The following is a 115,343-nucleotide window of genomic DNA, read 5'->3' on the forward strand; positions in this document are numbered from 1 at the left end:
AACCGCCCCGCCATATTGGCACGCATGAACCGGTTATCGCCGCTGAGGGCATAGATGACCAGGAAGGGCACCGGCTCAGAGTTCTCTCCCTCCCAGTAGGAGAAGATCACCGCCCGTTCGCCTCCGGCTACATCGTTCCGGGAAACGGTGATCTTACCTTCCCAGCTCTCCGGCAGGATGAAGTACCACTTGTCCCGGTCATTGTAATAGGTGGTAAATACCAGCTCGGCATTTCCGTTGATATCGTACTGGAGCCAGCGGATGGCCCAGAAATTGACCGCGATGCTCAGGCTGCTGGGGTCGGTCAGGGCATAGGGATCGGGCAGCTCCAAAATCCCATCATGATTGATATCCTTCGCGGAGACCGCTGTATACCAGCGGATGGTCCCATCGCTCTCACCCGTGCTGGTATTCAGCGTAATATTCTGCAATTTTCCGTTTTTCCAGGCAAAAATATCGGTGATGTGTCCATCATCACTGTACGTCGTGCTGTTAAAAGAGGACAGGCTGTCGCCAGTCGTGTAGCTGCCGTTAGCAGAGTAGATGGAATCCACAAATACCGCCGGCACGCCGCCCTGAAGCTGGCCGGTCCGCACACCGTTCTCCGAAAGGCCGGTGATATTTCGGGACAGCGGCGCGGAGGAGTCCAGCTCCATCATGCCATCCCGGTAATCATACAGCTCTGCCCGGGTCCCGCTTTCCGCTGTACCTGTATGGATGACCACAATTTCATTGACGCCGTCCATATCTAGATCGCATACCTGGAAGTCGGTATATTCCGTCCGCATCAGCTCCAGAACCTGGTCATTGTGGATGGAGTAGGCCGCCAGCGAGTACAGCTTATCGCTCTGCTGCCACCCTACGATGATCTCCTTCCCCGGCACGCCGTCCAGGTCCTGATACCCCACCACATAGATGGCGGTACCGGCGCCCTCGATCATTGCCGCCAGCTCATAGTCCTCAGCAGACTGACGATAGATGCAGATCTTCAGCTGGCGCTCGTCCGAGCTGACCCGGAAAAAGGCGATAGCCTCCTGCACACCGTCCCCGTCCAGATCCTGAAGCTGCACCTTCTGGGTCAGCTCTCCGGTCAGAGGCGCGGCGTATTCTCCGCCGGCATTGAGCATCTCATTGATCTTTTCGTCCAGCTTTAAATAGTCATCCGGCGCCTTAGGCGGTGCATACAGCTCGTCCACCGATTGGGAAAAGCAGCCGGTCAGCAGGAGCAGCAGCCCCGCCGCCAGAAGCAGCCTGAATCGTTTTATCATACAAAACCCTCCGTGGGACCCCATTTGGTATGTCAACGATATCATATCACATCTCGAAAACAAATGATACGGTATTTTTCTGAATTTCTCTGGAAAGACCACTTGCCAACACGCGGCAACTCATGTATAATACCCTTCGTACCACATGCCGGTATGATGGAATTGGTAGACGTGACGGACTCAAAATCCGTTGATGGCGACATCGTGTCGGTTCGAGTCCGACTACCGGCACCAGTCCGCCGCAGGCCATCTGCCTGCGGCGGGCTTTTTTCATCCTATCTGCGGGGAAAGGTGTTGGTAATATGGATACGTCTCCCTATTATCTGTCCGATCTGGGGACCTACTTCGGCGATCATTCCCTGGAGTTCACCCTTTACGACACTCTGTATCAGGCCATGGACGCCGCCTTTCCCGAAGCACGGGTGAAGGTGCAGAAAAGCCAGATCAGTTTCTACGGACGCCACCTGTTTGCCGCCGCCTCCCTTCCGGTCCGCCGAAAAAAGGACTGGCCGGAGCACTGTCTCCTGGTCACCTTCGGGCTGGGTGAGCGGGTGGAAGATCCCCACATTGCCGTGGCTGTGGAGCCCTATCCCAACCGCTGGACCCATCATGTGGTGGTCAGCAGTCCGGAGCAGGTCGATAGCCAGCTGTTGGGCTGGCTGAAGGATGCCTGGCTCTTCTCTGAACAAAAATGACAAGCAAAAAGGCAGGCGCCCGAAGGCGCCTGCCTTTTCTACTACGCTTATTACACCGATGTCACCCGATAAGCGGTTGTGTGATGGTAGCTCTCTCCGGCACGCAGCAGCACGGAGGGAAACTCCGGGTGATGCACGGCATCCGGCCACCCCTGGGTCTCCAGGCAGAAAGCCGACCGGGGGCCATAAGAGGCACCGCCCTTCCCGGGCGTGCCGTCCAGATAGTTTGCGGTGTAGAGCTGCAAACCGGGCTGGGTGGTGCAGCACTCCAGGCACAGCCCGCCGCCGGTGACCCGGGCTGCCAGCCGCATGGGAGAGCGGGGCTGGCAGCTCAGGACAAAGTTGTGGTCGTACCCGTTGCCCAGGGTCAGCTGGGGGTGCTCCATGGCCAGGCCCTGGAGAAACTCCATCGGCTGCCGCAGGTCAAAGGGCGTGCCGTCTACCGGAATCAGCACGCCGGTGGGGGTGCTGTTTTCATCGGTCTCGGTGATGGCATCCGCCCAAACCTGGATCCGCTGACCCTCCAGGGAGCCGCAGGCATGGCCCATCAGGTTGAAGTAACTGTGGTTGGTAAGGTTGCAGAGGGTATCGGCGTCACTCTCCGCCCGGTAATCCAGGGTAAGCACCCCGTCGGCGGTAAGGGTGTAGGTCACCCGCACCCGCAGTCTGCCGGGAAAGCCCTCCTCCCCATCGGGACTGACGTGGCTGAGCACCAGGGCTCCGTTCTCCTCCTGGGCCTGCCACACCGCCTGATTAAAGCCGTGGATCCCTCCATGGAGGCAATTGGGGCCGTTGTTGGCCGCCAGAGGGTAAGTCTTTCCGTTCAAGTCAAAGGAGGCTCCGCCAATCCGGTTGGCCACCCGGCCTACCAGGGCGCCCAGGTACTTGTCCTGAGCCTCATACTCAGCCAGAGTTTCGCATCCCAGCACGATGTCCCGTTCTCCCTCGCCGGCGGGAACGGTAAAGGAGCGGAGGATGCCGCCATAGGTCAGCACCTGGGCGGCGTACCGGCCGGCCCTAAGGGTCCAGAGCTCCACCTCCTGCCGGTCGGCAGTCAGTCCAAAGGGCTGCCACATCAGTTCCGCCATGGCTTACACCTGCCTTAAGAAGCGGAGGAAGGACTCCTTGCCCTCCGGGGTACGGGCATACACACCGGCATGCTCCAGCACCTTGGCAAAGACTAGGCCGGTCTCCTTATACACGATATCCAGGGCGTTGTCCCCGGTGATGGTGTACTTGTCCTTGAAGCCCTCAGCCCAGTCGGCGTGAGACTCTGTCAGCGGGTCGGCACGCAGGTCCTCCCCCTTTACAAGCTTGTCCGCTACAGCAGCCAGCTCGGTTTTCAGCCGGGCGGGCAGCACCGCCAGACCCATGACCTCGATCAGGCCGATGTTCTCCTTCTTGATATGATGGAGCTCGGCGTGGGGATGATACAGCCCCAGAGGATGCTCCGGGGTAGTCAGGTTGTTGCGCAGCACCAGGTCCAGCTCGTAGTCGCTCCCCCGCCGCCGGGCAATGGGGGTGATGGTGTTGTGGGGCTCCCCGTCGGTCTCGGCCAGGATCATGGCGCTCTCGTCGGTGTAGCCCCGCCAGGACAGCAGGATCTTGTCGGCCAGCTCCACCAGCCGGGCAGGATCGGCACAGGTCAGGCGCACCACGGACATGGGCCACTTGACGATGCCGGAACGCACGTCCTCATAGCCGGGGAAAGTGAATTCGGTCTCCACGGGAGCCTTCTCCATGGCGAAGGTGTACCGGCCGCCCTGGAAGTGGTCGTGGGCCAGGATGGAGCCGCCCACGATGGGCAGGTCGGCGTTGGAGCCCACGAAGTAGTGGGGGAACTGGCCCACGAAGTCCAGCAGCTTGCCGAAGCAGGCCCGGTCGATCTTCATGGGGGTATGGACCTTGTTCAGGCAGATGCAGTGCTCGTTATAGTACACATAGGGAGAGTACTGCAAAAACCAGGGAGAGCCGTTGATGGTGATGGGAACGATACGGTGGTTCTGACGAGCGGGGTGATTCACCCGGCCGGCATAGCCCTCGTTCTCGGCGCACAGCTGGCACCGGGGATAGGCGGAGGCGGGCAGGTTGCGGGCCGCCGCGATAGCCTTGGGGTCCTTCTCCGGCTTGGACAGGTTGATGGTGATATCCAGCTCACCGTACTCGGTCTCCGCCTTCCACTGCACGTCCTTGGCGATGCGGTCCCGGCGGATGTAGTTGGTGTCCTGGCTGAATTTGTAGTACCAGTCAGTGGCCTTTTTAGGATCCTCCCGATACAGAGCCTGGAATTTCTCAATCACCTGGGCAGGCCGGGGGGTAAGGACACCCATCAGCTTGGTATCCAGCAGATCCCGGTAGGTGATGGTATTCTCCGCCAGCACGCCTCGCTCCGCCGCATCATCCAGCAGAGCATCCAGCACAACGGGCAGCTCCCCCTCCCCCATAGCGGGCAGAGGATCGGGCAGGGAGCAGCCGTCCAGACCCAGGGCGTCCAGCAGCACGTTGGCCGCCCACAGCTCCTCTGACGGCTGGATCAGCTCTTTATCCAGCGCATAGGACAGCAGCTTGGCAATGGCCTGGTCACGCTCCATGCTCAGCCCTCCTCAAAGCCATGGGGGTGGTTTTTATGCCAGGCCCAGGCGGTGGCTACGATGGTGGACAGGTCGTTGTACTTGGGCTTCCAGCCCAGCACCTTGATGGCCTTCTCGGAGGAGGCAATCAGCTGGGCGGGATCTCCGGCACGCCGGGGGGCGATCTGCGCGGGGATGGGATGGCCGGTAACGGAGCGGGCCACGTCGATGACCTCCTGCACCGTAAAGCCTACGCCGTTGCCCAGGTTGAACACGTTGTTCTCCCCGCCGTTCATCAGGTAGTCCAGAGCCAGGATGTGAGCCTGGGCCAGATCGGTAACGTGGATGTAGTCCCGGATGCAGGTGCCGTCCTTGGTGGGATAGTCGTCGCCGAACACACTCACCGCCTCGCGCTGGCCGTTGGGCACCTGGAGGATGATGGGGATCAGGTGGGTCTCAGGATCGTGGGCCTCACCGATTTTTCCGGAGATGTGGGCGCCGCAGGCATTGAAGTACCGCAGAGCCACATATTTCAGGCCGTGGGCGCGGGACACCCAGCCCATCATGTGCTCCATCGCCAGCTTGGTCTGGCCGTAGCAGTTGGTGGGGATGGTCTTGTCATCCTCCAGAATGGGCACCTGCTCCGGCTCGCCGTAGGTGGCGGCGGTGGAGGAGAAGACGATCTTGTCTACGCCGTGGGCCACCATGGACTGGAGGAGCACCATGGTGCCGTAGAGGTTGTTATCATAGTACTTCAGAGGATCGGACATGGACTCTCCCACCTGGGAGGAGGCGGCAAAATGGATCACGCCGTCGATCTTTTCCGCCTGGAACAGGGTGTCCAGAGCCCCACGGTCCCGGATGTCCAGCTGATAGAACTTGGCCTTGGGGTGGACCGCAGCCCTGAAGCCGGTCTGCAGATTGTCGGCCACTACGACCTCGCGGCCGGCGTCGATCAGTTCATATACCGTATGGGAGCCGATATAGCCAGCTCCGCCCAATACCAAAATCGCCATTTCAGATACGCTCCTTTCACAGCACAGCAATCAAATCATTCAGGACCAGAGGACAGTACCGCCCACCGGCCGGATACGCAGCACGTGGCAGCTGCCCTCGCCCAGGGCGCTCTCCACCTGGGTCCGGAACTCCTCCAGCTGATCCAGAGGAACAAAAGCCTGGATGGTGCCGGCAAAGCCGCCGCCGTGGACCCGGCAGGCGCCTCTGCCCTTCAGGCTCCGCTCTGCAATGGCCAGAGCCACCGCCATGGCCTGCTCCTTCACCGCGCCGGCGGGAGTGATATCCTGAAGCAGCTCCCAGGAAGAGCGGCCGGACTGATTCACCAGAGCCAGGAAGGCGTCAAAATCACCCTGAGCCAGGGCATCAGCCTGCTGCTCCACCCGCTTGTCGTCGGCGTAGAAGTGGAGCGCCCGGAGCACCGCCCGGTCACCCACCGCCTGCCGCAGCCGGGGCAGATCCTTCAGCACATCGGCCTCCGCCACCTCCCGCAGCACGCTCTTGCCGAAATAGGCGGCTACCGCACCCATCTCCTTGGGCACAGCAGCATATTCATCGGTCAGGTCGGCATGGCTGGCACCCGAGTCGATGATGCACAGGGCGTAACCCAGGCTGTCCAGGTCCACCGCCACCGACCGCACCACAGGGGCGGCAGGATCGGCAAAGTCGATGGCCACCGCGCCGCCTACGGAGGAGGCGGTCTGGTCCATCAGGCCGCTGGGCTTGCCGAAGAACACGTTCTCCGCCTGCTGGCCCATCTGGGCAATGGTCACCGGGTCCAGCTCGTCGGAGCAGAAGAGATGGTTCTCGATAACACCCAGCAGCACCTCGCACGCCGCGGAGGAGGACAGGCCGGAGCCGGGCAGCACCTCAGACGCAGCAAACACATCAAAACCGGAAACAGGATAGCCACGTTTGGCAGCCTGGGCCGCCATGCCCCGCACCAAAGCGGCGGTGCTCTCCTTCTCCCCTTCCACGGGCTCCAGCGTGTTCAGCGCCACCTCTACCATAGGCCAGCCCTGGGACTGGAAACGGATGGTATTGGTGCCGTTGGGAGCGGCACAGGCCAGGAAGTCCAGATCCACCGCACCGGCCAGCACTCTGCCGTGCTGGTGGTCGGTATGGTTGCCGCCGATCTCTGTGCGGCCAGGCGCAGAACAGAGGGCCACCAGGGTGTCCTCTCCTGCTCCAAACGTATGCTGGAAGCCGTCCAGCAATTCCGATACCCGACGCCGGGCGTCGGTCAGGTCTCCATACAGCAGGCGGGTCATCGCCCCGTCCAGCTCGCCGGCCGCCAAAGCGCGGCGCACAGCGCCCAGTTTTTGCATGGTCATCCTCTCTCCTTCTCATCCCGGCGGGCCGGGATGCCATTTTCAATGCAAAGCATACACCGATTTCCTTTATTCGTCAATAAAGCCGCTGCAAAGCAGGCGGGTTTTCCGCATTTGCCTTGCAGCGGCTTCCCGCTTCAAAAAAGTAAGGCTTACTTCTTCTGCACGTACTTCAGGCAGTCCAGCATAACGGCAACCAGAATGATGATGCCGGAGAACACGAACTGCAGATTGGTGTCGATACCCAGAGTGGTCAGGGAGTAGGTCAGGGCGGTGAAGATAAACACGCCCACTACCACGCCGGAGATCTTACCAATGCCGCCGGTGAAGGAAATGCCGCCCACCACGCAGGCCGCGATGGCGTCCATCTCCCAGCCCTGGCCATAAGCGGCGGAACCGGAGCCGAACATACGCAGGCACTCCAGCCAGGAGCCGAAGCCATACAGGACACCGGCCATGACGAAGGCGCCCACAGTGACCCAGAACACGGAGATACCGGAGACGGAAGCCGCTTCGGGGTTGCCGCCCACGGCGTACAGGTTCTTACCAAAGGTGGTCTTGTTCCAGATGAACCAAACAACGACTACCGCCGCCACAGCCCACAGGATGATGGTGGGGAAATTGTTGATCCGGGGGATAATCATGTTGGGAATGGTAGAGTCGATAGCACCGAAGGAGACGCCCTTGGTGGAGTAGGTCACCAGACCGAAGATCACCAGCATGTTGGCCATGGTGGAGATGAAGGGATGCATCTTGAACTTGGCGGTGAAGAAGCCGGCGATGGTGGTGAAGATGGTGCACAGCACGATGCACACCACCAAAGCCAGGAATACCCGTCCGATGACCGGCACGCCAGTAAAGTCAAAGACATGGCCGAACACGGAGCCGGTATTGATACCCTGGTGCATGATAATGGTGGCCGCCGTCATGCCCATGCCCACCATACGTCCGATGGACAGGTCGGTACCGGCCAGCAGGATCAAGCCTGCCACGCCCAGAGCCAGGAACATTCTGGGGGAAGCCTGCTGCAGGATGTTCAGCACGTTGTTCACCGTCAGCAGCGGCATGCCCTTCACGACGGGGGTGATGATACAAAGGGCGATGAAGATGATGATGATGGCGATGTACAGGCCGTTCTTCAGCAGGAAGTCCCGGCGGTTGAAGGTGTACTTGTAGTTCTCCCACTTCTGGGCCATAGACTCACCGAAGGTGAACTTGGACATCCGCAGCAGGTCGATGAGGTGGTACTTGTGATCAAATGCGGCGTGACGCCGGTCCTTCACGTCCTGCAGATCCTTGGCCCGCTTCATCTTGGCGTCAAACAGACGGTTCTTGTGGACGTACTTCTCGTCCTTGATCTCATGCTGATCGCTCAGCTTGGACACCGTCTCCTGATGCTCCTTGGTGAGCTGCTCCACCGACGCGCGGTAGTTCTGCTCGGCAAGGACCTTCTCTTCCCTGCAGCTGGCCGCCACCGCCTGATAATAGTCGGTGTCGTAGTGTGCCTTCAGATAGCTCTCAGCGTCGGAAATCAGCTTGGCAACCTCGTCCTTGTTCTTGGACTCCACCGCCTTGGCCTTTTCCAGCTCTTTTCTGAGTTCAACAATCCGGGCCTCTTTCTCCTGCTGGGTGTAAATGCGGTCCCGCTTCAGGCCGTCAATGGCGCTCTGGATCTCGATGACCTTGTCGGTACCGTCCATCCGCAGCGCATTGATCTTGGCCTGGATGGCACCGACATATTCATCGATGGGCTGGAGAAGCTTCGCTTCCTGCTCAGCCGTAAGAATTTTCGTATTATCTGCTACCATAAGCGTTTTCTCCTACTACAGGTATTTTGCGCTAAGCCGCAAAAGCTCTTCCTGATTGGTCTCTTTGGTGTTCACGATGCCGGAGAGATGTCCGTTGGACATGACGCCGATGCGGTTGGTGATACCCAGAATCTCAGGCATCTCGGAGGAGACGACGATGATCGTCTTACCCTGCTTTGCCATCTGAATGATCAGCTCATAGATCTCATACTTGGCGCCCACGTCGATGCCGCGGGTGGGTTCGTCCATCATGAAGACCTGAGGCTCACGCTCCAGCCACTTGCCGAAGATGACCTTCTGCTGGTTGCCACCGGAAAGGCTGGTGATCATATCGTCTGGGCCCATGCACTTGGTGTGCATGATCTTGATCTCCTTGTTGGTGGCCTTTACCATCTTGGGCGTGGAAAGGGCCGGACCAGCCTTGTACTGTCCCAGATTGGCGATGGTGGTATTAAAGGTCAGGTCACACTTGAGGAACAGGCCGTTGGCCTTGCGCTCCTCGGTGATCATGGCAAAACCGTGCTCGATGGCTTCCTTGGCGTTGGAGAAGTTCATCAATCGGTTTTTGAAATAGACACGGCCCGCCGCTCTGGTACGTACGCCGAAGATCGTCTCCAGCAATTCGGTACGGCCGGCGCCCACCAGGCCGTACAGGCCGAAGATCTCACCCTCTTTTACGTCGAAGGTAATGTCCTGCAGGTGAGGCGCATATTTGGTGGAAAGGTGCTGAACAGACAGAATAGGCTCCCCGGGGGTATTGTCTACCGGAGGGAACCGACTCTCCAGAGAACGGCCAACCATGGCGGTGATCAGCTCGTTCATGTTGGTCTCCTTGGAGGGCTTGGTCATCACCAGATTGCCGTCCCGAAGCACCGATATCTCGTCGCAGATCTCAAAGATCTCGTCCATCTTATGAGAGATGTAAATGAGCGCGATGCCTTGCTCTTTCAGCATCCGCATCATTTCAAAGAGCTTATCCACTTCCTGCACCGTCAGAGAGGAAGTGGGCTCGTCCAGAACGATTACCTGAGAATTGTAGGAAATCGCTTTGGCGATCTCACACATCTGCCGTTGGGAAACGGACATATTCCGCATGGGCTGGGTCAGGTTCACCGTCATGCCCAGCTTGCGGAACAGTTCCGAAGCTTTCTTCTTCATCCTGCCTTCGTCAACAACGCCCACGGAATTGGTGGGAAAGCGACCCAGGAACAGGTTGTCGATCACGTTGCGCTCCAGGCACTGGTTCAGCTCCTGGTGCACCATGGCGATTCCGTTTTCCAGGGCATCCTTGGGCCCGGAAAAGCTGATCTCCTTGCCGTTTAAGTAGATCTTCCCCTCGTCCTTCTGGTAAGTGCCGAACAGGCACTTCATCATCGTCGACTTACCGGCACCATTTTCGCCCATCAGCCCCATGACCGTGCCCCGCTTCACATCCAGATTGATGTGGTCCAGCACCCGGTTCCGGCCAAAGGACTTGCTCATGCCGCGGATTGACAGGACAATATCATTTTTCGCGTCTGCCATTCTCGTTACTCCCGTTAATGCATATTAGCAGTTTCAGCGAAAATCTGATTCTGCCGGATTTTTCATTATAAATGCTATTAGGGAGAATTCCTTCTCCCGATCAGAGAATTCCTCCTCCTCAACGGAGAATTCCTTCTCCCTAATAGCATACCGTTATTTCTCAGCAGGCCTCACAGAGGCCTCGCTCCATTACTGGCTCAGGATGCCGGTGTAGGAAGCGGCGTTGTCGGTCTTCACCATGTTGATGGCGAAAGCGTCATAGGCGCTGGGGTTGCCCAGGCGGTTGGTGATGTTGGACTCGGTCTGGCCGTCGCCGCCGATGTACTCAACATTCAGGTTCAGCAGATCGTCGTACTTCTGCAGCAGGGGCTGATAAGTAGCGCTCAGGAAGTTATCAGCGGCGTTGTAGATGTTCAGCCACACGTTCTTGGTGGGATGCTCAGCAGCGTCCAGCTGGTTGGAAACAGGAGCGTAGGGAACGGTGGAGTCCAGGAACTCCTCGTAGTTCTCAGCGGTGACAGCCACGTTCAGAGCGTAGTAGGAACGAGTCTCGGCATCATAGTAGAACACGTCGTCGCCCAGCACGTTGCCAGCCTCGTCCTCGGTGCCGATGCCGGTGTCGATGTCCACGCCGTCCAGAGCGTTGCGCAGCACACGCAGGGTCAGGTAAGCCTGCACGTCGGCGTGCTGGCTGATGGTGCCGCCGTAGCCGTTGGCGATAGCAGCAACAGCGTCGGAGTTGGCGTCATAGCCGAAGGTGGGAACGCCGTTGGCCTGAGACCAGGCGTTGAACATGGCCATGCCCATGCCGTCGTTGTTGGAGGCCACGATGTCGATCTGATCACCGAAGGAGGAAGCCCAGGTGCCGATGGCGTTGCCGGCGGTGGCAGCGTCCCAGGTGGCGCCGGCGGAGTTCTTCATCTCCTGAGAGGCCAGCTCACGGACGGTGTAGGTCTTGCCGTTGATCTCCAGGGTGCCGTCCTGCACGTAGGTGGACTTGCCGTCCAGGTTGGTGCCCACGGGAGTGCTGTCGATGGCGCCGTCCTTCTCAACGGCGGTGTTCAGAGCAGCGCGGACGCCGCGGGTACGGGCGATGGAGTCGTTGTGGCCGATGTCGCCGATGGCCAGAACGTAGCCGATGACGCCGTCGCCGTTGCGGTCGATCTCATCAATGTGAGCGGTGATGTAGTCCAGGATCATGGTGCCCTGCAGCTCGGCGCCCTGGTTGGCGTCGAAGCCTACATAGTAGGTGTCATCGTTGAAGGACAGGGCGTTCATGTCCAGCTCACCAGTGGTGCTGTTGGAGGGCTGACGGTTGAACCACACCAGGGGCTTATCCTTGTTGGCAACCTCAGTGGTCTCATTGCCGGCAGCAGCGCTCTGCTGAGCGTTGGGGTCAGTGCTCTCCTGAGTGCCCTGGGTGCCGCTGGAGCATGCGGCCAGCCCGAACACCATCGCGGCGGACAGAGCTAATGCAAGTGCCTTCTTCTTCATAGCGGTTCTCCTTTTTCCTTAGATTTTGAGCCGGGCTTTTATCGTATCCCGCCTCACACAGCCTCATTGTAAAAGAAAGCAACTGGAAAAACAAGGTGAAAATTCACCGAAAGAAGGGCAATTTTTTATTAACTAGAACAATTCATCAAAAAATGCCCCCTATTTTCTGTACAATCTGCTCAATCCGGGCGTTGTTCAAAAGCAAACAGGGCCTTTTGACTGTCCATGGTAAACAGGTTGCTCCGGTCCACGATCTGGGTGGAAGTGTCCACTGTCCGCTCCATTCCATCGTTCTGACCGGCCAGCAGCTTATAGGCGCTCTCCACGCCCAGATACCCCATGGCATAGGGGTTCTGCACCACCAGAGCGTCCACGGATCCCTCCTGCAGGCCGTCCACGGTGATGACATTGGAGTCAAATCCCACGAGGAACACGCTCTCCGAGCGGCCCAGGTCCTCCACGGCATACGCCGCTCCCACGCTGGTGGGTTCGTTGAACGCCAGCAGCACATTGATCTCAGGGTTGTCCTTCAGAAGTGAAATGGTATCCTCCCTGGCATGCTCCGCTTCCGCCAGCGTGTTCACCACGGCTACCACCTCGGCTCGGCCGCTGGCAGCAAAGGTATCTACCGCCCCATGCTCCCGCTCCTGACCGTTGGCGCTGCTGATGTCATAGTTGACCAGCCCCACCTTCAGCTGGCCCTCCACCCGATCCAGGGCGGCCTGAGCGGCCATCTGACCGGCGGCATAGTTATTCGTACCGATGTAGGTGCTTACCAGATTGGAGGCCACGCTGCTGTCGATGGCTACGATCTTCACACCCTCCCGAGCGGCGGTATCGATGGCGGCGGCATTGTTTTCGTAGTCAATGGCGGAGAACACAATGGCTTCCGCCCCTCCTTCCACCGCCTCTGCGATCATCTGGTTCTGGGTCTCGTAGTCCTCCTCCGTCTCCGGTCCGATGATGGTAAGCTCCATGTTATATTCCGTAGCTGCTGCCTCCGCTCCGGCAAAGACAGAAAGCCAGAACTCCGTCTCGGTGGACTTGGCCACCAGTGTCACGGCATACCGCTCGGAGGAGGTGGCATTTCCCGTGCAGCCGCACAGCAGGAAGCAGAGCAGCGCCGCCCAAATCGCGGCACGCTTATTTCGCCTCATAATCTCCCTCCTGTATCTTGGGCATCCGGATCTCCACGCAGGTGCCCACATCCGGCTCACTGGTGATGTGCAGGCCGTAATTTCTGCCGAAATAGATCTTGAGTCGGTCGTTGACGTTTTTGATGCCGATACCCGTGCGGTCTGTGGGGCCGTGCTGCATAATGGTGCGGATCTGCTCGTCGCTCATACCCACACCATTATCCTGCACATAGAACACGATGTCGCCCCCGTCCTGACATACCTTAACATCAATCCGCCCCTCCTCCACCAACAAATCCAGGCCGTGGTTGATGGCGTTTTCAATGATGGGCTGCAGGGTGATCTTGTTGCAGTAATAGCTCAGGCACTCCGGGTCCACATCAAATTCATAGGTAAATTGATTTTTATAGCGGTACTTCTGGATCTGCAGATAGCTTTCCGCGTGCTCGATCTCCTTGGCGATGGGGATCAGCTCATGGCCCTTGCTGATGCTGATGCGGAACAGCCGGGCCAGAGCATGGACCATTTTTACTGCGTCGGCATTGCGTCCCTGCTCACACATCCAGGCAATGGAATCCAGGGTGTTGTACAAAAAATGGGGATTGATCTGAGCCTGGAGGGCCTTCAGCTCAGTCTTGCGCAGGTTGACCTCCTCCTCCCGTACGGTTGACATGAGCCGCTGGATACGCAGCACCATATGGCCAAAGGAGTTGGACAGCTCCTGCACCTCCCGTGTACCCCCTACCGGCCAGTAGGTAAAGTGATCGGCATCAGTCTCAAAGCTCTCCATAGCGGAGGCCAGGCCCCGCAGCGGACGGCCCAGCAGCCGGGACAGCAGCCAGCTAGTCAGCATAGCCGCCACCAGCACCACCACCGCCAGCACCATGGACAGGCGGATCATTTCACTGACATTGCGGTTGACCAGCTCGTCCACATAGCTGACACCCACTACCCGCCAGTCGCTGTCCGCCACGCTGGTGATGCTGTAAATCACCGTGTCGTCATCGTAGGCCCCGTCTTCCAGAGCGGCCAGCTCCGCAGTGTGCTCCGACCGCAAGCCAGCATACAGCAGCTGCTGCTGGGGGTGATAAACAATGTTGCCTTCCCGGTCCATCAGAAAGCAGTAGCCCCGCTGGCCAATGCTTACATTATTAATATAACTGGAGATGCTGGAAAAGCTCAGGTCCAGGGACACCCAGGCCGCCTCTCCCCCCTCCTCCAGCGGCGCCGTCATGGTGACCACCCAGGGGTAATAGCGCTCAAAAATGCTCTCCACATGGGGAGCCGTCATGTAAGGCCCATCTGCTGCCCGGGCTTTCTCCAAATTAAAGGAGAGATTCTGAAAGATCGTCTCCCGGGGCTCTCTGCCAAGCGACCAGCAGTCCAGCAGCTCTCCCTCGGCAGAGTAGCTGGTAACAGCCACCACGTCTGGGCGGAAATTCAGGAAGGCGGCCAGCAGGCTGTCCCGGTTATCCGCACTCTCCGACATGGATTGCTCCACCAGTTCCATGGCCTGCTCCATATCCCGCAGGTAATTCCCCACCGTATTGGAAACCTGGGAGACGGATTGGGCGGTGGTGGTGCGCGCACTCTGCACCATAGCGATGCGGTATCGATTCAGAAACAGGGCAATGCAGCAGCACAGGATGATGGACACAACACCAACCACCATAGCCACTAAAATGGTTGTGATGCGCAGGCCGGTCCGGGATACGCCGCCCTTCAAGAGACCTCACCCGCCTTCTCCTGATCCAGCCTGCGGCGCATGGCGTTGGGAGATTCGCCGCAGTATTTTTTAAAGCAATAGCTGAAATAGTGCTGGTCGGTATAGCCGCACCGCTGGGAGATCTCCTGGACTCTCAGCGAAGAGGATGACAACAGTTCCCGGGCCGCCTCCATTCGTTTGCGGATCAGAATATTGATAAAGGTTTCTCCGGTATATTTCTTGATGCAGGCGCTGAGATGATTGGGGCTGACGTCCAGCATCCCGCTGAGAGACACAAGAGAGAGATCTGCGTCCATGTAATGCTGATCCAGCGCATCCAGGGCCCGTTTGCACAGCAGGCTTCCTCCCTTTACAGCCGGAGCAAGGTCGCTGATGAACTGGGCGCCGCCTTCCGTCTTGTCACCCTGGCGCAGTGCCTCCATGGCCTGCCGGTAGGCTTCGTGCAGCCCGCTCAGCTTGCGCACCTCCCGGCTGACGCCGATGCGGCACCGCCTGCCCAAAACACGGGAAGCCATCTGCGGGATCTCGTCGGCCAGGATGTGCAGGTATTCCTGGAAATCGGACGGGTTTCCCAACAGCACCGAAATGACCTTTCCCGAGGCAAAAAAGCTGGAGCCCCGCAGATACTTTGCCGCCAGGCGGTCCACCGACGCCACGAAAGACGGCGCGGTACAGTTTCCGCCATCCTCATCCAGCAGGATAGAGACCATGACTGTGTAGCACGGCCTATCCTCCAGGTCCCGCAGAAGCCCGCACTGCCGGGCATAGGCCTCCGCCTGAGGATCCCCTTCCGGATCGGCGTAATCGTCCAGCACCAGCGGCATCAGCATGGCTGCCCGCAGGTCTGGACCGGCCATTTTGGGCGCCGCCTGCCGGAACATGGCAAACTGGGCGTCGATTTTGTTTCGGATGGTCTGCAGCTCCGCCCCCAAACCTTCCATGGTAAGCGGCTTGAGCATATAGCTGATGATGTTGTACTGGATCGCCTGTTTGGCGTATTCAAAATCATCATAGCCGCTCAAAAAGGCGATATTGGTAGCCGGTCGCACCTCTCGTACCTGCCGGGCCAGCTCAATGCCGGAAATAAAGGGCATACGAATATCCGTCAGCAGCAGATCCGGCTCGTGCTGTTCTACCAGCTGAAGGGCATCCAGGCCATTGCTGGCACTCCCCACCAGGCAAAACCCATAATCCTCCCAGGGAATCATCGTGCATACCGCTTCCCGGAGCTCGTCCTCGTCATCAGCGACAACTACTGTGTACAGTGTCTTTACAGCCATTGCGGCACCGTCCTTTCTCCGCCGAAAACAGGCCTCCGGCGGGGCAGAGCATTTCGCTCGTTCGGTATTTTCATTATACCAGAACAGAGCCCGCCCCTCAAATATTTCTTGTCTCCCTCTTTTGCTGTGAAATCAAGTGTACATTGACGAGGCTCAACCCGGAAGGTAAAGTAATTTACATATTCTTTCCGAACAGTCACCGCACCGTCCCGCGCCCCGGCATATCCGCCGTCATACTTGACACACTAATACTGCACATACCACACGAGCTTTGTGATTAAAAGGAGGACACATCATGATAACAGCTGATCAAATGCATGCCTTCCAGCAGTATCTGCTGGAGGAAGAGCGAAGTTGTGCAACGATGGAAAAATACCTGCGGGACATCAGGCAGTTCTCTGCATGGGCGGACCACAGGCCTATCTCCAAAGGCACCGTCGCCCAGTGGAAGGAGCATCTGCTGGCTCAATGCTATTCCCCCTCCACCATCAATGCCAAGCTGACAGCTTTGGACCGTTTCCTGTCTTTCTCCGGTCTGGAGTCATGCCGTGTCAAGCATCTGCGGGTCCAGCGTCAGCTTTTCCGGGAGGACAGGCGTGAACTGAGCAAGCAGGAATATCACCGGCTCCTGGACGCCGCAGCAGCAGCGGGGAAAGAGCGGCTGGTCCTTTTGATGGAAACGATATGCGCCACTGGAATCCGTGTATCCGAGCTGCGCTATATCACCGTTCAGGCCGTACAGAACGGTAAAGCTCAGATCGCCCTCAAGGGAAAGATCCGTACCATTTTGCTGCCCGGTAAGCTGTGTCGGAAGCTGAGCAAATACGCCGGAAAAAATAAGATCGCCTCCGATGAGATCTTTCTCACCAGAGGCGGTAAGCCGCTTTCCAGAAAACAGATATGGGCGGAAATGAAGGCGCTGTGCAGAGCCGCCGGTGTGGATGACAGTAAGGTGTTCCCTCACAATCTCCGTCACCTGTTTGCCAGAGTCTTTTACCAGATTTGCCACGATGTAGTGAAGCTGGCCGACACCCTGGGACACTCGTCCATTGAGACAACCCGCATCTACCTGATCTCTACCGGCACAGAGCACATACGTACCCTGGAGCAGCTTCGGCTGGTATCGTAGGACAGAATCTATATTCCGTCTCACTTATCTGCCGAAAATTATCAATTACATAGCCCGTTATCTTTTATAATTGTAACATTTTGTATTTGGTAAATCAATCCTTTTGTGTTTTACGTATAGCAATGCTGACCGCCATACCGGGTTGTTTGACGGCCCGTTTTGTCGTGCTGTTTTTACAAAATTATACTGATTAAATAAGGAAAAGCTGATATTTTATTCCTGTTTTTATTGCTGAATAAGAGACGTTTTCCTGTACCCCAATTGGCTTCCGGACGGAATATAGATTCTGCCTATACAGGGAGGTGGATATGCGGGAAACACTATTCGACTATTGCGCACGGACAGAGAATCAGTACTTACTCGAACAGTGGGATACGGTCCGTAACGGAACGCTCACTCCCCACCTCATAAGCTACGGAAGCAAGCGCAGAGTGTGGTGGCATTGCAAGGCTGGACACGCCTGGGAGGCCACCGTCACCGCCCGCACTTCCAGCGGCTCCGGCTGTCCCTATTGCGCCGGGACAAGGCCTATTTCTGGAAAGACCGATCTGAAGACACTTTACCCTTACCTGGCTGCACAATGGCATCCGCAAAAAAACCGCCCGTTGTCACCTGACGCCGTACAGCCTGGCAGTCACCGCAAAGTATGGTGGGTCTGCCCAAAGGGACACGAGTGGCAGGCACAGATCAAATCACGCGTAAGAGGATGCGGCTGCCCCATCTGCGCCGGAAAGCAGGTCACTCCGGGCGTAAACGATCTTCGTACGCTCTTTCCGGCTCTGGCTCAGCAGTGGCATCCTACGCGAAACGGGGCGCTGAGGCCGGATGACGTTCCAGCGGGAAGCCATCGGAGAGTCTGGTGGATCTGCGGCAAAGGTCATGTGTGGCAGGCGCAGGTCGCCTCCCGCACCGCAGGCAGCAGCTGTCCCGTCTGTTCGGGAAAACAGGTCGTGCCCGGAGAGAATGATCTTGAATCACTCTTTCCTGAAATCGCACGGCAGTGGCACCCAGTTAAAAACGGCAGCTTGACTGCCCGGCAGGTCTCTCCCCGTTCCAATCGGAAGGTGTGGTGGACTTGTGAGCTGGGGCACGATTACCAGGCTGTGATCGCGGCACGAACTGCACGGGGCTGCGGCTGCCCCTACTGTTCCGGCCACCGGGTCCTTCCCGGCTTCAACGACCTGGCTACGCTGGAACCGGAACTGGCAAAGCAATGGCATCCTACACTCAATGACGGCTGGACTCCTGAAATGGTAACCGTCAGTTCCCACCGCAAAGTGTGGTGGGAATGTTCCGCCGGCCATGTATGGAAGTCTGTCGTCTACTCCCGCACAGGGCCAAAACGGTGCGGTTGTCCCATCTGCGCCAGGAAAACCAAAGCCCATCCGCATCGGCTATCTACTGCTCTGCCCGAAAGAAACCTCTAGCTATCTTATGTAAGGAACTTCTCAAAAAAGCACATCAAAACCGGAGGTCAACACTATGAGCAAATCTCACATACGAATACGAATCTTGAGTGTCCTGCTGACCTTTGCGATGCTCTTCTCGCTGCTTCCGGCCAATGTATTGGCTGCTGATGGCGAGACGGACAATGAAATCATACTGGATATCGCCAACGGGTCCGTCATACTCGAAAATGGCACATATACCCAGGGCAGCAATGAAGCACAAGAACTTTCCGGCAAATTGGTCATCACTGGCAGTTCCGATGCCAACACGATCATTGTAAACCCCGGAGCAGACAACACCGCCACGTTCACCATCCGTGATCTGACCCTTTCCACTGCCAGCGGGGCCAGCCTGATCGACGTTCAGAGCGGTGAAGCGGCACTTACCTTGGAGGGCGAAAACACCCTGACCGGCGGCGGCACCGGCTTTTTGTCCGGCGCACTAATCCGTGTGTCCGGCGAACAGGCCCTTACCATCGATGGAGACGGAGCGTTGAACCTGCTCAACGGTGCCGAAAATACGGCGGCCCACGGCGCGGCCATAGGCGGCAGCGCCGCCGAGGACGGCGGTACCATTTGTATTGCCGGGGGTACCATTAACATCCAGCAATACGGCCCCGCTGCCGGTATTGGCGGCGGCGGACCTATTGAAAAGGGATCTGCTACTGGCGATAGCGGAGACATTACGATTACTGGCGGCAGTATTACCGTCTCCGTTACTGCCGCTAACAATTATGGTGGCGGATGCGGTATTGGCCCGGGCATGAATTATTATACTACCCCTTCCAACAGCGCAGACGGTATTCTCAATAGCATTACCATTTCCGGTGGTACCGTAAATGTCACTACGGCCAGCATCAAAAGCGGAAGCTCATCGTATTATTCCGGCCCCGCCATCGGCACCGGACGAGTCGGCGCATCGGGTGACCAAGAAAGCAAGATCCATATCACCGGTACCGCAAATGTAACCGTCTCAGCCGATGTTTCCGCAGCAATTGGGGCAGCCGCAACTCCCGTCACTTCTTCCACTATTGGCGGCGGCGGCGTCATACATATCGACGGAGACGCAACCGTGAATGCACACACTGTATATGTAGAGGGGCTGGGAAATATTTACGCCGGAGCAGCCATCGGCCAAGGCTTCAACTGTTTTGTGGACTGGGATATTACCGTTGACGGCAATGCTTCTGTGCAGGCACACGGCGATGTAACGGGTGCAGGCATTGGCGGAAGTATGTCCTACTCCGACGCTGTCAAGCTAAACATTCATATTGGCGGTTCTGCTGTTGTTGTTGCGTCTGGCAGCGACTATGCTGCTGGTATCGGCGCCGGCTATTCGCTGTATACTCCTGCCTCCCGGACTACTATTTCGATCGGCGATCAAGCACAGGTTACTGCGTCCGGCGGATATTATGGTGCAGGAATTGGTACAGGCAACGGCGCCTATTCCCCTGATTCCGGCGACATCACCATCTCTGGCAGTGCTTCCATAATCGCTATCGGCGGGCCTGAAGCCTCTGCTATCGGCGCAGGTTCTGAGGGTAAGGTCGCCGGTACCACCACCATCACGGAAGGCACCACCATCATAGCCTACGCCGACGGAGACAAATTTGCCATCGACATGGATACTACCGGCAGCGGAGCAGTCAACGTCACTGACACCGTGCTCAACGGCCGCTTTGCCGAAGACGAGGATCCACCCACCGACGCAGACGATGATCCCAGCCCCATCAACCTCCTCAAAGACGGCAATTCCGATGCCGACCTCACCCTGCCGGACGACTACCGCTCCTTCGCGGTGACAGCCAGCGATGGGTCCGGCACCATCCGGGTCCAGGATGGCGAAAGTCTCAACCGCTACGCCTATTACACGGATACCGACGGCAATAAACAGATCAACTATCCGGTGTATGAGAACACCGATGGCAGCGGTGGATACCTGATGCTGACCAAGGATGATCTGCGGTGGATGCCTACTGTGGAGTTGAAACCGGCGGACATCACCATCTATATGGGTGGCAGCGGCTACGACGGCGTAGTGGATGAAAACGGCGACATTCAGGAATCCATGGAAAACGGACTGCCCAACGCGGGCTTCTATGTCACCCTGCCAGAAGACCTGAGCAGCGAGCTAAAAGCCGCACTGGGTGTCGATGAAGATGATGCGTTGGATCTATCTCCCTACCTGACCTTCCGCAGCGGCACTAAGACCTGGACGCTGGAACCTTACGACGGCAAGGCAACCAGCACTGTGACAGGCGCCGACGGCATCCAGCGGTACATTTACCGTCTGGTGGCAGGCATTGGTCAGGACGCGGTGCGGATGCAGTTCACCGACGCGGAGGGCAGCGTCCACGTCAGCGACAGCTTTAAACTTACCGACGCCCTGTACAGCGAATACGACATGTCCATCTACCCGGGCGCGGTAGACCAGACTACTGTTTACGCCGAAATCAATACAGCAAAAGTAACAGAGGATGGCGGCGACCCGAGCAAGATCTCCTATACCACCTATGCCGCCTCCGCCGCCTCCGGCACGCTGACTATCCGGGGCGTGACCCAGGAGGGTGGTACCACGGAAGTAAAGCCAGAAGTCACGGAAGCGGTGGAGGAGATCACCGCCGTCCTGCCGACGGACACCACCTACACCATTAACGACAGCGGCGTCCAGGTGGTAAGCGGCACACCCTCCCTGCTGGTGGACAGCATCGTTCATTCCGAGGAGAGCGACCAGCTCCTGACGGAAAAGGCTCTGTCTACGCTCCATCTCGAGGCCTCGGACAACCTCCGGTATGATTTCCGCTACTTGGATCTTGTTGACGCCTCCAACGGCAATACCTGGATCAAGGCAGACAACGACGTCACCGTTTATTGGCCCTATCCGACCGGAACCAGCCAGAGCACTACCTTCTATTTGGTGCATTTCGATGGGCTGGATCGCGAAATGACTGTAGCCGACATCGCGGACCGGATCGACGCATGTAATGCCGTTGAGGTGGAAGTGACCAACACAGGGTATGGGATCTCCTTCACCACCAGCAGCTTCTCCCCCTTCGTCCTGATCTGGACTGCCAGCTCCGGCGGCGGTGGCGGCGGCGGCACCACCTACTACACCCTGACCTATGAGTCCAACGGCGGCACTACTTATGAAAAGGAGCGCTATGCCAGCGGCACCACCGTGCAGCTCACCAAGTCCCCCGTCCGGGAGGGCTACACCTTCACCGGCTGGTACGCCGACAAGGAACTCACTGACGCCATTTCCAGCATCAAGATGACCTCCAACAAGACGGTGTACGCCGGTTGGGAAGCCACCGACACCCCGGGCTGGCTCAACGGCGACGACCACTTCGCCTATGTCATCGGCTATGACGATGGCACAGTCCGTCCTCTGGACAACATCACCCGCTCTGAGGTTGCGGCCATCTTCTTCCGTCTGCTCCGGGACGAGGTGCGGGAGGAGTACCTGACCGAGTCCAACACCTTCGCTGATGTCACCGACGGAATGTGGCACAACACCGCCATCTCCACCCTGGCCGCCATGGGCATCCTGGAGGGCCGGTCCGAGACCTGCTTCGACCCCAACGCCCCCATCACCCGGGCTGAATTCGCCGCCATCTGTGCCCGCTTCAGCACAGAGGACAATGTCAGCGGCACCAGCTTTACCGACATCAAGGGCCACTGGGCAGAGAAAGAGATCCAGGAGGCCGCCTCTCTGGGCTGGATCCTGGGCCGTGATGATGGCACCTTCGGTCCTGACCTACCCATCACCCGTGCTGAGGCCATGACCATGATCAACCGGGTCCTGTGCCGCCTGCCGGAGACTGAGGACGACCTGCTGGATGATATGATCGTCTGGCCCGACAACCAGCCTGACACCTGGTACTACCTGGCCGTCCAGGAGGCCACCAACAGCCACGACTTCCAGCGGAAGGACGACGTACACGAGCGCTGGACAGCGCTGCGTCAGTCCATCGACTGGACCCAGTATCAATAAGCCTTTAATAAAAGCAAAAAAGGAGGGCCGCGACATCGCGGCCCTCCTTTTTTATGTTTTTACTGCCAGATCTCCGTGTTTCCGTCCTTCACATAGGTGTGAGTGACCGAAGCCTCCAGGATCTCCCAATAGGCCCAATAGCCAGCAGATACATCGGAGAAGGGCATCGCCACATCCCGCTCACCGGCCTGGCGGCCCAGAGCCTGGTTCACCAGCTTTACCGCCTCTGCCCGGCTGATGCTGCGCTCAGGCTGGAAGGTTCCGTCGGGATATCCCGACACCCAACCCTGACCGGCGGCAAAGGAAATTACATCCGCCGCCCAGTGATTGGCAGGCACATCGGGGAAGCTGACCGTGCCGGAGGCCTCCGGGAAAAAGGCTGCCAGCAGCTTCACCAGCTCCGCCCGGCTCACCGGCTGCTCCGGCCGGAAGGTTCCGTCGGAATAGCCGTTCACCAGACCATATTTCTCAGCAAAGGCCACATAGGGGGCGTACCAGGCATTGGCTGAAACGTCAGAAAAGCTGATGTTCCCCATCTCCCCAGTGTAAAGCTTATTCCCATTACTATCCACTGCCAGCCGGGCCAGCATGGCTACCGCCTCTGCCCGGCTCAAAGTGGCCTCAGGCAAAAACCGCTCGTTCACGCCTTCCATATAGGCGGTATGGTTTACGGTATCCAGCGCAACAGTTACCGCCGGCTCCGGGGTGGCACTGGGCGTGGGCACGGGGGTAGCCGTGGGCTGGGGAGTGGCTGTGACTACAGGCGTAGGGGTCGGGGTAGGCGTCGGCTGGGCCTCACCGTAGGCCCGCCGATACAGTTCGTTCAGGCCGTTGTCCCCCACCAGGAACTGATAGCGGAAATGGACCTCTCCTGTCACCTGAGGAATCTTTTGGTTCAGGGCCAGCTGCTGTTCAATAGCAGTGGTGCCGTACCAGGCGCTGTTGGGATCGGTATTTCCGGCCTGGTAGTCCGCCATCCCTATGTAAAGGGAAACTCCTGTACCCTTTACCACATCTGCCCACCAGCGGACAATGGTCTCATAGTCCATGGTTTTATGGCCGATATACCAGTAAACCTGGGGGCAGATATAGTCGATCCACTCCTCCTTCACCCACTTCCGGCTGTCGGCATAGGCCGCATAGTAGCTCTCATAGCCGCCGGTGGTGTTGGAACCCTCAGGCAGGCTGCTTTTGTCCGCCCATACGCCGGAGGGGCTGATGCCATAGGACAGGTCGGGGTCAATGGCGTGGAGCCGCTCACCCAACTCCTTCACCAGCTGGTTCACGTTGTCCCGACGCCAGTCTCCGATGTCAGAGAAGCCGCTGCCGTACTGGGCGTAGGCGGCAGCATCGTCAAAGCCGCTGCCGGGATAAAAGTAGTCATCCAGATGGATGCCGTCGATGTCGTAATTCCGGGCCAGTTCTTCGGCGCCCTGGATGATGTACTCCCGCACCTCCGGCAGGCCGGGGTTGAAGTAGAAGTTGTTCTCATACTGCACCACCCAGTCGGGGTGGACCTTGGCGGGATGGTCGGCGGTGAGGGCATCAAACTCGCTCTGGCCACCCTTGGTGATGCGGAAGGGGTTGATCCAGGCGTGGAGTTCCAGACCCAGCTTGTGGGCCTCCTCCACCCAGTAGGCCAGAGGATCAAAACCGTTCTTAGGGGCGGTACCCTGGGTACCGGTGAGGTACTTGCTCCAGGGATAGTAGCTGGAGGGATAGAGGGCGTCGGCGGAGGGCCGCACCTGAAGGATCACGGCGGTCATGCCCATATCCGCGCAGTTTTTCAGGATCTTGTCGGCGTCCGCCTTCAGCACCTCCGGGTCTGTGGTGGCCTGGCTGGGATAGTCCAGGCGGTACACCGTGGACACCCACACGGCCCGGAAGTCCTTCTTCTCCCAGGTGGAGGCGGCGGAAGCGCCCGGCTGGGAACAGCTGCCCGGGCCCACCAGAACCAGGGCGCTTACCAGGATCAGGGCCAATATTGGTTTCCAATGCTTTGTCATGGGTTCGCTCCTTTGCGTGGTCGTTACTGTTTTGCGATCTGTTCGGCCAGGTCATTGAGATAGACCCAGCGCTCCATTTTCTCCTCCAGGGCGGCCTCCAGCTCCTCCTGTTTGGACTGGAGCTCCTGAAGGGCGGCGTAGTCGGTGGCTTTTTCCGTCTGCTCCGCCTGGACTTGCTTAATTTGCTCCTCCAGAGCGGCAATATCGGCGTCGATGGTCTCAAACTCCCGCTGCTCCTTGTAGGTGAACTTCACCTTCCGGGGCGGGGCGGCGGGGCGCTCCTTCCCCTTGTCCGGGGCGGGCTCCTTGGGAGCCTTGGGCTTCTCCTCCTGCCGGCGGGCCTCCAGATACTCGGTGTAGCCGCCGGGATAGCCCCGTACCTGCCCGTCCGGCTCTACGGCGAACACCCGGCGCACCACCCGATCCAGGAAATACCGGTCGTGGGACACGGTGATGACCGCGCCGGGGAAGGAGTCCAGATAATCCTCCAGGATGGCCAGAGTCTGGATGTCCAGGTCATTGGTGGGCTCATCCAGCAGCAACACGTTGGGGGCGGCAGCCAGCACAGACAGCAGGAACAGCCGCCGCTTCTCTCCGCCCGACAGTTTTCGGATGGGACTCCACTGCATCTCCGCCGGGAAGAGGAACTGCTCCAGCAGCTGGGTAGCAGTAAGCATGCCCTCCGCTGTCTCGATGCGGTTGCCGATCTCCTTCACATAGTCAATGACCCGGGTGTCCCCGTCCATGTCCGGCACCTCCTGACAGAAGTAGCCGATGCGGACGGTCTCCCCCACCTCGATCTCTCCGGCGTCCGGGGTCAGCTTCCCCGCCAGCAGGTTCAGCAAGGTGGACTTACCGCTGCCGTTTGCCCCTACGATGCCGATGCGGTCGTTCCGCAGCAGCATGCAGTCAAAGCCCCGGATCACCGTCCGGTCCCCGAAGGACTTGGTCACACCCCGCAATTCCACCGTCTTCTTCCCTAGACGGCTGGACCGGGCGGAAAGTTCCAGGGAACTTTTTTCCGCTGGGCCGGTCTGGGCCTTCAGCTCCTCATACCGCTCCAGCCGCTCCCGGCTCTTGGTGCCCCGGGCGGTGGGGCCCTGCATCACCCACTGATACTCCCGGCGGAGGATGGCCTGACGCTTGCGCTCACTGGCTTTTTCGCTCTCCAGCCGGGCCGCCTTCCGCTCCAGATACTTGTCATAGTTGCCCTCATAGGTGTACAGCTTCCCGTCCTCCACCTCCACCATGGAGGTGACGATGCGCTCCAGAAAGTACCGGTCGTGGGTCACCATCACCAGGGCGCCCTTCCAGGCCTTCAGTTCCCCCTCCAGCCAGTTCACCATGTCGTTGTCCAGGTGGTTGGTGGGCTCGTCCAGGATCAACACATCGCTGGGCCGGGCCAGCACCGCCGCCAGAGCCACCCGGCGGCGCTCTCCGCCGGACAGCTCCCCTACCTTTTGGTCGAAACGGGGCACTCCCAGCTTGTTAAGGATGGTCTTGGCCTCATACTCCGCCAAAACCTTGTCGTCGTCGCTCAGCCCAGCCAGCACCTGCTCCAGCACCGTCCGTTCCCCGGGAAATACTGGGTTCTGGGGCAGATATTCCAGACGCACATTGGGGTCGGGCCGGACAGTACCCTCGTCGGGCTCCTCCACTCCGGCCAGCAGCCGGAGCAGAGTGGACTTCCCGGTGCCGTTGACCCCGATCACACCCACCTTGTCCCCGCGATCCACATAAAAGGACACCCCGTCCAGCAAAACGCGGGTCCCGTATATCTTTGTCAGTTTTTCTCCAGAGAGCAGCATAGCAGTTCCTCGCTTTTTCAATATCTGTTTCAGTATAGCGGAAATGGGCGAAAAAGAAAAGGGGCTTCTCCCCTTGACAGGTAACCGTATTACTCATATAATACAGTTAGAAAGTGTATTAGTCGAGTAGTACAGTTAAGGAGGTGAGGGCCTTGGTCGACTTTTCCGCCTTTGTGGCAGAGGACGGTCTGCCCATCTATTTGCAGATCATCCGCCACGTCAAGCGGGCCATCGCCGCCGGGACGGTGCAGGCCGGAGACGAGCTGCCCTCCCGCCGGGTGCTCTCCGCCCAGCTGGGGGTGAACCCCAACACAGTGCAGAAGGCCTACAAGCTGCTGGAGGACGAAGGGATCATCTCCTCCCGCTCGGGCGCCAAAAGTGAGATCGCACTCTCCCCGGAACTGGTAGAGCAGATCCGCAGGCAGCTGTTGGAACAGGAGGCCGGGCTGCTGGTACGCGCCCTGCGGCAGGCGGGGCTGGAAAAGGAGGCCGCTCTGGCCCTGCTGGAGCGGCTGTGGGATGAAAGCTGTGAGGAGGAAGGGCTATGAAACGCTGGTTATCTGTACTGACCCCCGCCGCCCGGCTGTCGCTGTGGAAGGTGCTGCTGCTCTCCGCGCTGGCTGCCGGAGTGCAGGTTCTTCTGTTCCTCACCGTGCCCCTGGATACGCAGTACGACCCCGACAGCGTCTCCCTTTCCCTGGAGGGAGTGGTACATCAGGGGAACCTCTCCCCGGCCTTTTCTGTAGGATTTGTTCTGGTGTGCGCCGTGCTGGTGCTGCCCGGCATAGAACGGGGCGCCAAAACCAGCTACGCCCTCCGGCGGCTGTCCGTAGACGAGCGGGTGGTCGTCCTGCTGTGGGGCGGCATGAACGCCCTGCTGCTGCTCATCTTCTGGGGCATTCAGGCGGCAGCGGCGCTGGCGCTGAGTCAGTATTATCTCCAGATCATGCCGACGGAGTATGTCAACCAGCAGACCCTTCTGATGGCCTTTTCCCGCTCCCCCTACCTCCACGCCCTGCTCCCCATGTGGGACTGGGGACTGACTATCCGCAACCTGCTGGGCTGCGCCGTCCTGGGCCTGTCCACCGCCGCCCTTCCCTTCCACTGGCGGCATGGACGGAAGGCGTGGGTCACCTTCCCCCTGGCCATCCTGGCCGGATTTGCCTTCCCCTGCGGCATGGACGGGTCGACTATCTACTTTATCCAGCTGTTCGTTCTGGGTGTGACCGGGGTTCTGGCGGTATTCGGTGTCTGGAGGTGGCATGAAGATGAGGAATAAATGGGAATCTCTCTCCCGGCTGTTTCCGATGGGCTGGCCCTGGCAGAACGAGATTATCCTGACTGCCGCCGCCCTGGGTCTGTCCACCCTCACCGCTATGGGACTGTTTATGTCCCGGTTCACGCCGGCGCTGGATGACCTCTATCAGCGCGCTTACGGTCAGGAGCCGGTGCTGATCCCGGGCAGGCTGGTGCCGCCCTATCCTCAGGTGCTGGGCAACGCCCTGCTGGGCTTTGGTCTGGTGGCGCTGTGCCTCATTCTGCTGCCCATCGGCCACTTTCTGTGGCACCGGTGGGGAGCCCGCAGCGACTATCTGATGCGCCGCCTGCCCCGGCGGCAGGAGCTGGCCAAGCGATGCATCACCGGCTCCGCCCTGCTGCTGGTCATCACCGCCCTGACGGGTCTGGTGATGTTCGGGCTGCTCTTTCTTTGGTATCAGGCCGCCACGCCGGCGGGGCATCTGCCCCCGGACGTGTGGGCCAGGACAGGAGGTTAAGGCTATGCTGGAACTGAAGGATGTGAAAAAGAGCTATCTCAAAGGCTCCAAGGCTCTGGACGGGGTGGATCTGTCCATTGGCCCGGGCGAGATCGTGGGGCTGTTCGGAGAAAACGGCGCGGGCAAGACCACACTGATGAAGTGCATCCTGGGCCTGCTGCGGTATCAGGGGGAGATCACCCTGGACGGCGATCCCATTACACCCAAAAACATCGCCCGGCTCTCCTTCGCCACCTGTGAGCACTCCTACTTCCCCGCCCTCACCGCCGGGGCCCACCGGGACTTTTATCAGGAGCACTTTCCGAACTTCCGGACAAAGCGGTTCTCCGCCCTGATGGACTTCTTCCAGCTGCCCCGCAACAAAACCATCCGCAGCTTCTCCACCGGGCAGAAGAACCAGTTTGAGGTCATCCTGGCCCTGAGCCAGGGGGCGGACTATATCCTGATGGACGAACCCTTTGCGGGCAACGACATCTTCAACCGGGAGGACTTTTACAAGGTTCTGCTGGGTATTCTGGAGCCGGAGGAGACCATTCTGCTGTCCACCCACCTGCTGGAGGAGGTGCAGCACTTCATCGGCCGGGCGGTGCTTATCCACCAGGGCAAGGTGGCGGGCGACATTACCACCCTGGAGCTGGAGGAGCAGGGCCGGGGGCTGATGGATTTTGTGAAGGAGACCTACCAATACAAGGCCGACCGGGTGAGCCGTGCCCTGGGCGAGCTGACAGACAGGGAGTGAGGATATGAAGCTGAGCCGATGGCTGATCTTGCTGCTGGCCCTGCTGGCTGCCGGGCTGCTGATTGGAGCCGGGCTGGCCATTCCGAACACCGGCAGTCAGGTAACGATCGAACAGGAAGTGCTGGCAGGCGACCCGGAGGCCGCCGACGGCGTGGAGCTGACCCTCCCCCTGTCCTGCGGTGAACAGCTCTTCTGGGTCACCACCTTCCCCGCCGACCGGCCGGAGGAGGCGGAGACCGCCTTTTCCACCACGCTGTCCCGGCGTTCTTATGAGGCGCCTCAGGAGAACATCCCCATATTTGTGGAGATCGACAGCTATTTCAGGGGTTACAACTCCGCCTGGGAAGTGCTGGAGGAGCAGGCATGGGAGTCCACCCCGCCGGGAGAGAGGTGCACCTACAACTTTGTCCTTACCGACTACTTCGACGCCTGGCCGCTGAATGTCCGTCCCAGCGCCAGCTACGACCTGAAAGACGAGCGACTGTCGGAACTGTTCCAGTCTTATTTCTCCATTCCCATCCCGGAAGGCACACGGATCAAAATCACCGTGGAGCGAAGTGCCGACGGAAACAGCGGTTCCTATTCTTATGAGGCAAATCTCCCTCTCATGGAAAGCTATGCCGCGGCCCAGGGCGAGCGGGCAGTCTTCGCGCTGTCCAACAGCTATACCGCCAGCGACGGGCCTGGTACCGACCGGCTTGTTACGCTGGACGACAGCCAGATCCCCGGCGGCTGGGGGATCTACCGCTACACTCCCAATGAGGCCCGCACTGACGGCACCATCGAGACCCTCTGGTCTCTGCCGGAGGAAAGTGTCGTTGTGGATTTCTGGGGCATAGAGGACGGCAGGGAATTCTTCCTGCTCACCCAAGAGGAGGGCCAGCTGCGGCTGCGGATTTTTGACGAGGAGGTACGCCTCGTCCAGACTCTGGATCTGTTTTCCTTCTCTGAGGTGGAAAACTATATGCAGGTCTACAAAGGGGACGGCTTCTTTGTCCCCATCGCATACGGTCCCAGGGGCGAAAGCTACTGTTACCGCTTCGCGGTGGTGGCCCGGCAGCCGGAGGGCTGGAGCCTGGCATTCACCGGGGACAACTGGGAGGCCACCCAGCTGGGGTACGGAAGCTTCAGCTGGACACACGATTCCAGGCACAGTCTCGACATGATCTTTGACGGTCAGCGGCTGGTCATCCGGGACTCCGAAACCTATGACAGCAATCCTTTCTACCTGGCGATTTACTCCAAGGACGGGCTGGAATATCTGGCCGACTACTACAACTCGGCCTCCCAGGGAGGCAACACACTCTCCGCTTCCTTCTCTCTCTCCTCCGTCCAGACCTCCTGGATCGAGCCGCATTTGGTGCGCTGGGCGGAAACTTTCTCTTGACAAAACCAGGAAGTTCAGCTAAAATGGCCGTAATCAAATCCTGATACAGGCAATGATGGGAAGAAAGCACGTCCCGTCCCGCTCAGAGAACCGGTGGTTGGTGCGAACCGGCGCGGGGAAGCGTGTGGATACTGAGCCCGGAGCCGTCCGTCTGAACCTTTTGTAAGTAGGGCGGGCCGTCACGGCCACGTTACAGGCCGCGGCCTTGTTGGAGGCCATGAGCGTCCGTCGGTGACGGCGGGCGGAAGCAGGGTGGTACCGCGTATCTTACGCCCCTGACCATAATCTGGTCAGGGGCGTTTCTTTTTGCATCCTGGCCCAAGGAGGAATTTTATTATGAAGCCCGCACAGGAAAAGTACATCCCCTTCGTACCCATCAAAATGGAAAAGCGCGCCTGGCCCGACAAGGAACTGAAGGCCCCTCCCATCTGGTGCTCTGTTGATCTTCGAGACGGCAACCAGGCCCTCATTGACCCCATGAACGTGGAGGAAAAGCTGGAGCTGTTCCACACCCTGGTAGATATCGGCGTCAAGGAGATCGAGGTGGGCTTCCCCTCCGCCTCCGAGACCGAGTATGAGTTTATCCGCACCCTTATCGAGGGTGGCCACATCCCCGACGACGTGACCATCCAGGTGCTGGTCCAGGCCCGTGAGCATCTGATCCGCCGTACCTTTGAGGCTATCGAGGGCGCCAAGCACGTCATCTTCCACTTCTACAACTCCACCTCCACCCTCCAGCGGAAGGTGGTCTTCCACACCGACGTGGCCGGCGTCACCCAGATCGCCGTGGACGCCGCCCACCTCATCCGGGAGCTGAGCCAGCCCGCCATCGACGCCGGCATGGACCTGCGCTATCAGTACTCCCCTGAGTCCTTCATGGGCACCGAGATGGACGCCGCCGTGGAGATCTGCCAGGCTGTCATTGAGGCCATCGGCGCCACTCCCGAGCACAAGATCATCCTCAACCTGCCCACCACGGTGGAGAACTGCATGCCCAACTACTTCGCCGACGAGATCGAGTATTTTATCAACAAGCTGCCCAGCCGGGAGTGCGCCATCATCTCCCTCCACCCCCACAACGACCGTGGTGAGGGCGTGGCCACCGCGGAGCTGGGCCAGCTGGCAGGTGCCGAGCGGGTGGAGGCCACCCTCTTCGGCAACGGTGAGCGCACCGGCAACGTAGATATGGTCACCCTGGCTCTCAACCTGTACACCCAGGGCGTGGACCCCAAGCTGGACTTCTCCAACATCAACAAGATCCGGGACGTGTATGAGAAGGTCACCAAGATGAAGATCGGCGAGCGGCAGCCCTATGTGGGCGAGCTGGTGTTCACCGCCTTCTCCGGCTCCCACCAGGACGCCATCAACAAGGGCACCCGCTACATGGAGGAGAGCGGCACCGAGTACTGGGAGGTACCCTACCTGCCCATCGATCCCGCCGACGTGGGCCGTCAGTACGAGCCCATCATCCGCATCAACTCCCAGTCCGGCAAGGGCGGCGCCGCCTTCGTTATGCAGCACAGCTTTGGTTTCGACCTGCCCAAGGCCATGCACCCCGAGTTCGGCCACATCGTTCAGGTGGAGACCGACCGTGTGGGCAAGGAGCTCAAGGCGGAGGCCATCTACGATCTGTTCAAGACCCACTATATCGACGCCATTTCCCCCTACGAGCTGGTGCGCCACTCCTTTGCCGAGTTTACCGACGAGGAGGGCCATTCCCACGTTACCTTCGCTGGTACCATCCGCCACACCGACACCACCTTCCAGGTCCAGGGCTCCGGCAACGGCCCCATCGACGCCTTCTTCAACGCGATTCACGGTCAGAAGATGGATCGCTTCACCTTCGTGGATTACAGCGAGCACGCCATCAAGCAGGGCTCTGACTCCCAGGCTGTGGCCTACATCCACCTCCAGGACGAGGAGGGCAAGGACTGGTTCGGCGTGGGCATGAGCCACAACATCAACCTGGCCCCTCTGAAGGGCATCCTCTCCGCCATCAACCGGGCGGTAAACAAGGACGGCATCTGAATGCAGCAAAAGCGGCGGGGATTTCCCCGCCGCTTTTTATTCCACCACGATATCTTCTTTCGGTACCTTGGACCAGTCAAAAATTTGAGCCAATTCTTTCGGCAAGACCGGCTCCGGCCGGTCCAGCTGCCCCGCCCAGTACCCCAGCAGGCCGGTAAGCTCCGCAGGGGTGAACCGCTGCCGCAGGGCACCCATGTCCAAATCCTTTTCCCGTTTGGACAGCCGCCGCCCGTCCGGGGCCGTCAGCAGAGGCACGTGATAAAATTCCGGCGGAGTGAGGCCCAGCAGCTCATACAGATAAAGCTGCCGGGGTGTGGAGTCCAGCAGATCCCGGCCCCGCACCACCTGATTGACCGCCATGGCTCCGTCGTCGTACACCACCGCCAACTGGTAGGCATACACCCCGTCGGACCGGCGGAGAATAAAGTCCCCGCAATCAGAGAGCAGGTTTTCGGCATAAAAACCTTGCAGTCCATCTGTAAAGGAAATCTCCCTGTCAGGAACTGTCAAACGCCAGGCAGGACGGCGTGTTTTGGCCAGTTCGTTCCGCTCCTCTTCTGTCAAGCGTTTACACTTGCCACCATAGATCACCTGTCCATCAGACCGATGGGGGGCGGAGGCGGCCAACCGCTCCGCCCGGGTACAGAAACAGGGGTAGATCAGGCCCTGTTCTTCCAGGCGCTGGAAGGCGGCGGCATATAGCTGCGTGCGTTCACTCTGGCGGTAGGGGCCGTGGGGACCGCCCTTCTCATAGCCCTCGTCCCAGTCCAGCCCCAGCCACCGCAGATCGTCCGCCAGCTGGGCGGCATACTCCTCTTTACAGCGGTCGGGGTCCAGATCCTCCATTCGCAGCACCATGACCCCGCCGGCGGAGCGCACCGACAGCCAGGCCAGCAGGGCGGAAAACAGGTTGCCCAGGTGCATCCGCCCGCTGGGACTGGGGGCAAAGCGCCCCCGAAGCTCTCCCATGCCTCTCCCTCCTTTTTGCCCCATTCTACCACATCCCTCTTTTTTATGCTATACTGAAGACCACAGGAGGTATTGCCATGAATTTCTGCCGCGTGCCCCCCTCGGGGGCGCTCCACGATCTGGAGCACATCTGGAACTACGCCCTGCCCCCCTTCCGCATCGGGCCCCACGTCTACGGGGTGGGCGGGAACAACGATGTAAGCGTCTATCTGCTGGACAGCGGTGAAGGGCTGATCCTGCTGGACACCGGCATGAAGGAGCTGCTCTACCTCATCATAGATTCCATCCACCGGCTGGGGTTTGATCCCCGGCAGATCAAGGCCATCCTCATCAGCCACGGCCACGGCGACCACTGCAACGGAGCCATGGCTCTCCACACCCTCACTGGGGCGGAGATCTGGATGAACGCGGTGGACGAGGTCTTTTACCGGCAGCACCCCATTCCGGAGCTGGGGTACATCCCCTTCCCTGTCCACCACCACTTTGGGGACGGAGAGGTCTTCTCCATGGGCCGGTTCCATATCCGCACCCGCTTCACCCCCGGGCACACCCCGGGCACCACCTCTTTCTTCTTCACGGATACCGACGAGGACACCGGGAAAACCTGGCGGCTGGCCATGCACGGAGGCGTGGGGGCAGACACCATGCGGCCCGCCGCCCTGCGGGCGCTGGGACTGCCGGAGAGCCTGGCCCACCAGTTTATTCAGGACTGCGAGGAATTGGCCGGGGAGCCGGTGGACATCTGCCTGCCCAGTCACCTGAATCAAACCAACCTGGCTGCCAACCTGCCGGAAAATCCCATGGACTATACTCCCCTGATCGCTCCGGAGGTATGGCCCTCACTGATGCAGGAGCGGGCAGCGACTGTAAAGGCATTTTATCCCGATATCTACGGGATCTGAGCTTCTCCCGTTGCTTTTTCCGCCGAATCTGGTATACTGAATATAATATGATTTGCTCCGAGCGGTACCGCCTAAGGGCTTCGCCTATGGCGCTCCGCCAGGGTCCGGCTGGAAACGGCCCGGCCTTCCGTCTTTGAAAAGGAGCCTCTTTTCCAAAGGGGATATTGTACCCTTTTGGCCGGAGGTACCGCAGAAGACGGTACCTCTTTTTTGTTCGGGAGGAACACGATATGAAGCTGATCGATACCAAGCAGGCGGTAGGCCATGTGCTCTGTCACGACCTGACCCAGATCATCCCCGGCGTCACCAAAGACGCCCGGTTCCGCAAGGGACACGTTGTCACCGAGGAGGACATTCCCGTGCTGCTGAGCATGGGAAAGGAGCACCTCTATGTATGGGAAAAGCAGCCGGGGATGCTCCACGAGGACGAAGCGGCGGAACGGCTGCGTGCTCTGTGCCAGAACGAGCACATGCACCCCACGCCGGTAAAGGAGGGCAAGATCGAGCTGATCGCCGACTGCGACGGCCTGTTCCAGGTGGATGTGGCGCGGCTCAACGCCATCAACGGCGAGGACGAGATTATGATCGCTACCCGCCACACCAACACCGCCGTCCGCAAGGGGGACAAGCTGGCGGGCACCCGCATCATCCCTCTGGTCATTGCGGAGGACAAGCTGAAGGAAGTGGAGGACCGGGCGGGAACCACCCCTATTCTCTCCCTCACTCCCTGGAAGCTGAAAACCTGCGGCCTCATTACCACTGGCAGCGAAGTGGCAAACGGCCTCATTCAGGACAGCTTTACCCCCGTTATCATTCAGAAGCTGGCCGCCTACGGCATTGAAGTCACCCACCACTGCCTGCCGGGGGACGATATGGCCGCCATCACCGCCGCCGCCCTGGATTTCAAGGAAAAGGGCGTGGACTTGATTTTGTGCACCGGCGGCATGAGCGTGGACCCCGACGACCGCACCCCCGGGGCTATCAAGGCCACCGGGGCGGAGATCGTGTCCTACGGTGCCCCAGTGCTGCCGGGAGCCATGTTCCTGCTGGGCTACTTTGCCGACGGCACCCCCATTCTGGGCCTGCCCGGCTGCGTCATGTACGCCAAAGCCACTGTATTTGACCTGATGCTCCCCCGCATTGCTGCCGGCGTGCGGGTGGGCCGTGCCGACCTGAAGGCTTTGGGCCACGGCGGTCTATGCCTGGGCTGCGGCGAGTGTCATTACCCCATCTGCCCCTTCGGGAAAGGCGTATAAATGGTCACCGGAATTTCATTGGAGGAAGCGGTGGCTCGGATGACTGCCCCTCTCTCCCCGCTGGGGACAGAAGCCCTGTCTCTGGAGCAGGCGCTGGGCCGGACCCTGGCGGCAGACGTGACCGCCCCCCTGGATCAGCCGCCCTTTGACCGCTCACCCCTGGACGGCTACGCCCTCCGCTCCACCGATCTGACGGACGCGGACAAAGCCCATCCCACCGTTTTAGAGGTGGTAGATACCGTATACGCCGGAGACGAGGCCAATATCCCCGTAAACCCCGGCCAGGCAGTGCGGATCATGACGGGGGCCATGCTCCCCCCCGGCTGTGACTGCGTGGTGCCCCAGGAGGACACCGATCAGGGGTCGCCGGTAAAGATATTTGTCTCTCTGAACCCTTATCAGAATTATGTCTACCGGGGAACGGATTACCGGAAAGGCTCGGTGCTGCTGAAAAAGGGCACCCGTTTGGACGCCGCCGCCCTGGGCGTGCTGGCCAGCACCGGGCTGACAGAGGCGGAGGTCTGCCGCAGGCCCAGGGTGGGCCTGCTCACCACCGGAGACGAGGTGGTATCCCCCGGAACGCCTCTTCCTGCCGGGAAGATCTACGGCTCCAACCAGATGCTGCTGGCCGCCCGGCTGGCGGAGCTGGGCTTCGAGACCGAGACCGCCCATCAAGGGGATGACCCCGCCGCCGTGGCGGAGGCCATGAAGCAGCTGCTGAAAACCTGCGATGTACTGATCACCACCGGCGGGGTGTCAGTGGGCGACAAGGACATCTTCCACCAGGCTCTTCCCCTGCTGGGAGCGGAGCAGGTGTTCTGGCGGGTGAATCTGAAGCCGGGCACCCCCGCCATGTACTCCGTCTGGCAGAACAAGCCCATTCTGTCCTTGTCGGGCAATCCCTTTGCCGCCGCCGCCACCTTTGAACTGCTGGCCCGGCCCCTGCTGGCCGCTTTGGCCGGAGAGGAAGGGCCTCGGTGGGGAGAAGGGGTGCTGGACACCCCCTTCCCCAAGGCCAGTCCCAGGCGGCGGTTCATCCGGGGCAGGTATGAGAACGGACATATCACCCTGCCGGAGGGCCACTCCTCCGGGATGCTCTCCTCCCTGGTGGGGTGCAACTGCCTGGCGGAGCTTCCGGCGGGCTCCCCTCCGGCGGAGGTGGGCACGCGGGTACGAATCCTGCTGCTGTAATCGGGAGGTTGTTATGGAACCTGTATTCAATCATTTTGACGAGGCGGGCAACGCCATCATGGTGGACGTGACCAGCAAGGAGCCCACCTTCCGCACCGCCGTGGCTGAGGGGAAAATCTTTGTCACCCGGCCTATTCTGGACGCCATCACCGGCCGCACCGCCGCCAAGGGGGACGTGCTGGGGGTGGCCCGGGTGGCGGGCATCATGGCCGCCAAGCGCACCTCTGAACTGATCCCTCTGTGTCACCCTCTGCTGCTCAGCCATCTCTCGGTGGAATTTGAGGTTTTGGAGGACGAATGCGCCGTCCGGGCGGAGTGTACCGTAAAGCTCTCCGGCAAAACAGGCGTAGAGATGGAAGCTCTCACCGGGGTATCCGTAGCCCTGCTCACCATCTACGACATGTGCAAAGCCATCGACAAGGGCATGGAGCTGGGCGAGATCCACCTGGTTCACAAAGAGGGCGGCAAGTCGGGGGTGTACGACCGTGGGTAAGCCCGTGGTGATCGCCGTTTCCGGGGTGAAGAACTCCGGCAAAACCACCCTCATTGAAACCATGCTCCCCCTACTGACAGAGGCGGGGCTGAACGTGGCAGTGGTCAAGCACGACGGGCACTGCTTTGATCCCGACCCGCCGGGCACCGACACCGGCCGGTTCATGGCCGCCGGAGCGGCGGGTACCGCCATCTTTGACGGGGAGAAATTCAAGATCGTGAAAAAGCAGCCGGTAACGGAGGATGTCCTCATTGGCCAATTCCCGGAGGCCGACCTGATTTTACTGGAGGGCTTCAAGCACACCGCCTGGCCCAAGCTGGAGGTGGTGCGGGGAGAGATTTCCCATGCCCCGGTTTCCGACCCGGCCACGCTGGTGGCGCTGGTCACCGACTTGAAGCTGCATCTGCCTGGCATCCCCACCCTGCCACTGGGAGAGCCGAAGGCGGCGGCTGACCTGCTGCTGGACTATATCCAAAAGGAGAGAATCAAAGATGCTTGACGCCCTGGGGCGGAACATCCGCTACCTGCGCATCTCGGTCACCGACCGGTGCAACCTGCGCTGCCGCTACTGCATGCCGGCAGAAGGTGTGGAGTGGGTGGACCACAGCGCCATCCTCACCTATGAACAGATCACCCGTCTGGTGGGTCTGTTTGCCGCCATGGGGGTGGAAAAGGTGCGGCTTACCGGCGGGGAGCCCCTGGTGCGAAAGGGGCTGGACAGTCTGGTAAGGAGCATCAAGCAGACGCCCGGCATCCGCAGTGTATACCTGACCACCAACGGTCTGCTGCTGGCCGACCAGCTGCCCGGCCTGCTGGAAGCGGGGCTGGACGGGGTGAATCTCAGCCTGGACACCCTGGATCGGACCCAGTTTGAAGCCATCACCCGCCGTGACGAGCTGGATCGGGCCCTGGCGGGCCTGAACGCCGCCCTGGCCGCTCCCGGCCTGACGGTGAAGCTCAACTGCGTCCCCTCCGGGGAGAATGACGATCAGCTGGTGCCTCTGGCGGCCCTGGCCAAGGATCGGGAGCTGGCAGTGCGGTTCATTGAACTGATGCCCATTGGTCTGGGCTCCTCCCTCACCCGCCGGACGGAGGCGGAGGTGCTGACCATTCTGGAAGCCGCCTTCGGCCCCGCTCTTCCCTGCCCCCAGGAGGCGGGCGGCGGACCGGGCCGGTATGTCACCTTCCCCGGCTTCCGGGGCAAGGTGGGCTTTATCAGCGCGGTGAGCCACCGGTTCTGCCAGAGCTGCGACCGGGTGCGGCTCACCGCCGGTGGATTTTTGAAAACCTGCCTGCAGTATGACTGCGGCGCGGATCTGAAAGCCCTGCTGGACGCCGGCGCGGGCGACGCCGCACTGGCAGCGGCCATCCGGGCGGCCATCACCAAAAAGCCGGAGGGGCACCATTTCGGGCAGGCCTCCACCGGCCGGGACGAGGGCCGGAACATGAACCAGATTGGAGGGTAAGACATGGGTAAGGTAATTGCCGTCTGCGTCAGCGAGCAGAAGGGCACCCAGAAGAAAAATGTAGGCTCCGCCCAGTTCGTGGAGGATTGGGGCATTCAGGGAGATGCCCACGCGGGCAAGTGGCACCGGCAGGTGTCCCTGCTGTCTCACGAGCAGGTGGAGGCCTTCCGGGCCAGAGGCGCCGTGGTGGACGACGGCGCTTTCGGCGAAAATCTGGTGGTGGAGGGCTACGACTTCAAGGCCCTGCCCATCGGCACCAAATTCAAATGCAACGACGTGGTGCTGGAGCTGACCCAGGTGGGCAAGCAGTGCCACGCCCACTGCGAGATCTACAAGGTGATGGGCGACTGCATCATGCCCCGGGAAGGGGTATTTACCAAGGTGCTCCACGGGGGCACCATCTCGGTGGGAGACGAGCTCACCATTGTGGAGGAGGGGTAATATGCGAGTGGCCATCATCACCCTCAGCGACTCCGGCTACGCCGGACAGCGGGAGGACAAGAGCGGCCCGGTGATCCGGGCGCTGGCAGAACATGCAGGCTATGAAGTGGTGCACACCGCCCTCCTGCCCGACGGCGTGGAACCCTTGGCCTCTGAACTGAAGCGGCTGTGCGACGAGGACATGGCCGACCTGATCCTCACTACGGGCGGCACCGGCTTCTCCCCCACCGACCTGACCCCGGAGGCCACCCTGTCCGTGGTGGAGCGCCCCGCCCCCGGCATTGCCGAGGCCATGCGGTACAACTCCCTCCAGATCACCCCCCGGGCCATGCTGAGCCGGGCGGCGGCAGGCATCCGCAAGAAAACCCTCATCGTCAACCTACCGGGCAGCCCCAAGGCGGTGCGGGAGTGCCTGGAATTTATCCTCCCCTCTCTGGGCCACGGCCTGGAGATCCTCAGGGGGACTGCGGGCAACTGCGCCCGTTAACATAAGTCCTGAATTCTTCGAGCCCGTGGCGCCTAAAGCGTGAGCCATGGCGGCGGGCCGGGGCATGTCCGGAAACGGGCACGCCTACCATTTTGTAAAGGAGAATGCAGCATGAAAAAACTCGTATCCCTGACCCTGGCACTGACACTAGCTCTGGGCCTCACCGCCTGCGGAAGCACAACTCCCGGCACCGTTGACAGCCCGGCGGCCCAGAACAGCGAGACCCCGGCTCCTGAAGCGGAGACTGTGGACGTGGTGGTATTTGCCGCCGCCTCCATGGAGGCTACCCTCACTGAGATCGCCGAGCAGTACAAAGAGGTGGCCCCCAACGTGAACCTGATTTTCACCTTTGACTCCTCCGGCACCCTGAAAACCCAGATCGAGGAGGGCGCGGTGTGCGACCTGTTCATCTCCGCCGCCCAGAAGCAGATGAATCAACTGGACAGCGCCGATACCACCGGCACCAACGAAGGGCTGGACTTCGTTCTGTCCGACACCCGCATCAACTTTGTGGAGAACAAGGTGGTGCTGGCGGTGCCTGACGACAACCCCAAGGGCATTGAGTCCTTCCAGGACCTGGCCTCCGACAAGCTGGAGCTGCTCTGCCTGGGCAACGACGACGTGCCGGTGGGCGCCTACTCCCTGCAGATCCTGGACACCCTGGGCATCGACATCGCCGGTCTGGAATCTGACGGCAAGGTGACCTACGCCTCCAACGTATCTGAAGTGGCTACCCAGGTGAAGGAAGGTGCCGTGGACTGCGGCATCATCTACGCCACCGACGCCTTTACTTATGAGCTGAACGTGGTGGATCAGGCCACCGCCGACATGTGTGACCAGGTCATCTATCCCGCCGCCGTGATGAAGTGCGGCGGCAGCGAGGCCAGCCAGGAGGCCGCCCAGGCTTTCCTGGACTACATCCACACCAACGAGAGCGCCATTGCTGTGCTGGAGGGCGTGGGCTTTACCGTGTTATAAGCGAGGACGGTGGATGTTTTGGACTGGTACCCCCTCTTTAACTCTCTGCGGATCGCCGCCATCTCCACTATTATCATCTTTTTCCTGGGCATCTTTGCCGCCTATTACGTAGCCAAGCTGCCCCGGCTGGTAAAGGGCGTGCTGGACGTGGTGCTCACCCTGCCCCTGGTGCTCCCTCCTACCGTAGTGGGCTATTTCCTGCTGCGGCTGCTGGGACCCAAACGGGTGCTGGGCATGTGGTTTCTGGAGGTCTTTGACTTGCGGCTCACTATGGTGTGGTACTCCGCTATCTTCGCCTCGGCGGTGGTGGCCTTTCCCCTGATGTATCGCACCGCCCGGGGTGCCTTTGAGTCCTTCGACATGACCCTGGCCCACGCGGCCCGCACCCTGGGCCGCTCCAACACCTGGATTTTCTGGCGGGTGATGCTGCCCTGCTGCAAACAGGGGATCATCGCCGGAACGGTGCTGGCCTTCGCCCGGGCTCTGGGTGAGTACGGCGCCACCGCCATGATCGCCGGGTACACCCCCGGCAAGACCGCTACCATCTCCACCACGGTGTATCAGCTGTGGCGCACCGGGGATGACGCGGGAGCCATGAAATGGGTGCTGGTCAACCTGGCCATCTCCGCCGTGGTGCTGCTGTGTGTCAACATGCTGGAGAAAAAGGACCGCAGGCCCCGCAGGAAGGCGGCTCCCGTGTCCGGGGAGGTGGAATAATGCGCCTGTTTGTGGATGTCCATAAGGACCTTGGTGCGTTCAAGCTGGACGTGTCCTTTGAGACGGAAAGCGGGCAGATCACCGGCCTGCTGGGAGCCTCCGGCTGCGGCAAGAGCATGACCCTGCGGTGCATCGCCGGGATCGAAAAGCCCGACCGGGGCCGCATTGTACTGGATGACAGGGTGCTGTTTGATTCGGAACGGCACATCGACCTGCCCCCCCAAAAGCGGCGGGTGGGTTATCTATTCCAGAACTACGCCCTGTTCCCCAACATGACGGTGGTACAGAACATTGCCGTGGGCGTGCGGGATAAAAAGACCCGGCGCGAGACGGTAGAGCGGCTGGTGCATACCCTCTGCCTGGAAGGGCAGGAGAAAAAGTATCCCCGGCAGCTTTCCGGCGGACAGCAGCAGCGGGTGGCGCTGGCCCGCATCCTGGCCAGCGCGCCGGAGGTGCTGCTGCTGGACGAACCCTTCTCCGCCCTGGACAGCTACCTGAAATGGCAGGTCACGGCGGAAATGGAGGATTTGCTGGGCCAATTCGGCGGTCCGGTTCTGTTTGTCTCTCATGCCCGGGATGAAGTACGTCAGCTGTGCACGCACGCCTGCATTCTGGACCAGGGGCGCACCCAGCCCATGCAGCCAGTGGCGCAGCTGTTTGAACGTCCCTGCACGTTGTCCGCCTGCCTGCTGTCCGGATGCAAGAATATCTCCCGGGCCAGAGCCACGTCGGACGGCAAAATAGAGGCCCTGGACTGGGGCGCTATCCTGGATCCCGGCCAGCTTCCGCCCCCCGGCCTTACCCATGTGGCTGTGCGCTCCCACAGCGTCCGCCCGGCGGAAGGCCCCGGCCCCAACCGCCTTCCCTGCAAGGTGGAACGGGCAACGGAAAATATATTCTCCACTACGGTCACACTGTCCACCCCCGGCGGCGGCCAGGGCTTCTCCCGGCTGCGCATTGAGCTGGAAAAGGACCGGTGGCCGGAGCTGGCGGACAAAGACCCCCTGTGGCTGGAACTTCCCGCCGGGGATCTGCTGCTGTTGACCCAGGACGCATAAAAAATGAGGAACCGGTGTGGCCGGTTCCTCGTTTTTTATTCCGATAAGTCTATCGAATAGTCCACTTCGGTAACTTCACAGGGGATCTTCACTCCGTTAGAGGTAACCTCTAACTTAGCCGCCCGGTCTCCTGTACAAGTGGCAAGCACCAGGTATTCTCCCGTTCGTTCGCCGCCTGTGGACATCTCCAGGCCCAGGACGTCTCCCCCGAACAGGCCTGAACTGCTGCGCACTCTGATTTCCGACTGATCCACCATTTCAGGCAGGTAGACCAGGTACTGCACCTGGGTCTCGTCACCAGACGGCTCCGTGTGGCAGAGCACATGGGCAGCCTTTCCTTCCCTGTCCAGATTGTCGAACCACGTCTTTACCCGGGCATCCTCCGCCAGGCTCAGATACTCTTCCACAGGCATGGAGGTGACCCCTGCGCCGTGGGCGCTGTTGGAGGCCGTAGCGAAACCCAGGAACAGGAAGACGGCCAGGATCAGCAGGATGGGAATGAGAATGACCACCAGGAGGATCTTCCACAGGGTCTTGTCCTGCCGTCGCACCGGGGGCGTAAAGCCCTCCCCGAACTCGGGCAGAGGGTCGCCGCAGTGGGGGCACACCTTCCAGTCCGGCTCCACCGGAGCAGCACAGTTGGGACAGGTGGCCTTCAGTCGGGCTCCGCACTTCGGGCAGGAGACATACCGCTCGGTGACGGGTGCAGCACAGCTGGGACATTTCAGGTCTGAGTAGCTGCCCCGAACCAGCAGGTAGATGATCAGGCCCACGAACACGGGAGCCAGCACTGCCACCAGGGTCCACAAAACAGCGTTCATCCCCCGGCGGCTGGCGTCCCGGTAAACATAGACGCCCACCAGCACGGGGATGCCCACCAGGACCGCCAGGTATACAATGAGAAACAGGACTATATTCAGCGTCAGCACCATGTGAGTTCCCTCCTTTTCTGTATAAACACAACGGCAAGGACACAGGCCCCCGTAACGGCGGCGCAAAGATAGGCCAAGCAGGCCAGGGTCAGGGTGGGATAAACCGGATACAGCAGTCCCGCCGTCAGGAACAAACAGAGCAGGCACAGCATCCCGGCCAGCACCAGCAGGGTGGTCTGCCGCCGTAAGCGGCGGCGCTCCAGCTCCGCCTGCAGGGCGCTCTCCCGCAGGACGGGGGGCGTTTTCCCGTCAAAACGGTAGATCTGCTTCATGCTCCAATGCCTCCTTCAATCGTTTTCGCGCGTGATTCAATCGGGACTTCATGGTACCCACCGGGATGCCCAAAATCTGCGCCGCCGATGTAAGGTCCATGTCCCGGAAGTAGAACAGGATCACCGCCACCCGCAGCTTGTCGGGCAGTCGGTCAATGGCCTGGTGGAGGTCGGCGTAGGCCTCCTCTCCCTTTGTCTCCTCCGCCGGTACCGACGCCAGAAGGGCGTCCTTCTCCTCATTGGTGGAGAAGCGGTTCCAAATGGGGCTGCGGGCCAGCCGACGGAGAGTGCTGCGGTAGGTATTGACGCAGATGCGGGTGAGCCAGGGTTCAAAAGGCTGAGCAGGGTCGTACTGATCCAGATGGGCCAGTGCCTTGAGCCAGGTCTCCTGATACAGGTCGTCCGCGTCATGGGGGCTGGCGCAGAGGGTGCGGCACAGGCCGTACAGCCGCGTGCCATATTGCCGGATATAGACGTCTATCAAGTGCTCCCGCCCCCTTTCACTGACACATACGAACCAAACGGGCAAAAGGTTCACCAGTTTTCAAAAAAAGCGGGCCGCCAAGCGGCCCGCTTTCCGTTTTACTTGCCCAGCTCTTTGTTTTTGGCGAAGGCTGCCATCACCGCCTGGATGGCGGCGGAGCGGAAGCCATTCTCCTCCAGAGCGGCCACGCCCACAATGGTGGAGCCGCCGGGCGAGCACACCTCGTCCTTCAGCTGGCCGGGGTGCTTGCCGGTCTCCAGCACCATAGCCGCGGCACCCAGCACGGTCTGGGCGGCGTAGGTCTGGGCCTGAGCCCGGGGCAGACCGGCCATGACACCGCCGTCGGCCAGTGCCTCGATAAACTGATACACGTAGGCCGGACCGCAGCCTGCCACGGCGGTATACTGGTCCATCAGCCCCTCGCTGATGCGCTCCACCCGGCCGGCGTCGGCCAGGATGGCCTCCACGGCGGCAAGACCGGCCTCGTTCCCCACACCGCCGTCGGTGAGGGCCAGCATCCCCTTGCCGATGGCCGCGCAGGTATTGGGCATCACCCGCAGAATGGGGATGTCCCAGGAAATGCCCTGGAGGAACCCCCGGAGGGCAGCGATCTCCACCCCGGCGGCGATGGACACCAGGGTCTTGTCCTCCCCCCGCTCATGGCAGGCGTTGAGGGCGGGCACCAGGGCAGCCGCCACGCCGGAGAGCACCTGAGGCTTGACGCAGAGGAAAACCACCTCCGCCCCCTCCACAGCGGCCACGTTGTCCGCCGCCGCGGTGCAGCCCAGCTCAGCTGCCAGCTCCTCTGCCTTCTCTTTTGCATAGTCGGCAATGAGCACCTGCTCCGGCCCAATGGCCCGGCAGGCCGCCCGAATCAGGGCTCCGCCCATGTTGCCGCTGCCGATAAACGAAACGCGTTTCATATCTGTCATCCTTTCTCTTTTCACCAGTCCGGTTCCAGGTCGTCCAGCAGTTCCAGCTCCCGGAACACCGCCGCCACCCGGGCCTCATATTCCGCAGGGTCCTTCGCCTTGCGGATGGCTTTTCCATACTTTGCTCCGTCCCGAAACAGACAGATCAGATAGCACCACAGCTCCTTCATCCGCAGCATAGCGCTGTGCCGGCTGCCGAAGCCCTCCGTGTAGCTGTCAAAAACCTCAGACAAGAAGCCCTTCAGCTCCTCTTTGGAGGCGGCAGGACCTCCCGCCAGCTTCCGAGCCAGAGCCGGGTCGCCAATCAGCCCCCGGCCCAGCATGAGCCGCTCCACACCGGGGCACTCCCCCCGGAATACCTCCACCGCCTCCACGGTATTCAGGTCTCCGTTATAGCACACCGGCGCACGGCTCTTGGCCGCCGCGACGGCAAACAGCTCTCGCCGGGGGTGGTTCTTATATTGGTCCTTCTGCACCCTGGGATGGATGATCAGTTCCTTGATCGGATACTGATTATAAAGCTCCAGAATGGGCCAGAATTCCTCCGGATCGGCAATGCCCAGGCGGGTTTTAATAGAGATCGCAATGGGGCATTTGGCGAAAACCTCCTCCAGAAAGGCCGCCAACTCCTCAGGATGGGCCAGGAATCCCGCTCCCTTCCCCTTGGCGGTCACTGTGCCGGAGGGACAGCCCAGATTCAGGTTGACCTCCTCATATCCCATATCCGCCAATGCGTTGGCCGCCCACAGAAAGTCATCCGCCCGGCGGGTCAGCAGCTGAGGCACCAGCGGCACCCCGGCATTGCCCGCCGGTTCGATCTCCCGCAGCTCCCGCTTGGGAAACACGTGATCCTGGGTGGGGGAAAGAAAGGGAGTATAATACCGCTCCACGCCACCGAACCACTTCTGATGGGCGCTGCGGTACCATACGCTGGTGACCCCCTCCATGGGGGCGAATTCGATCTTCAAACGGCTCTCTCCTTATTTCACACACTGCTGTTGGAAATTGTAGACCATCCCCTCCCCCCTGTCAAGAGCACTTCCCTCTTGACAACCGACCACTGCGGTGCTATACTTTCCTCGTGGTTAGTTATTGCTAACCGTTATCTTTTCTCTCATAGTTAGTTTTAGCTAACCAAGAAAGGAGCCCACCATGCAGTTTGAACAAGCCCTCATTGAACACGCAGCCCTCACCCTGGCGGGTTTGAAGCCCGCTTCCCTGTTCCGCTTTCTCCCCCGGGACGAAAGCAGGTTCATTCCCTGCTTTCTGGCCTGCCGGGAGGAACTGGCTCGGCGGGGACTGCGGCTCACCATTCTGAAAGGCTGCCGAAAGACGGGCTCCTATCTGATCTGCCTCTACCGGGAGCGGGATCTGACCGCGCTGCTGGACCGGGCAGAGTACCGGCAGTTCCTCTATTCCATGGGCTACCGCCCCTGGGACGGAGTGCAGGGCTGCCTGCGGCAGCTGGCGGTGCGGCTGTGCCTGGAGGAGGAGTTTCCTCACGAGATCGGCGTCTTCCTGGGCTATCCCCTGGAGGATGTGAAGGGTTTCATTACCCACGGCGGCAGGAATTACACCTGCTGCGGCTGCTGGAAGTGCTACGGGGACCCGGAGCGGGCCCAACGGCAGTTCCGGCGCTACCGCCGGTGCACCGATCTGTACCGCCGCCGCTACGCCCAGGGGGCTACCCTGAGGCAGCTCACCGTGGCTGCCTGAATTCTCTTATACGAAAGGAAGGAATACACATGAGCAAGATCGCGATCGTCTATTGGAGCGGCACCGGGAACACTGAGGCCATGGCCAACCTGGTGGCTGAGGGCGTGACCGCCGCCGGCGGGCAGGCGGACCTGCTGACTCCCGAGCTGTTCGATGCCAGACAGGTAGGCAATTACACCGCCTTTGCCTTCGGCTGTCCCTCCATGGGGGCAGAGCAGCTGGAAGAGGCAGAGTTCGAGCCCATGTTTACCGCCGTCAAGCCCAGTCTGGCAGGCAAGACCATCGGTCTGTTCGGCTCCTACGGCTGGGGAGACGGCGAATGGATGCGCACCTGGGCGGCCGACTGTGAGGAGGCCGGGTGTAACCTGGCCGACGAGCCAGTGATTGCCTGCGGGGCTCCTGAGGGGGACGCCGCCGACGCCTGCCGCGCCCTGGGCCGCACGCTGGCCGGCTGAATCCACATATAAAAAAAGGACGCTTCCGCGTCCTTTTTTTATGCCTCAGGCATGCCGCCCATGGCATGCTCTTTAATCTTTTGAAAGGTCTCCTCACTGAGGTCGTGCTCGATCTTGCAGGCGTCCGCCGCCGCCACCTCCGGGCTCACCCCCAGATGAATGAAAAACCGGGTGAGCAGCTTGTGCCGCTCGTAGATCCGGCGGGCGATCTCCTCACCGGCGGGCAACAGGGAGATGAAGCCCTCCTTGTCCATCTCGATATAGCCGCTCTCCCGCAGCTTCTTCATGGCCACACTGACGCTGGGCTTGGAAAAATGCAGGTGATTGGCGATATCAATGGACCGCACCAGACCCTGTGTCTCATGCAGGCTGAGGATGGTCTCCAGATAATTTTCAGCGGATTCGTAAATATTCATGGCGCAGATCCTTTCCAGCAGGGGTCCTTTTCTTACAGTTTAACACAATTCAGCCCTGTTGACAAGGCGGCTCCAGCCGCCGCCAGGCGGGCACCTGACGCCACAGCAGGCAGGCCAGCCAGCCGCACAGCAGGCCCACCGCCATGCCCGCCAGCACGTCGGTGGGGAAATGGACCCCCACATACAGCCGGGAGAAGCCCATCAGGGCGGCCAGCACCACGCCGGTCACCTTCATCCACCGCCGGGGCAGCGTGCGGCACCAGGCGGAGGCGGCGGCAAAGGCCGCGCAGGTATGGCCCGACGGGAAGGAATTGGGGTCGTGCTCTGCCACCAGGGGCACCAGACCCTCCACCGTCAGCCAGGGCCGGGTGCGTCCCACCAGGTGCTTGAGGGCCACATTGGTACACAAAAGGCCCAGCAGCATGGCCAGCAGGCTGGCCAGTCCCGCCTTGCGGGTCTTGCGGAAGCAGAGCATCAGCACAGAGACCGCGATCCACAGCATGCCTGCGTCTCCCAGCTTGGTATATACCTGAAACAGTCCGTTCAGCACCGTGCAGCGCAGGAATTCCTGGATCCACAGCAGCACGCCGCCGTCTATATTCAGCAGCCATTCCGGCATAATCGTTCCTCCTGAAAAAAATCAGGGGCGGCGGGTAACCCGCCGCCCCTTTTTCTCTGATATGATTTAGCCTTCCGCGCCGTCATCCCATTCGCAGGCGATGATGGTGCCGGTGGCCATCTCGAACCGGTCGGTCTTGACGATATGGCTCTTACCGATGCGGACTTCCTGAGTGCCGATCTCCGTGGTGATGGGGTTGACCACGTTGCACTCGATGGTAAAGGTCAGGTCCAGCAGGTTCTTGTCAGTGGATACCAGCAGCATGTCCCCGCTGGCACTGACGGTGGCATTGGTGGTGTGCGGCTCAGCCTCCACCGCCACTACCTGGCCGTCCAGCATCTCACCGGAAGCCATCAGGGTGGCGTCTCCCGCGTCCACATATTGCTTCACATTCTCATAGACCTCCGGCCGGACACTCTCCACAAGCACCTGATAGGTCACATGGGTGGTCTTGGGGTTGACGGCCACCGTGCCGTTGGGGCCCAGGAACTTGACGCCCAGCACCGCCGCGGCGATGATGATCACCAGGATCACCAGCAGGTCCACGATGTTGATTTTTCCAAAGAGTCTGCCCTTTTCGTCTATCATCTTTTATAGCCTCCGAGGTTGTAAATTGACATAATCATTGGTACAATGGTACTCAGGTATTGTACCATAACTCCCCACGGCCCGACAAGTACTTTCTTCGGAGGTTTCCGTTTTATGAAGGTCATCCACCTGATTTCCGGCGGCGACAGCGGCGGGGCCAAGACCCACGTCCACATGCTGCTTCAGAATTTATCCCGCACCATCGACGTAACCATGGTGTGTTTTATGGAGGGGCCATTTGCCCAGGAGGCCCGGGAACTGGGCATCCACACGGTGGTTCTCCCCGGCCATAACCTGCTGCGCACCTTCCATACCCTGAAAAACATGGTGCTGGAGGGCGGCTATCAGATCATCCACTGCCACGGCGCCCGGGGCAACATGATGGGCGCGCTGCTGCGGAAGGCCACCGGCTTGCCCGTGGTCACCACCGTCCACTCCGACTACCGGCTGGACTATCTGGGCCGGCCCTTCTCCCGCATCACTTACGGCACCATCAACACCATCGCCCTGCGACTGCTGGACTACCGCATCGGTGTGTCCGACGCCATGACCGACCTGCTGATCTCCCGGAAATTCGACCCGGACAAGCTGTTCACCATCTATAACGGCCTGGACTTCACTCCCCGCACCCCCGCCATGACCCGGGAAGAATACTGGAAGAGCGTGGGGCTGCAGGCCGACGAAAACAGCGTTGTGGTGGGCATCGCCGCCCGGCTCAACCCGGTGAAGGACATCGCCACCCTGGTGCGGGGCTTTGCCCTGGCCCATGAGACCTGCCCCAACCTGCGGCTGCTCATTGCCGGCGACGGCGAGCAGATGGATATGCTGAAGGGGCTGGCAAAGGAGCTGGGCGTGGAAAATCAGGTCTGCTTCGCCGGCTGGGTCAGCGATACCGACAGTTTCTACAACGCGCTGGATGTCAACACCCTCACCTCCCTGTCCGAGACCTTCCCCTACTCCCTCACTGAGGGCGCCCGGGCCGGGCTGCCTACGGTAGCCAGTCGGGTGGGCGGCGTGCCCTACCTCATTGAGCACGGGGTCCACGGCTTCCTCTTTGAGGCGGGAGACGCCAAGGCTCTGGCCCATCACCTGACCGCCCTGGCCCAGGACCCGGAGCTGCGCCGCCACATGGGGCAGCGGCTCTACCAGCGGGCACAGCAGGACTACTCCCTGGAGAGCACCCTCCAGCGGCAGCTGTCCATTTACGAGGCCATTCTCCGCCGCCAGGCCCGGAAAACGGGCAAGCGGGACGGCGCCCTGGTGTGCGGCGCTTACGGACGTGGCAACGCCGGTGACGACGCCATTCTGGAGGCTATCGTTACTGAGCTGCGGCAGGTGGACCCCGACCTGCCGGTGTGGGTCCTCTCCCGCAACCCGGAGGATACCCGGCTCACCTATCGGGTCAACTCCATCTACACCTTCGCCTTTCCCAAGTTCCTGTGGCGGATGCGCAAGACCCGCCTGTATATCAACGGCGGCGGGTCCCTGATGCAGGACGTCACCAGCCACCGCTCCCTGTGGTTCTATCTGTTCACCATCTCCTGGGCCAAAAAGCTGGGCAACAAGGTGATGATGTACGGCTGCGGCATCGGGCCCATCACCTCCCCCGCCAACCGGCGCCGGGCCTCCCGGGTGCTTCAGAAGAGCGTGGACGCCATCACCCTGCGGGACACCCACTCCAAGGACGAGCTGGACGATATGGGCGTCACCAAGCCGGAGATCATTCTCTCCGCCGACCCCACCGTCATTCTGCCCCGGGCTCCGGAGCAGGCCATCGACGGCATTCTGGAGAGCCAGGGCATCGACCCCAAGGGCAAGTATATCGGCTTTGCCCTGCGGCCCTGGCCGGGCTTTGAGGAGAAGGCCAAGGTCTTTGCCGCCGCGGCGGACTACGCCTATGAGCAGTATGGCCTGACCCCCATCTTTTTACCCATCGAGCGGCGGCTGGATGTGGCAGCTGCCCGGGCCGCCGCCCAGTATATGAAGGCTCCCCATTATATCCTCAGCGAGACCGGCAGCTCCAGCCACACCATCGGTCTGTTCGCCCGGATGCAGGCGGTGGTCTCTATGCGCCTCCACGCCCTGGTGTTCTCCGCCGGGCAGGGAGTACCCCTGGTGGGTGTGGTATACGATCAGAAGATCAGCTCCTTCCTGTCCTACATCGGCCAGGATCTGTACACCGACCTGAGCCAGGTGACCGCGGAGAGCCTGAAGGGCTATATCGACGCCGCCTGCAAGCGCATCGGAGACACAGAGTTCCTGTCCGGCGGCGTGGAGCGGCTGCGGCAGGTGGAACAGCGCAACAGCGAGACCGCCCGCAAACTGCTGGAGAGGTGAGGCGCCCGTGAATCAGATCCTTTGCCTCTCCCCTTCTCCCTGGCGGAGCATCCCCACCCGCACCCAGCAGCTGATGACCCGGTTGAAGGACGCCAAGCTGCTCTATTTTGAGCCGCCGGGCAAGCACTGGAAGAAGCCGGGCCGGGAAATGCGGCCGGGGCTCACTGTCTACACCCTCCCGCCGGTACTGGAAGCGGAGGAGCGCCACCAGCTCCTCTTCCGCCGCCACTATCGCAAGCTGGCCAGCCACATCCAGCGGCAGATGGACCGCCACCGGTTCCGGGAGCCTCTGATCTGGTGCACCTCTCCGGAGCACGTCCACCTGCTGGAATACCTGCCCCACAAGGGGATCGTATATGACTGCGACCGGGACTGGCCCGACTATCCCCCTGAGTGGGAGAGCGATCTGGCTCTGGCCTCCGACGTGATCTTCGCCGCCTCCCCGGGGCTGGTGGACCACCTCTCTCCCTGCAACGACAACATCGCCCTGCTGCCCAACGGGGTCAATCACCAGATGTTCACCCGGCCGGAGGGGGAATGTCCGCCGGAGCTGGTCCGGATACCCGGGCCGGTGCTGGGCTACTGCGGCGTGGTGTGGGAGGACCTGGAGCTTGGCCCGGTGGCCGAGGCTGCCCAGGCCCTGCCTGACTGCACCTTCGTCTTTCTGGGCCGTGTGGAGGACAGCCTGATGGCACGCCGGCTGGAGCGGTTCCCCAATGTCCTGTTCCTGGGCCGCCGGGCCCCGGTGGAGGTACCCGATTACCTGGCCCGGTTCGATGTGTGCCTCAATCTCCGCCGCCGGTCGGAACGGTATGACGACATCGTCCCCACCCGAATCTACGAATACCTGTCCTCCGGCAAGCCCATCGTGTCCATGTTCTACCCCGAGCAGGTAGAGCATTTCCCCGACGTGGTGTACGGTGCCCACTCCCCTGAGGAGTTCGCCCGGCTGTGCCGCCGTGCCCTCACCGAGACCGGCGACTGGGCCCGGCTCCGCCGCCAGGAGCACGGCGCCGGCGCCGCCTGGTCCGTGCGGGCCGAGCAGGTCCAGCGCATCCTCACCGCCATCGGCCTGTACCATTGACCGTCATATCCCCGCCCCTGGCCCCGTAAGATGGGCCGGGGGTGTTTTTTATGCTGACCGAACTGTTTTCCGACCCGGTGGCCGCCCTGATCTGTGCTCTGGTACTGGCGGTGGCGGTGGTGAACGGCTGGACCGATGCGCCCAACGCCATCGCCACGGCAGTGTGTACCGGAGCGCTCTCCTTCCGCAGGGCGGTGGGGCTGGCCGCGCTGTGCAACCTGCTGGGGCTGGTGTGCGTCACGGCGGTCAATTCCTCGGTGGCGGAGACCTTGTTCACCATCGCCGAATTCGGCACCCATACCCAGGCCGCCCGCTCGGCGCTGTGCGCCGGACTATGCGCTGTGGTGCTGTGGGCCACCGCCGCCTGGCGGTTCGGCATCCCCACCAGCGAGAGCCACGCTCTGGCTGCCGCCGTCACTGGCGCCGCCCTGGCTTTGCCCGGCGGCACGGTGCACGCCGGACCCTGGGGAAAGATCCTGCTGGGCCTTGTGCTGTCGGTGGGGCTGGGCTGGTTCCTGGGACGACTGTGCACCCTCGTGCTGAACATACTCCGCTTCTCCCCCGCCCTCTGCCGCCGGGGACAGGTGGGGGGCGCGGCCGCTATGGCCTTCCTTCACGGTGCCCAGGACGGCCAAAAATGCCTGGGCATCCTGCTGCTGGGCCTGTCCCTGGCAGGGGATGGCCCGACGGGATCCACCTTTTCCGTCCCACTGGAAGCGGCTCTGCTGTGCGCCGCCTTCATGGCGGCGGGCACCGCCCTGGGAGGCCGGAAGATCATCGACACCGTGGGACGGGAGATGGTGTGTCTGGAGCCCCGGCAGGGCCTGGCCGCCGACCTGGGTGGCGGCGCCTGCCTGCTGCTCTGCACCCTGCTGGGCCTGCCGGTGAGCACCACCCACGCAAAAACCGCCGCCATTCTGGGGGCTGGCTCCAGAACCAACCGTCGGGTAGCCGGGCAGATCGCCCTCACCTGGCTGTTCACCTTCCCCGGCTGCGGTCTTTTGGGCTTTTTCCTGGCAAGACTCTTTCTCTTTGGGCCGTGATGTGGTATACTGCCTTCCGTGCGAAATCCCCATTTTGGGACAGGAGGCGACCCTTTCTCATGTATCATACCGCTATTTTCGATCTGGACGGCACCCTGCTGGATACCCTGCAGGATCTGGCCGACAGTACCAATTACGCCCTGGCCCTCCACCAGATGCCCACCCGCACGGTGGAGGAGGTGCGCCGCTTCGTAGGCAACGGCGTTGGTCTGCTCATTCACCGGGCGGTACCTGAGGGCACGGACGAGGCGCTGGAAAATCAGGTACTGGCCGACTTCCGGGCCCACTACCTCATCAATATGGAGCACAAGACTGCCCCCTACCCCGGTGTGCTGGAGCTGCTGGACCGGCTGCGGGCGGCGGGTGTCCGGACGGCAGTGGTGTCCAACAAGTTCGACGGAGCAGTAAAGGGCCTGTGCCAGGCCTACTTCGGTGACCGGGTAGAGGTCGCCATCGGAGAGTCCCAGGGCGTGGCGCGCAAGCCCGCCCCCGACACTGTGTTCCGTGCGCTGGCCGAGCTGGGAGTTTCCCCTGAGGGCGCGGTATATATCGGCGACTCCGACGTGGACATCCAGACCGCCCACAATTCCGGGCTGCCCTGCATCTCGGTCAGCTGGGGCTTCCGGGACGAGGCCTTCCTCACCGAGCATGGAGCCACCACCATCGCGGCCACCCGGGAGGAACTGGCTAAACTGCTGCTGAACAAATGACAGAAAACCGGACCGGCACTTTGCCGGTCCGGTTTTTTCTTGACAATATCGAGGTACGATATTACAATATCCATAGACGATATCGCGTCTCGATATCAGGAGGTGAGGAAGATGGGCCGCAAGACCCTGGAGCTGCTGACAGAGTCTATGTTTTACGTGCTGATGTCCCTGCTGAAGGAGGATCGGTGCGGTACCGAGATGGCCGACTGGGTACAGGCGCGCACCAAAGGCCGGGTCCGCCTGGGCCCCGGCACCTTGTATACCATTTTGGCCAAGTTTCAGGAGGAAGCTCTCATTCAGGAGATCGCGGTGGACGGCCGGCGGCGGACCTACACCCTGACGGAGGAGGGCCGCAGGCGTTATCTGGAAGAGGTGGCCCGGCTGAGGGCCTGCCTGAATGACGCGGAGGAGGAAGCGCCATGAAAGACAGAATACGCAAGTTAATCTATATTGAGCCGTTGGATATGGACCACTTTGAGGGTTGGCTGGAGGAGATGGCCCGGAAGGGATTGCTGTTTGAACGTATGTCCTACTGGGGTGTGGTGTTCCGGCGGGGAAAGCCCGCCGACCTGCGCTACCGGCTGGAGCCCGCCGGGCGGCTGTGGACTCGGGAGAGCAAGGACTACTGCAGGGAGCTGGGCTGGGACTATCTGGGCCAGGCGGGGCAGTATTTTGAGCTGTACGCCAACCCTGACCCGGAGGCCCCGGAGCTCCACAGCGACCCCGTGGTACAGAGCTATGCTCTGGATCTGCTGAGCAAGTGGCTTCGCTGGTACTTAGTTCTGACCCTGCTGCTGGCCGCCGCCCTCTTCATCGTCCTCACCCAGCAGGCGGAAATCTCCATTTTCCCCAACCTGTGTCTGCTGGTCTTTGATCTGGTCGTCCTGGCCCAGGAGATCCGAACCTATGTCTCCTTCTTCCGGCTGCGGCGACAGCTGAGAGAGGGTATGCCACCCCAGCGGGACGGCAGCTGGCGGGTCAGCATGCGCTGGCGGAAGCTCCCCATCCTTGTGGGGCTGGTGGTGCTGCTCCTGGAGTTCGGGCTCCTGGCGGCACTGTTGCTGCCCTGATTTCAAACCCATGGGAGGAAATACCATGAAGGATACGGTACGGAAATTCATGCCTCTGGACCCCATCGACATGGAGCACTTCGAGGGTTGGCTGGAGGCTATGGCCCAAAAGGGCCTGTTTTTTGAGCGCACCTGGGCCTTGGGCATCGTCTTCCGCCGGGGGAAGCCCGCTCCCGTCCGCTACCGGCTGGACCCTGCAGGAAATCTATGGGGGCAGGAAAACCGGGACTACTGCAGGGCCCTGGGCTGGGAGTACGGGGGCAATGTGGGAAAATATTTTGACCTGTATGTCAACCGGGACCCGGAGGCCCCGGAGCTCCACACCGACCCGGTGGTGCAGAGCTACGCCCTGGAGCAGGTGACCAAGCGGGCCAAGCGGACCTGCATCCTGCTGACCATTTTCTCCCTGGCCATGCTGGTCCTCATCTTCCTGCCCTTTTTCCTGCTGTCCGCCCCTATCCTCTATCAGCTGGTGGAAAACCCCGTGGGAGGCAACCTGCTTTACCTGGTTCTGGAGATTCTGTCCACAAGCGTGACCATCCGGGCCTATCTGTCCTTCTTCCGGCTGCGCAGGCGGCTGCGGGAGGGCGAGCCGCCCCGGCGGGACGGAAGCTGGAAAAGCGTTGCCCGCCGGCAGCGGGCGGTGAGCTGGATTGTCTTGGCGCTATGCATCCTCTACCTGGGCTCTCTGTTTGTCACCTCCTCCCGGGGCTGGGAGGGGCAGCTGGAGGGGCTGGACAAGCCCGTCCCCACCCTGTCCCTGGCGGAGCTGGAGGGCAATCCAAGTCTGGAGCCCCTGGTGGACGGCCGCTGGGTGGACGGCCAGGATCGCAACAATTATGTTTACTTCAACTGCACCCCGGTGGCGCCGGAGCAGTATGAGATCACCCAATGGCTCACCGACGGCGGAGACTATGAGCCTCACCTCGTCACCCGCTGGTACCGGCTATTCCTCCCCTTCCTGGCCACTCCCCTGCTGGATGAACTGGTTTATCAGTACACCCAGCACTACTGCTTCCCCGAGGAGTACGACGTGGAGGAGGTCAGCCTCCCCGGCTTCGACCGGGCGGTACTAGCCACCAACACCGAATATCCCGGCCAGCGTCTCTTTCTGCAAAAGGGCAATGTGGTGGTCTACCTGTCCTACTCCGGCAATCAGGATCTGACCAGCCGCCCGGAGCTGCTGGAAGAATTGACCGCCTTCCAGAATTAGAACATATGTTTGACTCCCAGATAAAAGCGTGATATCCTAAAGACAAAGGGGGCGATGGAATGGAGCGAGTCATCCTCCACTGCGATCTAAACAGCTTTTATGCCTCGGTGGAGCTGCTGGACTATCCGGAACTACGGGATAAGCCGGTGGCCGTGTGCGGCGACCCGGAGAGCCGTCACGGCATCATTCTGGCCAAGAACGAGCCCGCCAAGGCTTTCAAGGTCCAGACCGCCGAGACCATCTGGCAGGCCAAGCGGAAGTGCCCCGACCTGATCCTCCTCCCCGCCCACCACAGCAAGTACCGGGAATACTCCAAAAAGGTCAACGCCGTCTACGAGCGGTACACCGACCTGGTGGAGCCCTTCTCCATCGACGAGAGCTGGCTGGACGTGACGGGCACCCTCCACCTGTTCCACACCGACGGCAAGGGGCTGGCCGACCAGATCCGCCGGGCGGTGCGGGAGGAACTGGGGCTCACCGTATCGGTTGGGGTATCCTTCAACAAGGTCTTTGCCAAAATGGGCAGCGACTACAAAAAGCCGGACGCCACCACCGTCATCACCCGGGACAATTTTCAGCAGCTGCTGTGGCCCTTGCCGGTGACCGACCTGCTGTTCGTGGGCCGGGCGGCGGCCCGGGTGCTGGCGGGCTACGGCGTGCGCACCATCGGGGATCTGGCCCGGTTTGACCGGGAGGCCCTGGGAGAGATTCTGGGCAAGGGCGGATACACCCTCCACGACTACGCCACCGGAGCGGAGCACAGTCCGGTAATTCCCGCCAGGGATATGCCGGGGCCCAAGTCGGTGGGCAACGGCCTCACCTTCCCCCGGAATCTGGTGGGATGGGCAGAACTGCGTACCGCTCTTTCCGAGCTGGCCGACGAGGTGGCCGCCCGGCTGCGCAAGCATGCGCTCAAGTGTACCACGGTCCAGGTCACCATCCGGGACCCCAATTTCAAGGATATTTGCCGCCAGACGCGACTGACCGCCCCCACCTACGTCTCGAGAGACCTGGTGGAGGCGGCCATGGCGCTGGTACAGGCGGCGTGGAACGAGAAAGCCCCGTTACGGGCTCTCACCATCACCGCGCAAAATCTGGTGGAGGAGGGAGACGCTGGGGAACAGATCAATCTGTTTGCCGCAGACGCGGCACCCCGGCGGGACAAGCTGGAAAAGCTGGAAAAGGCCATGGACGGCATCCGGGACAAGTACGGCCGGGAGGCCATCTCCTCCGCCTCCAACCTCCGGCGGGGCGACCGGCGGCCCATCCCGCCGGGACCGCCGGAGGAGGTCAAGCCGTCGGGGCGTACACCGGGTCCGTCAAAGTGATGCGCTGGCCGTCGTAGGCCAGGGTACAGGTGAGCGTACCCACATAATTGCCCAGGGGCGGCCCGTTGACCGGGTCACAGATCCCGATATCCACGGTAAAGAGATCGGGGAAATAGCAGATATATCCGCAGGAGAGCCCATCCAGCCCCAGCTCCTTGAGCGCGGCCTCTACCCATGCCATTTCCTCCTCGCCCAGGGTGAAGGTGGCCGCCAGGATATAGCCACCGTCCTCACCCGGTTCCAGCACATGGAGTGCTTCGAGGCTTGCCCCCGTGCCGTGTCCGTCATACCGGGTAATGGCCAGCTCGTCCGTTCCGTCCCCGTCCAGGTCGGCCCAGGCTGGGGTTGCCCAGGCATGCTGACCGGACAGGAGCATACCTGCGTCAAACCAAGAGGTCACGCCATCTACCCACACCCCCATCTGGCTGGTCTCCAGCTCCGGGTCGTTGCGCACATAGATGGACACGCCGGTAGTGTCCTCCCCCTGGGCGGGATCCGGCCACAGACGCACGGTGATCTCCTCCCCGGCAGCAGGCTGACCGGGCAATTCCCTCTCCGGCACCGCCCAGAAGGCACTACCCCACTGGGTTTTCATGCCGTCGGGCCAGATGTACTCCACTGTCACGCCCAGCAGCAGGTCCTCGCCGTTCCACCAGCCCTTGTCCTCCAGATTCAGGGCGAATCCAAAGGCGGAGCGCACATGCTCCACCTCATTGCCGCCGCTGCTGCCGCCCACAACGGCCTGATCCAGCACCGCGCCGGTACTGTCCAGCAGATAGAGGGTAATCTCAGTGGACTGGAAGGGTTCAGAGAGGTCATTGATGGTAAGAACCGCGTCCATGGGCAGGGTGCGCAGATTCCCTTGGACGATAATAGCGCCAAACTCCGATGCACCGCTCTCATAAACCGGAAGAATGGTGCCGTCAGAGATCATCAGGGGCTCCTCCAGCACCTGATCCTCTCGGACGGAGGGCACCAGGAGCCGGAATGCATAGGTGGCCGAGCGGGTATGGAAACCCTCTTTCCAGGTGTAGGTAAAGATCACTCCCCGTTCCTCCGTGCCGGTTCCGGCGGAATCCTCCCGGGGACTGAGGCCGATCGTATATGTTATAGGGCCGCTGAGCCCCTCCACCCACTGACCATCCTGGAGCAGATAGTCGGTATAGACGCCTTTCTCAGGGCGAGGCTGGTCTCCAAAGCTCATATCTACTCCGTGGGACCAGATGTAGTCGTCGGTGAACAGCGGAGCGTCCGCCAGCAGCTCCGCCGGGTCGGGAGGATTTTCCCCGTCCCAGTCGGCGGCGGTCAGTGTTGCCTCACGACTGTCGATAGACAGCGTGATGGCAGGCGGGGATTGGGGCAGGTCCTCCCCAGCCGCAGAATCTGCCGCCAGCCACAGGCCCACGCCGACCGCGGCAATGACCAGCACCGCCGCCACGATAATGGCAGGCTTACGGTAGTTCAGAGCCCCTTTTACCCGGCGGGACACGTCGTGCTCACCAAAGGCGGCAGGCAGGCGGCTGGTCTCCGGCGCGGCCAGGGCCAGCAGGGCCCGGGCGTAGCCGGTGCGCTCCCCCTCGGACAGCTCACTCAGCACCCCCTCGTCACAGGAGGCCTCCAGGTCCCGGCAGAACAGCCGCCAGGCCAGCCAAAGCACCGGGTTGAACCAGTGGATCGCCGCCGCCAGGAAAAACAGGGGCTTCCAGAGGAAATCCCCCCGGCGCAGGTGGAGCCGCTCATGGGCCAGTACATAGCTCCGGTTGGGCTCCGCCAGGTCTTTGGGCAGATAGATTTTCGGCGGGAAGAAACCCAGTACGAAGGGCGGGCCAGGCTGGTCGCTCTCAAACACGCCGGGGGCTGTCTGTACCGCTGTCTCCATCCGCTTCTTCAGTTTCCGGTCGGTATACAGCCACCAGCCCCACAGGAAGGCCACCCCCGCCAGCCACAGAAGGGCTAGAGGCAGCATGGGGGAAAGCCGAGGCTCCGGGACCTCTGAGGGCTCCAGGGTGGTGATCTCCACCACCGAATCCTCCGGCAGAGGCTCCGCCGGGGAGATGGCCGGGACCCCCACTGTGCCCGGCTGCTGGACCGGCTCCCGGGTCGTCTGCACCTCAGCCGCCGGCGGCAGCGCCTCCTCCACCAGGGCGGCGGCGCTCCAGGGGCTGGTGAAGCTGACGGGACACACCATGCGGAAGAGCACCACGCCCCACAGCAGCAAGCGCACGAAGGCGGGGGCTTTCAGCCGCACCAGCACCCACCGCAGGACGATGACCACCAGGACGGTAAGTGCGGCAGTGAGGCTCATATCCCCCACCGTCATCAGCAATTCAACCATGGCGCTCCTCGCTTTCGTCAATGAGCCGCCGCAAGGTCTCCGCCTCCTGATGGGACAGCTTTTTGCCGCTGAGGAAGGCGGCCACGAAGTTGGGCAGGGAGCCTCCGAAGGACTTCTCCACCGCTGCCTCGCTCTCCTGACGGAGGACCTGCTCCCGCTCCACCAGAGCGGTAACGGTGGCATTCTCATTTTTCAGGACGCCCCGCTCCCCCAGCTTGCGCACCAGGTTGAAAGTGGTGGACTTCTTCCACCCCAGCTTCTCCTGGCATAGCCGGGACAGGGCGGTGGAGTTGATGGGCTGGTGCTCCCACACCAGATCCATCAGCCGGTATTCCGCGTCAAACAGTCTGAAATCTTCCATATACGTCCCGCCTTCCGATTGGTTTGTCCGGAGAAACCTCCTATGTGAGGCTAGTTTATCAGAACAAACCTCTCCTGTCAAGGCAGAAAAACGGCGCACAGCAAATGCTGTGCGCCGTTTTAGCGTTTGACTGGATTACTGCTCGCCCATCAGCAGATACATGACGGCCTTCTGGGCGTGGAGGCGGTTCTCCGCCTCGTCAAAGATCTCACCGGCATGGGCCTCGAACACGTCGGCGGTGATCTCCTCGCCCCGGTGGGCGGGCAGGCAATGCTGCACCATGCAGCCGTCGTTGGTGAGAGCCATCAGCTCGCTGTTGATCTGATAAATGCCCTCGAACACGGCCCGGCGCTTCTGAGCCTCGCCCTCCTGGCCCATGGAAGCCCACACGTCGGTGAACATGGCGTCGGCGCCCACGGCGGCCTCCTTGGGGTCGCGGCAGAGAGTGAACTTGTCGCCGTAGCTCTTGGCAAACTCCAGCACCTTGGGATCGGGATCATAGCCCTCGGGGCAGGCCACGGACACGGACATGCCCACCTTCAGGCCGCCCACGATGAGGGAGTTGGTCATGTTGTTGCCGTCGCCGATGTAGCACATCTTCAGGCCCTCCAGGCGGGACTTGTGCTCCCGGATGGTCATCAGGTCGGCCAGCACCTGGCAGGGGTGGCAGAAGTCGGTGAGGCCGTTGATAACGGGGATGGAGGCGTACTTGGCCAGGGTCTCCACCTCGTCCTGACCGAAGGTGCGGATCATGATGCCGTCGCAGTAGCGGCTGAGCACCCGGGCGGTGTCCTCGATGGGCTCACCGCGGCCGATCTGGCTCTCCTTACCGGAGAGGAACAGAGCGTGGCCGCCCAGCTGGAACATGCCGGTCTCGAAGGAGACGCGGGTACGGGTGGAGTTCTTCTCAAAAATCATAGCCAGGGTCTTGCCCTCCAGATAGTGGTGGGTCAGGCCGTGCTTCTGATTATATTTCATCTGGTCAGCGGTATCCAGAATCTTCACGATATCAGCGGTGGTCAGGTCCAACAGCTTCAGCAGGTCTTTTTTCATTTCATTCACCTCATATCAGATTAAGCTAAAATTTCTTCCATGATCGCCAGGCCCTTGTCGATCTCGGCCATGGTGATGGTCAGCGGAGGCAGCAGCCGCAGTGCAGAGCCCGCGGTCAGTATCAGCAGCCCGTGCTGGATCAGTCGGGAGGCCAGCACCTTGTTGCTCTCCTCCCCCCGTACCTCTACGCCGATCATCAGGCCCAGGCCCCGGGTCTCCCCCAGGCTGGTCAGGCCCATACGCTCGATCCGGGCCCGGATGTACTTGCCCTTTTCCGTCACAGCGGCCAGGGCGTCCTCGTCCAGGGTATCCAGCACCACCTGGGCGGCGGCGGCACAGATGGGGTTGCCGCCGAAGGTGGTGGCGTGGGTACCGGGGCCCATCACGTTCCGGCACCGCTCATTCACCAAAAAGCCGCCCATAGGCAGGCCGCCGGCGATGCCCTTGGCGAAGGAGACGCCGTCGGGAATGATGCCATACTGCTGGAATGCAAACAGGGTGCCGGTACGGCCCACGCCGGTCTGTACCTCGTCCACCAGCAGCAGCCAGTCCCGCTCGGCACACAGCACCGCCAGGTCGTGGACGTACTCCGGGTCCATGGGATAGACGCCGCCTTCACCCTGGACCAGCTCCAGCATGACGGCGCACACATCGTGGCCCGCCACCTCCTGGACGGCGTCTATACTGCCCGCCTCGGCGTACCGGAAGCCGTCGGTGAAGGGGAAGAAATAGTTATGGAACACCTCCTGACCGGTGGCGGTCAGGGTGGTGATGGTCCGGCCGTGGAAGGAGTTCTTCAGGGTGATAATGGTGCCTCTCCCCTTGCCGTACTTGTCAAAGGAATACTTGCGGGCCATCTTGATGACGCCCTCATTGGCCTCGGCACCGGAATTGCCGAAGAAGGCCGCCGCCATGCCGGTGCGCTGACACAAAGTCTCAGCCAGCTTGGCATAAGGCTGGGAGTAGAACAGGTTGGAGATGTGGCCCAGCTTCTTCGCCTGCTCGGTAATGGCCTCCACCCACTTCTCGTTGCCGTAGCCGATGGAGTTCACCCCGATGCCGGAGGTGAAGTCGATATACTCCTTCCCTGCCAAATCGTACAGGGTGGCGCCCTTGCCGTGGTCGATGTCCACGTCGAAGCGGCCGTAGGTCTGCATGGTATACTGGTGGTCCAGAGCTACCAGTTCTTCATGGTTCACGTACCGTCCCTCCTTACAGCAGCATGGTACCGATGCCCTCGTCGCTGAGCAGCTCGATGAGGATGGAGTGCTGGATGCGGCCGTCCAGGATGACCGCATTCTGTACGCCGGAGCGCACCGCCTCCACGCAGCAGTCCACCTTGGGGATCATGCCGCCCTTGATGACTCCGTCCTTCACCAGACCGGGCACCTGGGACAGGCGTACCACCGGCAGCAGGGTATTCTCGTTCTTGGGGTCCATCATCAGCCCCCGCACGTCGGTGAGCAGGATCAGCTTTTCCGCCTTCAGGGCCATAGACAGCCTGGCGGCGGCGGTGTCGGCGTTGATGTTGTACGCCATCTCTCCGTCCACTCCCTGGGCTACGGTGGACACCACCGGGATATAGCCGTTTTCCAGGCAGTCCTCCACCGACTTGGGGTCCACGGCGATGATCTCACCCACCAGGCCGTACTTTTCGTCCAGCTTTTTGGCCTGGAACAGGCCGGCGTCCATGCCGCACAGGCCCACGGCTTTGCCGCCCAGATTGTTCAGGGTGGCAACCAGGTTCTTGTTCACCTTGCCGCACAGTACCTGCTGGACGATATCCATGGTCTCCTGGTCGGTGTAGCGCAGGCCGTCCACGAATTTGGACTCCTTACCGATCTTGTTCAGCATTTCGGTGATCTCCGGCCCGCCGCCGTGGACCACCACCACCCGGATCCCCACCAGATGGAGCAGGATGATGTCGGAAATGACCGCCTGACGCAGGGCGTCGGAGATCATGGCGTTGCCGCCGTATTTGACCACTACGGTCTTGCCGTTATACTTCTGAATGTAGGGCAGGGCTTCGGCCAGCACCTTGGCCCGCTGCTCCACGGGAGAATCTGACATGGTTTTCGCCTCCGTTCTCACCGCACCCGCTCAGGTGCGGTAGTCGCCGTTGATCTTGACATAGTCGTAAGTCAGGTCGCAGCCCCAGCAGGTGGCCTCATGCTCGCCCTCGTGGAGATCCACCTGGATGATGACCTCGTCCTGGGACAGGATGCTCTTGGCGGACTCCTCGTCAAAGTCCACGCCGGAGCCCTGGTGACACACTAGGATCTCACCCACCGCCGACGCGAATTTCACGTCCACATACTCGGGACGGAAGGGGGCCTTGGAGTAGCCCATGGCGCACAGCACCCGACCCCAGTTGGCGTCGGAGCCGAACATGGCGGCCTTCACCAGAGAGGAGCCTACCACCGCCTTGGCCAGGCGCTCGGCGGTCTCCTCGCTGCGGGCATCCTTCACAGTGCAGGTAATGAGCTTGCTGGCGCCCTCGCCGTCGGCGGCGATGCTGCGGGCCAGCTGCTCAAACACGTAATAGAGAGTCTTATAAAAGACGGTATAGTTATCGTCCTTCCACTCAATGAGCTCGTTGCCCGCCATGGAGTTGGCCAGCACCACGCACATGTCGTTGGTGGAGGTGTCGCCGTCGATGGTCACCCGGTTGAAGGTACGGGGCACGATCTCATGGAGGGCGTCGGTGAGCATCTCATGGGTGATGGCGCAGTCGGTGGTGACAAAGCACAGCATGGTGCCCATATTGGGGTGGATCATGCCGGAGCCCTTGGCAATGGCGCCGATGGTCACGGTCTTGCCGCCGATGGAGCAGGTCACCGACAGCTCCTTCTTCACGGTATCGGTAGTCATAATGGCGTTGGCCGCGTCGTCGGAGCCGTTTTTGGACAGGGCGGCGGCTGCCGCGGGCATACCCTTGGCGATGGCGTCGATGTTCAGCTCCTGACCGATGACGCCGGTGGAGGCCACCACAAAGTCGGAGGCCTTCAGGCCGGTGGCCTGAGCCGCCAGGACGCACATCTCCTCGGCATGCTCATGGCTGTTGGGGGCGCAGGCGTTGGCGTTGCCGGAGTTGGCTACGATGGCCTGGGCCTCGCTGTTCTCCAGATGGTCCATGGTGACATACAGAGGGGCAGCCTTCACCCGGTTCATGGTGTACACCGCCGCCGCCACACAGGGCTGCTCGGACACGATGAGGGCCAGGTCCTTCTTATCCTCCAGCACCTCGGGCATTTTGCTCATGGGGGGCTGATTGCCGTCCCCCTTGCCTTTCTTCACGCCGCAGTGGACGCCGGAGGCGGTAAAACCTTTGGGGGCGGTCACGCCGCCGGGGATCTGTTTCATATCGCACACTCCTTTTCCTTACAGCGCCAGGCCGGCGGTCATTTCAAAGCCCAGCATCAGGTTCATGTTCTGCACCGCCGCGCCGGAGGCGCCTTTGCCCAGGTTGTCGAACCGGGCGGTGACGATGCTCTGGCCCTCATGGCCGCTGACGGTGAGCTCCAGCTTGTCGGTGCCCGCCAGGGCATTGGCCGCCAGATAAGCGGGCTCCTCCGTATAGGGCGCCACCGACACCAGGGGCTGCCCGGCGTAGTAGGCCATCAGGATCAGGCTCAGCTCCCGGGCCGTGGGCTGGCCCACCAGGTAGCGGTTATGGAGATAGATGGTGGTGGCCATACCCTTGTAGTAGTCGTCCACCACCGGAGTGAACACCGGCGGGTTATCCAGGCCGGAGATCTTCTGCATTTCGGGCAGATGCTTGTGCTTCAGGGTGGTTCCGTACACTCTCGGGCTGTAAAGCTCTTCCGCCTTATCCCCGCTCTCATACTGGGCGATCATCTTCTTGCCGCCTCCGGAGTAGCCGGTGAGGGAGCAGCAGGTCAGAGGGTAGTCCTTGGGCAGGATACGCATGGACACCAGAGGGGCCACTGAGGAGAGGAATCCGGTGGCGTGGCAGCCGGGATTGGCTACAAACCGTGCTTTCCCAATGGTTTCCTCCGGTTTCTTATACAGCTCCGGGAAGCCGTATACCCAGCCAGGAGCGGTGCGGTGGGCGGTGGATGCGTCGATCACCCGGGTATGGGAATTCTCGATGAGGCTTACCGCCTCCACTGCCGCGGCGTCGGGCAGACAGAGGAACACCAGGTCGGCGGCGTTGATCAGCTTTCTTCTCTCTGTCAAGTCTTTCCGCTTGTCAGTGTCTATGGTCAGCAATTCGATATCGTCCCGGCCGGAGAGCCGGTCATGGATCTGGAGACCGGTGGTTCCCTCCTGACCGTCGATAAATACCTTGGGCTTGCTCATTGCTCACGGGCCTCCACAAAGGCCTGGATGTTGGCGATCTGCTGCTCCACCGCCTCCTTGGCGGGGCCGCCGTAAACCTTACGGCCGTTGACGCAGGTCTTCAGCTCCAGGGCCTGGTACACGTCGGCGTCAAACAGGTTGGAGATGGAACGGAAGTCCTTCAGAGGCAGGGTATCCAGGGTCTCCCCTGTCTTGATGCACATGTTCACCAGCCGGCCCACGATCATATAGGCCTCCCGGAAGGGCATGCCCTTCTTGGTCAGGTAGTCGGCGCAGTCGGTGGCGTTGATGAAGCCGCCGGAGGCCGCCTTTCTCATGTTGTTGGGCAGGACGGTGAGGGTGTCCAGCATGGCGGAGAACACAGGCAGGCACATCTCCACGGTGTCGATGGCGTCAAAGACGCACTCCTTATCCTCCTGCATATCCTTGTTGTAGGCCAGGGGCAGGGCTTTCATTACGGTAAGTAGGGTCACGAGGGAGCCGTACACCCGGCCGGTCTTGCCCCGGACCAGCTCGGCCACGTCGGGGTTCTTCTTCTGGGGCATGATGGAGGAGCCGGTGGAGTAGGCGTCGTCCAGCTCCACATACTTGAATTCCCAGGAGCACCAGAGGATGATCTCCTCGGAGAACCGGGACAGGTGCATCATCAGGATGGAGCAGGCGGACAGAAACTCAATGGCGAAGTCCCGGTCGGACACGGAATCCATAGAGTTGTCGGTGGGCTTCTTGAAGCCCAGGGCGGCGGCGGTCTGGAACCGGTCCACCGGATAGGTAGAGGTGGCCAGGGCACCGGCACCCAGAGGGCACTCGTCCATACGCTCCAGGCAGTCCTCCAGCCGGGTCACATCCCGGCGGAGCATGTTGGCGTAAGCCATCATGTAGTGGGCGAAGGTGGTGGGCTGAGCCCGCTGCATGTGGGTATAGCCCGGCATGACGGTCTCCAGATTGGCCTTGGCCTTCTTAATGAGGACCTTTTCCAGGTCCAGTACCATGTTGATGATCTTGGGGATCTCCTGCTTCACATAGAGCCGGAAATCCACTGCCACCTGGTCGTTCCGGCTGCGGGCGGTGTGGAGCCGCTTGCCCGTGTCGCCGATGCGCTGGGTCAGCATGGTCTCGATGTTCATGTGGATGTCCTCGTTCTCCATGGAGAACTCCACCTGTCCGGCCTCGATATCAGCCAGGATCACCTTCAGACCCTCGATGATCTTCTCCGCCTCATGCTCCTCAATGATACCCTGCTTGCCCAGCATGGCGGCATGGGCCATGGAACCGGTGATGTCCTCTTTATACATCCGGGCGTCAAAGGTGATGGAGGAGTTAAAATCGTTCACCAGGGTATCGGTCTCTTTCTGGAACCGTCCGGCCCAAAGTTTCATAATCAATCGCTCCCTATTTGGATTGCGGGCGACCGCAGGTCGTCCCTACGGTGATGGTAGGGTCAGCCTGCGGCCGCCCGCAGAAAATATCAGATTCTTACTTGTTCAGCTTGCCCTGATCCCGGAGCGCCAGCACGGTGTCCGGCAGGCCCCACAGGTTGATGAAGCCGGTGGCGTCGTTCTGGTTGTAGTCGCTCTCCTGGAAGGTGACGATGTCCTCGGAGTAGAGGGTGTCGGGAGAGGTGACGCCGGAGGTGATGATGTTGCCCTTGTAGAGCTTCAGCTTCACGGTGCCGGTGACATGCTTCTGGGTCTCGGTGGCGAAGGCGGTGAGGGCCTCCCGCACGGGGGTGAACCACTTGCCGTTGTACACCAGATCGGCGAAGTCCACAGCCAGCTTGCTCTTCATGTGGGCGGTGTCCTTGTCGATGGTGATCATCTCCAGCACCTCGTGAGCCCGGTACAGGATGGTGCCGCCGGGAGTCTCATACACGCCACGGTCCTTCATGCCGGTCATCCGGTTCTCCACGATGTCCAGCAGACCGATGCCGTTCTTGCCGCCCAGGTCGTTGAGCTTGCGGATGATGTCGGAAGCCTTCATCTTCTCGCCGTCCACAGCCACGGGCCAGCCCTTCTCAAAGTCGATGGTCACATAGGTGGGCTCGTCGGGAGCCATGGCGGGAGACACGCCCATCTCCAGGAAGCCGGGCTTGTCGTACTGAGGCTCGCTGGCGGGATCCTCCAGGTCCAGGCCCTCGTGGCTCAGGTGCCACAGGTTCTTGTCCTTGGAGTAGTTGGTCTCCCGGGAGATCTTCAGAGGCACGTTGTGGGCCTCGGCGTAGTCGATCTCCTCGTCCCGGCTCTTGATGTCCCACTCACGCCAGGGAGCGATGATCTTCATCTCGGGAGCGAACCGCTTGATGGCCAGCTCGAACCGGATCTGGTCGTTGCCCTTGCCGGTGCAGCCGTGGCAGATGGCGTCGGCACCCTCGGCCTTGGCGATCTCCACCAGCCGCTTGGCGATGATGGGCCGGGCAAAGGCGGTGCCCAGCAGATAGTCCTCATACTTGGCGCCCATCTGCATGGAGGGGATGATGACGTCGTCCACCATCTCGTCCACCAGATCCTCTACGTACAGCTTGGAAGCGCCGGTCTTGATGGCCTTCTCCTCCAGGCCCTCCAGCTCGTCGGCCTGACCCACGTTGCCGGAGACGGCGATGATCTCAGGGTTGCCGTAGTTCTCCTTCAGCCAGGGGATGATGATGGACGTATCCAGACCGCCGGAATAGGCGAGTACTACTTTTTTAATGTCAGCCATGGTGAAAACCTCCGTTTGTTCTTGTTGGAGATAGTGTAGCACAGCGCTCCGGCAAATGCAAGGGGCAATTCGCATAAATATACGAATTGCCCCCCATATCTCTGGTGCATATTTCCGATAATATGCATAATATCCGCCTAATTATGCATATTCATGGTTTCTCCGCCGGAACATCCACAGTCCGGCGGCCGCCAGGGCCGCCAGGCTGAACCACTGGGAGGCGGACAGGGGTCCATAGAGGCCCCGGACCGGATCTCCCCGGAAAAACTCCAGCAGAAAGCGGACCGGTGCGTAGGTAAACAGATAAGCGGGCAGCAGCAGGCGGTGGTCCGTGGTTCGCCTGGCATACCATAATAAAAAGGAGAAAATGACCAGCTCCGCCCCGCATTCCCACAGCTGAACCGGCAGCAGGGGCACTCCGTTGGGTCCGGCTATGGCGTGGGTAAAGGCGATCCCCCAGGGTTCCGGCGCCTCCACGCCGTAGCAGCACCCGGCGCAGAAACAGCCCACCCGCCCGAAGGCGTGGAGCAGCGGAATCGCCGGAATCAGAACCGGGAAAAAGTCACTCAATTTTAAGGCAAACCCGCGGGCGGTGAGACAGGCTGCCGCGACAGCACCTGCGAAGCCGCCGTAGTACACCATACCGCCGGTCAGATAGGTCTGAGCGAACCGTTCCCCCTCCCCTTTCCACAGCATGGGCAGATCCGCCGCCACCTGGGGCAGCTCCGGCAGCAGGTAGAGGAGTTTGGCGCCCAGCAGGCCGCCCAGGCAGGAAAATACATAGAGATAAACGCCGTCCTCTCGGCTCAGGCCAAAGCGGCGGCTGCCCAGCAGCACCAGGGCCAGGCCCGCCAGAAAACCCAGCACGGCCATAAGTCCATAGGCGGGCACGGAATATCCCAGGATGGTCACATAGGGCAGCATTTTCGCCCCTCCTTTCTGCCAAAGATACAAAAGCGCCGCAGCGCGCCCCACCGGGCCGCCGCGGCGCTCTCTCTTTTCACTTATCAGGCCATGCTCATGATGCCGATGGCAGCAACGCAGGCCACCGCGGCCAGCACAAACAGCACAGCGCCCAGAATCACTGAGATCAGGCTCGTCACGAATCCGGCAGTACGCATCCCGCCCGTAAAGCCCAACTGCTTGGACTTACTGGCCAGCACCAGGCCCACAATACCCAGGATCAGGCCCAGCAGCGTATTGATGAGGAAGGTAAATACCAACCCAACGATACCCAGGATCATACTGGCAAGCGCCAGGTTTTTCCCTTTTTCCTCCACCATAGTCACAGCTCCCTTCTGCTTTCTTGCTGTACGATCTGACTTACCGTCGTTTCGTAGTTCGTATTATACGACAGTTCCCGACCACAGTCAAGCAAGCCCTACATATGGAAGCGCTTCCGGGCCTCCTCCCGCAGGGAGGGCACCCGCCTGACGATGATCAGGGGGATCACCAGGCCTACGCAGATGGTGAGCACCACCAGGGACCAGGAGGGATCCCAGGCTCTGTACAGCCACAGGTCGATGAGGTACTCCACGCCGAAGAGGAACACGCCCACGCTGCCGATAAGAATGGTAAGCGTCGTGATCGCCGACCGCCGGTATACCCGCAGCACCAGGCCCAGCAGCAGCAGGATAGCGCCGCCCCACAGGATGATGGGGGCGGCCAGGCCCCAGAACCAGGCCTTTCCGTTCAGATCCACCGAGATGAGATAGACATACAGGCCCACCGCCGCTACGTCCACCAGCAGCCGCAGCAGCAGGTGCATCCCCCGGGCCAGCAGCGGCGGTACCAACCACAGCCACAGCATGGCTGCCGCGCCGATCACATAGAGGGACCAGCCCCGGTCCGGCTTCAGGAACAGATTGAGGATACCGCAGCATACCGCCACACTGGCCAGCATGGCGGTGACCAGCAGGGCCAGTTCCTGCTTCGCCACTGGCGCCACCTCCCCCCGCTGAGTGGGGAAGGGCTTGGGCGAAACGGTGTCCGGCGGCTGGGCCGGGTCCAGCACCGGCGTATGACAGAGGGGGCAGAAGGTTGCCGTGGCGTCTAATTCCACCCCGCAATGGACACAATATGGCATAAAAACGTCCCCTTTTTTCTCATTGGGTCCGGTTGCTTTCCACCTTGACGGCAATACCGTCCCGGACCAGGAAGCGGAAGAAATCCCGCTCGGTTTCACTCTCCTGCAAGGTGCCCGCAAAGGTGATCTCCATAATGTCACCGTAGCTGATGGAGGCACAGTGGACCCTGGGATTGGTGGCCTGACCCAGAATGACCTCCATGCGCTGGATATGGGGCTCCATCTCCGGCGGCACCGTGAAGGCCCCGGGATTGGTATAGGTCCCCGAATACGGCCGCACGCCGGCCACGCGGTAGCCCAGTGCCATCACCGGATTCTTCAGTACGATGGGCACGATCTGGAGCAGGCGGTTTTTGGTGAAGCGCACATTCCCTGTCAGCTCCGCCTGCATCTTCTGCCGGTTGATGTTCAGCCGCAGCATGTGGTGGACCTGGCTGAGTACCTCTTCAAATGTATATTCCCCCAGAGAGGGATCGATGACCGGCCGGGCGGTGAGAATAAAATTGCGCAGGGTCTCCGACGGGAACCAGGAGCGCAGATTGATGGGGATGGCCAGCGCCACCGGCAGCTCCTTCCGGGGCGCCTCCCGGTGCTGCTTGTCTATAATCACTTTCATCAGCACCGCTGTCAGATACTCCGTGATGGACACGCCATATTCTTTCGCCTTCTGCTTCAGCTGGAGCACCGAGCAAAGGCCCATGGTTACATTAAAGGTATAAAAGGGCTCCGGCGTGCCGGTGTTCTGGTACGCCTTACCTGGGTTTTTGGCCCGGCGGCCTTTGCCCCGGGCGTACTTCCCATAGGCGTCCTCCAGCTCCTCCCGCCGGGGCGGGGCGTCCACGTCCAGTATCCCGCAGGTATTGGGAATCTCGTGGCCCGTCTCCCGGAGATAGACGGCAAGAAGGGTCTTGAAAAACACCAGGGCGCCTCCGCCGTCGCTGACCGCGTGGAATACCTCCACCGAGATCCGGCGCTCATAGCAGTAAAACCGCACCAGCCAGCCGTTGTCCTCCTGAAAACGTACCGGCTGGCAGGGGTTGGAGATATCATTCTTTACAAAGGGGCCGGGGGCGTCGTTAGGTTCAAAATAGTACCAGAAGGCCCCCTTTTTGATGCGCACCCGGAAGGTGGGGAACCGGGGCATGGTCTTGTCCACTGCCCGCTGCAGAGCCTGCCGGTCCACCGGCCGGTCCATGACGGCGGAGAAACGGTAGATGGCGGAGTAGGTCTCCTTTTGCAGCGCAGAATAGAGCACGCCGGCGTTGTCCAGACGATACCACTCCGAGCCGCTTTTTTCTCAGGCATCCCATCCCCTCCTTTGGGCATAAGCATACCACATTCCCCTCCCCGTCACAAGGGGAAGCGGGGCGGCTTATGCCGCCGCTTCCCTTTTTCCCCATGCTATGGTATAATACTTTTCTATATCAGCTTTCAGGAAGGAGAACCATCCATGGACCAGGACAAGATCCACATCAAACTCCGGGGCCACAGCCAGAAGCAGCAGGCCGCCGCCGAAAACCAGCGGCTGGACCCCTTTCTGCGGGCGCTGCGGGCCATCCACAGCGCCGCCACACCGGAGACTATGGACCCCGAGGACCTGGAAAAGCAGCGCAAAGGCCAGGAGCTGCTGGGCCGGTTGGTGGCTCCCATGTCCGGCATGAGCTGGGAGCCTTTTGAGCTGGAGGGTATGCCCTGCGCCTGGGTGCGCCCCCACCGGGGCCACGACCGCCGCCGCGCCATCCTATACTGTCACGGGGGCGGCTACACCAGCGGCAATCTGGGCTACTCCCGCATCCTGGCCTCCAAGTTTGCCAACGTCACCGGCTGGCAGGTGCTCTGCTTCGAGTACCGGCTGGCCCCCGAGCACCCCTACCCCGCCGCTGTGGAGGACGCCATGCGGGCCTGGGACTACCTGATGTACCAGGGCTATGGCGCCCGGGACGTGGTTGTGGCCGGAGACTCCGCCGGCGGCAACCTGGCCCTGGTGCTCACCCATCTGCTGAAAAAGGCCGGACGGCGGCTGCCCCGGGCCCTGATCCTCCTCTCCCCCTGGACGGACATGACCGCCAGTGGCAAGTCCTACCAGGAGCGGGAGCCCATTGACCCGGTCCTTACCCTTAATTATATCTACGCCGTGCGGGATGCCTACGCCAGAGGCCAGGATCTGTCCGACCCCTGCCTGTCTCCCCTATTCGGCGACTTCACCGACTTCCCACCCACCCTGATCCAGGCGGGCACCAACGAGATCCTGCTGTCTGACTCCATCCGCCTGCGGGACCGCCTCATTCAGGCCGCCGTCCCCTGCCGTCTGGAGGTGTGGACCGACCTGTGGCATGTGTTCCAGATGTTCCCCATGAAAAAGGCCGGAGAGGCCATGGAGAGCGTAGGCCGTTTCCTATTGGAGACTTTATAACCTTCTCTATAACCGCACTAATGCGAATCTGCACTTTTTAAAATTGAAAAGCATTTCCCAATATGTTACAATATGGGACAAGTGCGCTCTTGGGAAAGTATAAACAGCGTCAAATTTTAAAGGAAGGTGAAAGAATGAAACGAAGAATATGGGCGGGACTTTTGTCTCTCTGCCTGTTGATCGGCATGCTGCCCACGTCAGCATTTGCCGCAGACGGCGGAGATGCAGAGGTCTCCACACTCCCGGCGTACACAGAGGAGTATACCTCTCGTGATGCAGAAACAGATGAAACCAGCATCGCTGTGCTGGACGCCGGGGACCCCGGCACTTCGGCGGACAACCCGCTGGAGGTACCGACGGAAGGTTTGAATATTTCAGGAGGAATTTGTAAGGGAATCTCAAGCACTTGGTTTGACCAAATCAATCAGAACCAATCTACCGTGTACCTTTCCGTCAAGATCCCCTCTAACGTAACAACCATTGATACAAACAGCTTCTCATTTTTACTTCCCGCCAATGCCAAGCTAGTCTCCCTCGACTTTTCCGAGGCAACAGCGCTGACCACCATTAAAAATCAGGCTGCCTTAAACTGCTCTTCCCTCACCGGTGTGCTGGACCTGTCAAACACCAAAGTTACTACCATCGAGGTAAATGCGTTCAGAGGCTGTACTGGTCTGACCGGTGTGGTCCTGCCTGATTCATTGACCACACTGGGTAAAGCGGACGGCAGTTCCGGTTCCGTTTTTTTGGAATGTTCCAGCCTGCGCTTTGTTACAACAAGCGATAAATACAACTTACACAAGGATGATCCGGATTTTACCGACTTCTCTTTGCCGGACGGTCTGGTCACCATCGGCAAGAACACATTTGCCAATGCCTTTGCCGACGTGGACCTGACACTGGTCATCCCTGCAAGCGTAACTACTATTGGAAGCGAAGCCTTTTATCCCCGCAGCGGAAGTGCCGCCGAACTATCTTACCAGCCCATAAAAGTGATCATTGTAAAGGGAACCGACGTATCAGGCTTTGCTGAAAAGGCATTCAAATTTTATGACTCTGGCGCTCCAGCAGAATATCAGTCCTCTCCCAGAGTTGTTGTCATGCCAGACAAAGACACCTACGATACCTTTATGAAAAAGGCCGGCGGAAACACCCCGGACAAAAATGCCATTACCTATTCCCTTACCGTCAGCTACTACAACGGTGAGACCGCAGAGGGAACTCCGTACTGTACAGAGGAGAAGCTCTATAAGCAGTCTATTCGCTATACCAAGCAGGGCGACCTCTGGAGCTATGACGAGAGCTACGCGCTGCCGGAAGTCCCCGGCGGAGCAGGTCCCAAGCCCGGCTACACGGACAGCGTATGGATGATGAACGGCAAAGAGCTGACGGTCGATTCCACTGTGACGTCCGATACCGTTACGCTGGCGGGCGGCGATTTGATGGAGCCTGAAGTGACCTTTACGGTGGAGCACAATCCGCGGAACAGCAGCTCCTGGACGGAAACCGTAGCAAACGGCTCTACCATTACTGTAAATCTGGCCGAAGACCAGTCTGTGGACATCGTTCCAAACATCCAGCATGACCTGGCCGGAAACAAAGCGGGCGACATCTTCTTCTGGTACCGCTGGCAGGATTCTACCGGCGCGCGGAACGATGACGGCGAAGACTTTGAATTCGGCGAGCAGATCAATACCCTGCGGATCGATGCTCTGGATGAGGCCAGAACTTCGGCCGACAACCAGTACTACTACATCGACATAGAGGGCAAAACCGTAAGCTCCAGTTGGGGTCCCAGCTACAGCTTCGACGGTACTCCCATCTACACCTCCGACGATCATACCTATCACATCCATGTCAACGTGGTGCGGGTGGAAAACCTCGCCTATGTGGCCGCCTCAGATTACGAGTACTTTATTGAGCATGAGCCGGAGGAATATGCCATGCTCTCCACCTATCCGACCGCGGAAGACCTGATCGAGGACTACCTGATCGGCGTTTTCGGAGAAGAGACTTACCTCGAAAGCGAAAGCTGGGAAGGTGAATCGCTCCCCATCAGCTGGCAGCTGAAGCCCGGCACTGAATACTCCTCCGCGTCCGAGGCGGAAAACACCTTTGTTTGGACTGTGTCCCAGGCGGACTTTGAGACGCTGGGCTGGACCAACACCAACAACATTCCCCTGACCGGCGAATTGACCATCAAAAATCCCAAGGGCGTCATCACCATCACTCCCGCGAATATCTCGGTCTACACCGGCGGCGAGGGCTATACCGGCGTAGTGAATGGCTCCGGCGAACTGGTGGGCAACACGAAAAACGGTCTGCCTGAGCCCGGCTACTATGTCACTCTGCCGGAGGATCTGAACGCACAGCTGGGTGGACACAGCACCGCTATGGATCTGTCTGATATCCTCACGCTCTCCTATGACGACGGCAAAGGCACCACCCGCAGCTGGACTCTGGAGCTCTACGGTACCGACGCCCACAGCAGCGACGTTGAAGGCGTTGATACCATGCGCTATATCTACCGCTTGGTGTCCCCCACTGGTCAGGATCCCGTGCGGCTTCAGCTGACTGACCGCGACACAAACGAAATCGTTACCAGCGATAAATTTGAACCCACTCTGGGTGTCCAGCACAAGGAATACTCCATGGCTGTCTACTCCGGTGCCCTGAATCCGAACCTGATCACCGCTCAGCTGGAGCTGAAGGGTAAAACCGTCTCCCGCAGCATCGGCAGCGGCACCGGAACTCTTTCAGTCCGCGGCCTGACGGATCAGAACACCACCACTCCCATCATTACGGAGGAAGAGGGTCTCACCGGCAGTGATGTCACGGTCCTTGTTCCGGCGAATACCACCTACTATGTTAACGGCAGCAAAGTTGCCTTGGACGAGGACGACATCACCGGCGTCAAACTGCTGGTGGACAACCTGCTGGATGAAAATGTACTGGTCGACTATATAACCGAGAAGATCGACAGCATCCCGGACGGCAGCTACTCCTATGTGCAGAACTATCTGGACCTGGTGGACACCAAAAACGGCAATGCTTACCTGACCGTGGACGAAGGTGTCGACCTGGCCGTCTATTGGCGGGTCCCTGACAACTACAAGAGCGGCAGTACCTGTTATATGGTCCATTTCGACGCATTGGACCGGAACTATGACAACATCGATACCGCGCTCAAGAATAACGCCCCCGACGTGCGTGAGATGACCGCGGATGATATTGTGACGGTTGACGGAACACGCTACTTCAAGTTCGAGACCGCTTCCTTCTCCCCCTTCGTGCTGGTATATGAGAAGACCTCCAGCGGCGGCGGCGGGGGCGGCACCACTCGCTACACCATCAAGGCAGAGGCCGGCGAGGGCGGCTCCATCAGCCCCTCCGGTTCTGTACAGGTGACCGCGGGCGCAGACCGGACCTTCACGATCACTCCCGGTGCCGATTACCAGATCGCCGATGTGCTGGTGGACGGCGAGAGTGTGGGGGCCGTGAGCAGCTACACCTTTAAAAATGTCCGCGCCAACCACACCATCCAGGCAGTCTTTGAGGCGAAGGAACAGATCCTGGAGCCCGACGAGACCGGCGTCTCCGATTGGCTGAACACCACGGACCACAACGCCTACATGAACGGATATGACACCGGCTCCTTCGGTCCCAACGACAATATGACCCGGGCTGAAGCTGCCCAGCTGTTCTACAATCTCCTGTTGAACAAGAATGTCACCGTTACCGTTTCCTTTACCGATGTCCCCTCCGACGCCTGGTACAGCAAAGCGGTGAATGTGCTGGCCTCTCTGGGCATGCTCAACGGCGTGGGCGGCGACCTGTTCGAGCCTGAGCGTACCATTACCCGCGCTGAGTTCACCGCTCTGGGTATGCGCTTTGCCGATCTGGGTACCAGCGGAGAAAATATCTTCTCCGACGTACACCCCGGCGACTGGTTCTACGACAACGTGGTGGGCTCTATCCAATACGGTTGGATCACCGGCTACTCCGACGGCACCTTCCGTCCCTACAGCACGATCACCCGGGCTGAGGCGGCCGTCTTTACCAACCGGATGCTGGGCCGCACGGCCGACAAGGACTTTGTCGACCAGCATGCGGATGATCTGCGCCTCTTCCCCGACGTCCCGGAGACCTATTGGGCCTATTACCCCATCGTGGAGGCCTCCAACTCCCACGAGTATAAGAAAACCAACGGCGCAGAGGATTGGCTTGGTCTGTAAGCCGCCAAAATCCAAGTGAAAAGAGCTTTGGAAGGTGCTGAACCACCGTCCACAAGTAAGAAAGCAGCCCGGACAGATTACTGTCCGGGCTGCTTTTTGCCGTTATCCCTTGTCCTTCCGGCGGCCGCTGACGGTGGTGAGATCCACCCGCCAGACGGAGACGGCAGGCAAGTACTTTTCGATGACCTCCTCCACCCGCTCCGGGCAGTCGGGGGTGTATCGTTTGCAGATCACCCGCAGCCCCCGGCGCACTTCCTCCGGGTCGGTAACCTCCACCGCCCTGCCCCGGGCCACGGCGCAGGTGAACAGGGTGGTGTACTCCGCCTGTACTACCCGCTGACTTCCCACCGCGGTGATGCACACCGCAGGGTTGGCCCGGAGACAGTCCAGCTTCTCTCCATGCTTGGCGCAATGGATATAGACCGTCTCTCCCGCCCGGGCTCCGTTCACAGGGATGCAGTAGGGCTCCCCTGCCGGATCGGTCATGGCCAGCACCATATATTCACATTCGTCCAGGGCCTTCAGGCCCTCTTCCCGATTTTCATCCCGCTTCACAGCGCTCCCTCCTTTGATGCTCCTATCATACGGGATACCGGCCAAAGCCGCAAGAAAAATTTTCGTGTTTCCTATTGACATATGAACAATTGTGCATATAATAACAATTGAACAATGGCTCATATGTTTAACGAGAGGAAGTGTGCCTATGTCCGAACCCAGAGACGTGGAGCGCTGCGACTATATGCATGTACACGAGGATATCGTGGAGCAGGTCAACCAGAACATGCCTGACGAGGAGGTCTTGTACGATCTGGCGGAGCTGTTCAAGATCTTTGGCGACTCCACCCGTATCAAGATCCTGTACGTCCTGTCCGAGTCGGAGATGTGCGTGTGCGACATCGCCCAGCTGCTGGGTATGACCCAGTCCGCCATCTCCCACCAGCTGCGCTCTTTGAAGCAGTGCCGGCTGGTCAAAGCCCGGCGGGAGGGCAAGACGGTGTTTTATGCTCTGGCCGACAGCCATGTCCGCACCATTCTGGATCAGGGCATGGAGCATGTGGCGGAGCTGCTGCCCCTGCATATTTTATAAGGAGAAGGAGCGAGTGATATGAAAAAGCGTTTCAAGCTGGTCAACCTGGACTGTGCCAACTGCGCCGCCAAGATGGAGGCCGCCATCAAGAAGCTGGACGGGGTACACGACGCCTCTGTCAGCTTTATGACCCAGAAGCTCACTCTGGACGCCGACGACGCCCGGTTTGAGGAGATCGTCCAGCAGGCGGTAAAGGTCTGCAAAAAGGTGGAGCCCGACTGCACGGTGGTGCTGTAAGGCCGCTCCGGAAAGAGAGGTTTTCATCCATGTCCAGGAAGCAAAAGCGGATGCTGGCCCGGCTCATCGCCGCTGCCGTCCTGTTTACCGCCGCCCTGCTGCTGCCGCTGACGGGCTGGGCCAGGCTGGCGGCGTTCCTGGTCCCCTACGCCATCGCGGGCTGGGATGTGCTGTGGCGGGCGGTGCGCAACATCGCCCACGGCCAGGTCTTTGACGAAAACTTTCTGATGGCGCTGGCCACCGTGGGAGCGCTGGCTACCGGAGAATATCCGGAGGCGGTGTTCGTTATGGTGTTCTATCAGGTGGGCGAGCTGTTCCAGAGCTATGCCGTGGATCAGTCCCGCAAATCCATATCGGCCCTGATGGACATTCGGCCCGACTACGCCAACGTAGAGGTGGACGGACAGCTTCAGCAGGTGGACCCGGAGGATGTGGCGGTGGGGGACGCCATCGTCATCAAAGCCGGGGAGCGGATCCCGCTGGACGGCGTGGTGCTGGAGGGGACCTCCACCGTGGACACCGCCGCCCTTACCGGCGAGTCCCTGCCCCGGGAAGTGCGCCCCGGCGACGACGTGATCTCCGGCTGCGTCAATCTGTCCGGCCTGCTCCGGGTCCAGGTCACCCGGGCCTTTGAGGAATCCACCGTGTCCAGGATCCTGGAGCTGGTGGAAAACTCCAGCAGCAAAAAGGCCAAGGCGGAGCATTTTATCACCAAGTTCGCCCGGTACTACACCCCCATCGTGGTGCTGGCCGCCGTGGCTCTTGCCTTCCTGCCTCCCCTGTTTACATCTATCCAGTGGGCGGATTCCATCCAGCGGGCCCTGAACTTCCTGGTGGTGTCCTGCCCCTGCGCCCTGGTGATCTCAGTGCCGCTGTCCTTCTTCGGCGGCATCGGCGGCGCCTCCAAGGACGGCATTCTGGTAAAGGGAGGCAACTACCTGGAGGTGCTGGCCAAGACGGAGATCGTGGTATTCGACAAGACGGGCACCTTGACCCGGGGCGTGTTCAACGTCACCGCCATCCACCCCGATTCCTGTCCGGAGGAGGAGCTTTTGGAGCTGGCGGCTCTGGCGGAATCCTGGTCCGACCACCCCATCTCCCGCTCCCTGAAGGAGGCCTGGGGCAAGGAGCTGGACACCGCCCGGGTATCGGACGCGGAAGAACTGTCCGGTCGGGGTGTGCGGGCCACGGTGGATGGCCATGTGATCTGCGCCGGCAACGACAAGCTGATGGAGGACATCGGCGTGTCCTGGCACCCCTGCCACCGGGTGGGTACCACCGTCCATGTGGCCGCCGACGGGGTATACCTGGGCCACATCGTCATCTCCGACGAGGTGAAGCCTGACGCCCAGGAGGCCATCGCCGCCCTGAAGCGCCAGGGTATTCGCAAGACCGTCATGCTCACCGGTGACGCCCGGGCAGTTGGTGAGGACGTAGCCCGCAGCCTGGGTCTGGACGAGGTCCATGCTCAGCTCCTCCCCAACCACAAGGTGGACCGGGTGGAGGCGCTGCTGAAGGAGGTCTCTCCCGGAGGAGCTCTGGCCTTCGTGGGGGACGGCATCAATGACGCCCCGGTACTCTCCCGGGCCGACGTGGGCATCGCTATGGGCGGTCTGGGCTCCGACGCCGCCATCGAGGCCGCCGACATCGTGCTCATGGACGACAAGCCCTCCAAGATCGCCCACGCCATTGCCATCGCCCGGCGCACCCTGGTCATCGTCAAGCAGAACATCATCTTCGCTCTGGCGGTGAAGCTGCTGGTACTGGTGCTCAGCGCCGTGGGTCTGGCCTCCATGTGGGCAGCGGTATTCGCGGACGTGGGGGTATCGGTCATCGCCATCCTCAACGCCATGCGGTGTCTGCGGCAGCCGAAGCAGTCCTGAATATAGCGGAAGGGCCGTCCCTGTGGGGACGGCCCTTCTTTTTTCTTGTTTACTTGTTCCGGTCTGCCTGGATCAGCAGCTTGACAGCCTCAATGCCCACCTCTAGGGCAGCGGACAAGTCGTGGCTCTCAGTCTGGTCCAGACCGGCGGCCTCACGCTCCTGGTTCCAGATCACGTGGAAGCAGGAGCCGCACCGCACACCCAGAGCGGCGGCACAGCAGAACAGGGCGGCAGACTCCATCTCAGAGGCCAGCACCCCCAGGCGCTTCCACGCCTCCCACTTGTACAGCAGCTCCTGGCTTACCGGCATCCGCTTGGGATCGTGCTGGCCATAGAAGGAATCCTTGCACTGGACCACCCCGGCATGCCAGGGTTTGCCCAAATTCTTGGCAGCCTGGACCAGCGCAGTCTGCACCTCATAGTCGGACACGGCGGGGAACTCAATGGGAGCATACTCCCTGCTGGCTCCCTCATGGCGCACCGCGCCGGTGGCGATGACCACATCGTCGCTCTTCACCTTCAGGGCGATACCCCCGCAGGTGCCCACCCGGATAAAGGTATCCGCACCGATGTTATGCAGCTCCTCCATGGCAATGACGGCGGAGGGACCTCCGATGCCGGTAGAGCAGACGCTCACCTTCTCCCCCAGCAAAGTGCCGGTATAAGTAGTATACTCCCGGTTGCTCTGCACCTTCACCGGGTTATCGAAGTAAGCCGCGATCTTCTCGCAGCGGCCCGGATCGCCGGGCAGGAAGCAGTACCGACCCACATCGCCGGGGCCGCATTTGATATGGAATTGAAGCTCATGCTCATGCATGGCGGTCACCTCATTTCTCCTTCTTGATGGGTTTTATTATACCTGGTTTATCCCCAGTTTGCAAGATGTACAAATCTCCCGCCAATTTGTAACCATTTGTTGTTGTATTTTTCATTCACTTCTTATAAAATATCATATCGTGACGGACCTTTGATATGTGAGGAGAATACGATGCGAAGGACGATCCTGCTCCCCGCCCTGGCTCTGGTGGGCGGGTTGGCACTGGGTACACTTCTGGGCGGAGGACTCTTCTCCGCCAGCCAGGGTCTGAATGGCGACGCTCGCAGCAGTATCCCCATGGCACAGGCTGTGACCAGCAGCGCCTCCGCGGTACCTACCGCCCAACCCCTGGATACCGGCGACAACGACATTCTGCTGGAGCGGGCGGAGTCTGCTCTGGAGCTCCTGAAGGCGGAGGATTATACGGGCTTGTCTGCCCTGATCCACCCGGAAAAGGGACTTACGCTTACTCCCTTCTCCACGGTCTCCACCGAATATGACCGCACCCTGTCCAGCCAGGAGGTCTCTGTCCTGGCTGAGGATGAGGAAACCTATGTCTGGGGCGTAATGGACGGCTCCGGAATGCCCATCCGCTCCACCTGTGACGCATACTTTGACCGGTTCGTGTTCAACGCCGATTACACCCAGGCGCCGGAGGTGGGGGTGGACACCGTGCTGATGAGCGGCAACGCACTGGAAAATGTAGCCGACGCCTATCCCCAGGCCCGGTTCGTGGATTACAACTTCCCCGGCATCGACCCGGAAAAAAAGGGCTACGACTGGTGCTCCCTCAAGCTGGTATTCGAGCCCTGGCAGAACAACTGGTACTTAGTGGGCCTGATTCACAGCGAGTGGACCACATAGGTCTCAGACAGCGGCAAGCACGCTCCCTCAGCGGGAGCGTGCTTTTTTCTGAGTGTTTCTGACAAAATAATATGCATCAGTACTTGCATGTGGGAGAGGTTTGCGTTAAGATTGTCCTTACCAATGTGCGCAGTGTGTGGAGATGCGCTTGGAAAGGATGATCTTAGCTTGAAAATCATTATCGTTGGCGACGGCAAGGTGGGTTACACGCTGGCCGAGCACCTCTCTCAGGAGGAGCACGACGTCACGGTGATCGACACGGATGACGAGGCGCTCAAGCGGGCCTCCGACGCGCTGGACGTCATGTGTGTGAAAGGAAACGGCGCGTCTATCTCCGCCCTGGAGGAATCCGGCGTCCGTTCCGCAGACGTAGTCATTGCCGCCACCAACCTGGATGAGGTAAATATGGTCTGCTGCCTGACAGCCAAGCGGCTGGGCGCGAAATTCACCATCGCCCGGGTCCGCAACGTGGAATACGCAGCGGAGTTTTCCCATTTGAAGGACGAGCTGGGCATTGACCTGGTCATCAATCCGGAGAACGCCACGGCTGTGGAGATCTCCCGCCTGCTCCGCTTCCCCCCTGCCGCCAATATCGAGACCTTCTGCCGCGGCCGGGTGGAGCTCATTGGCTTCCGGGTCCGGGAAGGCGATTTCCTGGTGGGTACGCCCCTGTCCGCCCAGGGCCGCAAATTACAGGAGCTGTCCATGCTGCTGTGCGCGGCAGAGCGGGAAGACGGTGAGGTCATCATTCCCGACGGCTCCTTCGTACCCCGGGTGGGCGATCACCTCTATCTGGTAGGCGATCCCGTGGGTCTGACCTCCTTCTTCCGTCTGCTGGGCCGGCACACACCGAAAAGCAAGGACGTGCTGCTGGTGGGCGGCGGACGGATCGCCCACTATCTGGCGGTCATCCTCAACCGCATCGGCACGCGGGTCAAGATCATTGAGCGGAATATGGAGCGCTGCCGCCACCTGAGCGAGGTGCTGCCTCACACCATGATCCTGTGCGGGGACGGCACCGATCAGGATCTGCTGGAGCAGGAGAACGTCACCGCCTCCGACGCCTTCGTGGCCCTCACCGACCGGGACGAGGACAACCTGATCATCTCCCTCTACGCCATGCAGCAGGGCATCCCCAAGGTGGTGGCCAAGTGCAACCGGCAGAACTATGTGGGCATCGCCCACGCCGCCGGCCTGGACAGCATCATCTCTCCCAAGATGATCACCGCCAGCCACATCCTCCAGGTGGTCCGCGGCATGCAGAACTCCAAGGGCAGCGTGATGAACGCCCTGTACAAGATCGCCGACGGGCACGCCGAGGCTATGGAGTTCGTGGTCAACGACACCACTCACAACCTGGACATCCCCCTGCGGGACCTGCGGCTGAAAAAGGGCATCCTGATCGCGGTGCTGGTCCGCCAGGGCAAGATCATCATCCCCGACGGCTCCTCCGTCATCTCCTCCGGCGATATCGTGATCCTGATCTCCCGCAATCACGGCATCATGGACATCAACGATATCTTTGAGGATTCGCTGCTGGATATGGGGGCTGCTCAATGAACTTCAGACTGGTATTCAAGCTGACAGGCAAGACGCTGATGGTGGAAGCCTGTGCCATGCTGCTCCCCCTGATGGTCTGCCTGTATTACCGGGAAGATCCCCGCCCCTTTCTTATCACGATTCCGCTGCTGATCCTGGTCGGCGGGCTGCTCTCCATGCTGCGGAGCAACGACCACTTCTTTCCCCGGGAGGGCTTTTTCGCAGTAGCCTTGATCTGGCTGCTGGTCAGCGCCACAGGCGCCCTTCCCTTCTATTTCTCCGGCTACTTCCCCACCTATATCGACTGCTTTTTTGAGTCCGCCTCAGGCTTTACCACCACCGGCGCCTCCATCCTCACCGCAGTGGAGCCGCTGCCCAAGGGGATCCTGTTCTGGCGCTCCTTCATGCACTGGCTGGGCGGCATGGGCGTACTCATTCTCACCATTGCTCTGCTGCCCAGTCTGGGCTCCCGAACCCTCCACCTGATGAAGGCGGAGAGCCCCGGCCCTGTGGTCAGCAAGCTGGTCCCCAAAAGCAGCCAGTCCTCCAAGATCCTCTACGGCATCTACTGCGGCCTGACGGTCATCGAGATCGTCATCCTGCGCATTGCCGGCATGCCCTGGTATGACAGTATCGTGCACTCCTTCGGCACGGCAGGTACCGGCGGCTTCTCTATCAAAAACCTTTCCATCGGCGCTTACGGCAACCCTGCCTTTGAGATCATCATCACTATCTTCATGCTGCTGTTCTCGGTAAACTTTGCTCTCTATTTCCTGCTGCTGTGCGGCAAGGTAAAGCAGGTGTTCAAAAGCGACGAACTGCGCTTTTTCCTGGTGGTGGTCTTTGCAAGTATCGTCCTGATCTCCATTAACATCAGCAGTCTGTACGACACGATTGGAGAGGCGATCCGTCACGCAGCCTTCCAGGTAAGTACTATTATCTCTACCACCGGCTACGCCAGCACTGATTTCGACCAGTGGCCGGAGTTTTCCCGGGTCCTGCTGGTCCTGCTCATGTTCATCGGCGCCTGTGCCGGCTCCACCGGCGGCGCAATCAAATGCTCCCGGGTCCTGATCCTCCTGCGCTGCATCAGCCGCGAGGTCCGTCAGGTCATTCATCCCAGAGCGGTCAATGTGGTCAAGCTGGACGGCCACGTGCTGGAAGAGAGCTCCCTGCGCTCGGTCCACATCTTCTTCTCCGCTTACATGCTCATCACCCTGGGAGCCACACTTCTGGTCTCAGTGGACAATTTCTCCTTCGGTACCACCTTTACCGCAGTGGTGGCCTGTATCGGCAATATTGGCCCCGGCCTTGAAATGGTAGGCCCCATGGGCAATTACGCCGCCTTCTCCCTGTTTTCCAAAGCGATCCTCTCCCTCTGTATGATCGTGGGTCGTTTGGAAATACTTCCCATCTTAGTACTGTTTAGCGGAAATGCATGGAAACGCTCGTAAGACATAAGTAAACTTTGTGTAAAGCGTCAAATCCTAGGATTTGACGCTTTCTTATTTGCAATGGTACTTGCCAAAAGTGGGTGTCTTGCGTTAAAATCAACTTGACCGGAAAACCGGGAACCCTTGGGCTACAAGGGTTCCCGAACAACAAAGGAGTTGGGAAAGTTGTTGGAAAACCTGTTTTGGCTTGGCTTAGTAGGTGCTGCTATCGCACTAATCTTCGCCTTAGTGCAAGCAAAGAAGGTCTTAGCCTTCTCAGAGGGCACTGAACTGATGCAGAAACTGGCTGCATCCATCCGTAAAGGCGCTAACGCTTATCTTAAGCGCCAGTATACGACCGTCGCAAAGATCTTTATCATCGTCTTCGTGATTTTGCTCCTTTTGGCGTGGAGAGGCATGCTGGATAACTGGTTTATCCCCTTCGCTTTCCTCACCGGCGGCATTTATTCCGGCCTGGCGGGCTTCATCGGCATGAAGATCGCCACCTCCGCCAATGCCCGTACTGCCAACGCCGCTCATGAAAGCCTGAACCGGGGTCTGAACGTAGCCTTCTCCTCCGGCGCGGTCATGGGCTTCATTGTGGTAGGTCTGGGTCTGCTGGACGTGTCCATCTGGTTCCACATTCTGAAGTACATCGCCGGCTTCGAGGCCGCCAAGATCGCACAGACCATGGTTATGTTCGGCATGGGCGCCTCCTTCATGGCTCTGTTCGGCCGCGTGGGCGGCGGCATCTTCACCAAGGCCGCCGACGTAGGCGCCGACCTGGTGGGTAAGGTAGAGGCCGGTATCCCTGAGGATGACCCCCGCAACCCCGCTACCATCGCTGACAACGTGGGCGACAACGTGGGCGACGTGGCCGGCATGGGCGCCGACCTGTACGAGTCCTATGTTGGCTCCATTCTGGCTACCTTTGCTCTGGGCGCCGCCGCCTACAGCAGCGAGGGCATGGTCTGGAACGCTATGCTGCTCCCCCTAGTCATCGCCGTGGTGGGCGTCATCTGCTCCGTGCTGGGCACCTTCCTGATCCGCACCCGTGAGGACGCCACCCAGAAGTCTCTGCTGGCCACCCTCCGCAAGGGCACCTATACCGCCGCCGTGCTGGCCGCCATCATCGGCGCTCCCGTGACCTACCTCATCATGGGTTCCTGGGGCCCCTACATCGCCATCCTGGCTGGCCTGGTAGCCGGCTGCGCCATCGGCTACTTCACCGAGTACTACACCTCCGATACTTATAAGCCCACTCAGGGTCTGGCCGACTCCACCGAGACCGGCGCCGCCACCACCATCATCGGCGGTATCTCCCTGGGCATGCTGTCCACCGCCGCCCCCATCATCATCATCGGCATCGCCATCATCGTCTCCTTCCTGGCTGCCGGCGGCTCCCTGACTACCAGCGCTGACAACTACAGCGAGCTGTTCTCCAAGGGCCTGTACGGCATCGGCATCGCCGCCGTGGGCATGCTGTCCACCCTGGGCATCACCCTGGCTACCGACGCCTACGGCCCCGTGGCCGACAACGCCGGCGGTATCGCCGAGATGAGCGGCCTGGGCGAAGAGGTCCGTAACCGCACCGACGCCCTGGACTCCCTGGGCAACACCACCGCCGCCACCGGCAAGGGCTTCGCCATCGGCTCCGCCGCCCTCACCGCTCTGGCTCTGCTGGTCTCCTACGTGGACGTGGTTAAGGTCCGCATGGATCACGCTCCCGACCTGTCCCTCACCAATCCCGCCGTGCTGGTGGGCCTGTTCGTGGGCGCTATGCTCACCTTCGTCTTCGCCGCCCTCACCATGAGCGGCGTGCAGCGTGCCGCTCAGTCCATCGTGGTGGAGGTCCGCCGCCAGTTCCGCGAGATCTCCGGCATCATGGAAGGCAAGGCCGATCCCGACTACGCCTCCTGCGTGGACCTGTGCACCAAGGGCGCTCTGCATGAGATGGTTATCCCCTCTCTGCTGGCTATCATCGTTCCCGTCGTCACCGGCCTGATCCTGGGCGCGGAGGCTGTTGTGGGCCTGCTGGGCGGCGTTACCGTTACCGGCTTCGTAGTGGCCGTATTTATGTCCAACGCCGGCGGCGCCTGGGACAACGCCAAGAAGTACATTGAAGCCGGCCATCACGGCGGCAAGGGCTCCGACTGCCACAAGGCCGCTGTTATCGGCGACACCGTGGGCGATCCCTTCAAGGACACCTCCGGTCCCTCTCTGAACATCCTGATCAAGCTGTGCTCCACCGTTTCTATCGTGTTCTCCGGCCTGATCACCGCGGTTCACCTGTTCTAAGCATTCGCTTAAAGGCTCAGCCCATCCCTTAAGGGATGGGCTGAGCTTTTTTGATGGGATATAAAACAAAAACAACAAGGTCCCGCACCTTTTGGTACGGGACCTTGAATGTTTTTAGTAATACTTCTTGCGGTTCTTGCGGGCGGCCTCAGACTTCTTGCGGCGCTTGACGCTCGGGCTCTCGTAGTGCTCACGCTTGCGAACCTCGGCCAGCACACCAGACTTGGCGCAGCTGCGCTTGAAACGCTTCAGCGCGTTCTCCAAGGACTCGCCGTCCTTCACATGGACTTCCGACATTGATTTCCCCTCCCTCCGAAGCGGCGGGGTTCCACCGCCAAAGGGCCACATAGATATGGCTTTAACAGAACCATTGTATTCTATATTCGCCTAAATGTCAAGAGCGGATTTGGATTTCCCGTCTCTTTACTTGGCGATCAGGTTGACCAGCTTGTTGGGCACCAGAATGGTCTTCACCAGGTTCTTGTCCTCGGTGAACTTCTGCACCTTGGGATCGGCCAGGGCGGCGGCCACCACGGTGGCCTCGTCGCTGTCCATGGGCACGGTGATGGTGGCGCGCAGCTTGCCGCACACCTGGACGGCCATCTGCACCTCAGCGGCCACGGTCTTGCTCTCGTCGTAGGCGGGCCAGCTCTGCTGGCAGGCCATGCCGTCGGCGTTGAAGCCCAGAGTCTCCCACAGCTCCTCCACCATGTGGGGGGCGAAGGGAGAGAGCATCAGCAGCAGGGTCTTGTAGTCGCCCTTGGAGCAGCCGTTGGCGTAGAAGTCGTTGACCAGGGCCATGAGAGCGGCGATGGCAGTGTTGAACTTCATAGCCTCGATATCATCGGCCACCTTCTTGATGGCCTTGTGGATGGCGCTCTCGTTGGCAGGGGTGTACTCCATGGAATCGGTCAGGCTCTCGGACAGGTTCCACACACGGTCCAGGAAGCGCTTGCAGCCCTTCACCGCGTTGTCGCTCCAGGAGGCGGCCTTCTCAAAGTCGCCGATGAACATGATATAGGTGCGCATGGTGTCGGCGCCGTACTGGGCCACCACGTCGTTGGGGTTGACCACGTTGCCGCGGCTCTTGGACATCTTCTCGCCGCCCTCGCCCAGGATCATGCCGTGGGAGGTGCGCTTCTGGTAGGGCTCCTTGGTGGGCACCACGCCGATGTCGTAGAGGAACTTGTGCCAGAACCGGCTGTACAGCAGGTGCAGGGTGGTGTGCTCCATGCCGCCGTTGTACCAGTCCACGGGGCTCCAGTACTCCAGAGCCTCCTTGGAGGCCAGAGCCTTGTCGTTGTGGGGATCCATATACCGCAGGAAATACCAGCTGGAGCCGGCCCACTGGGGCATGGTATCGGTCTCACGCTTGGCGGGGCCGCCGCAGCAGGGGCAGGTGGTATTGACCCAGTCGGTCATCTTGGAGATGGGGGACTCGCCGTCGTCGGTGGGCTCGTAGGAATCCACGTCGGGCAGCAGCAGGGGCAGCTGATCCTCGGGCAGAGGCTGCCAGCCGCACTTGTCGCACCACACCATGGGGATGGGCTCGCCCCAGTAGCGCTGGCGGGAGAACACCCAGTCGCGGAGCTTGTAGTTCACCTTGGCGGCGCCGATGCCCTTCTCCTCCAGCCACTTGGTGATGACGGGGATGGCGTCCTTGACGGTCAGGCCGTTGAGGAAGTCGGAGTTGACCAGGATACCGGTCTCGTCCTTGGCGGTAAAGGCGGCCTTCTGCACATCCTCGCCGCCGGAGACCACCTCGATGATCTCGCAGCCGAACTTCTTGGCAAACTCCCAGTCGCGGTCATCGTGAGCGGGCACGGCCATGATGGCGCCGGTGCCGTAGGTGGCCAGCACGTAATCGGAGATGAAGATGGGGATTTCCTTGCCGTTGACGGGGTTGATACCCTTCACGCCGTCCAGGCACACACCGGTCTTTTCCTTGTTGAGCTCGGTGCGCTCCAGGTCGGACTTGGAGGCGGCGGCGGCCTGGTAGGCCTTCACCTCGTCGGCGTTGTTCAGCTTGCCGCTCTCCAGCCAGCCCTTCACCAGGGCGTGCTCGGGAGAGAGGACCATATAGGTGGCGCCGAACAGGGTGTCGGGACGGGTGGTGAACACCACGATGTCCTCGCCGGTGGTGGCCTTGAAGGTGACCTCGGCGCCGGTGGAGCGGCCGATCCAGTTCTTCTGCTGGGTCTTGACCCGCTCGATGAAGTCCAGGTCGTCCAGGTCGTCAATGAGCCGCTGAGCGTACTCGGTGATCTTCAGCATCCACTGGCTCTTCTCCTTGCGGATGACAGGAGAGCCGCAGCGCTCGCACACGCCCTCCACCACTTCCTCGTTGGCCAGCACGCACTTGCAGGAGGTGCACCAGTTCACGGGCATGGTGGTCTTGTAGGCCAGGCCGTGCTTATACAGCTGGAGGAAAATCCACTGGGTCCACTTGTAGTAGCTGGGGTCGGTGGTGTTGATGACACGGTCCCAGTCGAAGGAGTAGCCCAGCATATGCAGCTGCTTGGTGAAGTTCTCGATGTTGTCGTGGGTCACCTTGGCGGGATGGATGTGGTTCTTGATGGCGTAGTTCTCGGTGGGCAGACCGAAGGCGTCATAGCCCATGGGGAACAGCACATTATAGCCGTCCATCCGGCGCTTGCGGGCCACTACATCCATAGCGGTATAGGGCCGGGTGTGGCCCACGTGCAGGCCCTGTCCGGAGGGATAGGGGAACTCCACCAGAGCGTAGAACTTGGGCTTATCGCTGTGATCCTCACAGTGGAATGTATTTTCTTCCATCCACTTCTTCTGCCACTTGGGTTCGATGGCGGCAAAATCGTACTTCAAATCTCTCACGCTTTCCTTGTTATTGAAGTTCCCGTTTCATCAAAAAACGGGGAAATATCCAATCTAAGATATTATAATGGAAAGATTTCATGATTGCAAGTATCAGGAACAAAAAAGCATGAGCTAAGCTATTATGTTTCTGCTTCTGGTACTTATTCACCATGTCTGACCCAATTGACAGATAAAAGGCGCGTCCGCCGGAAAACCGGCTGACCCGCCTTTCTCAGCCTGTGCCTATGTTATATCATTGGGGATCCAGCCGGATGACCGCCTTCCGGCCCTCCAGCAGTTCGTACTCCGGAACAAAGAACCAGAGCTGAGCCACCTTGTCCACATCCCGCTGATAGGACGCTTCCGTCGGCGTGGAAATGACGGTGATTGTGCCGTCGCTCCGGTTTTTGATCTTCCTCACAAAAATATTGTCAAAGAGTTCATTGCCCTGGGAATCCAGGAAATAGACTCCGTTGCCCAGGCGGGCATACCAGGCGTTTACCGCCCCCACAGGCTGCATCTTCACGATAAGCTGTCCATCCACCGCCTCATAGCTGGCCGGAGCATAGCCGCCGTCCGGGTTATCTGTGTCGGTGGAGGGCAGCGAATCCACATCCACCACCTGCCGGGGAGCCTCTCCGCCCACCGGCGTGTTTGGGATGATCTCCAGGGTTTTCAGACCGCTCACGTCTCCATACAGCTCATAGACGCTGTCCACATAACCCTCCGGGTCCCAGTAATGGTTGATCACCACCTGGTCATAGGGGATATAGGTCCCGGTATCTCCATCCCGCAACACAAAGTCATACCATTCCCTGGCATTGGTATCCTTTTCTGCCCAACGCAGCCTAAGCAGAGTACCCAAAGGAGACCGGTTCAGTGAGACCGCCTCTACCTGTACCGGTTTTCCCCGCACTTGAGCGGAAAGGACGGCATCCAGTTCAAACTGCTCTCCCCGGATAGGGTCTACAGAAAAGGTCAGTGCCTTTTCCCATAACAGCGGAGCAGGCTCACCCGGCTCTGCTTCTCCATACCGGGCCAGCGCCAATTCCACCTGTTCCCCATCTTCCAGAGGCTCGCGCAGGAGAAAACGCCAGGCGCCGTACAGGGTATGGTCGTCAGCCAAGTACTCCTGATTTTCAAAGCTGTTGCCATAGCCCTCCATGGAAATATCCTCGCCGCCGGAGCGCAGAGTCATCCTGGGCGTATATCGCCATGTCTCGTCCTGAACATGCAAACAGTAAAAGATGGTACAAAATGTCCCGTCGGTTGCCACGCGATCCACCGTAAACACATCGCCGTTTTCCGCCGACACTGATGCCCCCACTGGTCGGGCACAGGCCTCATATACCTCGTTCATGCCCAGCATGGCATACTCGTTCTGCCCCTGTAGGAATTCAAAGACACCCATATAATAGGCCGCCGCTGTAATTGCCAACAGGCTGCACAACACTGCCGCCACTGTGAGTACCCGAAGTGTGTGACTGGCGGTTTTGACAGGCTCCGCTGTCATGAGCGCCACGATCTCCTCCTTCTTCTCCCGGCTGAGTACCACATGCTCCATCCCCTTTTTGTACTCCTGGCTAAACATATGCGTCGCCCTCCGTTTCTGAGAGAATCTGCCGAAGCATCTTTCTGGCCCGGCTCAGACGGGTGCGGATGCTCCCCTCCCGTTTGCCCAGTACCCGGGCTATCTCCGCCGTGCTCATATCCTCATAGTAGTAGAGGTGTACCACTACCCGATAGTCCTCCGGCAGCGCCGAAAGCACCTCACCCATATCCCCGGCCTCCCATTCAGGCGTGGTCATCTCCCCCGCTTCTTCCAGAGGTACCACACGCCTGCGCCAGGGAGATCGGTGCAGATCTCCCGCACAGTTGGCCGCCACCCGCAGCAACCAGGCCTTGCAGTGTTCCTCCTCCCGGAATGCGGGCGCTGCCCGTACCAGCTTCAGAAAGGTCTCCTGTGTGATGTCCTCCGCATCTTCCCGGCTCCCGGTCCTGGCATAGGCCAGACGGTACACCATGGTACCATACCGCTCCACCAGGCAGGCCGCTTCTTCCCTGTCCATACCCTCCCTCCTTTCACCTTTCTATAGAATACACGGTTTTGCACCGGAAAACGTTACAGCCAAAATGAAAAGCGCGCCCGCCGGTTTTCCGGCGGACGCGCTTTCACACACAGATTCAGTTTTCCGTCAGCACTTCGCTGAGGTCCACAGGGGTGGCGTCACCCCACAGGCGCTCCAGGTCGTAAAAGGCCCGGGCCTCCTCATTGAAAATGTGGACCACCACAGAGGAGAAGTCCAGCAGGATCCAGGTGCCGCCCCGGTGTCCCTCCACATGGTGGGGGGGCTCTCCGGCATCCTTGAGCATCTTCTCACAGACGTCGGCCAGGGCCTTGATCTGGGTGGAGGAAGTGGCGGAGCACAGTACGAAGTAGTCGGCCAGAGTGGTCAGGTGACCGGTCTCCAGCATCTTGATATCCTGACCCTTCTTGCTGTCCAGGGCTTTCACCGCGGCGAAGGCAATCTCTTTGGGCGTCATTTGCAACTCTCCTTTATGCCACGGGCTCCATGCCCGGGCCGTATTCAATATCTTCTGTAGGGACCGGTGTGGAAACCGGAGTGGGCGTAGGAGCCGGGGTCGGCGTCGCCACAGGGGTGGGGGCCGGCGTGGGGGTAGTCTCCGGGCTGCTGCTGGCCGCCGGGCTGGAGGACGGCTGAGCGCTGGCGGAAGCCGCAGGGCTCTCGGATGTCGCCGGGCTGCTGTTCACAGGCGTCTCAGAGGTCACCGGCGTGGGGGTAGAAGTGGGCTGGGTGCTGGGCTTGGTGGTGCTGGTGGAGCCGCCGGAAGAGCTGGAGGAGCTGTTCTTTGTCACCAGATCCAGGTCCTTCAGGGTGATCTCCTCGTCGTAGGGGTTGAAGCCGTCATTGACCACCTCCACGATCTCCTCCCCAACGGGCAGGACGTGGGCGCCGTCACCTGCGCTCTCATTGGGCAGGGTGATGAATTCCACCTGTTCCATGTCCAGTCCGCCGATGGCCGACTTACCGAAGTAGGCCATCTCGGGGATGGAGAGGTTAGTCACCACGTTCTGCTGGAAGATATTGATATACTCCATCAGATTGGGCAGCAGCACGGTGGGCTGAAGGCACTTTTCGATCACCGCTGTCATAAAGGCCTGCTGGGTCTTGATCCGGCCCAGATCACCGTCGGGATAACCGGGCAAAACATATTTGCCATTTACCCATTTCTTATTGTCGTGGCGGTAGCGCACCACGCCCATGGCCTGCTCTCCATTCAAAAGCTGATATCCCTTGGACAGATGGATATGCAGATCCTGAGTGGGGTCATCATAGTTCATGTCCCGGGGCACATCAAAGTAGACACCGCCGATGGCGTCCACCAGTTCGCCCACAGCGTCCCACTGAATGATGATATGGAAGTCGGGCACTACGCCGGTGAGCTCGCCTACTTCCTCTTTCAGTGCCTCGATGCCCTTTTCCCCTCCGCCGGCCCAGTTATAGACCGCGTTGATCAGCCGCCTGTCCCCGTCGTAGTACACAAAGGTGTCCCGGGGGATGCTCATGACGTTGAGGGTCTGGTTGGGCACATCGTAGGCTGCCAGCATCATAGTGTCCGTATTTCCGCCGCCGCCGGTGTCCTGGCCCACGATCAGGAAGGTATAGAACTGATCCTTCCGGTTGGCCGCCAAGCCCGGGATCTCCACTTGGATCTCATTTCCGTTTTCATCGATGATCGTAGTGGTCTGCGGCTTGGGCGTAACCTCCGGCGGCGAAGTCATCAGGAAAAATCCTGCGGTGCCCACCACGATGATAGCCGCAATGACGGTCAGTACAATAAAAACAATGCGCAGGATCTTCTGCTTCCGGGTCAACTGAGGCTTAGGCCGCTTTTTACGCCCGGAGCGGTGACTCACAGGTTCTTTCTTTTCCAGCCGGGCACCGCCCTGGGTACTTTTTCTGTGTTCCGGGTTCATGCTCTCATGGTTCCTTTCCGTTTTGTTTACTCCTCAGCCAATCCCTGGACCGCACTGTATTGATATGTACAGGCAGCCCCCTCTCTTCCATTTCCTGGATGCTCATTTCATTCCCCAGCAGCACCGCCTGGTCCAGGTCCTGATAAGCCAGCTCACGCAGGCGCTCCACCCCGGGGAAGTCCCGGTTTGGCTCCATGTAGTCGGCGATATAGAGGATCTTCTCCAGCAGGGTCATATCCGCCTTGCCGGTGGTATGCCAGAAGATGGCCTCATACACGTCGTCGTCCACTCCATACACGTCACGGGCCACACACGCACCCGTTTTGGCGTGCAGGAGCTTTACCGCCTGCCGCTCCAAGTCATCCAGTACGATACCATATTTCTCACATGTGCGCAACTGCTCCTCCATGTCCCAGTACTTGGTACAGTCGTGGAGGATGGCGCCCCGACGGGCCTTTTCCTCGTCGGCGCCCCAGCGGCGGGCCAGCCGTACCGCCTCCTCCTCCGTGCCCTTTACGTGGGCGATCCGCTTGGCGCGGATCATGGAGTAGGAACAGGCACGCAGTTCCCGGTCGGGCAGATGCTTCAGATCCAGATGGACCCCGTAGAGCCCGTGGCGGATGATGTAGCCGTACACCGCCGGAGCCAGATACTCCTGCCCTTTGCCCTGGGCCAGCAGCTCCCGCAGCTGGGTGGAGGACACGTCCACAATGTGGGGCAGCTGGAGCACACAGGTGCGGGCTCCAAAGGTCTTTTGCAGGTATTCCGCCTGGATGGCCAGAGCCTCCCCGCTGTCCGACTGGGTTCGTGCAAAGGTGCACAGCCCCGCCAGACGGGTGATGGTCTCCGGATCATGCCAGTTTTGCAGGGTGAGGAACATATCGGTGCCCATCAGCAGCCACAGCTCCGCCGAAGGGTCCTTTTCCTTGAGCTGCTCCAATGTGTCGGCAGTATAGCTTTTCCCGGAGCGGTCCAGCTCCATACCGCTTACCTTCACCTTCTTCGGCTGGAGCAGTCCGTCCGCCGCCAGGGCTGTCATCTCCAGCCGCTGTTTCGGAGTAGGGCCGCCGGCAGGCAGCGCTTTGTGGGGCGGCGTCGCCGCCGGAACGAAGCGCAGCTCGTCCAGCTTCAGGGCGTCCAGCGCGAACTGAGCCGCCGCCAGATGTCCCAGGTGGGGGGGATTGAAGGTACCGCCGTAGATGCCCAGCTTCATGCTAAGACCTCCCCGTTTTATTTGCCTTTCTTGGCAGATATCAGAACGATCCGGTCCTTCTTCTCCTTATTATGGGTTGGACGATACAAAACGAATTTTGTTCCAATGACCTGCACCACCTCGCTGCGGGTGGCTTTTGCCAGTTCCTCGGCGGCCTCCCGGCTGGTGAGCATGCAGTTCTCCAGCACCTTGCCCTTAATGAGCTCCCGGGCCTCCAGGGCGTCGTCCGCCTGCTTCACCAGGTTGGCGCCGATGCCGTCCTTGCCGATGTGGATGATGGTATCAATGCTGTTGGCCAGGCCCCGCAGCTGGGCCCGCTGTTTACTGGTCAGTTCCATTCAGATAGTTCTCCAATTCTGTCTTGAATTTTTTCAGGGCGTTGCCCCGGTGGGAAATCGCGTTCTTCTCCTCTGCAGTCAGCTCCGCAAAGGTCTTTTTCAGGCCGGGGATGAAAAACACCGGGTCGTAACCGAAGCCGCCCTCACCCTTAGGCGCGTAGGCGATGGTGCCGGGGCACTCGCCTCTGGCCTCCACCTTGTCCCCGTTGGGGAAGCAGCAGCAGATGGCGGAGACGAATTTGCCCCGCCGGTCCAGCTGACCCCGCAGGTTGTTCAGCAGCAGCTGATACCGGCCCTTGTCGTCCAGCTCCGGGCCGCCGTAGCGGGCGGAATACACGCCGGGGGCGCCGTTGAGGGCATCCACGCACAGGCCGGAGTCGTCGGCGATGGCGGGCAGGCCGGAGACCTCGCACACGGCGTGGGCCTTCAGATAGGCGTTTTCCTCAAAGGTGGCGCCTGTCTCCTCCACGTCCACATCCACGCCCACGTCGGACTCCAGGACCACCTCCACCCCCAGCTGGGAGAGGATGTCCTTCATTTCCACCAGCTTATGGGCGTTCTTGCTGGCCAATACCATTTTCATATGCTCAACCTCCCAGAACAGCCTTCTGGATGGCCTGCACTTCCCGGATGCCCTTGGCGCACAGGTCCACCAGGGCCTGCTGCTCGGCGATGGTAAAGGTCCGGCCCTCGCCGGTGCCCTGGATCTCCACCAGCTCCCCTTCCCCGGTCATCACGCAGTTCAGGTCCACCTGGGCAGCGGAGTCCTCCTCATAGCACAGATCCAGCAAAAGCTGGTCGTCCACGATACCGGCGGAAATGGCAGCCACGCAGGTCTTGAGGGGCATGCTCTCCAGCACGCCCTCCTCCACCAGCTTGTGGAGCGCCAGGCTCAGGGCCACAAAGCCGCCGGTGACGCTGGCGGTACGGGTACCGCCGTCGCCCTGGAGCACGTCACAGTCCACGGTGATGGTGCGCTCACCCAGCTTTTTCATATCCACGCAGGCACGGAGAGACCGGCCCACCAGCCGCTGGATCTCCGCGGAGCGGGGAGACAGCTTCAGCTTGGCAATGTCCCGCTTGGAGCGCTCCCGGTTGGCACGGGGCAGCATGGAGTATTCGGCGGTGACCCAGCCCTCGCCCTCGGCCACATGGGGAGGCGTACGCTCCTCCACGCTGGCGCAGCACAGCACCTGGGTATTGCCGCAGCGGATCAGGCAGGAGCCCTCCGCGAACTTGTTGAAATTGGGGATGATCTCAATGGGCCGCAGCTGATCGTTGGCCCGTCCGTCAATTCTAGCCATGTCAGATAACCTCCATTAAATCAGTGCTTCCACAAAGGCCTCGGCCTCGAAGGGCATCAGGTCGTCGATACCCTCGCCCACGCCGATATACTTCACCGGAACCTGGAGCTCCTGGGCGATAGCGATGACGATGCCGCCCTTGGCGGAGCCGTCCAGCTTGGTGAGGACGATGCCGGTGATGCCGGCGGCCTCCTTGAACTGCTTGGCCTGGATCAGGCCGTTCTGGCCGGTGGTGGCGTCCAGCACCAGCAGGGTCTCCCGGTCGCAGCCGGGCAGCTCCCGGTCCACCACGCGGGAGATCTTGTTCAGCTCATTCATCAGGTTCTGCTTGTTGTGCAGCCGCCCGGCGGTGTCAATCAGGATCACGTCAGTGCCCCGGGCCTTGGCAGCGCTGAGGGCGTCAAACACCACGGCGGCGGGGTCGGCACCCTCATGCTGGCGCACCAGGTCCACGCCCGCCCGGCCGCTCCAGATCTCCAGCTGGTCGGCGGCGGCGGCCCGGAAGGTGTCGGCGGCAGCCAGCAGCACCCGCTTGCCCTCTCCCTTCATTCGGGAGGCCAGCTTGCCGATGGTGGTGGTCTTGCCCACACCGTTCACTCCGATGAACAGCGCCACGGAGGGGGTGGTGGTCAGGTGCAAACCGGGTTCACCCACCTGGAGCATCTCGGTCAGCACCCGCCGCAGGCAGGCCCGGGCGGAATCCATATCCTTGATCTTTTCCTCTTTTACTCGACGGCGGAGCTCCTCCACCGCCTTTAGCGTGGTGTCAACTCCCATGTCTCCCAGGATGAGGGTTTCCTCCAGCTCGTCATAGAAATCGTCGTTCAGTTCCCCGGCGAACAGCTGGTCGAAGGAATGTCCGATGTTTTCCTTGGTGCGGGTCAGACCCGCCTTGATCTTGTCAAAAAAGCCCATGTGGTCCAAATTCCTTTCTTATTCAATCGGCCGCTTGCAGTTGGGGCACTTGTCTGTCTTGCTGACCCCCAAAAAGGCCCCGCAGTCCGGGCAGCGCCAGTACAGGTGCAGGATACCGACAGCCACGGCGATCAGCACCAGGCCCGCCACAAACAGCAGGATGAATTGGGTGATCAGCGCCAGGCAGACCAGCAGCGCCGCCACGATGGACATGCGCTCCATGATCTTGCGTGCCTTATATGCTCGCTCCATTTCCAACGCTCCTTACTTAATGTTCAGTTCCTTTTCTACATCATTCAGATTGATGGTCAGCAGGCGGCTGATGCCCTGCTCCTTCGTCGGCCCAAAGTCCGCTCCGCTCGAAACACCCGCCAGCGGGCATTTCTCGCCCGCTCCCTTGTGCCTCCTCTCCCCGGCAAACCCGCTGCGCTGGGCTTTGCCGGGGTTGGGCGGAAAACGCAGGTTTGCGCGCTGACCCACGACCTATCTTACTTAATGTTCAGTTCCTTTTCCACATCATTCAGATTAATAGTCAAAAGTCGGCTGATGCCCTGCTCCTGCATGGTAACGCCGTACAGCACGTCGGCCTCCTCCATGGTGCCGCGGCGGTGGGTGATGACGATGAACTGGGTCTTGTCCGCCATCTGGCGCATGTAGTTGGCAAAGCGCACCACGTTGGCATCGTCCAGGGCGGCCTCGATCTCGTCCATCACCACGAAGGGGGTGGGCCGCACCTTGAGGATGGCGAAGTACAATGCAATGGCCACAAAGGCCTTCTCGCCGCCGGAGAGCAGGGAGAGCACCTTCAGGGCCTTGCCGGGAGGCTGGACCTTGATCTCAATGCCGCAGTTCAGGATATCGTCCGGGTCTTCCAACTCCAGGGTGGCCTTGCCGCCCCGGAAGAGCTCCACAAAGGTATGCTGGAAAGCCTCATTGAGCAGGGCGAACTGGGCGGAGAAGATATTCCGCATCTCCTCAGTGATGCCTGCGATGATATCTTCCAGCTCCTTTTTGGAGCGGGTCACGTCGTCCCGCTGGTCGGTGAGGTAGGTATACCGCTCGTTGATACGCTCGAACTCCTCGATGGCGTCCAGGTTGATGTTGCCCAGAGAGGAGATGGAGCGTTTCAGCTCCCCTACCCGGCGCTGGGCCTTGGGGACACTCTCCAATTCCACCCGCTGGGCCCTGGCCGCCTCGTGGGACAGCTCGTAGGTCTCCCACAGCTTGTCCAGCAGATTCTTTTCTTCCATGGCAGCGGCGGCCTTCTTCTGTTCTAAGACGGAGACCTCCCGCTGTAAGTTTAACAATTCGCTGTTTTTGTCCCGGGCCTCTTTGTCGGCCTGGTTCCGCTGGGCCTCCAGGGCCAGTTTCTCCTCGTTGATGCGGGTGATGGACGCCTGCTGGTCCTCGTTCTCCCGGCGGAGGGCCTGGAGTGCCCGCTCCTTCTCCCCGATCTGGGCCTGGAGCCCGTCGTTCTTCTCCTGGAAGGAGTCCAGCATTTTCTGCCGCTCCGCCCGGTCGCCGGTCAGGTCGGCTTTCAAAGCCTCCAGCTCGTCCAGGGACTTTTTGGAGGCCTGCTCCTCCGCCTCCAAGGCGGCCAGGCTGACATTCAGCTCGGCAATGGCCTCCCCGATAGCGGCTGCCTGCTCCTGCATGGCGCTCTGGCCCTGAGCCTTGCCCTCGGCCTCGGCCCGCAGGGCGGCGGCGGAGCCCTCCAGCTCCTGGATGCGCTGCCGGGCGGCCTGGATATCGGTCTCGGTCTGGGCAGACCGGGCCTGGACCTGGCGCAGCTCCTCCTGCTGGCCGGAGCGCTGGCGCTCCAGGTCGGCAAGCTGGCTGTCCAGGTGGCTCAGCCGCTCCTTCAGCTGGAGGATGTCGTCCTCATGCCGGCGCTGCTGGCCCTGGGCAGTCTCCAATTCGTAGGCGGCGGCGGTGGCCTCCCGCTTGGCTTCCTCCATGGCACGGGCGGCCTCAGCCAGCTGCTGAGTGACGCCCCCCGCCTGCTGGTTCAACCGTTCCAGCTCGTTGGCTCGGCTCAGGATGCCCGCGCTGCGGGACACCGAGCCGCCGGTCATGGAGCCGCCGGGGTTGAGCACCTGGCCGTCCAGGGTGACGATTTTAAATCGATAGCTGTATTTCCGGGCCATGGCGATGGCCTTGTCCATATCCTCGGCCACCACCGTGCGGCCCAGCAGATTGGAAAAGACCTTCTCATACCGTGCATCGAACTGGATCAGCTCGTTGCCCAGGCCCACAAAGCCGGGCTCCTTCCGCACGCCCTGATCCCGGAAGTCGGAGGGGCGCATGGAGGTGAGCGGCAGGAAGGTGCTCCGGCCTCCGTCCCGGCGCTTCAGGTACTGGATGGCGGCCTTGCCGTCCTCCTCCCGCTCCACCACGATGTGCTGCATGGCGCCGCCCAGGGCGGTCTCGATGGCCACGGCGCAGGCGTCCGGCACATGAATGAGTCCGGCCACCGGGCCGTGGATACCTCTGAGCTGGCCCTTCTTGGACTCCCCCATCACCAGCTTGACCGCTTTGGAGTAGCCCTCATACATCTTCTCCATTTCGGAGAGCATGTGGATGCGGGAGCGGATGGCGTTCTCCTCCATCTGGAGCTTGACGTGGCGCTCCTCCGCTTCCTTGGCCTTCTTTTGGCGGGATTCCACCCGCAGGCTGTAGCCGTTGATGATATTTTGCAGGCTTTCCCGGTCCTCCTGGGCCTTGTCCAGGGCGGCGGCGGCCTCCTTGCGGGTCTCTCGGGTCTCGTTCAGCCGGTCCTCACCGGCGGAGAGCTCCTGCCGCAGACTCTCGTCCCGGTCCAGCAGCTCCTGCTCGGCGGCAGCCAGGGCGGACAGCAGAGCCTTGGCGTCGGCGGCGGAGGCAGTCTCCATGGACTCCTTCTGCCGCAGCTGCTCCAGCTCGTCAGCCAGGCTGCCGGCGGAATGGGCGGCCTGACGGGCCTCCTGCTGGCGTTCCTCTAGCTGGGTTTGCAGCTTGGCCCGCTGCTCCTCCAGCTCCGCCAGGCGTTTCCGGCGGTCGTCGATCTGGGCAGCCACCGAGTCGGCCCGGCCCTCCTGCTGGTCCAGCTCCCGCTGGATGCGGTCCCGGTTCTCCAGGTTGTTCTGAATATTGGTTTTCAGTACGGCGATGGCGTTTTCCAGGCTGTTGGCGTCGGCCTGCTTCTGCATCATCTGGAACCGGACGCCCTCAGCCTCCACGTCCTTGTCCCGCATTTTTGCGGAAAAATCCTCCGCCGCGGCGTAGAGCTTCTCTACCTTGACCTGGGCCTCCTCCTTCTGGCGGACGGCGTTCTCAAAGTCGGACAGGGTCTTGATGGCACCCGCCCGGATCTTCTCCAGCTGGTCCAGCCACAGGGAGATCTCCAAACCCCGCAGCTCGTCCCGGAGGATAAGGAACTTCTTGGCCTTCTCACTCTGGTTGCGCAGGGGCTCCACCTGGAGCTCCAGCTCGTCGATCTTGTCGGTAATGCGCACCAGATTCTCCTGGGTGCGCTCCAGCTTGCGCTCGGCCTCCTCCTTCCGGTGGCGGAAGCGGGAGATGCCGGCGGCCTCCTCAAAGATCTCCCGGCGATCGCCGCTCTTTACCGACAGGATCTCGTCAATGCGGCCCTGACCGATGATGGAGTAGCCCTCACGGCCCAGACCGGTGTCCATGAACAGCTCGTTCACGTCCTTCAGGCGGACGGAACGGCGGTTGATGTAGTATTCGCTCTCCCCGGAGCGGTAGTACCGCCGGGTGACCATGACCTCGCTCTCCTCCAGGGGGAACAGGTGGTCGGTGTTGTCCAGTACCAGGGAGACCTCGGCAAAGCCCTGCTGCTTGCGCAGCGCGGTGCCGCCGAAGATCACGTCCTCCATTTTTCCGCCCCGGAGGGCCTTGGTGGACTGCTCACCCATGACCCAGCGGATGGCGTCAGAGATATTCGATTTTCCGCTGCCGTTGGGGCCCACGATGGCGGTGATATCCTCCCCGAAGGAGAGCACCGTCTTGTCGGGAAACGACTTGAATCCCTGGATCTCCAGCGCTTTTAAATACAAAGCACGCACCTCGCCGCAAACTTACTTCTGAATAAAATATTATATCAAGAAATGAACCTTATTGCAAATCCTTTTGGGACCATTCCACCGCAAAAAGGGACCACGGCGTCTGCCGTGGTCCCTTTGCCGTATTCAGCCTTTCAGCTTCTCGATGGCGGCCTTGGCTGCAGCTTGCTCCGCCTCTTTTTTGCTGCGGCCCTGACCCTGGCCGATGGCGGCGCCGTTCAGGTCCACCTCCACCGAAAAGACCTTGGCGTGGTCGGGGCCCTCGGCGCCGATGAGCCGGTAGCCCAGCACCTGGCCGCTCTCCCGCTGGACCAGCTCCTGGAGGGCGGTCTTGTAGTCCCGGCTGGCGCTCTTCTCCTCCTCGCAGTCCAGGATGAACCGCTGGATGATCTTGCGGGCCGAACCGATGCCGCCGTCCAGATAGACCGCCGCCAGCACGGCTTCCACCGCGTCGGCCACGATAGAGGGCCGCTCCCGGCCGCCGCCGGCGTCCTCGCCCTTGCCCAGCTTCAGATAGGCACCCAGATTCAGCTGCTGGGCCACCTCTACCAGGCTGCCCTCGCACACCAGGGCCGCACGGGTGCGGGTCAGATCGCCCTCCGGCAGGTCCGGGTGGGTACGGTACAGATAGTCCGCCGTCACCATGCCCAGCACCGAGTCACCCAGAAACTCCAGCCGCTCATTGCTCTGGGCACCCTTTGCCTTGTTCTCGTTGGCGTAAGAGCTGTGGGTCAGGGCGTTCTCCAGCAGTGCCCGATTCGTAAAGCGATAGCCCAGCTTTTCCTCCAGCGCTTCCATCGCTGTTCCCTTCCTTTCAAAGCGGGAGCCCCGCCAGCGGCGGGGCTCCCTGTGCTGCATCCTCTTTAGTCTTCCAGCTTGGACTTCAGATAATTGACCAGGTCACCCACAACGGAGATGCCGGACAGATCATCCTCGTCCATGTTCTCCAGGCCAAACTCCTCCTCCACAGCCATAGTCAGCTCCACGATGTCCAGGGAGTCGGCGCCCAGATCCTCGAAGGAGGTGTCCATGGTGATGCTGTCTGCTTCCACTCCGAACTGCTCGGCCAGCAGAGCGGCGATCTTCTCAAAAATCATGTTCATCTACTCCTGTCGTTGCCGTCATACAACGGCTTGTTTGCACTATGATAATAGGCAAGTTTCCACCGCCTGTCAATAGGTATCCTCAAATTTTTTCCACTTGACCGGCAGCAGGCAGGCGCATGTGGTCGATGTTCTCCACCAGATCGTCGATCATACCGGAGGCCGCGAAATCCCGGGCCTGGCGGATGGCGTTCTTGATGGCGTAGTCATTGGAGGAGCCGTGGGCCTTGATCACCGGCTTGGAGATACCGATAAGGGCGGTACCGCCCACCTCGCCGGAGTCCATCATTTTCTTAAACTCCTTCAGCCCGCCGGACACCAGCACCGCGGCCAGCTTGGTGAAGATATTCTTCATGAACATGGCCTTGAGCTGCTTGGCCATGAAGCCGCCGGTACCCTCCATGGTTTTGAGGAAGATGTTGCCGGAGTAGCCGTCGGACACGATGACGTCCACCTGGCCGAACACCGCCTCCCGGGCCTCCACGTTGCCCACGAAATGGATGCGGCCGGCCTTGTCGGCCTCGGTCAGCAGAGCATGGGCCTCCCGCTGGAGGTCGGTGCCCTTGGAGGGCTCCGCGCCGATGTTGAGCAGGCCCACCTTGGGCTCGGGGCGCTTGAGCACGCGCTCAGCGTAGTAGGAGCCCATGAAGGCGAACTGCAGCAGGTATTCCGGGGTGCACTCGGCAGTGGCACCGCAGTCAATGAGCACCGCGCCGCCCGCGCCCGTGGGCACCACCGGGGCCAGAGCCGCCCGGCGGATACCCCGCACCCGCTTGACCATCAGGGTGGCGGCGGAGAGCAGCGCGCCGGTGCTTCCGGCGGACACGAAGGCGTCCCCGTCCCCGCCCTTGAGCAGGTTGAGGCCCACCGTCAGAGAGGAGTCCTTCTTCTCCCGGAAGGCAGTGGCCGGGTTGTCGCACATCTCCACCACTTCGGAGGCGTGGACGATCTCCAGTCCGGGAGGCAGATCGTCGATACCGTCCTCCTTCAGGACCTTGAGGATATCCTCCCCACGGCCCACCAGGATGACCTCCACACCCAGCTCGCGGACCGCGGCCAGCGCGCCCCGCACATTGGATACCGGCGCGTTGTCGCCGCCCATGGCGTCTACGATGATCTTCATACCGTTCTCTCCTCTACTTTCTCTGTGTCCAGGGTATCCAGAATCTCCAGCGCCCGCTTGGACAGCTCGGCGTTCTTGTTCCGCTTGCCCTTCACCCGGTAGCCCAGGGGCGGGATGATGCCGAAATTCACATTCATGGGCTGGAAGTCAGTCACGCTCTCGTCGCTGATGTACAGGGCCAGCGCACCCACGGCGGTCTCTTTGGGGAAGTCCACAGGGGCCATTCCTTTCAGCCGCCGGGCCAGCTCCACCGCCGCCAGGAAGCCGGAGGCGGTGGACTCCACATAGCCCTCCACGCCGGTGATCTGACCGGCAAAGCAGATGCGGGGCTCCTTCTTCACCCGGTAGTACCGGTCCAACAGCCGGGGGGAATCCAGATAGGTGTTGCGATGCATCACCCCGTAGCGGACGAACTCCGCGTTCTTCAGAGCGGGGATCATGGAGAACACCCGCTTCTGCTCCGGCCACTTCAGATGGGTCTGGAAGCCCACCAGGTTGTAGATGCTGCCCTCGGCGTTGTCCCGGCGCAGCTGCACCACGGCGAAGGGTTCCTTCCCCGTCTTGGGGTCCCGGAGGCCCCGGGGCTTCAGGGGGCCGTAGCACAGGGTCTGCTTGCCCCGGCGGGCCATGACCTCCACCGGCATACAGCCCTCGAACACGTTTTTGTCCTCAAAGCCGTGGACCTCCGCCTCCTGGGCGTGGCACAGCTCCTCCCAGAAGGCGTTATACTCCTCCTCGGTCATGGGGCAGTTGACATAGTCAGGCGTTCCCTTGTCATACCGGGAGGCGAAGAAGGCGCTGTCCATATCCACGCTCTCAAAGCTGACCAGAGGGGCGGCGGCGTCATAGAAGTTCAGGCCGTGGCTTTCGGGGAAAAAGTCCCGGATGGCCTGGGCCAGAGGGTCAGAGGTGAGGGGCCCGGAGGCTATGATCACATTGCCCTCCGCCGGGATGGCGGTGACCTCTCCCTCCTCTACGGTGATCAGGGGATGGCTCCTCACCTGCTGGGTGATGGCCTGGGCAAAGCCGTGGCGGTCAACCGCCAGGGCGCCTCCTGCCTCCACCCGGTGGGCGTCGGCACAGGCCATGATGAGAGAGCCCATCCGCCGCAGCTCCTCCTTCAGCAGACCCACCGCGTTCTCCAGCTGGTTGGAGCGCAGAGAGTTGGAGCACACCAGCTCCCCGAACCAGGGGGTGTGGTGGGCGGGGGTCATTTTTTCCGGCTTCATCTCTTTCAAAATGACGGGGATGCCCCGCTGAGCCAGCTGCCAGGCGGCCTCCGATCCGGCCAGACCCGCGCCGATGACGATGACAGGTTCCATGGGTTCTCCTTTGTTGGATCAGGATTCGTCTTTCTTCTTGGTGGTGGTTTTCTTGGCTGCGGTCTTTTTCGCGGCAGGCTTCTTGGCTGCCGTCTTTTTTGCCGCTGCCTTTTTGGCGGGCTTCTTCTCCTCCTCGGGAGGGGCGCCCTCCGCCGGGGTTTCCGTGGTGGTCTTTTTCTTATAGCCCCGCTGGTCCTCAGGCAGGAAGTTGGGACACTCGGGGTTGATGCAGAAGGGCTTCTTGAAGCCCCGGCCCGACTTCTTGAACAGGGTATGGCCGCAGGAGGGGCAGTTGTCCTTCACCGGCACGTCCCAGGTCATAAAGTCGCACTTGCGGGCCTCGTCCTTATTGGTGTTGTTCTCACAGCCGTAGTAGGCAAAGCCCCGCTTGGAGGTCTTTTTCAGGATCTTGCCTCCGCACTTGGGACATTTTCCCGGCATCTCCACCACGATGGGCTGGGTGTGGTCGCACTCCGGCCAGCCGGGGCAGGCCAGGAACCGGCCGAACCGGCCGGACTTGAACACCAGGTTGCGGCCGCACTTGGGACAGATCACATCGGACACCTCGTCGGGCACCTTGATGCGCTCTCCGTCCAGGTCCTGCTCAGCCTGCTTCAGTTCCTTCTCAAAGCCGTCGTAGAACTGGCCCAGCAGCTTTTTCCAGTCCACCTTCCCGGTCTCTACCTCGTCCAGCTGCTCCTCCATGTTGGCGGTGAAGGCGGTATCCACGATGTCGGTGAATTTGTCCTTCATCAGGCCGGTGACCACCTCGCCCAGAGGGGTGGGCCGCAGGTTCCGGCCCTCCTTCACCACATATTCCCGGTCCAGGATCGTGGAGATGGTGGGGGCGTAAGTGGAGGGTCGGCCGATGCCCTTTTCCTCCAGGGCCTTGATAAGGGTGGCCTCGGTGTAGCGGTTGGGGGGCTGGGTGAAGTGCTGATCGGGCTTGAGCCCCTTCAGATCCACCTTCTCCCCCTCCTTCAGGTCGGGCAGCGGGGACTGTGCGGCCTCCTCTTCCTCGTCCTTCCCCTCCACATACACGGCGGTATAGCCGGAGAATTTCAGGGCGGAGTGGTTGGCCCGGAAGGTGTAGCCGGCGCTCTCCACCTCGATGGACACGCTGTCGTACACGGCGGAAGCCATCTGGCAGGCCAGGAAGCGGCTCCAGATCAGCTTGTACAGCTTGTACTGCTCCGCCGTCAGGTCCTTTTTCACGTCCTCCGGGGTCAGATTCACGTTGGAGGGCCGGATGGCCTCGTGGGCGTCCTGAGCGCCGGACTTGGTCTTGTACACCCGGGGCTTGCCGGGGTAGTAGTTCTCGCCGTACCGGGCCAGGATGAAGCTGCGGGCGGCGGCGGTGGCCTCGTCGGACAGGCGCAGGGAGTCGGTACGCATATAGGTGATCAGACCCACGGTGCCCTCTCCGGCGATATCCACGCCCTCATACAGCTGCTGGGCGATGGACATGGTGCGGCGGGGGGTCATGTTCAGCTTGCGGCTGGCCTCCTGCTGGAGGGTGGAAGTGATGAAGGGAGGCGCCGGGCTGCGCAGCTTATCCTGCCGCTTGACACCAGTGACGGTAAAGGGCGCACTCTTTACAGCCTCCACGACGGCGTCTACCTCGTCCTTGCTGTGGAGCTCTACCTTCTTCTCCCGGCCGTAGAAGTTGGCCTTGAACTGACCCAGGTTGGGGGCGATGCGGGCCAGGTCGGCCTCCAGGGACCAGTACTCCTGGGGCACAAAGGCGCGGATCTCCTCCTCCCGCTCGCACACCAGCCGGGTGGCCACCGACTGCACCCGTCCGGCGGACAGGCCGCGGCGGATCTTCTTCCACAGCAGCGGGGAGATCTGATAGCCCACGATGCGGTCCAGCACCCGGCGGGCCTGCTGGGCGTTCACCAGGTCCATGTCGATGGCCCGGGGATTGGCAATGGAGTCGTTGACCACCTTCTTGGTGATCTCGTTGAAGGTCACGCGATAGGTCTTGTCGTCCGGGATGCCCAGCATCTCCTTCAGATGCCAGGAAATGGCCTCGCCCTCCCGGTCCGGGTCGGTGGCCAGAAAGACTTTGTCGCTCTTCTTGGCGGCCTTCTTCAGGTCGGTGATGACCTCTTCCTTACCCTTGATGGGCTGGTAGTCCACAGTGAAGCCGTGCTCCACATCCACGCCGATCTTGCTCTTGGGCAGGTCGCGGACGTGGCCCATGGAGGCCTTCACCTCATAGCCGGGGCCCAGATATTTTCCAATGGTCTTGGCCTTTGCCGGTGACTCTACGATCACCAGATTCGATTTTGCCACAGCTTGATACTCCTTTATCGGTCTTGGTCGAAACGGACGGCGGCGGTAAACCGCCGGCCCGGTAATTCCTTCAGATAGCCCTGGGACTGTAAGATGGTCAGGGCGGTATTCACCCGCCGGGCGGGGATCTCAGTACGGCCCACGATATCCTCGGCGGTGAGCCGGTGCTGGGCCAGCAGCAGGAAGATCTCCCGCTGCTCCTCCCCCAGGCGGTCAAATTCCGCCCCGCTCTTCAGCGGCAGGTCAGGCTCCTCCTGCTCACTGGCCGGAGGGGCCGGGGCCTCAGCCTCCGTATTCCCTGTGGGAGCAGGCTCAGGGGCCAGGCGGGCGTCGCTCTCCTCCACGGTGAGGGGCGGCGGGAAGGTCAGCTTCTGGGGATATTGTCCCGTATATTCCAACAGGATATCCCAGGCCGAGCGGACCAGTCTGGCCTCGCCCCGGGAGATCAGCAGGTTGGTACCCCCGCTCATGGGGGCGTCCGCCGGACCGGGAACGGCGAATACATCCCGGCCCTGGTCCAGGGCGTCATGGGCGGTGATAAGGGCTCCGCTGCGCTCAGCGGCCTCCACCACCAGCACACCCAGAGACAGGCCGCTGATGATTCGGTTGCGGATGGGAAACCGCCAGCCCTCTGGCCGGGTACCCGGCGGATTTTCTGAAATCAAGGCTCCGGAGGTCTGGATATCCTCGTACAGCCAGCGGTTGCAGGCGGGATAGACCACGTCCACGCCCCCGGCCAGCACCGAGATCACCCGGCCGCCGCCCTGGAGGGCTCCCTTCAGGGACGCGGCGTCGATTCCCTCCGCCATACCGGACACCACCACCGCGCCGCTGCGGGCCAGGTCCATGGAGATACGGCCCGCCATGGTCTGTCCATAGGGGGTGCATTTCCGGCTGCCCACCATGCCTATGGCCACCTCTTTGTCCACACGGGGCAGCTTGCCTTTCACATAGAGGACCAGAGGGTGGTCGTCCAGCTGACCCAGCCGCTCGGGGTAGGCGGCGTCCTGACAGGTGAGCAGGGTGATGCCCTGCCGGTCGCACCGCTCCAAAATACCCTCGGCACCGTCCAGCTTCTTGTCCAGCAGAGAATCGCGCAGGCGGGGCGGGATCCGGAGCAGGTCATATTCCGCCCTGTCGGCGTAATAGACCGCCTCCGCCGTACCAAAGTGACGGAGCAGGCCCACCGCCATATCCGCCCGGATGCTGTCCCGGGTGGTCAGCCAAATCAGGTAGGATATCGCGGCCATGGTCCTCTCCTTTCCTTATCTTTAGCGCCAGCCCTCCCACAGCACGATGGCCGCGGCCACGGCGGCGTTCAGAGACTCGCAGCGCTCCCGCATGGGTATTTTCAGGGTAGCCTGACAGGCGGCCAGGACCTGGGACGATACGCCCCGGCCCTCGCTGCCGATGACCACCGCCGCCCGCTCCAGGTCGGCCTGCCGCAGGTCGGCGGTATCTTCACGCAGAGCGGTGGCGTACAGGGACAGCCCCGCCCGGTCCAGCAGGCCGGTGAGCTCCTCCAGGGTCAGCTCCCACACCGGCAGCCGGAAGCAGGCCCCCATGGTGGCCCGCACCGTCTTGGGAGCAAAGGGCTCGGCGCAGCCGGGCAGCAGGATCAGGCCCTCCGCCCCGAAGGCGTCGGCGGTCCGCCACACGGTACCCACGTTGCCCGGGTCCTGCACCCCGTCCAGCACCAGGTAACGGCCGGGCGTCAGGGTCTCAGGCGGGGTCAGGTCAGGGGTGCGGCAGACGGCCAGCATCCCCTGAGGGGTATCCACGGTGGAGGCCGACTTGAGCACATCGGCGGGCACCTCTACCAGCCGGACCCCTTCCGGCAGCTGGCTGGGAGGCTGTGTCCCCTCCGCCGCCACCAGGGTCTCCACCTGGGCGCCCCACTTCAGGGCCTCCTCCACCAGCTTGGTCCCCTCACACAGGAAGGCACCTTCCGCCCGCCGGGTCTTTTTGTCCGTACCCAGCTTCCGCAGGCGGGCGATCAGCGGATTCTGGCGGCTGGTGATTCGTTCCATCGCACGCTCCATTACAGATCCTGGAGCCGGTTGACGTCTTCCGTGCGGCCCAGAACGACCACCGCGTCTCCCGCTTCCATCCGGGTATCAGGACCGGGGGTCACGTCAAAGGCCTCCAGGCCCTTTTTCCGCACGGCGATGATGTTCACCTTGTACTTGGCACGCACATTCAGCTCTACAATGGTCTTGCCCTGCCACTCCCGGGGGACCGTGGTCTCCACGATGCCGAAGTCGTCGCTGAGCTCGATGAAGTTGAGCACGTTGGAGCTGGACAGGCCCTGGGCCAGCTTGACGCCCATCTCATGCTCGGGGAACACCACCCGGTCGGCGCCGATCTTCTCCAGCACCTTCCGGTGGACATGGCTCTGGGCCTTGCAGATGACCTGCCGGACACCCAGCTCCTTCAGGTTCAGGGTCACCAGAGCGGAGGTGCCTACATCCACGCCCACGGCCACGATGGCGCAGTCGTAATTGCGCACGCCCAGGGCACGGAGCACCGCCGGGTCACGGGCGTCGCCCGTCACCGCGTGGGTGACCTTGTCCGCTACTTTTTCCACATTTTCCTCGGAGTCGTCCAGGGCCAGCACTTCATGGCCCAGGGAGCTGAGCTCCGTGGCCACGGCGCTGCCGAACCGGCCCAGGCCGATGACAACGAAGGTCTTCAATCCTTACACGTCCTTCCGAATGAGATCGCTTATCCGATCATGATGTTCATTTCAGGGTATCTGATCTTGGCCGCACTCCGCGTCCGGGTCATCAGCGCGATGGAGAAGGAGAGCACGCCCACCCGCCCGGTATACATGAGCAGGATGATCAGGCTCTGGGAGAAGGGGCTGAGCGTGGGGGTAAGGCCGGTGGTCAGACCCACCGTGCCCATGGCGGAGGCCACCTCAAAGGCGCAGTCCAGATAGGGCAGGTCCTCCGCTGTGGAAATCACCATGGACCCCACCAGGAACAAAAACAGCATCACCAGCGCCAGGGTCATGGCGTTGAGCACCCGGCGATAGGGGATGGTCCGGCCCCGGAAGGTCACCTGCTCCCGCCCGGCCAGGCCGGAGCGGAGAGCCAGCAGCAGCACCGCCACGGTAGCGGTCTTCAGGCCGCCGGCGGTGGAGCCGGAGGAACCGCCAATCAGCATCAGGATACAGGAAAAGGCCTTGCTGGTATCGCTGAGGCCGCCCTGACCCACCGCGTCGAAGCCGGCGGTACGCAGGGTGATGGACTGGAACAGCGCGTTATAGATCTTCTGGCCCAGCGGCATATCCCCCAGAATGGCGGGATTGCTGTATTCCTCCACAAGGAAAAAGGCCGCGCCCCCCAGGATCAGCAGGACGGTCATCAGCAGCACCATCTTGCTGTACACCGACAGGCGGTGGATGCTGCGCTTTTCCAAAATATCTTCCCAGACGAAAAAGCCCAGGCCGCCCACCACGATCAGGGAACCGATGGTCAGGAGCACCACCGGGTTGTTATTATATCCGGCCAGGCTGGAATAGGCGCCGAACCGGCCGCCCAGCAGATCAAAGCCCGCGTTGCAGAAGGCGGACACGGCGTGGAAGATCCCCCGCCAGATCCCGCCCAGCAGGCCGAACTCAGGGATCATGCAGGCCGCCAGGATCACCGCCCCGATCCCCTCTATCAGGAAGGTGCCCATCAGGGCGTGGCGCACCATACGCACCACGCCGTCCAGGTCGTTCAGGTTCAGGGTGGACACCATGATAAGCCGCTCGGACAGGCCGATGCGGCGGTGGAGGGCAAAGGACACCAGAGTGATGACCGTCATAAAGCCCAGTCCGCCCAGCTGGATCATAACCAGAATGACCAGCTGTCCAAACAGGGACCACTGCACCCAGGTATCCACCAGAATCAGTCCGGTGACGCAGGTGGCAGAGGTGGCGGTGAACAGGCCGGTAAAAAAGCCGGCGCTCTGCCCGTCCCGGGACGCAATGGGCAGGGTAAGCAGCAGCGCCCCCACCAAAATGATAACTGCGAAAGAAGCCGCCACCACACGGGTGGCGTTCAGGCTCCGGTTGCGGATGAATACGTTACGCATCCAGAGCGCGATTTTTCTGATCACAATGGGACCTCCCGGCGCGGATCACAGTACTCCGCGCACCTGTGTTTTACGCAGAAAAGCATACCGAAGGAATCAAATTCCTCCGGTATGCCAGTTCTGATTAGTCCAGGGGCTTCATGGTGGGGAACAGGATCACGTCGCGGATGGAGTCGGAATCGGTCAGCAGCATGACCGCACGGTCGATGCCGATGCCCATGCCGCCCGTGGGGGGCAGGCCGTACTCCAGGGCGTTGATGAAGTCCTCATCCATCATGCCGGCTTCGTCGTTGCCCATATCCCGGAGCGCCAGCTCGTGCTCGAAGCGGCCGCGCTGGTCGATGGGATCGTTGAGCTCGGAGAAGGCGTTGGCGAATTCACAGTGGTTGATAAAGAGCTCAAACCGCTCGGTGAGCCGGGGATCGGCGGGAGAGCGCTTGGTCAGGGGGGAGACCTCCACGGGATACATGGTAATAAAGGTAGGCTGGATCAGTTTTTCCTCCACCCGCTGGTCAAAGGCCTCGTACAGGGCGGTGCCCCAGGTGCGCTCGCAGCCCTCCAGGTCGATGCCCATGGCCTCGGCGGCCTTGCAGGCGGTCTCGTCGTCGGAGATGGCGTTGAAGTCCAGGCCCACATACTGCTTGACCGCGTCGATCATGGTCAGGCGCTTCCAGCCGGGGGTCAGGTCGATATCCACGCCCAACCACTTCACCTGGTAGGAACCCAGGATCTCCTTGGCGGCGGAGGAAAGTACACCTTCAGCAATATCCATCATATCGTGGAAGTCGGCATAGGCCTCATACAGCTCAATGGTTGTAAACTCCGGGTTGTGCTTGGGATCCATGCCCTCGTTGCGGAAGATGCGGCCGATCTCATACACCCGTTCAAAGCCGCCCACCACCAGGCGCTTCAGGTGCAGCTCGGTGGCGATACGCATATACATGTCGATATCCAGGGTGTTGTGGTGGGTGATGAAGGGCCGGGCGGTGGCGCCGCCGGAGATGGTGTTCAGAACAGGGGTCTCCACCTCCATGTAGTCCCGGTCATCCAGATACTTGCGCATATGCCGAATAAAGGCGGTGCGGATCTGGAAGGCGCGGCGCACATCCTCGTTCATGATCAGGTCCACATAGCGCTGACGGTAACGGGTCTCCTTGTCGGTCAGGCCGTGGAACTTCTCAGGCAGAGGCTGAAGAGACTTGGAGAGAAGGGTCACCTTGTGGGCTTTGACGGAGATCTCGCCGCGCTTGGTCTTGAAGACCTCGCCTTCCACGCCCACGATGTCGCCGATATCGGTCTTCTTGAACTTGGCAAAGGCCTCCTCGCCCAGCTCGTCGATACGAACATACAGCTGGATGCGGCCCTTGCCGTCCTGCAGGTCGCAGAACACGGCTTTGCCCATGCCGCGCTTGGACATGATGCGGCCGGCAATGGAGGTCTCGGTACCCTCCAGGGCGTCGAAGTTCTCCTTGATATCAGTGGAGTGATGCTTCACCACATATTTGGTGATCTGGAAGGGATCCTGACCGGCGTCCTGAAGCTCCTTGAGCTTGGCGCGGCGGATGAGCCGCTGCTCGGACAGGTTCTGCTGCTCCTCAGGCTGATTGACGCTTCTCTCTTCAGTACTCATTGTTCTTGCTCCTTACTTTTGAATCTCTAGGATACGATACCTTAATACACCGGCGGGGGCTTCCACCTGGACCTCCTCGCCTACCGCGCGGCCCAGCAGGGCCTTGCCGAAGGGGGAGTCCTCGGAGATGCGGCCGTTCATGGGATCGGCCTCCTGAGAGCCCACCACCTGGTAGGTCTCCTCCTCCTCAAACTCCAGGTCCAATACCTTTACATTAGAGCCCAAACGGACGGAATTGGGATCACTCTCATGCTCTTCGATGACCACGTAGTTGGACAGGATGTTCTCCACCTCCGCAATGCGGGAGTAGAGCTTGCCCTGCTCGTTCTTGGCCTCGTCGTACTCGCTGTTCTCAGACAGATCGCCGAAGGAACGGGCTTCCTTAATCTGATCGGCCACTTCCTTTTCACGGACCGTTTTCAGATAGTTCAGCTCCTGTTTCAGCTCCTCCAGGCGCTCCGCGCTCAGTTTGAATTCTTTCGCCATGTCGATCGTGCACACCTTTCCTTACTTGCTCTCACGATAAAAAAGACGCCGCTCTCGGCTGTCCGATCTTTTCATTAGAAAACATTCCGCCACGTTAATACGATATTATATGTAGTTTGATTCCTCCTGTCAAGTCAATAATTTGGAACTAGGTGGAAGAAATCCTGATTTTCCGGAGGTCCAGCCGCCCCTCCTCCCACAGCAGAGACAACAGAGGAAGCACGTCCAGCTCCCCTTCCGCGGCCCCGTCCGGCGGCAGGGGACGAAAGCCCGCCAGGTCCGGCGACTGCCCCCAGAGGGAAAAAATGGTATCCCCTTCCATGCCTCCCGGCCCGAAGCGGAGGGCCACATCCGCCCGGCGGCCCGCCCCCGGGTCCACCACCGCCGCGCCGAATTCCCGCCACAGCCAGTCCGACAGCTCCGCTCCGCCCGCCGCCACATCCACGGCCAGGCAGCGCACCTGGGGACACAGCTGCCGGGCCGCCTGGAGCAGCCAGCGGCTGACACTGGGGCCGGACAGGGCAACCACCGCCTGGGTGGGCGGCACCCTCCTCCGCCGCAGGGCCGCCAGGGTCAGCGGCTCCGCCAGGGCCTGGCAAAAGGGCTCCACCTCCACCGGCCGCAGGCCGTTTTGGCGCAGCTCCTCCCAGTAGGGGAAGTCCGACGCCGTCAGTACCCGGCGCACCCCCGCCTGGCCCAGAGCCCTGGCTCCCTTCTCGATGCGGCGGCGAGCCCGCCTCTCCCCCATCCGCTCCGGTATGGGGACCTGGACCCGCAGGCAGCGCAGGCCCAGCAGCCCCTCCCGCACCAGCACCGGCTTTCTCCCCTTCTCCGCCGTCAGCTCCATTACGCCGATCATAGACCTTTCACCTCGGCAACAGGGTATGCGTCCGCCGGCGGATTATGCGCCCCCGCTTTGCCCGTTCTTTACACACCCTTACACAGGCTTTTCCCTTCTTTACCGAAGCGTGGTAGAGCGTCCCCTCCCCTTTTCGGTATGATGCACATGTCTCTGAGAGAGCATAAGAATGATATGTTTTGGAGGAATGAACTGGAAGCGACCCCTGGCCCTGTCCCTGGCCGCCCTGTCCCTGGGCAGCGCCCTCACCGCCTGCAGCAATTCTACAGCCGGCACCCCCACGCCCTCTGCCCAGCCTATGGTGGAGTCCCCTGTGGTGAATACCGACGCCGTCAAGGCTCCCAAGTATGTGTTCCTGTTTATCGGCGACGGCATGAGCTATCCTCAGATCCAGTCCACATCCGACTTCCTGGGTGCGCTGAATGACGACGACTACTGGCAGGCCGAGCCCAGCCTGGACGACAACAACGGCGCCACGCTGGACGGTCCTGAGTACCTGAACTTTATGAACTTCGAGGCGGCCGGTTCCGCCGTTACCTATGACTCCAACAGCTTCTGCCCCGACTCCGCCTCTACCGCCACCTCTCTTTCCACCGGCCACAAGACTTACTCCGGCACCATCAACATGGACGAGACCGGCACCACCCCCTATGAGACCATCGCCGAGAAGGTCCACGATCAGCTGGGCATGAGCGTGGGCGTCATCTCCTCCGTCAACCTGAACCACGCCACCCCCGCCGCCTTTTACGCCCATCAGGCCAGCCGCAACGACTACTATGAGATCGGCCTGGA

At 60.9% G+C, this 115,343-nt stretch carries 104 protein-coding genes, 1 tRNA gene, 2 riboswitches and 1 other annotated feature (2 of these 108 only partly in view); of the genes, 42 read left to right on the forward strand and 63 right to left on the reverse strand.

Features of this window, described 5'->3' with window-relative positions; genetic code table 11:
* A protein-coding gene (locus ACTNB1_RS06505; protein WP_441168446.1) for a hypothetical protein crosses the window boundary here: on the reverse strand, positions 1-1,268 show its 5' portion. The gene continues 139 nt to the left of window position 1, outside the view; only the first 1,268 of its 1,407 coding nucleotides appear in the window; the start codon lies at positions 1,266-1,268; its stop codon lies beyond the left edge, outside the window.
* A gap of 147 nt (positions 1,269-1,415) precedes the next feature.
* Here ACTNB1_RS06505 and ACTNB1_RS06510 point away from each other — a divergent pair.
* Positions 1,416-1,502: transfer RNA gene (locus ACTNB1_RS06510), tRNA-Leu, on the forward strand.
* Between the two features lie 68 nt (positions 1,503-1,570).
* Positions 1,571-1,963, forward strand: a complete 393-nt coding sequence (locus tag ACTNB1_RS06515; protein ID WP_441168447.1) for a DUF5655 domain-containing protein — start codon at positions 1,571-1,573, stop codon at positions 1,961-1,963.
* 50 nt (positions 1,964-2,013) lie between these two features.
* On the opposite strand, the gene ACTNB1_RS06520 is transcribed toward ACTNB1_RS06515, so the two are convergent.
* The 10 genes from ACTNB1_RS06520 to ACTNB1_RS06565 form a co-directional block, all read right to left on the reverse strand.
* Positions 2,014-3,051, reverse strand: coding sequence for an aldose epimerase family protein (locus ACTNB1_RS06520; protein WP_441168448.1), 1,038 nt, complete (start codon positions 3,049-3,051; stop codon positions 2,014-2,016).
* A gap of 3 nt (positions 3,052-3,054) precedes the next feature.
* Positions 3,055-4,554 carry a UDP-glucose--hexose-1-phosphate uridylyltransferase gene (galT, locus tag ACTNB1_RS06525; RefSeq protein WP_441168449.1) on the reverse strand — a complete coding sequence of 500 codons (1,500 nt, stop codon included), beginning with the start codon at positions 4,552-4,554 and terminating at the stop codon, positions 3,055-3,057.
* A gap of 2 nt (positions 4,555-4,556) precedes the next feature.
* Positions 4,557-5,549 carry a UDP-glucose 4-epimerase GalE gene (gene galE, locus ACTNB1_RS06530; RefSeq protein ID WP_441168450.1) on the reverse strand — a complete coding sequence of 331 codons (993 nt, stop codon included), beginning with the start codon at positions 5,547-5,549 and terminating at the stop codon, positions 4,557-4,559.
* Positions 5,550-5,588: 39 nt separating this feature from the next.
* Positions 5,589-6,875: a galactokinase gene (locus ACTNB1_RS06535; protein WP_441168589.1), complete on the reverse strand. Its 1,287-nt coding sequence runs from the start codon at positions 6,873-6,875 to the stop codon at positions 5,589-5,591.
* A gap of 155 nt (positions 6,876-7,030) precedes the next feature.
* Positions 7,031-8,686, reverse strand: a complete 1,656-nt coding sequence (locus ACTNB1_RS06540) for an ABC transporter permease subunit (protein WP_441168451.1) — start codon at positions 8,684-8,686, stop codon at positions 7,031-7,033.
* A 15-nt stretch (positions 8,687-8,701) separates the two neighbouring features.
* On the reverse strand, positions 8,702-10,210 hold the full coding sequence (locus tag ACTNB1_RS06545; RefSeq protein WP_441168452.1) for a sugar ABC transporter ATP-binding protein: 1,509 nt from the start codon (positions 10,208-10,210) through the stop codon (positions 8,702-8,704).
* Positions 10,211-10,399: 189 nt separating this feature from the next.
* Positions 10,400-11,704, reverse strand: coding sequence for a substrate-binding domain-containing protein (locus ACTNB1_RS06550; protein WP_441168453.1), 1,305 nt, complete (start codon positions 11,702-11,704; stop codon positions 10,400-10,402).
* Positions 11,705-11,883: 179 nt separating this feature from the next.
* Positions 11,884-12,861: a substrate-binding domain-containing protein gene (locus ACTNB1_RS06555; protein ID WP_441168454.1), complete on the reverse strand. Its 978-nt coding sequence runs from the start codon at positions 12,859-12,861 to the stop codon at positions 11,884-11,886.
* A complete protein-coding gene (locus ACTNB1_RS06560) occupies positions 12,848-14,566 on the reverse strand; it encodes a sensor histidine kinase (protein ID WP_441168455.1) in 1,719 nt (572 codons plus the stop codon). Before ACTNB1_RS06560 ends, ACTNB1_RS06555 begins: the two co-directional genes overlap by 14 nt.
* A complete protein-coding gene (locus ACTNB1_RS06565) occupies positions 14,563-15,846 on the reverse strand; it encodes a response regulator (RefSeq protein WP_441168456.1) in 1,284 nt (427 codons plus the stop codon). Before ACTNB1_RS06565 ends, ACTNB1_RS06560 begins: the two co-directional genes overlap by 4 nt.
* A gap of 295 nt (positions 15,847-16,141) precedes the next feature.
* Between ACTNB1_RS06565 and ACTNB1_RS06570 the strand changes: the two genes are divergently transcribed.
* The 3 genes from ACTNB1_RS06570 to ACTNB1_RS06580 all read left to right on the forward strand — a co-directional run bounded on the left by ACTNB1_RS06570 (position 16,142) and on the right by ACTNB1_RS06580 (position 22,417).
* Entirely contained in the window at positions 16,142-16,975 is an 834-nt protein-coding gene (locus tag ACTNB1_RS06570; RefSeq protein ID WP_441168457.1) for a tyrosine-type recombinase/integrase, read from the forward strand.
* Positions 16,976-17,283: 308 nt separating this feature from the next.
* Positions 17,284-18,402: a zinc-ribbon domain-containing protein gene (locus ACTNB1_RS06575; RefSeq protein ID WP_441168458.1), complete on the forward strand. Its 1,119-nt coding sequence runs from the start codon at positions 17,284-17,286 to the stop codon at positions 18,400-18,402.
* A 55-nt stretch (positions 18,403-18,457) separates the two neighbouring features.
* The gene (locus tag ACTNB1_RS06580; protein WP_441168459.1) at positions 18,458-22,417 is read left to right on the forward strand and encodes an S-layer homology domain-containing protein; all 3,960 of its coding nucleotides are present in this window, start codon (positions 18,458-18,460) and stop codon (positions 22,415-22,417) included.
* Between the two features lie 59 nt (positions 22,418-22,476).
* Here ACTNB1_RS06580 and ACTNB1_RS06585 read toward each other — a convergent pair whose 3' ends face one another.
* Together ACTNB1_RS06585 and ACTNB1_RS06590 are read right to left on the reverse strand one after the other, a co-directional pair.
* Complete coding sequence (locus ACTNB1_RS06585; protein WP_441168460.1) at positions 22,477-24,423, reverse strand: family 10 glycosylhydrolase; 1,947 nt, start codon at positions 24,421-24,423, stop codon at positions 22,477-22,479.
* 23 nt (positions 24,424-24,446) lie between these two features.
* Entirely contained in the window at positions 24,447-26,231 is a 1,785-nt protein-coding gene (locus ACTNB1_RS06590) for an ABC-F family ATP-binding cassette domain-containing protein (RefSeq protein ID WP_441168461.1), read from the reverse strand.
* A gap of 152 nt (positions 26,232-26,383) precedes the next feature.
* Between ACTNB1_RS06590 and ACTNB1_RS06595 the strand changes: the two genes are divergently transcribed.
* The 6 genes from ACTNB1_RS06595 (at position 26,384) to leuA (ending at position 32,160) form a co-directional block, all read left to right on the forward strand.
* The gene (locus ACTNB1_RS06595) at positions 26,384-26,779 is read left to right on the forward strand and encodes a GntR family transcriptional regulator (RefSeq protein ID WP_441168462.1); all 396 of its coding nucleotides are present in this window, start codon (positions 26,384-26,386) and stop codon (positions 26,777-26,779) included.
* Positions 26,776-27,510, forward strand: coding sequence for a hypothetical protein (locus tag ACTNB1_RS06600; RefSeq protein ID WP_441168463.1), 735 nt, complete (start codon positions 26,776-26,778; stop codon positions 27,508-27,510). Before ACTNB1_RS06595 ends, ACTNB1_RS06600 begins: the two co-directional genes overlap by 4 nt.
* Positions 27,500-28,006, forward strand: a complete 507-nt coding sequence (locus ACTNB1_RS06605) for a hypothetical protein (protein WP_441168464.1) — start codon at positions 27,500-27,502, stop codon at positions 28,004-28,006. Before ACTNB1_RS06600 ends, ACTNB1_RS06605 begins: the two co-directional genes overlap by 11 nt.
* A 4-nt stretch (positions 28,007-28,010) precedes the next feature.
* The gene (locus tag ACTNB1_RS06610) at positions 28,011-28,745 is read left to right on the forward strand and encodes an ATP-binding cassette domain-containing protein (RefSeq protein ID WP_441168465.1); all 735 of its coding nucleotides are present in this window, start codon (positions 28,011-28,013) and stop codon (positions 28,743-28,745) included.
* A gap of 4 nt (positions 28,746-28,749) precedes the next feature.
* On the forward strand, positions 28,750-30,132 hold the full coding sequence (locus ACTNB1_RS06615) for a hypothetical protein (protein ID WP_441168466.1): 1,383 nt from the start codon (positions 28,750-28,752) through the stop codon (positions 30,130-30,132).
* A gap of 43 nt (positions 30,133-30,175) precedes the next feature.
* Positions 30,176-30,412: a binding site (T-box leader), on the forward strand.
* Positions 30,413-30,468: 56 nt separating this feature from the next.
* Entirely contained in the window at positions 30,469-32,160 is a 1,692-nt protein-coding gene (gene leuA / locus ACTNB1_RS06620; RefSeq protein WP_441168467.1) for a 2-isopropylmalate synthase, read from the forward strand.
* Positions 32,161-32,196: 36 nt separating this feature from the next.
* Here the strand turns inward: leuA and gluQRS are convergent, their stop codons facing one another.
* Positions 32,197-33,129, reverse strand: coding sequence for a tRNA glutamyl-Q(34) synthetase GluQRS (gene gluQRS, locus ACTNB1_RS06625; protein ID WP_441168468.1), 933 nt, complete (start codon positions 33,127-33,129; stop codon positions 32,197-32,199).
* 77 nt (positions 33,130-33,206) lie between these two features.
* Here gluQRS and ACTNB1_RS06630 point away from each other — a divergent pair, with 77 nt between their 5' ends.
* From ACTNB1_RS06630 to ACTNB1_RS06680, 11 genes are all read left to right on the forward strand, one after another.
* Positions 33,207-34,031: an MBL fold metallo-hydrolase gene (locus ACTNB1_RS06630; protein ID WP_441168469.1), complete on the forward strand. Its 825-nt coding sequence runs from the start codon at positions 33,207-33,209 to the stop codon at positions 34,029-34,031.
* A gap of 43 nt (positions 34,032-34,074) precedes the next feature.
* Positions 34,075-34,191: riboswitch (molybdenum cofactor riboswitch) on the forward strand.
* Between the two features lie 70 nt (positions 34,192-34,261).
* Entirely contained in the window at positions 34,262-35,287 is a 1,026-nt protein-coding gene (locus tag ACTNB1_RS06635) for a molybdopterin-binding protein (RefSeq protein ID WP_441168470.1), read from the forward strand.
* Complete coding sequence (locus ACTNB1_RS06640) at positions 35,288-36,478, forward strand: molybdopterin molybdotransferase MoeA (RefSeq protein WP_441168471.1); 1,191 nt, start codon at positions 35,288-35,290, stop codon at positions 36,476-36,478.
* Positions 36,479-36,491: 13 nt separating this feature from the next.
* Positions 36,492-36,971: a cyclic pyranopterin monophosphate synthase MoaC gene (gene moaC / locus ACTNB1_RS06645; RefSeq protein ID WP_441168472.1), complete on the forward strand. Its 480-nt coding sequence runs from the start codon at positions 36,492-36,494 to the stop codon at positions 36,969-36,971.
* Complete coding sequence (mobB, locus tag ACTNB1_RS06650) at positions 36,964-37,470, forward strand: molybdopterin-guanine dinucleotide biosynthesis protein B (protein WP_441168473.1); 507 nt, start codon at positions 36,964-36,966, stop codon at positions 37,468-37,470. Before moaC ends, mobB begins: the two co-directional genes overlap by 8 nt.
* Entirely contained in the window at positions 37,463-38,437 is a 975-nt protein-coding gene (moaA, locus tag ACTNB1_RS06655) for a GTP 3',8-cyclase MoaA (RefSeq protein ID WP_441168474.1), read from the forward strand. Before mobB ends, moaA begins: the two co-directional genes overlap by 8 nt.
* Before the next feature lie 3 nt (positions 38,438-38,440).
* Entirely contained in the window at positions 38,441-38,878 is a 438-nt protein-coding gene (locus tag ACTNB1_RS06660; RefSeq protein WP_441168475.1) for an MOSC domain-containing protein, read from the forward strand.
* 1 nt (position 38,879) lies between these two features.
* Positions 38,880-39,365 carry a MogA/MoaB family molybdenum cofactor biosynthesis protein gene (locus ACTNB1_RS06665; protein WP_441168476.1) on the forward strand — a complete coding sequence of 162 codons (486 nt, stop codon included), beginning with the start codon at positions 38,880-38,882 and terminating at the stop codon, positions 39,363-39,365.
* Positions 39,366-39,368: 3 nt separating this feature from the next.
* Positions 39,369-39,484: riboswitch (molybdenum cofactor riboswitch) on the forward strand.
* Complete coding sequence (gene modA, locus ACTNB1_RS06670; RefSeq protein ID WP_441168477.1) at positions 39,477-40,343, forward strand: molybdate ABC transporter substrate-binding protein; 867 nt, start codon at positions 39,477-39,479, stop codon at positions 40,341-40,343. It overlaps the preceding riboswitch by 8 nt.
* Positions 40,344-40,361: 18 nt before the next feature.
* Positions 40,362-41,060, forward strand: a complete 699-nt coding sequence (gene modB, locus ACTNB1_RS06675; RefSeq protein ID WP_441168478.1) for a molybdate ABC transporter permease subunit — start codon at positions 40,362-40,364, stop codon at positions 41,058-41,060.
* Entirely contained in the window at positions 41,060-42,118 is a 1,059-nt protein-coding gene (locus ACTNB1_RS06680; RefSeq protein ID WP_441168479.1) for a sulfate/molybdate ABC transporter ATP-binding protein, read from the forward strand. The genes modB and ACTNB1_RS06680 overlap by 1 nt, the downstream gene beginning before the upstream one ends.
* Before the next feature lie 35 nt (positions 42,119-42,153).
* Here ACTNB1_RS06680 and ACTNB1_RS06685 read toward each other — a convergent pair whose 3' ends face one another.
* The 5 genes from ACTNB1_RS06685 to ACTNB1_RS06705 form a co-directional block, all read right to left on the reverse strand.
* A complete protein-coding gene (locus tag ACTNB1_RS06685; protein ID WP_441168480.1) occupies positions 42,154-43,050 on the reverse strand; it encodes a zinc ribbon domain-containing protein in 897 nt (298 codons plus the stop codon).
* Positions 43,041-43,322: a hypothetical protein gene (locus ACTNB1_RS06690; protein ID WP_441168481.1), complete on the reverse strand. Its 282-nt coding sequence runs from the start codon at positions 43,320-43,322 to the stop codon at positions 43,041-43,043. Before ACTNB1_RS06690 ends, ACTNB1_RS06685 begins: the two co-directional genes overlap by 10 nt.
* A complete protein-coding gene (locus tag ACTNB1_RS06695; RefSeq protein WP_441168482.1) occupies positions 43,300-43,806 on the reverse strand; it encodes an RNA polymerase sigma factor in 507 nt (168 codons plus the stop codon). Before ACTNB1_RS06695 ends, ACTNB1_RS06690 begins: the two co-directional genes overlap by 23 nt.
* Before the next feature lie 98 nt (positions 43,807-43,904).
* Positions 43,905-44,729, reverse strand: coding sequence for a pyrroline-5-carboxylate reductase (proC, locus tag ACTNB1_RS06700; protein WP_441168483.1), 825 nt, complete (start codon positions 44,727-44,729; stop codon positions 43,905-43,907).
* 20 nt (positions 44,730-44,749) lie between these two features.
* Complete coding sequence (locus ACTNB1_RS06705) at positions 44,750-45,706, reverse strand: tRNA dihydrouridine synthase (protein ID WP_441168484.1); 957 nt, start codon at positions 45,704-45,706, stop codon at positions 44,750-44,752.
* Between the two features lie 184 nt (positions 45,707-45,890).
* Between ACTNB1_RS06705 and ACTNB1_RS06710 the strand changes: the two genes are divergently transcribed.
* Together ACTNB1_RS06710 and ACTNB1_RS06715 are read left to right on the forward strand one after the other, a co-directional pair.
* A complete protein-coding gene (locus ACTNB1_RS06710) occupies positions 45,891-46,454 on the forward strand; it encodes a DUF3793 family protein (RefSeq protein WP_441168485.1) in 564 nt (187 codons plus the stop codon).
* Between the two features lie 29 nt (positions 46,455-46,483).
* Positions 46,484-46,909 carry a flavodoxin gene (locus ACTNB1_RS06715; protein ID WP_441168486.1) on the forward strand — a complete coding sequence of 142 codons (426 nt, stop codon included), beginning with the start codon at positions 46,484-46,486 and terminating at the stop codon, positions 46,907-46,909.
* A gap of 38 nt (positions 46,910-46,947) precedes the next feature.
* Here ACTNB1_RS06715 and ACTNB1_RS06720 read toward each other — a convergent pair whose 3' ends face one another.
* The 3 genes from ACTNB1_RS06720 to ACTNB1_RS06730 form a co-directional block, all read right to left on the reverse strand.
* Positions 46,948-47,325, reverse strand: a complete 378-nt coding sequence (locus ACTNB1_RS06720; protein ID WP_441168487.1) for a metal-dependent transcriptional regulator — start codon at positions 47,323-47,325, stop codon at positions 46,948-46,950.
* Between the two features lie 49 nt (positions 47,326-47,374).
* Positions 47,375-47,944, reverse strand: a complete 570-nt coding sequence (locus ACTNB1_RS06725) for a phosphatase PAP2 family protein (RefSeq protein WP_441168488.1) — start codon at positions 47,942-47,944, stop codon at positions 47,375-47,377.
* 66 nt (positions 47,945-48,010) lie between these two features.
* Complete coding sequence (locus ACTNB1_RS06730; RefSeq protein WP_441168489.1) at positions 48,011-48,532, reverse strand: DUF4330 domain-containing protein; 522 nt, start codon at positions 48,530-48,532, stop codon at positions 48,011-48,013.
* A gap of 114 nt (positions 48,533-48,646) precedes the next feature.
* On the opposite strand from ACTNB1_RS06730, the gene csaB reads away from it, so the two are divergent.
* From csaB to dinB, 8 genes are all read left to right on the forward strand, one after another.
* A complete protein-coding gene (gene csaB / locus ACTNB1_RS06735) occupies positions 48,647-50,869 on the forward strand; it encodes a polysaccharide pyruvyl transferase CsaB (protein WP_441168490.1) in 2,223 nt (740 codons plus the stop codon).
* A 7-nt stretch (positions 50,870-50,876) separates the two neighbouring features.
* Positions 50,877-51,953, forward strand: coding sequence for a glycosyltransferase family protein (locus ACTNB1_RS06740; RefSeq protein ID WP_441168491.1), 1,077 nt, complete (start codon positions 50,877-50,879; stop codon positions 51,951-51,953).
* A 50-nt stretch (positions 51,954-52,003) separates the two neighbouring features.
* Complete coding sequence (locus ACTNB1_RS06745) at positions 52,004-52,996, forward strand: anion permease (RefSeq protein WP_441168492.1); 993 nt, start codon at positions 52,004-52,006, stop codon at positions 52,994-52,996.
* Between the two features lie 59 nt (positions 52,997-53,055).
* Positions 53,056-53,706, forward strand: coding sequence for an HAD family hydrolase (locus tag ACTNB1_RS06750; protein ID WP_441168493.1), 651 nt, complete (start codon positions 53,056-53,058; stop codon positions 53,704-53,706).
* A 111-nt stretch (positions 53,707-53,817) separates the two neighbouring features.
* On the forward strand, positions 53,818-54,129 hold the full coding sequence (locus ACTNB1_RS06755) for a PadR family transcriptional regulator (protein ID WP_441168494.1): 312 nt from the start codon (positions 53,818-53,820) through the stop codon (positions 54,127-54,129).
* Positions 54,126-54,776 (forward strand): DUF2812 domain-containing protein, encoded by a 651-nt coding sequence (locus tag ACTNB1_RS06760; protein WP_441168495.1) that lies wholly within the window; start codon positions 54,126-54,128, stop codon positions 54,774-54,776. The genes ACTNB1_RS06755 and ACTNB1_RS06760 overlap by 4 nt, the downstream gene beginning before the upstream one ends.
* A gap of 25 nt (positions 54,777-54,801) precedes the next feature.
* Positions 54,802-55,989 carry a DUF2812 domain-containing protein gene (locus tag ACTNB1_RS06765; protein WP_441168496.1) on the forward strand — a complete coding sequence of 396 codons (1,188 nt, stop codon included), beginning with the start codon at positions 54,802-54,804 and terminating at the stop codon, positions 55,987-55,989.
* A 59-nt stretch (positions 55,990-56,048) separates the two neighbouring features.
* A complete protein-coding gene (gene dinB / locus ACTNB1_RS06770) occupies positions 56,049-57,317 on the forward strand; it encodes a DNA polymerase IV (RefSeq protein ID WP_441168497.1) in 1,269 nt (422 codons plus the stop codon).
* Here the strand turns inward: dinB and ACTNB1_RS06775 are convergent.
* The 13 genes from ACTNB1_RS06775 to ACTNB1_RS06835 form a co-directional block, all read right to left on the reverse strand.
* Entirely contained in the window at positions 57,280-59,652 is a 2,373-nt protein-coding gene (locus ACTNB1_RS06775; RefSeq protein WP_441168498.1) for a M56 family metallopeptidase, read from the reverse strand. The two genes, dinB and ACTNB1_RS06775, sit on opposite strands and share 38 nt — an antisense overlap.
* Positions 59,645-60,013, reverse strand: coding sequence for a BlaI/MecI/CopY family transcriptional regulator (locus tag ACTNB1_RS06780; protein WP_441168499.1), 369 nt, complete (start codon positions 60,011-60,013; stop codon positions 59,645-59,647). The genes ACTNB1_RS06775 and ACTNB1_RS06780 overlap by 8 nt, the downstream gene beginning before the upstream one ends.
* A 135-nt stretch (positions 60,014-60,148) precedes the next feature.
* Entirely contained in the window at positions 60,149-61,066 is a 918-nt protein-coding gene (gene argF, locus ACTNB1_RS06785; RefSeq protein WP_441168500.1) for an ornithine carbamoyltransferase, read from the reverse strand.
* A gap of 20 nt (positions 61,067-61,086) precedes the next feature.
* A complete protein-coding gene (locus ACTNB1_RS06790) occupies positions 61,087-62,265 on the reverse strand; it encodes an aspartate aminotransferase family protein (protein WP_441168501.1) in 1,179 nt (392 codons plus the stop codon).
* A 13-nt stretch (positions 62,266-62,278) separates the two neighbouring features.
* Entirely contained in the window at positions 62,279-63,136 is an 858-nt protein-coding gene (gene argB / locus ACTNB1_RS06795; protein WP_441168502.1) for an acetylglutamate kinase, read from the reverse strand.
* 30 nt (positions 63,137-63,166) lie between these two features.
* Positions 63,167-64,429 (reverse strand): bifunctional glutamate N-acetyltransferase/amino-acid acetyltransferase ArgJ, encoded by a 1,263-nt coding sequence (gene argJ, locus ACTNB1_RS06800; RefSeq protein ID WP_441168503.1) that lies wholly within the window; start codon positions 64,427-64,429, stop codon positions 63,167-63,169.
* 18 nt (positions 64,430-64,447) lie between these two features.
* A complete protein-coding gene (argC, locus tag ACTNB1_RS06805; protein ID WP_441168504.1) occupies positions 64,448-65,389 on the reverse strand; it encodes an N-acetyl-gamma-glutamyl-phosphate reductase in 942 nt (313 codons plus the stop codon).
* A complete protein-coding gene (gene argH / locus ACTNB1_RS06810; RefSeq protein WP_441168505.1) occupies positions 65,386-66,768 on the reverse strand; it encodes an argininosuccinate lyase in 1,383 nt (460 codons plus the stop codon). Before argH ends, argC begins: the two co-directional genes overlap by 4 nt.
* A gap of 97 nt (positions 66,769-66,865) precedes the next feature.
* A complete protein-coding gene (locus tag ACTNB1_RS06815) occupies positions 66,866-68,086 on the reverse strand; it encodes an argininosuccinate synthase (RefSeq protein WP_441168506.1) in 1,221 nt (406 codons plus the stop codon).
* A gap of 141 nt (positions 68,087-68,227) precedes the next feature.
* Positions 68,228-69,010 carry a prolipoprotein diacylglyceryl transferase gene (locus ACTNB1_RS06820; protein WP_441168507.1) on the reverse strand — a complete coding sequence of 261 codons (783 nt, stop codon included), beginning with the start codon at positions 69,008-69,010 and terminating at the stop codon, positions 68,228-68,230.
* Between the two features lie 83 nt (positions 69,011-69,093).
* The gene (locus ACTNB1_RS06825; protein ID WP_441168508.1) at positions 69,094-69,369 is read right to left on the reverse strand and encodes a hypothetical protein; all 276 of its coding nucleotides are present in this window, start codon (positions 69,367-69,369) and stop codon (positions 69,094-69,096) included.
* 98 nt (positions 69,370-69,467) lie between these two features.
* Positions 69,468-70,172 (reverse strand): DUF6320 domain-containing protein, encoded by a 705-nt coding sequence (locus tag ACTNB1_RS06830; RefSeq protein ID WP_441168509.1) that lies wholly within the window; start codon positions 70,170-70,172, stop codon positions 69,468-69,470.
* 19 nt (positions 70,173-70,191) lie between these two features.
* A complete protein-coding gene (locus ACTNB1_RS06835; protein WP_441168510.1) occupies positions 70,192-71,427 on the reverse strand; it encodes a hypothetical protein in 1,236 nt (411 codons plus the stop codon).
* 195 nt (positions 71,428-71,622) lie between these two features.
* On the opposite strand from ACTNB1_RS06835, the gene ACTNB1_RS06840 reads away from it, so the two are divergent.
* Positions 71,623-72,585, forward strand: a complete 963-nt coding sequence (locus tag ACTNB1_RS06840) for an alpha/beta hydrolase (RefSeq protein WP_441168511.1) — start codon at positions 71,623-71,625, stop codon at positions 72,583-72,585.
* Positions 72,586-72,719: 134 nt separating this feature from the next.
* The gene (locus ACTNB1_RS06845; protein ID WP_441168512.1) at positions 72,720-76,820 is read left to right on the forward strand and encodes an S-layer homology domain-containing protein; all 4,101 of its coding nucleotides are present in this window, start codon (positions 72,720-72,722) and stop codon (positions 76,818-76,820) included.
* Positions 76,821-76,922: 102 nt separating this feature from the next.
* Here ACTNB1_RS06845 and ACTNB1_RS06850 read toward each other — a convergent pair whose 3' ends face one another.
* Positions 76,923-77,375: a pyridoxamine 5'-phosphate oxidase family protein gene (locus ACTNB1_RS06850; protein WP_441168513.1), complete on the reverse strand. Its 453-nt coding sequence runs from the start codon at positions 77,373-77,375 to the stop codon at positions 76,923-76,925.
* 148 nt (positions 77,376-77,523) lie between these two features.
* On the opposite strand from ACTNB1_RS06850, the gene ACTNB1_RS06855 reads away from it, so the two are divergent.
* Genes ACTNB1_RS06855 through ACTNB1_RS06865 form a run of 3 tightly spaced genes read left to right on the forward strand, consistent with a single transcriptional unit; the run spans position 77,524 to position 80,027 of the window.
* Complete coding sequence (locus tag ACTNB1_RS06855) at positions 77,524-77,907, forward strand: ArsR/SmtB family transcription factor (RefSeq protein WP_441168514.1); 384 nt, start codon at positions 77,524-77,526, stop codon at positions 77,905-77,907.
* Between the two features lie 18 nt (positions 77,908-77,925).
* Positions 77,926-78,144, forward strand: coding sequence for a cation transporter (locus ACTNB1_RS06860; RefSeq protein WP_441168515.1), 219 nt, complete (start codon positions 77,926-77,928; stop codon positions 78,142-78,144).
* A gap of 29 nt (positions 78,145-78,173) precedes the next feature.
* Positions 78,174-80,027, forward strand: a complete 1,854-nt coding sequence (locus tag ACTNB1_RS06865; protein ID WP_441168516.1) for a heavy metal translocating P-type ATPase — start codon at positions 78,174-78,176, stop codon at positions 80,025-80,027.
* 49 nt (positions 80,028-80,076) lie between these two features.
* Here ACTNB1_RS06865 and udp read toward each other — a convergent pair whose 3' ends face one another.
* Positions 80,077-80,844 (reverse strand): uridine phosphorylase, encoded by a 768-nt coding sequence (udp, locus tag ACTNB1_RS06870; RefSeq protein ID WP_441168590.1) that lies wholly within the window; start codon positions 80,842-80,844, stop codon positions 80,077-80,079.
* A gap of 171 nt (positions 80,845-81,015) precedes the next feature.
* On the opposite strand from udp, the gene ACTNB1_RS06875 reads away from it, so the two are divergent.
* The 4 genes from ACTNB1_RS06875 (at position 81,016) to ACTNB1_RS06890 (ending at position 86,978) form a co-directional block, all read left to right on the forward strand.
* The gene (locus tag ACTNB1_RS06875; RefSeq protein ID WP_441168517.1) at positions 81,016-81,708 is read left to right on the forward strand and encodes a hypothetical protein; all 693 of its coding nucleotides are present in this window, start codon (positions 81,016-81,018) and stop codon (positions 81,706-81,708) included.
* A gap of 168 nt (positions 81,709-81,876) precedes the next feature.
* Positions 81,877-83,268 carry a Trk system potassium transporter TrkA gene (trkA, locus tag ACTNB1_RS06880; protein ID WP_441168518.1) on the forward strand — a complete coding sequence of 464 codons (1,392 nt, stop codon included), beginning with the start codon at positions 81,877-81,879 and terminating at the stop codon, positions 83,266-83,268.
* Positions 83,265-84,701 (forward strand): TrkH family potassium uptake protein, encoded by a 1,437-nt coding sequence (locus ACTNB1_RS06885; protein ID WP_441168519.1) that lies wholly within the window; start codon positions 83,265-83,267, stop codon positions 84,699-84,701. The genes trkA and ACTNB1_RS06885 overlap by 4 nt, the downstream gene beginning before the upstream one ends.
* Before the next feature lie 168 nt (positions 84,702-84,869).
* On the forward strand, positions 84,870-86,978 hold the full coding sequence (locus ACTNB1_RS06890) for a sodium-translocating pyrophosphatase (RefSeq protein WP_441168520.1): 2,109 nt from the start codon (positions 84,870-84,872) through the stop codon (positions 86,976-86,978).
* Positions 86,979-87,092: 114 nt separating this feature from the next.
* On the opposite strand, the gene rpsU is transcribed toward ACTNB1_RS06890, so the two are convergent.
* The 26 genes from rpsU to ACTNB1_RS07020 all read right to left on the reverse strand — a co-directional run bounded on the left by rpsU (position 87,093) and on the right by ACTNB1_RS07020 (position 114,551).
* Positions 87,093-87,275, reverse strand: coding sequence for a 30S ribosomal protein S21 (gene rpsU, locus ACTNB1_RS06895; protein ID WP_009259223.1), 183 nt, complete (start codon positions 87,273-87,275; stop codon positions 87,093-87,095).
* A 126-nt stretch (positions 87,276-87,401) separates the two neighbouring features.
* Entirely contained in the window at positions 87,402-89,822 is a 2,421-nt protein-coding gene (gene leuS / locus ACTNB1_RS06900; RefSeq protein ID WP_441168591.1) for a leucine--tRNA ligase, read from the reverse strand.
* A 244-nt stretch (positions 89,823-90,066) separates the two neighbouring features.
* Positions 90,067-91,404: a DUF4179 domain-containing protein gene (locus ACTNB1_RS06905; protein ID WP_441168521.1), complete on the reverse strand. Its 1,338-nt coding sequence runs from the start codon at positions 91,402-91,404 to the stop codon at positions 90,067-90,069.
* Complete coding sequence (locus tag ACTNB1_RS06910; protein WP_441168522.1) at positions 91,397-91,882, reverse strand: RNA polymerase sigma factor; 486 nt, start codon at positions 91,880-91,882, stop codon at positions 91,397-91,399. The genes ACTNB1_RS06905 and ACTNB1_RS06910 overlap by 8 nt, the downstream gene beginning before the upstream one ends.
* Positions 91,883-91,997: 115 nt before the next feature.
* Positions 91,998-92,357, reverse strand: a complete 360-nt coding sequence (gene rsfS / locus ACTNB1_RS06915; RefSeq protein WP_441168523.1) for a ribosome silencing factor — start codon at positions 92,355-92,357, stop codon at positions 91,998-92,000.
* A gap of 13 nt (positions 92,358-92,370) precedes the next feature.
* On the reverse strand, positions 92,371-93,813 hold the full coding sequence (locus ACTNB1_RS06920; RefSeq protein WP_441168524.1) for an LCP family glycopolymer transferase: 1,443 nt from the start codon (positions 93,811-93,813) through the stop codon (positions 92,371-92,373).
* 4 nt (positions 93,814-93,817) lie between these two features.
* On the reverse strand, positions 93,818-95,026 hold the full coding sequence (gene nadD / locus ACTNB1_RS06925) for a nicotinate (nicotinamide) nucleotide adenylyltransferase (RefSeq protein WP_441168525.1): 1,209 nt from the start codon (positions 95,024-95,026) through the stop codon (positions 93,818-93,820).
* A gap of 17 nt (positions 95,027-95,043) precedes the next feature.
* Positions 95,044-95,364: a ribosome assembly RNA-binding protein YhbY gene (gene yhbY / locus ACTNB1_RS06930; RefSeq protein WP_441168526.1), complete on the reverse strand. Its 321-nt coding sequence runs from the start codon at positions 95,362-95,364 to the stop codon at positions 95,044-95,046.
* Complete coding sequence (locus ACTNB1_RS06935) at positions 95,348-95,947, reverse strand: XTP/dITP diphosphatase (protein WP_441168527.1); 600 nt, start codon at positions 95,945-95,947, stop codon at positions 95,348-95,350. Before ACTNB1_RS06935 ends, yhbY begins: the two co-directional genes overlap by 17 nt.
* A 4-nt stretch (positions 95,948-95,951) precedes the next feature.
* A complete protein-coding gene (rph, locus tag ACTNB1_RS06940; protein WP_441168528.1) occupies positions 95,952-96,668 on the reverse strand; it encodes a ribonuclease PH in 717 nt (238 codons plus the stop codon).
* Between the two features lie 15 nt (positions 96,669-96,683).
* Positions 96,684-97,583, reverse strand: coding sequence for a signal recognition particle-docking protein FtsY (gene ftsY, locus ACTNB1_RS06945; RefSeq protein ID WP_441168529.1), 900 nt, complete (start codon positions 97,581-97,583; stop codon positions 96,684-96,686).
* Between the two features lie 18 nt (positions 97,584-97,601).
* Positions 97,602-97,835 carry a hypothetical protein gene (locus ACTNB1_RS06950; protein WP_441168530.1) on the reverse strand — a complete coding sequence of 78 codons (234 nt, stop codon included), beginning with the start codon at positions 97,833-97,835 and terminating at the stop codon, positions 97,602-97,604.
* Between the two features lie 12 nt (positions 97,836-97,847).
* A complete protein-coding gene (locus ACTNB1_RS06955) occupies positions 97,848-98,063 on the reverse strand; it encodes a hypothetical protein (protein WP_441168531.1) in 216 nt (71 codons plus the stop codon).
* Positions 98,064-98,071: 8 nt separating this feature from the next.
* On the reverse strand, positions 98,072-101,650 hold the full coding sequence (smc, locus tag ACTNB1_RS06960) for a chromosome segregation protein SMC (RefSeq protein WP_441168532.1): 3,579 nt from the start codon (positions 101,648-101,650) through the stop codon (positions 98,072-98,074).
* 123 nt (positions 101,651-101,773) lie between these two features.
* Complete coding sequence (gene rnc, locus ACTNB1_RS06965; protein ID WP_441168533.1) at positions 101,774-102,445, reverse strand: ribonuclease III; 672 nt, start codon at positions 102,443-102,445, stop codon at positions 101,774-101,776.
* Positions 102,446-102,510: 65 nt separating this feature from the next.
* The gene (gene acpP / locus ACTNB1_RS06970; RefSeq protein ID WP_130868773.1) at positions 102,511-102,744 is read right to left on the reverse strand and encodes an acyl carrier protein; all 234 of its coding nucleotides are present in this window, start codon (positions 102,742-102,744) and stop codon (positions 102,511-102,513) included.
* An 88-nt stretch (positions 102,745-102,832) separates the two neighbouring features.
* Positions 102,833-103,873, reverse strand: coding sequence for a phosphate acyltransferase PlsX (gene plsX / locus ACTNB1_RS06975; RefSeq protein WP_441168534.1), 1,041 nt, complete (start codon positions 103,871-103,873; stop codon positions 102,833-102,835).
* The gene (gene trmFO, locus ACTNB1_RS06980) at positions 103,870-105,195 is read right to left on the reverse strand and encodes a methylenetetrahydrofolate--tRNA-(uracil(54)-C(5))-methyltransferase (FADH(2)-oxidizing) TrmFO (protein WP_441168535.1); all 1,326 of its coding nucleotides are present in this window, start codon (positions 105,193-105,195) and stop codon (positions 103,870-103,872) included. The genes plsX and trmFO overlap by 4 nt, the downstream gene beginning before the upstream one ends.
* A gap of 18 nt (positions 105,196-105,213) precedes the next feature.
* Entirely contained in the window at positions 105,214-107,493 is a 2,280-nt protein-coding gene (gene topA, locus ACTNB1_RS06985; protein ID WP_441168536.1) for a type I DNA topoisomerase, read from the reverse strand.
* 14 nt (positions 107,494-107,507) lie between these two features.
* Positions 107,508-108,743 carry a DNA-processing protein DprA gene (dprA, locus tag ACTNB1_RS06990; RefSeq protein ID WP_441168537.1) on the reverse strand — a complete coding sequence of 412 codons (1,236 nt, stop codon included), beginning with the start codon at positions 108,741-108,743 and terminating at the stop codon, positions 107,508-107,510.
* A 21-nt stretch (positions 108,744-108,764) separates the two neighbouring features.
* The gene (locus ACTNB1_RS06995; RefSeq protein ID WP_441168538.1) at positions 108,765-109,523 is read right to left on the reverse strand and encodes a TrmH family RNA methyltransferase; all 759 of its coding nucleotides are present in this window, start codon (positions 109,521-109,523) and stop codon (positions 108,765-108,767) included.
* Positions 109,524-109,534: 11 nt separating this feature from the next.
* Positions 109,535-110,188: a potassium channel family protein gene (locus ACTNB1_RS07000; protein ID WP_441168539.1), complete on the reverse strand. Its 654-nt coding sequence runs from the start codon at positions 110,186-110,188 to the stop codon at positions 109,535-109,537.
* A 29-nt stretch (positions 110,189-110,217) separates the two neighbouring features.
* On the reverse strand, positions 110,218-111,600 hold the full coding sequence (locus ACTNB1_RS07005) for a TrkH family potassium uptake protein (protein WP_441168540.1): 1,383 nt from the start codon (positions 111,598-111,600) through the stop codon (positions 110,218-110,220).
* A 100-nt stretch (positions 111,601-111,700) separates the two neighbouring features.
* A complete protein-coding gene (lysS, locus tag ACTNB1_RS07010) occupies positions 111,701-113,206 on the reverse strand; it encodes a lysine--tRNA ligase (protein WP_441168541.1) in 1,506 nt (501 codons plus the stop codon).
* A 12-nt stretch (positions 113,207-113,218) separates the two neighbouring features.
* Positions 113,219-113,692 carry a transcription elongation factor GreA gene (gene greA / locus ACTNB1_RS07015; RefSeq protein ID WP_441168542.1) on the reverse strand — a complete coding sequence of 158 codons (474 nt, stop codon included), beginning with the start codon at positions 113,690-113,692 and terminating at the stop codon, positions 113,219-113,221.
* Between the two features lie 148 nt (positions 113,693-113,840).
* A complete protein-coding gene (locus ACTNB1_RS07020) occupies positions 113,841-114,551 on the reverse strand; it encodes a hypothetical protein (protein ID WP_441168543.1) in 711 nt (236 codons plus the stop codon).
* A gap of 187 nt (positions 114,552-114,738) precedes the next feature.
* Here ACTNB1_RS07020 and ACTNB1_RS07025 point away from each other — a divergent pair, with 187 nt between their 5' ends.
* A protein-coding gene (locus ACTNB1_RS07025; protein ID WP_441168544.1) for an alkaline phosphatase crosses the window boundary here: on the forward strand, positions 114,739-115,343 show its 5' end (the start). 958 nt of this gene lie beyond the right edge of the window; only the first 605 of its 1,563 coding nucleotides appear in the window; its start codon is at positions 114,739-114,741; its stop codon lies off the right edge, out of view.

This window comes from Flavonifractor sp. HCP28S3_F3, from assembly GCF_052065355.1.
GTDB lineage: Bacteria > Bacillota > Clostridia > Oscillospirales > Oscillospiraceae > Flavonifractor.

Coding starts and splice junctions, on each gene's coding strand:
- ACTNB1_RS06515 (WP_441168447.1), top strand. CDS start 1,571: ATGGATACGTCTCCCTATTATCTGTCCGATCTGGGGACCTACTTCGGC.
- ACTNB1_RS06520 (WP_441168448.1), bottom strand. CDS start 3,051: ATGGCGGAACTGATGTGGCAGCCCTTTGGACTGACTGCCGACCGGCAG.
- galT (WP_441168449.1), bottom strand. CDS start 4,554: ATGGAGCGTGACCAGGCCATTGCCAAGCTGCTGTCCTATGCGCTGGAT.
- galE (WP_441168450.1), bottom strand. CDS start 5,549: ATGGCGATTTTGGTATTGGGCGGAGCTGGCTATATCGGCTCCCATACG.
- ACTNB1_RS06535 (WP_441168589.1), bottom strand. CDS start 6,875: ATGCAAAAACTGGGCGCTGTGCGCCGCGCTTTGGCGGCCGGCGAGCTG.
- ACTNB1_RS06540 (WP_441168451.1), bottom strand. CDS start 8,686: ATGGTAGCAGATAATACGAAAATTCTTACGGCTGAGCAGGAAGCGAAG.
- ACTNB1_RS06545 (WP_441168452.1), bottom strand. CDS start 10,210: ATGGCAGACGCGAAAAATGATATTGTCCTGTCAATCCGCGGCATGAGC.
- ACTNB1_RS06550 (WP_441168453.1), bottom strand. CDS start 11,704: ATGAAGAAGAAGGCACTTGCATTAGCTCTGTCCGCCGCGATGGTGTTC.
- ACTNB1_RS06555 (WP_441168454.1), bottom strand. CDS start 12,861: ATGAGGCGAAATAAGCGTGCCGCGATTTGGGCGGCGCTGCTCTGCTTC.
- ACTNB1_RS06565 (WP_441168456.1), bottom strand. CDS start 15,846: ATGGCTGTAAAGACACTGTACACAGTAGTTGTCGCTGATGACGAGGAC.
- ACTNB1_RS06570 (WP_441168457.1), top strand. CDS start 16,142: ATGATAACAGCTGATCAAATGCATGCCTTCCAGCAGTATCTGCTGGAG.
- ACTNB1_RS06575 (WP_441168458.1), top strand. CDS start 17,284: ATGCGGGAAACACTATTCGACTATTGCGCACGGACAGAGAATCAGTAC.
- ACTNB1_RS06580 (WP_441168459.1), top strand. CDS start 18,458: ATGAGCAAATCTCACATACGAATACGAATCTTGAGTGTCCTGCTGACC.
- ACTNB1_RS06585 (WP_441168460.1), bottom strand. CDS start 24,423: ATGACAAAGCATTGGAAACCAATATTGGCCCTGATCCTGGTAAGCGCC.
- ACTNB1_RS06590 (WP_441168461.1), bottom strand. CDS start 26,231: ATGCTGCTCTCTGGAGAAAAACTGACAAAGATATACGGGACCCGCGTT.
- ACTNB1_RS06600 (WP_441168463.1), top strand. CDS start 26,776: ATGAAACGCTGGTTATCTGTACTGACCCCCGCCGCCCGGCTGTCGCTG.
- ACTNB1_RS06605 (WP_441168464.1), top strand. CDS start 27,500: ATGAGGAATAAATGGGAATCTCTCTCCCGGCTGTTTCCGATGGGCTGG.
- ACTNB1_RS06610 (WP_441168465.1), top strand. CDS start 28,011: ATGCTGGAACTGAAGGATGTGAAAAAGAGCTATCTCAAAGGCTCCAAG.
- ACTNB1_RS06615 (WP_441168466.1), top strand. CDS start 28,750: ATGAAGCTGAGCCGATGGCTGATCTTGCTGCTGGCCCTGCTGGCTGCC.
- leuA (WP_441168467.1), top strand. CDS start 30,469: ATGAAGCCCGCACAGGAAAAGTACATCCCCTTCGTACCCATCAAAATG.
- gluQRS (WP_441168468.1), bottom strand. CDS start 33,129: ATGGGAGAGCTTCGGGGGCGCTTTGCCCCCAGTCCCAGCGGGCGGATG.
- ACTNB1_RS06630 (WP_441168469.1), top strand. CDS start 33,207: ATGAATTTCTGCCGCGTGCCCCCCTCGGGGGCGCTCCACGATCTGGAG.
- ACTNB1_RS06635 (WP_441168470.1), top strand. CDS start 34,262: ATGAAGCTGATCGATACCAAGCAGGCGGTAGGCCATGTGCTCTGTCAC.
- ACTNB1_RS06640 (WP_441168471.1), top strand. CDS start 35,288: ATGGTCACCGGAATTTCATTGGAGGAAGCGGTGGCTCGGATGACTGCC.
- moaC (WP_441168472.1), top strand. CDS start 36,492: ATGGAACCTGTATTCAATCATTTTGACGAGGCGGGCAACGCCATCATG.
- moaA (WP_441168474.1), top strand. CDS start 37,463: ATGCTTGACGCCCTGGGGCGGAACATCCGCTACCTGCGCATCTCGGTC.
- ACTNB1_RS06660 (WP_441168475.1), top strand. CDS start 38,441: ATGGGTAAGGTAATTGCCGTCTGCGTCAGCGAGCAGAAGGGCACCCAG.
- ACTNB1_RS06665 (WP_441168476.1), top strand. CDS start 38,880: ATGCGAGTGGCCATCATCACCCTCAGCGACTCCGGCTACGCCGGACAG.
- modA (WP_441168477.1), top strand. CDS start 39,477: ATGAAAAAACTCGTATCCCTGACCCTGGCACTGACACTAGCTCTGGGC.
- ACTNB1_RS06680 (WP_441168479.1), top strand. CDS start 41,060: ATGCGCCTGTTTGTGGATGTCCATAAGGACCTTGGTGCGTTCAAGCTG.
- ACTNB1_RS06685 (WP_441168480.1), bottom strand. CDS start 43,050: ATGGTGCTGACGCTGAATATAGTCCTGTTTCTCATTGTATACCTGGCG.
- ACTNB1_RS06690 (WP_441168481.1), bottom strand. CDS start 43,322: ATGAAGCAGATCTACCGTTTTGACGGGAAAACGCCCCCCGTCCTGCGG.
- proC (WP_441168483.1), bottom strand. CDS start 44,729: ATGAAACGCGTTTCGTTTATCGGCAGCGGCAACATGGGCGGAGCCCTG.
- ACTNB1_RS06710 (WP_441168485.1), top strand. CDS start 45,891: ATGCAGTTTGAACAAGCCCTCATTGAACACGCAGCCCTCACCCTGGCG.
- ACTNB1_RS06715 (WP_441168486.1), top strand. CDS start 46,484: ATGAGCAAGATCGCGATCGTCTATTGGAGCGGCACCGGGAACACTGAG.
- ACTNB1_RS06720 (WP_441168487.1), bottom strand. CDS start 47,325: ATGAATATTTACGAATCCGCTGAAAATTATCTGGAGACCATCCTCAGC.
- ACTNB1_RS06725 (WP_441168488.1), bottom strand. CDS start 47,944: ATGCCGGAATGGCTGCTGAATATAGACGGCGGCGTGCTGCTGTGGATC.
- ACTNB1_RS06730 (WP_441168489.1), bottom strand. CDS start 48,532: ATGATAGACGAAAAGGGCAGACTCTTTGGAAAAATCAACATCGTGGAC.
- csaB (WP_441168490.1), top strand. CDS start 48,647: ATGAAGGTCATCCACCTGATTTCCGGCGGCGACAGCGGCGGGGCCAAG.
- ACTNB1_RS06745 (WP_441168492.1), top strand. CDS start 52,004: ATGCTGACCGAACTGTTTTCCGACCCGGTGGCCGCCCTGATCTGTGCT.
- ACTNB1_RS06750 (WP_441168493.1), top strand. CDS start 53,056: ATGTATCATACCGCTATTTTCGATCTGGACGGCACCCTGCTGGATACC.
- ACTNB1_RS06755 (WP_441168494.1), top strand. CDS start 53,818: ATGGGCCGCAAGACCCTGGAGCTGCTGACAGAGTCTATGTTTTACGTG.
- ACTNB1_RS06760 (WP_441168495.1), top strand. CDS start 54,126: ATGAAAGACAGAATACGCAAGTTAATCTATATTGAGCCGTTGGATATG.
- ACTNB1_RS06765 (WP_441168496.1), top strand. CDS start 54,802: ATGAAGGATACGGTACGGAAATTCATGCCTCTGGACCCCATCGACATG.
- dinB (WP_441168497.1), top strand. CDS start 56,049: ATGGAGCGAGTCATCCTCCACTGCGATCTAAACAGCTTTTATGCCTCG.
- ACTNB1_RS06775 (WP_441168498.1), bottom strand. CDS start 59,652: ATGGTTGAATTGCTGATGACGGTGGGGGATATGAGCCTCACTGCCGCA.
- ACTNB1_RS06780 (WP_441168499.1), bottom strand. CDS start 60,013: ATGGAAGATTTCAGACTGTTTGACGCGGAATACCGGCTGATGGATCTG.
- argF (WP_441168500.1), bottom strand. CDS start 61,066: ATGAAAAAAGACCTGCTGAAGCTGTTGGACCTGACCACCGCTGATATC.
- argB (WP_441168502.1), bottom strand. CDS start 63,136: ATGTCAGATTCTCCCGTGGAGCAGCGGGCCAAGGTGCTGGCCGAAGCC.
- argJ (WP_441168503.1), bottom strand. CDS start 64,429: ATGAAACAGATCCCCGGCGGCGTGACCGCCCCCAAAGGTTTTACCGCC.
- argC (WP_441168504.1), bottom strand. CDS start 65,389: ATGAGCAAGCCCAAGGTATTTATCGACGGTCAGGAGGGAACCACCGGT.
- argH (WP_441168505.1), bottom strand. CDS start 66,768: ATGAAACTTTGGGCCGGACGGTTCCAGAAAGAGACCGATACCCTGGTG.
- ACTNB1_RS06815 (WP_441168506.1), bottom strand. CDS start 68,086: ATGGCTGACATTAAAAAAGTAGTACTCGCCTATTCCGGCGGTCTGGAT.
- ACTNB1_RS06820 (WP_441168507.1), bottom strand. CDS start 69,010: ATGCTGCCCTATGTGACCATCCTGGGATATTCCGTGCCCGCCTATGGA.
- ACTNB1_RS06825 (WP_441168508.1), bottom strand. CDS start 69,369: ATGGTGGAGGAAAAAGGGAAAAACCTGGCGCTTGCCAGTATGATCCTG.
- ACTNB1_RS06830 (WP_441168509.1), bottom strand. CDS start 70,172: ATGCCATATTGTGTCCATTGCGGGGTGGAATTAGACGCCACGGCAACC.
- ACTNB1_RS06840 (WP_441168511.1), top strand. CDS start 71,623: ATGGACCAGGACAAGATCCACATCAAACTCCGGGGCCACAGCCAGAAG.
- ACTNB1_RS06845 (WP_441168512.1), top strand. CDS start 72,720: ATGAAACGAAGAATATGGGCGGGACTTTTGTCTCTCTGCCTGTTGATC.
- ACTNB1_RS06855 (WP_441168514.1), top strand. CDS start 77,524: ATGTCCGAACCCAGAGACGTGGAGCGCTGCGACTATATGCATGTACAC.
- ACTNB1_RS06860 (WP_441168515.1), top strand. CDS start 77,926: ATGAAAAAGCGTTTCAAGCTGGTCAACCTGGACTGTGCCAACTGCGCC.
- ACTNB1_RS06865 (WP_441168516.1), top strand. CDS start 78,174: ATGTCCAGGAAGCAAAAGCGGATGCTGGCCCGGCTCATCGCCGCTGCC.
- udp (WP_441168590.1), bottom strand. CDS start 80,844: ATGCATGAGCATGAGCTTCAATTCCATATCAAATGCGGCCCCGGCGAT.
- ACTNB1_RS06875 (WP_441168517.1), top strand. CDS start 81,016: ATGCGAAGGACGATCCTGCTCCCCGCCCTGGCTCTGGTGGGCGGGTTG.
- ACTNB1_RS06885 (WP_441168519.1), top strand. CDS start 83,265: ATGAACTTCAGACTGGTATTCAAGCTGACAGGCAAGACGCTGATGGTG.
- rpsU (WP_009259223.1), bottom strand. CDS start 87,275: ATGTCGGAAGTCCATGTGAAGGACGGCGAGTCCTTGGAGAACGCGCTG.
- ACTNB1_RS06905 (WP_441168521.1), bottom strand. CDS start 91,404: ATGTTTAGCCAGGAGTACAAAAAGGGGATGGAGCATGTGGTACTCAGC.
- ACTNB1_RS06910 (WP_441168522.1), bottom strand. CDS start 91,882: ATGGACAGGGAAGAAGCGGCCTGCCTGGTGGAGCGGTATGGTACCATG.
- rsfS (WP_441168523.1), bottom strand. CDS start 92,357: ATGACGCCCAAAGAGATTGCCTTCGCCGCGGTGAAAGCCCTGGACAGC.
- ACTNB1_RS06920 (WP_441168524.1), bottom strand. CDS start 93,813: ATGAACCCGGAACACAGAAAAAGTACCCAGGGCGGTGCCCGGCTGGAA.
- nadD (WP_441168525.1), bottom strand. CDS start 95,026: ATGAAGCTGGGCATCTACGGCGGTACCTTCAATCCCCCCCACCTGGGA.
- yhbY (WP_441168526.1), bottom strand. CDS start 95,364: ATGGAACTGACCAGTAAACAGCGGGCCCAGCTGCGGGGCCTGGCCAAC.
- ACTNB1_RS06935 (WP_441168527.1), bottom strand. CDS start 95,947: ATGAAAATGGTATTGGCCAGCAAGAACGCCCATAAGCTGGTGGAAATG.
- rph (WP_441168528.1), bottom strand. CDS start 96,668: ATGGCTAGAATTGACGGACGGGCCAACGATCAGCTGCGGCCCATTGAG.
- ftsY (WP_441168529.1), bottom strand. CDS start 97,583: ATGGGCTTTTTTGACAAGATCAAGGCGGGTCTGACCCGCACCAAGGAA.
- ACTNB1_RS06950 (WP_441168530.1), bottom strand. CDS start 97,835: ATGGAGCGAGCATATAAGGCACGCAAGATCATGGAGCGCATGTCCATC.
- rnc (WP_441168533.1), bottom strand. CDS start 102,445: ATGGAAGCGCTGGAGGAAAAGCTGGGCTATCGCTTTACGAATCGGGCA.
- acpP (WP_130868773.1), bottom strand. CDS start 102,744: ATGATTTTTGAGAAGATCGCCGCTCTGCTGGCCGAGCAGTTCGGAGTG.
- plsX (WP_441168534.1), bottom strand. CDS start 103,873: ATGAAGATCATCGTAGACGCCATGGGCGGCGACAACGCGCCGGTATCC.
- trmFO (WP_441168535.1), bottom strand. CDS start 105,195: ATGGAACCTGTCATCGTCATCGGCGCGGGTCTGGCCGGATCGGAGGCC.
- dprA (WP_441168537.1), bottom strand. CDS start 108,743: ATGGCCGCGATATCCTACCTGATTTGGCTGACCACCCGGGACAGCATC.
- ACTNB1_RS06995 (WP_441168538.1), bottom strand. CDS start 109,523: ATGGAACGAATCACCAGCCGCCAGAATCCGCTGATCGCCCGCCTGCGG.
- lysS (WP_441168541.1), bottom strand. CDS start 113,206: ATGAGTACTGAAGAGAGAAGCGTCAATCAGCCTGAGGAGCAGCAGAAC.
- greA (WP_441168542.1), bottom strand. CDS start 113,692: ATGGCGAAAGAATTCAAACTGAGCGCGGAGCGCCTGGAGGAGCTGAAA.
- ACTNB1_RS07020 (WP_441168543.1), bottom strand. CDS start 114,551: ATGATCGGCGTAATGGAGCTGACGGCGGAGAAGGGGAGAAAGCCGGTG.